This is a genomic window from Altibacter sp. HG106, assembly GCF_028561755.1.
GTDB lineage: Bacteria > Bacteroidota > Bacteroidia > Flavobacteriales > Flavobacteriaceae > DFVG01.
The window spans coordinates 115,344-230,686 of the sequence record NZ_JAQQTD010000002.1 but is presented as its reverse complement, the minus strand read 5'-3'; the positions used below and the strand labels follow the sequence as shown (position 1 = coordinate 230,686).

The following is a 115,343-nucleotide window of genomic DNA, read 5'->3' as shown; positions in this document are numbered from 1 at the left end:
GATAGAACCGATGTGATTCGATTTATCAATCAGTATAGCACCGTGGAGATCAATCCAAGGGTAGAACTCATGTACAAAGAATACGATTGGTCTTTGAATGAGCAAAAATAAAACCTTCCTAGGTTAATTTTCGTAAGTTTACCCAATGATCAGTATCATCATTCCCGTTTATAACGAAGCGCAGCGCATTGCCCCTATTTTGCGCTATCTTACCACTGCCGGATCGTCACAGCACATTCGTGAGATCATTGTGGTAGATGGCAACAGTACCGATGATACCAAAGCCCTAGCCACATCCGTAGTTGAAACATCAATCATTCCCATACAGGTGATGTCTTCGGAAAAGGGACGTGCCCGACAAATGAATACCGGTGCGAAAGTGGCTGAAGCCGAAGTGCTCTATTTCCTTCACGTAGACTCCTATCCGCCCCTTCATTTTGACGCTCACATTCTGAAAGCTGTTGCCACCGGAGATCAAGCGGGTTGCTTTCGAATGCGTTTCGACAGCCAACATCCTTGGTTACAACTAGCGGGCTGGTTAACACGATTCAATTGGCGCGCCTGTCGGGGTGGCGACCAGAGTATCTTTGTTACACAATCTTTGTTTGATACGATTGGCGGCTTTAATGAAGAGTATATCATTTATGAAGATATCATCTTTATCAATCAATTGTATGCGCACGGTTCTTTTACCGTCTTACCCTATTGGTTGACTACATCAGCGCGCTTGTACAGAGAGAAAGGAATCGCTACGCTGCAATACCATTTCTACATGATCTACCTCAAAAAAGCGCTTGGCGCCACCCCGGAAGAGCTTTACGGCTACTATTGCAAGCATATTAAAAGTCAGGAGTTAGACAAAACACCGATGACGGTAGAAGCGATATTCGATAAGTAAACTTTAGGATTTCTTAAACACGGCCGCTGAAATATTGGTTGTAATTTGAACGAAAATTACCAACCATGAATATTTATGAAGCCATCCGAAAGGATCATGACAAACAACGAGAACTATGTCGTTTGGTAACTTCTACTTCTGGCGACTCTAAAGGACGCAAGGAGATGTGGGAGCAACTCAAACACGAACTTCAAATACATGCAGACGCCGAAGAGCGCCACTTTTATTCTCCACTCATCGATAATGATATGATGCAAGAGCACGCCCGCCATGGGATTGCAGAGCATCATGAAATGGATGAGCTGATCGAAAAAATAGACGATACCGATATGGACTCTCCTGCTTGGTTAACCTACGCCAAGCAACTTTGTGAAAAAGTGGAGCACCACTTGGAGGATGAGGAAAAAACCTTTTTTCAGTTATCCGGAAAAGTATTTAGCGAAGCTCAAAAAACAGCGCTCGCTAAAGACTATTTGGAAGCCATGAAATCCAATCGGTAATTTCTAAAAGTACTGGCCAATTCCGATAACGAACCCTTGGGTCGCGTCTTTGGTTATTCCCATCCCATAATCGACACGAAATACCGTGTTGAATATTCGCTTATGGATGAATCGCAGACCTAAACCGGGGTAAATACGAAGGTTTTGATTATCTCCAAAATCACTGAGATCTCCTCCCGGATTTCGCCAACTTCCGGCATCCACAAAGGCGTTCCCCTGCAACACGAACCAGTTCTTTTCGAAGAGGGTATGACGATACTCGGTATTCAGTACGATAGCTGCTGTTCCTCTATCGATAGTATTTCCCACCCCGCGAATGTTGAGGTTATTGTCTACAGCAAAAGGCGCAAAGGGTGTATCCGAGTTGGTCGCTATCCCCAACCGCAAACGTGAGGCCCAATTACCAGTTACTCCAAATTGTCGATAATAGGTAAGGTCTGCAAACCCCAAGAAGAAATCTGGTAGTGCCTTATCTGAACTATTGACATACTGTAGATTCACAGTGCTTTTGAAGCCATCTACCAAGTAATAAAACCGTTTCACGGTATTATATTCGTAGATCCCCTTCAGCAAAAATTTATCTACTTCCAGGTTGGTAGGAACATCGGGACGTGTCGCTCCTTCCAAATATTCATAGGTTTCCGTAAAAAAACTCGCGCCCGCCTCCAACCGATGTTGTAAGTTAAAACGGTACAATCCTAATAGCTCGTAAGAGGTGTTGTTATAACGATAATTGGCGGTGCGGGCGTCCAAAAAAACAGGCTCTTGGGTCGTTAGATCCTGATAGTTGGCGGCCAACCCCCAATGCGCTGCAAATAAGAACGGCGCTCTAAAATTTACCCCCCAACTACTAAAAATATCGTTTTGGTAAAATCCACCGAAAGAAATATTTCTTCCTAGTCCGTTGAACTCATACAATCCAATCTTGTAGGCAAACTCATCGTTATCGGTAGTCCATATATTGGCCGTAGGAAGTAAGGTAAAGTTCTCCTCAAAGCGATAGATAACAAGATAGGTTCCATCCTCGTTACGCTGTGTTTCGTACGCAGCGTGCGCGATTCCCGGTAGCCGGATGAGTTGCACCATATCTCGTTCCAGCAAAGTGCTGTCCAATGGTTTTCCGGGCGCTACTTCAACAAGTCTTTGAACGAAAGAGGGCTTGGTTTTCTTTAGGTTTTCAAATCGGATTTCAGCGATGTTCTGTGCGTAGGAAAGTGCGGAAATGAAACACATCACTACCACCAATGATGTTCTCAGATTCGGTATACCATCTTCTTCCCTACTCTTCCGGTATGTCATAAAAGTCCTTGAGTAGTTTTTCGGCCGGCTTGTTTTGAGGGGTGAACATGGTATTTTCTACTCCACCCACTCGATCATGGGCAAGAAACCACTTCCACAAAAAACCTCCGTGCATCCATGGTTCTTGCCATACCGACTCGTATAAGCCCTGAAGCAGATTCACTTGAGCTTCCATATTCACATCCTTTTCGGTTCGTTCGCTCTGCCAAGGCTCTTTACCCGCAAAATCTCTACTTCGATAGCCAAATTCGGTAAACAAAACGGGGGTATCATGGCGTTGGGAAACGTGTTTCAGTTCCTTTACCCAAGGTGCCCAACCGGCCTTTGCCTGGGCCAGCGTAGGTGTTTTTGCTTCGGAAATGGGAAAGTAGGCATCTACTCCAATGTAATCGAGTTCTTCCCAAAATGGAAACGAATCGTACTCATCCCAATTGGCTGCGTACGTTAATTTTCCGGGATAGATCAACTTCACTTCGGCGATGAGCTCCTTCCAAAATTCCGGGCGATGCTCGATAAAGCGTTGTAACTCGGTGCCAATACAAAAAAGGGCCACTTCATTTTCCGCAGCGACCTTTCCGAAGGTCATAATAAAATCGCGATAGGTTGTTTCCAACAGCTGCCAATCGGCCTCGGTTGTCATTTTCATGTGCCCGGTATAGACCCCGTTCATAATCCAAATCTGTGGTTTCAACATCACTTGCAGCCCATGGGAATGCGCAATCTCTATATATTGCGCGACACCCTCCACAGTTTCCCCATACCATTGCCGGTTGGTATTGAAATAAATGTTCGGAGCAGTAATATCTCTTACAAAACCGAACGGCATGATCGAAACAAAGTTCGTTTGTGTTGCTAACAGCGGTCGTAGCTGCACTTCGGAAAGCGTATCTCTGGAGGCCACCAGACTCATGCCATTGATCTTTTTATGTTGTGCCTGACACGCAGATAGTACCACGATAATCCATACTATGTGAAATATCCTCATTTGTTTTTTACTGAAAAATACGCAAAATACTTACGTTTTATCACAACCATCTGTTTTTAGAACACCGCTCTAAGGCCCAGGTTAAAAGTCTTGCCCAAGCCCGTGTTGGTACCACGCACAAATTGTGTGTACAAGAGTTCAAGATTCAGTTCTTTTGTAAGCTGATATTTTGCTCCTCCTCCAACCGCCGTAAAATCTTGGGAAAAATTATTGTTGATATTAATGAGTTGTGAGTGTTGCACCAAGGCAAGCACCGTAAAACTGGCAGACGGAAAGTAGCTAAAGAACAGACCAGGGGTTAGTCGGAGGCTATCATTGGCAAAACTATTGGCTTGCGGCCCGAAGTTTAGTTCTGTATTTAATTCTGTAAACAATTGAAAATGGTTTCCCGGAAAGGTGTGGTCGTAAAACAATCGATTTTGCCAGAGGTAACCATTTTGGTCTAAAAAGACACCTTCCTCGGTTTCGTTATCGACCAACGGAAAGAAGAATGCACTTTGAATGGAGAAGTTCCCTACATTGTTAAAGGGAACAAACTTAACGGCAGGCGCAATACTGGTAAATCCACTTCGGGCGGTTCCTCGTTCTCCGTCGAAGGCAAAGACATCAAGTGCGTTTCGGTTGGCCACTACATTGCTTCTAAACTCTAAGATCAACCCCAAATTCCAACGTCGTTTGGTGTCCATTCCGGTAAACCCTTCTAAGGTCGACGTGAAAAATGTTTCGCGAGGCTCAGTACCTTCCGAAAAAGTACTTTTATTTTGAGTGTATAGATTGTTGAACCATTTAAGGTCCCATTGTCCTTTACCAATCAATTTAGAAGGCGTGAGTGTTTGAATTACAGAGCCTTCCACTTCCTCTTGTGCCTGTAGCGCGGGAGCGAGTATCAAAAATAGAACGGTCAATCGAAACAGTCTATTACAGTGCATACGGGTTGTATTTTTGTTGTTCCTTATGAAAATGTTTTGAGATCACTTTTGCGCGTTCAAACGCCAATCGTAGGAATAATATTCAAGCTTACTATCGCTCGAAATAGGTTGATTCCGGTAGGTGTTTATATAATCGAGTACTGTCTTCTGCGCACTCAGGAAGTCTTCCCGGTACCATGTAAAGATTTCTGAAACCGCCACCTTATTCTTAGCCACTCTAATAAATTGCTCATTGTTCAATGCCAAACGTGTTTGCCGTGTTAACTGTTTGTTTAAGGTTTCGGGCCGGTAGGCCGAAGCGATCAAAGGAGGGCAACCTTTAGCTCCACACACCAAGACAAAATGGATCCGAGCATCGTCAAATACTGCTCGTAGTTTTTTGTTCTCAATATCGTTTAGCGTGAGGTTGGCACCTCCCACCGAATACTTGATTCGATCGAAGAATCCATTCGTGTCAAGCGGAGAGGCAATGGGGTAGTGATTTACAACACCCTTTATTACCAGTACATTATAAGCGTTAATCCAAAACGCCTTATATTCATCAATGTTCCTAACGTCTACTCGAACCCCCTCTAATTGTTTCACAAGGTCGTTTAAGGGCTTCGGCTGTTCGTGAAGGGATGCATAATCAACACGCCCCTCACTCACATAGGAGGCGAAAAATGCATCGGCTTCATCGAAAAACCTATCTAGTTCTTGGGCCTTCAGCAGTGAAGGCACTACTATTAATACAGCTAGTAAGTAGAGGCGTTTCATATCGTACTGTTTAGACCCCTTCTGTCTTTTCAATCTAAAAGTCCTTACACGGAGACACTTTTTTTATTTCTTCCGTAGAAATGCTGTAATGTTTGTACCTTGTTGTTCGACATAACCGTCAATTACAACTATTATATGGAGCACGTAGTCATTATTGGAAACGGAATTTCTGGTATCACCGCTGCCCGGCATATCCGGAAATTGAGCGATAAGAAAATTACTATTGTTTCTTCGGAAGCGGCCCACTTTTTTTCTCGCACCGCCCTGATGTATGTTTATATGGGACATATGCGCTGGAAAGACATTGAGCCCTATGAAGCTGGTTTTTGGAAAAAAAATAGCATTGATCTACTACAAGACTATGTAACAAGCGTTAATACCGAAACCAAACAGCTTCATCTCAAAAACAACGAACCCTTATCGTACGATAAATTGATCTTGGCTACCGGCTCTTCTACGCGAATGTTTGATTGGCCGGGACAACACCTTAATGGAGTTCAAGGCTTGGTTACCAAACAAGACCTGGAAGCGCTTGAAAAAATTGCGCCTAACAAGGAAAAGTGTCGAAGAGCGGTGATTGTGGGAGGCGGCCTCATAGGGGTAGAACTAGCCGAGATGCTGCGCACGCGCGACATAGAAGTGAGTTTTCTGGTACGTGAAAACGCCTTTTGGACCGGTGTCCTTCCGCAACCGGAAGCCACCATGCTCTCTGCCCATATCGCTTCGCATGGGGTGGACTTGCAACACAATACTGAATTGCGTGAAATTCTTGGCGATGCCGATGGAAACGTACGCGCCGTAATCACCAAAGAGGGTGTCGAGATTCCTTGTGATCTGGTAGGCATCGCCACGGGTGTTACCCCAAATATTGCCTTTTTATCAGACAGTCGCATTGAAATCGATCGGGGAATTTTGGTCAATGAATATTTAGAAACCAACATCCCAGAGGTGTACGCCATTGGCGATTGTGCGCAACAGCGCCAACCCATAGGGAAGCGTCCTCCTGTGGAGGCGGTGTGGTACACCGGGAGAATTATGGGAAAAACGGTGGCACAGACATTATGCGGAAATTCCACTGCGTATTCACCCGGACATTGGTTTAATTCCGCGAAATTTTTTGATATCGAATATCAAACCTACGGTTGGGTCTTTTCAGAAAAAAAGAAAGCTGAGGAAGAAACTCATTTTCATTGGAAAAATCCCGATAAAGAAATATGTATCACGCTGGCGTATCACAAAGCTTCTCGTGCTTTTTTAGGCATCAACACCTTTGGTATACGCATGCGACATGAAGTATTCAACCGATGGCTTGAAGAAAAACGATCGGTGGACTATGTGATTCAAAAACTGTCTCAGGCAAATTTTGACCCTGAATTTTATACTCAGTATTACACTTTAATTCAACAAGAGTTTCTAACCAATGCTACCTTAACCGCCTAATATGAGCACCTTTCAACGCGACCTGTCGCTTACCGGACAACCCCCAAAAAGCATCAACCTACAACAAAAAATCGCCACGGTTATCGGACTCATCGGTCTGGGAATCCTCGCGCTATTTTTAATGAATCTCTCGTTGCCTCAAAAAGCGATTTGGCTCACCAGCTCCCTGCTTCTCATGGCCACAGGTGTTATCCTCTTTGCGCGCGCCGCCTATCTCAATGAGCATGCAGGGATCAAGAATCACGGAGTCTATTTTAAATCGCTCTCCTCCCGGGGCTTCTGGGCCTGGGTGTTGGGGATTGCCCTTACCCTTTTTTATGTGGCCCTCTACTGGTTTCCACAGTATTTAGGGCTTGTAAACGAAGGTGACAATAAAGGACTTATCGCCTTGTTCGATCCGTTGAGCCGCTTCATCAGTGGCAACCCAGCTTCCCAGTGGTTTGTCTACGGAACGCTGTATACCCTGGCTATTCTTACCTTCGGGATAAAATTTATTTACAAGTACCGTCACAATCGGTATGAGATTATCCGAACCTTTTCGGTGATGTTCTTTCAATTGTCCTTTGCTTTTTTAATTCCTGAATTCTTAGTGGCGTTGCAACTTCCCTATTATGATTTTAAGAATATCTGGCCCTTAAACTACGAACTCTTCGCAGGCTATAAAATTGACGAATTTATAAGCGCTGGTACTATCGGACTTATCATGTTGATCTTCGGAATTGTTTCCGTTTTCGTGATCACCCCAATTCTTACCTACAAATACGGAAAGCGATGGTATTGCAGTTGGGTGTGTGGTTGTGGCGGACTCGCAGAAACCGCGGGAGATCCGTTTAGACATTTATCTGACAAAAGCACGGGAGCCTGGAAAGTAGAACGATGGGTGGTGCATAGCGTGGTGGTATTTGTCACGGTAATGACGACCGCCGTGGTGTTTTCATACCTCAGACAAAATGAATCGGAATCCCTCTCAGAGTACAGTCCACTGGAGAACCATACGGTCTTCATCAGTGCGCTTGACGGGCGTCCATTGCACGAACGTGTACGCAGCGCTCAAGATGCTAAAGCGTCGGCAGTGTATTTTATTAATTCGGAAGCTTCGGAAACACCTCCGAGCTTATCTAACACCCAAGGTATTGCCATTCCGTTCTATGTAATTTCGGAAATTGAAAATAGAGAGGCCCTTGAGAATGTGCGTCAAGGGGCGACGGCTACCTTTATTCTAGACGGTCCCGAAACAACACGCGTAACGGTTTCTGAAGGCACCTCCGTTTCTTTTTTTGATAATCTGTGGATCTCAAAAGAGTTTTTTATCTGGTTTGTAATTGGGCTACTCACCTTAATTTTTGCTTGGGTGATGCTATTCCGAAGAGAACAACTCGCTAAAGATGCGAGGTATGGAGCCATTGGATATTTCGTGATTGTTATCAGCATTCTCCTTTTCACCTACGTGAGCACTCCCTGGAAGCTTTTCTTTTTTGATGCCTATCAATTGCGAAAAGGGTATGGGTTTTTGATTGGGGCGATGTTTAGTGGTGTGATTGGAGTAGGGTTTTATCCCATCTTCGGAAGTCGGGTTTGGTGTCGGTTTGGGTGCCCCATGGCAGCCATTCTTGGGTTTCAGCAGCGCTTGTTTTCGCGTTTTCGAATTACGACGAACGGCGGACAATGTATTTCCTGCGGAAACTGTTCTACCTACTGCGAAATGGGCATCGATGTTCGGGCCTACGCCCAAAAAGGAGAGAATATTGTGCGTTCTAGTTGTGTGGGCTGTGGTATCTGCTCTGCTGTGTGTCCGAGAGGAGTATTAAAACTAGAAAACGGGCCTCGTAAGGGACGAATAGAAGGAAAAGACGTGTTGTTAGGAACCGACGTCGATCTTATGAATCATCTCAATTAATGTACCTTGCGCGGAAAATTTAAGAATTCATGTCTCGCCCCCCTCGCATCGTAGTTATTATCCCAGCCTTTAATGAAGCGGAAAGTATTGCCCTGGTGCTTCGAGAGATCCCTGCGGAAGTTTCCCATACGATCGTTGTCGACAATGGCTCTACCGACGGCACCGGTGAGGTCGCGGCAAAAGCGGGCGCCATTGTTGTTCGTGAAAACCAAAAGGGGTATGGATACGCTTGCTTGAAAGGTATGCGCTATATTTCCGACCACTCTCTTGCGCCCGACATTGTTGTTTTTCTCGATGGCGATTATAGTGACTACCCGGAATATCTAACGCCGCTGGTTGCTCCTATCATTTCCGGTGCAAAGGATTTAATGGTTGGAGCCAGAGTGGCGAACTTGCGAGAGGCAGGCGCTATGACCTTTCCGCAGCGCTTCGGAAATAGTTTGGCTACCTTTTTAATGCGCGTATTTTTTGGGTCGCGCTTTACTGATTTAGGACCCTTTCGCGCGATTCGGTACGAATCATTACGAAAATTGAATATGGAAGATAAAACCTATGGATGGACGGTTGAAATGCAATTGAAAGCCTTAAAAAAAGGATTGCGATATGGAGAGATTCCGGTTCCGTACCGCAATAGAATTGGCGTTTCCAAAGTGTCGGGTACCGTAAAAGGTGCTATATTTGCCGGCGTGAAGATACTGGGATGGATCTTTAAATACAGCCTCAAAAAATGATCGTAGAAACCCTCATAATTGCCATTTATTCGATCGCGCTTCTGTTGATTTTTTTCTACGCGTTGGCCCAACTCAATTTGCTCTTCAATTACCTCCGGGCGCGCAAGAATAGCCGCTCTACCGAACCCCAATTCGATCTAAAAAACCCAGAGGAAACCCCTTTTGTAACGGTACAGCTCCCTGTCTATAACGAACTCTACGTAATGGAGCGATTGTTGAATAATATTGCGCAACTGGAATATCCTTCCAACAAACTTGAAATACAAGTTTTAGATGATTCTACTGATGAATCGCTTCAGCAAACCGCAGCTCACATTGAACGCTTGCAGGCAAAGGGTGTCAATATCAAACATATTACCCGTACCGATCGGACTGGCTTTAAGGCGGGCGCGCTCAAGGAAGGCTTAAAAACGGCTCAGGGCGAATATATCGCCATCTTTGACGCCGATTTTCTTCCGAAGAAAAACTGGCTATTGCGAACCATTCCGTATTTCAAAAACGAAAAGATCGGGGTCGTTCAAACGCGATGGGGCCACCTCAACAAAAACTATTCGTTGCTCACCCGCGTTCAGGCATTTGCCTTAGATGCCCATTTCACTTTAGAACAAGTAGGCCGCAACAGTCGTGGCCATTTTATCAACTTCAACGGAACCGCCGGTATCTGGCGAAAAACCTGTATCGAAGATGCCGGAAACTGGGAAGGAGATACGCTTACTGAAGACCTGGATCTGAGTTATCGCGCGCAGTTAAAGCAGTGGCAATTTAAATATTTGGAAGAAGTGGAAACTCCGGCCGAGCTTCCGGTGGTGATTAGCGCCGCACGTTCCCAACAATTTCGATGGAATAAAGGGGGCGCGGAGAACTTTCAGAAAATGGCAAAGAAAGTATTGTCGAATCAACACATTCCTTTTAAAACAAAGCTCCACAGCATTATTCACTTATTGAATAGCACCATGTTTCTGAACATTTTGGTGGTAGCGATTCTCAGCATTCCCATGTTGTACATCAAAAATGAATACGAGCATTTAAAAATGTACTTCTTTGTGATGAGCTTTTTTGTGATTAGCACAGTCATCTTTTTTATCTGCTATTGGTTCTCTTTCAAAAGTATTTACGGTGGCGGCATGCGCAATTTTTTACGGTATACAGGCATGTTCTTTACCTTTTTCTCTATTGCCATGGGCTTTTCACTACACAATAGTATTGCGGTGATTGAGGGTCATCTTGGGAAGAAAAGTGAATTTATTAGAACGCCCAAGTTCAATATTAACAGCATTCGTGATAGTTGGAAGGGCAATAAATACCTAAAAGAAAAGATCTCTCCCAGAGTCTTTGTAGAGGGATTGTTGATGGTCTATTTCGCCTTCGGAATGTATTCTGCTTTTATCGTGGGCGACCAAGGGGGAGACTTCGGTCTTTTTCCGTTTCATTTCATGCTTTTCGTTGGGTTTGGCTTTGTCTTCTTCAAAAGCCTTACGTCCAAAGCGTGAGCTTCCACCCTTTCCGAAGGACAAACCGTTTAAAAAGTGATGGAAACCGTCAAGGTATCGGATGCTCGCTGTACCTGCACGGTGGTCTCCTGACCTTTTTCAAATTTCGACAAGGCCTTCATATAGCTCATCATATCGGTCACGGGGTGCTCGCCCAATTGAACGACGACGTCGCCTTTTTTCAGACCGGCTAATTGGGCAGGTTTATCTTCACTCACGCCATCGATGCGCATGCCTTCTCCCGTAAACAAGTAATCGGGAACAACGCCTAAAGCCACCTTAAATCGAGGGACTTCTTCGCTTTCATTCTTTGTTTTTCGGAATGCTAATTTGTCTTCATCCTGAAGATCGTTTACGATGCTTCTGATATAGCTGTAGATCGCTTCCATGCCTTCGTAATTTAACTTGTCGGCATCGTCACTGGGTTTGTGATAATCTTCATGTTGCCCGGTAAAGAAATGAAGCACCGGAATATCCATCAAGTAAAAGGAAGTGTGATCGCTAGGTCCTACGCCACTTTCGTGTTCGGCGATATTGAGGTCGTACTCATTATTAGCGAACAAGGTTTGCTTAAAGGTTGGGGACGTTCCTACTCCATGCACTGCCAGGGTACGCTCTTCATTAAGGCGACCGACCATGTCCATATTGATCATATAGGAAACCGACGATAGATCGATGGTTGGGTTTTTTACAAAATAATTGGATCCTAGCAAGCCTAATTCTTCTCCTGAAAAAGCAATAAATAAATAGTTTTGATTACCAAATTCCTTTTGCTGCAAGGTTTCCGCTAATCGTAACAAGATCGCTACGCCACTCGCGTTATCGTCGGCACCATTATGAATGGCCTGTCCTTCTCGATACAGCGACCCTTCTCCGCCCAATCCCAGGTGATCGTAATGTGCTCCAATGACCACAGTGGAAGTGGCCTCATTGTCTATATAGGCGATCACATTGGTACCTGTGGTGGTGCTATCGGAAGCTAATCCTGTGAATTCAGCTTTTTCATGCGGGTTTTGTGAAGGTCTAAAGGTAAACTCTTGCAGGTAGGTATTTTGGTAACCCTTCGGAAGCAATCCTAGCGATTCAAACCGCTTCACCAGATACTCGGCTGCGGCATCTTCGCCTTGCGTACCGGTAGCTCGGCCATTTAGGGCGTCACTTGCCAAGGCCATCACATCTTCTTTCATGCTCACCGGTTCGGGAGCCGTTTCATTACACCCGATAAAGATTACTCCAAAAAAAACTATTACAAGAAATCGCATATCATTATTTTTGTTCAAAATTAATGTAAAAAATGAGAGTATTTTTCCTCCTTCTTGGTATTTGTCTTATAACCGCTTGTAACGACCAGAAAACCAAGAATGTACCCCCTTCAGAAACCACAGCGACACCCACAGCATCTACCGTGGATTCTTTGATCTATCCGGAAGAAATTCACTTTAAGAACATTCGTCAAGTTACCTTTGGAGGCGATAATGCAGAGGCGTATTGGAGTTTTGACGACCAGCAACTTATTTTCCAATCTAATTATTCAGAATGGGGTGTTGGGTGTGATCAAATGTTTTTGATGGATGCGGGAGAAACGTTTAAAGACCAACAACCGCCTATGGTGAGCACCGGAAAAGGACGCACCACCTGCGCGTATTTTTTACCCGACAACCAACACATCGTTTACGCCTCAACACATCTTGCTGACGAGGCTTGTCCTGAGGTTCCCCTTCGGAAAAATGGTCGTTATGTATGGCCGGTGTACGATAGCTTCGACATCTTCGTAGCCGATTTGGACGGAACGATTACCGGACAACTTACCGACCGCCCGGGATATGATGCCGAGGCTACCGTTTCTCCACAAGGCGATAAGATTGTCTTTACCAGTACCCGAAGCGGAGATTTAGAATTGTATACCATGAATATTGACGGTAGTGAGGTCACTCAGATTACCGACGAATTAGGGTATGACGGAGGTGCCTTCTTTTCTCCTGATGGCAGTAAGATCATTTTCCGTGCTTCTCGTCCGAAAACGCCTGAAGCCATTAAAGAATACAAAGATTTGTTAGCAGAAGGCTTGGTGCAACCTACCGAAATGGAGTTGTTTATCTGCGATGCCGACGGAAGCAACCTGAAACAACTCACCAACTTAGGTAATGCAAATTGGAGTCCGTTTTTCCACCCTAGTGGCGAAAAGATTTTGTTTTCAAGCAATTATGAAGCCGAACGTGGATTTCCCTTCAATCTGTATATGATCGATATTGATGGAAAAAACCTGAAGCGCATCACTCATGGAGAGACCTTTGACGCGTTCCCGGTCTTTAGTAATGACGGAAAGTATCTTGCCTTCTCTTCCAACCGAAATAACGGGGGAACACGCGACACCAACCTTTTTATAGCAGAATGGGTAGACTAAGATGAAAACATTTCTCACCACCTACCGTATGCCCCTGCTATTGGGACTGCTGTGCGTGGTGTTTTACTATACGTTCGCCTACCACCTTGAGCGCAGCGATTTCATAAGGTTACTAACGCTCTACGGCGGACTCTTCTATCTTACCTACCAACTGATTAAAATCTATGGCACTTCCTTTTGGTTGTTAGCATTATTGGGTATCGTTGCTCGTGTTATTTTCTTCCCGGCTCTTCCCAATTTGTCGCAAGATTTCTATCGTTTTATATGGGACGGCCGTTTGGTATGGGAAGGAGTGAGTCCATATCTATTTTCTGTGGACACCATTATGGAATTAGATGTGACTACCGTTTCGCAGGCTGCGGAACTTCGCCAGGGGATGGGCGACTTGAATGCAAGTCATTTTAGTAACTACCCACCCGTTAATCAATTGTTTTTTACGCTTGCCGCGGCGCTTTCAGGAAAGAGTATGCTGGGGGCTGCCATGGTAATGCGTGGCTGTATCATCGCTGCTGATGTGGGAATTTTATACTTCGGAAGGAAACTACTAACACAACTACACCTTCCGCAGAAAACCATTTTCTGGTATTTTCTCAACCCATTTATCATTATCGAACTTACCGGAAATTTACATTTTGAAGGCGTAATGCTCTTTTTTGTAGTAGTTGGACTTTATTGCTTGTTTCATAAGCGGTGGGTACTCGCCGCGCTATGTTGGGGGCTATCCATTTCCACGAAATTACTGCCGCTATTATTGCTGCCGTTATTCTTTCAGTATTTTTTAAAACCACAAAAAGCATTAGGTTTTTGGAAGCTCATAGGTTTTTATGCAATTTGCCTGGGAACGGTATTATTGACTTTTCTACCGTTTCTCAACCAAACCTTTATTGAAAACTTTGCCGCGACCATCGGACTCTGGTTTCAGAAGTTCGAATTTAATGCCTCTATTTATTATATTATTAGATGGATTGGATATCAAGTGGTAGGTTGGAACATTATCCAAAGTGTTGGGAAGATCCTTCCGCTTGTCGTCATAGCACTTTTACTCGTGCTCACCTTTTTCCGAAGAAATACAACGATTCCACAGCTACTCACTGCCATGACCATCGGACTGTTTTGCTATTTTCTATTATCCACCACTGTTCACCCCTGGTATGTAGCGACCCCTTTATTGCTGTGCCTTTTTACGCGATATCGATTTCCTGTGCTTTGGTCGGGTACCGTCATGCTAAGCTATGCGGCCTATGGCGAAGCAGGTTTTGATGAGAACCTTTGGCTGGTTGCCCTGGAATACCTCATTGTTATAGGATTTTTTCTCTATGAAGTATTTTCTTCTGAAAAAAATACCTCCTCACGCAACCCTTTAGGGCGCTCATAGACTACTAAAAAAATTAGTTGCTATGAAATTACCACTTACATCCCTTTATGTTACCCTATTATGCTGTTTTGTACTAAGTTCCTGTGCTGTTGATCGTGATGACACTATTGCCGTGGAAACATTTCCTGAACTAGTAGATACAGACGAGTTGATTGCAGAATCTTCCGAAACCTTTTCCATGATGGAAACCATTACTACTCCTACGGAAAGCGATTTGGTATGTATCGAATTTATTTTTCCGTTCACAATTGTGGAATACGACGCGGAAGGAAATCGATTGGATCAACGTATTGTGAATGACGAAGAGCAGTTGCTCAACCTGCTGCTTTCCATTCCGGAAGGCAACTATATCAATCTCAGCTTTCCCATCATGGCGCGTCTTGACGACGGAACGGAGTTTGTCGTAGAAAACAAAGAAGCGCTAGAAGAATCGTTAAGTGAATGTATAAATATCATTCAAGATGCCGTCATTGGAAGTTGCGAGGACATTGCACTCGAAAAGTGTGGTTGGATCGTGATGGCGGAAGAAACAGAGCCTCCCTTTATCTATGAAAACTCTGTTTTCTCAGATTACGAAACCGGAATCAATATATACTATTACCGAGGTTTAGCCAATCAAAGTAGTTGGGTTTTCTACTATATCGAAAACAAGCTCCATTTAAACATCGCCCTTGAAAACGAGGAACTCGGCTCTTTCTGGAATCGAGATTGGGAAACGACGCTCATCAGTGATGAAGAAGGCACTCGTTTTATATTAAATGACTCTGATGGAGCCGTCTATTATTTAGTGCAAGAGTGCGATGAAGATGCCTATTGTGACACCCTCACCTACGTCGAATGCGAACTGCCGGACACCCCTAATGTAGCCGAATTTGATTTGGAAAGCTACCTCAACTGCATTGACATTATCACAGCTCCAGTACCAGATGATACCGAGGAAAGCGTAGATTTTACCTATTCATTTCACGAGCTAATCGCTGACGCGGAAAACAACGAAAATGCGATAGACACCGCTGTTCCCTATCAAAATACGAGTAATCCTCAAATACTTTATGTGAGGAAAACAGATCCCGATACCAGTGAATTTAGTGTGATCGATATAACGATCAGAGCAGATGAATGTGAGTAAACTCACGACATAAAAAAGCCTGCGTATGAGCAGGCTTTTTTACTGAGTTTGTTTGATGAATTACACTCTTTTCACTTCGTAAAAATCGTCGCGTCGATCCTTTAGGTTTCGTACCGCTCCAAAATTGTGTAACTCGCGCAGTAGGTCGATATCCACATCGGCCACTAAAATCATCTCGGTATTTGGCGTAGCTTCCGCTTTGATCCCATTGCTAGGAAAAGCGAAATCACAAGGCGTAAATACCGCCGACTGTGCATATTGGATATCCATATTATGAACATTGGGTAAATTCCCTACGCTTCCCGCAATCGCCACATAACATTCGTTCTCGATAGCTCTTGCCTGGGCGCAAAGTTTCACACGAGAAAAACCATTCTGCGTGTCGGTAAGAAAGGGCACAAATAAAATATCCATCCCTTCTTGTGCCAACAGTCTGGATAGTTCCGGAAATTCAGAATCGTAACAAATGAGAATCCCGATCTTCCCGCAATCCGTTTCAAAGGTCTTTAGTTCGCTTCCCTGCTGCATGCCCCACACCTTGGCCTCATCGGGCGTCACATGGATCTTCTCGTAGCGTTCTACACTTCCGTCGCGTCGACAGAGATAACCCACATTGTATAGCGTTTCATTGACCACCTCGGGCATACTCCCGGTGATGATATTGATATTGTAGGAGATACTCAATTGCGACAGTCGTTGTTTGATCTCTTCCGTAAAAGAGGCTAACTTCCGAATGGCTTCCGGCTCACTTAGATGATTAAAACTCGCCATCAACGGAGCATTGAAAAACTCAGGAAACAACGCAAAATCACTTCGGTATCCCGCTACACTGTCAATAAAGTATTCGGCTTGATGTAGTAAGGTTTCCAAATTCTCATAGGGTCGCATTTGCCATTGAATCAACCCCAACCGCACCACACTTTTGACGCTCGCCGGTTTTTTAGTAGGCTTGGAATAGTAGATATTATCCCATTCCATCAAGACCGCGAATTCTTCCGAAGCTTTATCGCCTTCCAAATAATCCTTTAAGATACGCACCGGATGGAAGTCATTTGACAATTGAAAGTTGAGTACCGGATCTTCAAGTTCTTTTTGACGGACCTTATCGATGTATTGTTTCGGACTCAATTGATCGGAATATTTGTGATAGTTAGGAATTCTACCGCCAAATACGATTCCTTTCAAATTCAACTGTTCGCATAACTCCTTTCGGTAGTCATATAATCTTCGTCCCAGTCGTAATCCGCGATAATCGGGATGGATAAACACATCAATTCCGTAGAGCACATCCCCTTCTTCATCGTGAATCTTAAAATCTGGGTCTGCCGTAATATCATCATAGGTATGCTGGTCTTCGATAGCATCGTAATCTACGATAACAGACAGGGCACATCCTGCAATATTTCCATCTACTTTGATAATGACCTGACCTTCCGGAAATAATTTAACCAACCTATCGATCTCTTCGATCTTCCAGTACGAATTGGGCATAGCGCCATACGATTGAATATTGGCTTCTTTTAACGCTTCAAAATCTTCCAGCGTTAGATAGAATAATTCGATGTTTTCGATAGGCTGCTCCATCTTACATGTCTAGCAAGTAAGCAAAGATCAACGGCGCGACGATAGTGGCATCGCTTTCGATAATGAACTTTGGTGTGTTGATGTCTAATTTTCCCCAGGTGATTTTTTCATTCGGAACCGCTCCCGAATAACTTCCATAGCTCGTGGTAGAATCGGAAATCTGGCAGAAATAGCTCCAAAATGGGGTGTCTTCTCGTTCCATATCTTGGTACAACATAGGCACAACACAAATCGGAAAGTCACCAGCGATACCTCCTCCTATTTGGAAGAAACCAATACCATTTTCTGAATTATCGGTATACCAATCGGCTAGGAACGTCATGTATTCTATACCGCTTTTCATGGTAGACGCCTTCAATTCGCCTTTCAAGACGTAGCTGGCAAAAATATTCCCCATGGTGCTGTCTTCCCATCCCGGCACGACCATCGGAAGATTTTTTTCCGCGGCAGCGTACATCCAGGAATCTTTTAAGTCGATTTCATAATATTCTTCCAGCACGCCGCTCAATAACATCTTGTACATAAATTCGTGTGGGAAGTAGCGTTCTCCTTTGGCCTCAGCATCCTTCCAAATTTTTACGATATGCTTTTGCAGTCTTCGGAACGCCTCCTCTTCAGGAATACAGGTATCGGTTACCCGATTGAGTCCGTTTTCTAGCAACTCCCATTCCTGCTGAGGTGTTAAATCGCGATATTCGGGAACGCGTTTGTAGTGGGAATGCGCGACCAAGTTCATGATATCTTCCTCCAAATTGGCACCCGTACAGGAGACGATATGCACCTTGTCCTGTCGGATCATTTCGGAAAAAATCTTACCAAGTTCGGCAGTACTCATGGCACCGGCCAGGGATACCAGCATTTTTGCGTTGCTTTCTAGCTGTGCCTCGTAGCCTTTGGCCGCGTCTACTAATGCCGCCGCGTTGAAATGAAGATAGTACTTTTGAATAAATTCTGAAATGGCTCCTTTCTTAGTCGTCATGATGGGTATCGTTAAATTTTGAAATGCTTTTCTTCGCTTCCTGGAAGTCACTTTCGTAGGCTTCCTCTTCGTCGTATCCTTCAAACTTATAGGAAAGCATTTTGTAATACAACTTTGCCGCGAGGAAGTCGGATGACTTTTCCGAAGCATCGGGACATAATTCTACGATATCAAAACCAACGACATCGCGCTCTTCAAACACACGGCGTAAAAACTCAAGCGTTTCGTACCATAACAGTCCGCCTGGTTCTGGCGTTCCGGTAGACGGCATGATAGAAGGATCGAACGCATCTAAATCGAAGGTGATAAATACTTTATCGCCTAAAGCTTCGATCACATTGTCCATCCAGTATTCGTCACTTGCCATGTCGTGCGCGAACCACGTTTTATCTTCGTCCATGACCGTTGTTTCAGAAACATCCATGCTGCGAATCCCTACTTGGATCAAGTTCGTCTGTTGGCTCGCTTCGTATACGGCACATGCGTGATTGCAGGTAGAACCTTCGTATTCTTTCCGAAGATCGGCGTGGGCGTCGATGTGCAGGACGGTAAGGTCTTCAAAACATTCATTAAAGGCCCGAATAGTCCCAATGGAAATGCTGTGCTCTCCTCCAAAAATGGTGACAAATTTATTACGTAAGATCAATTCCTTGACACGCTTGTGCACCGCTGCTACCATGGCTTCAGGAGAACTGTTCTCGGTAATGGGTTCGGCGAGATGAATGCCTTGCTTATAGACTTCGGTTTGTGTTTCGATGTCGTAAAGTTCCATATTCTCAGAAGCCTCCAAAAAGGCCTGAGGACCTTTATCGGCTCCTTTTTGCCAGGTGCTGGTTCCGTCGTAAGGAACCGGAATTAATACAATGTTGCTAGTTTCTAGCGCAGCGTATTGCTGTGGAATACCTGCATAGGTTTTAGTTGTCATAGCCTAAAATTTGGAGCAATTGCTCGCTTGTTTGTTGTTCAGAAAATAATGATGTAGTGAGGGTTCCATCTTCCTCACGGTTAATTAATACATGTTTTGGTGAGGGGATCAAGCAGTGCTGTAAGCCCCCGAATCCGCCAATGGTTTCTTGATAGGCCCCGGTATTGAAGAAGCCTATATATAAGGGTTTTTCCTTTTTGTATTTTGGTAAATAAATAGCGTTCATATGTTGTTCGCTATTGTAATAGTCGTCGCTATCGCAGGTAAGGCCGCCTAACAATACACGCTCGTACTCATCGTTCCAACGATTGACAGCCAGTAGAATAAATCGTTTGCTAATGGCCCAGGTATCGGGAAGTGTAGTGATGAAGGAAGAGTTGATCATATTCCATTTCTCACGGTCGTTTTGTTGTTTTTGATACAACACCTCATAGATCGCGCCTCCGCTCTCTCCCACGGTAAAGCTTCCGAATTCAGTAAAAATATGCGGAACCGGGACACCGGCTTCCTGACAGGTAAGATTGATTTGGTTGACGATCTCATCAATCATATACGGGTAATCGTACTCGAACGCCAAGGAATTCTTAATAGGGAAGCCACCGCCAATATTAAGGCTGTCGAGAGTAGGACACACTTTTTTTAGTCGGGTATACACGCGCAAACACTTGTTCAATTCGTTCCAATAGTAAGCGTTATCACGGATGCCTGTGTTGATGAAGAAATGAAGCATTTTAAGCTCCACTTTTTCATTGTTCTTTATTTGTTCTTCGTAGAACGGAACGATATTCTTGTACCCGATCCCCAGTCGCGAGGTATAAAACTCGAATTTAGGTTCCTCTTCGGATGCGATTCGAATTCCGATTTTAAAATCTCCTTTAATTTCTTCGGAAAGCAAGTCGATTTCTTCATAATTATCGATGATGGGAATGCAATTATTGTGGCCGCTATTGATCAAGCGTCCAATATTGGTTACATATTGCGCCCGCTTAAAACCGTTACAAAGCACAAAGGTATCTTGATGGATTTTGCCAGCCTTTTTCAGACGCTCTACGATATTAATATCAAAAGCAGAAGACGTTTCAATATGAATATTGTTGGTAAGCGCCTCGTGCAACACATGTTGAAAATGGGAGCTTTTCGTGCAATAGCTATAGTGGTACTCTCCCTTGTAATTGTGTTTATTGATGGCTTCTTGGAACCAACCTTTGGCCCGTTGAATATTTTCTGAAATCTTGGGAAGATAGGTGAATTTTAAAGGGGCTCCGTATTGTTCGATCAATTGCATAAGATCGATACCGTGAAACTGCAAATGATTCTCATCTAGCGTAAATTCTTCCTGCGGAAAAAAATACGTTTGATCTATAAGATCTTTATAAGTAATGTTCAAAGTGGTAGAATTTGTTAGAAAAATAGGGATTCGTCATCAAAATCCGTAGGACTGACGAAACAATAACAATTTTTTAACCGAAGTTGGTGTAAATACGCGCGTCGTTTGGAATATATGTACGACCCTTGACGGCATTGTAAGAAAAACGGAAGCTAGCTTTAAATTTCGGTTTCCCGCCTGGCGGGTTGTTTTTGAATTTGACTTCCTAACCTTCAAAAACCCGAACGTAAAAACATCGTTCAATGTGTTCAGCTAAAAGCGGGGCAAATGTAATTTAATTTCTGAATTGGGCAATTTTTTTCGGAAAAATTTAAACCTACTGTTTAACAAAGCATTGTCATTTAAAATCTTATTTACCAAGTACCTTTATGCTACAATTTCAAGAGCATGGCAAAAAAACTCAGTCAGCTTGAGGCTACTGCAATATGCGGGAATGATATCAGTTCTTCCTGCTTATATGTTTCCGCATTAGCGATAGGGTATGCCGGACAATACGCGTGGATTTCTTTATTGATTGTTGCCGGCGTGCTTTTTTTATTTCGCAAAATTTATGGAGAAGTAGTAGGGGCGTTGCCCTTAAATGGAGGAGCCTATAATGCGCTACTAAACACCACTAAAAAATCTACTGCTGCCACTGCGGCGGCCCTTACCGTTCTTTCGTACATGGCTACGGCCGTAATTTCCGCTACGGAAGCCATTCATTATTTGAGTGTCTTTTTTGATATCATCCCCGTCATTCCCGCTACGGTGGTATTGCTTTTGGTCTTTATGTGTCTTACCATTCTGGGAATTGGCGAATCGTCTAAAGTAGCGATTGGCATCTTTATTTTTCATTTAATTTCCCTAACCCTACTCTGTACGTTTTGCGGCTATTACTTTTTTACACATGGTTTTGAAACGCTGTTGGAAAATTTTAGAACGCCTGTAGAAGGAAGCATTACCCTTGCCTTATTCTTTGGTTTTAGTGCCGCGATGTTAGGGATTAGCGGGTTTGAAAGTTCCGCAAACTACGTGGAAGAACAACAAAAGGGCGTCTTTCGGAAAACGCTTCGGAACATGTGGATCGTGGTTAGTATCTTTAATCCGCTGATTGCCTTTTTAGCCCTGGCGATCCTCCCTATGGCTACGGTGGCCGAAAACCAAGAGGCCTTACTTTCTTTTATGGGAGGCACCGCTTCTGGTGATTGGCTGTCTGTTTTGATTGGTGTGGATGCTGCCTTAGTGCTTAGCGGTGCCGTATTAACCAGTTTTGTAGGGGTAGGCGGACTCATGGAGCGGATGACTTTAGACAGAATCCTTCCGAAGCCATTACTTAAAAAAAGTCCGAGAAACACCTCCTACCTCATTTACGGACTGTTCTTTCTGCTTTGTGTTTCGATCTTATTGATTACTTGGGGGGATTTGAAAAAACTAGCCGGAGTGTATACTATCGCATTCTTATCGGTTATGGTTTTGTTCGCCATAGGCACGATATTACTGAAAGTAAAGCGAAATAGGTTACCGCGTCCCGAACGAGCTACCTGGGGGGGCGTGTTGATCGCCATGATCGCTGTGATCGCTGCGATCGTCGGAAACATTATACTGAACCCAAGTTATTTCTACATTTTTATCCGCTACCTTATTCCCACTCTCGCTGTGGTGTTCTTTATGTTCTACAGAACGCATATCATCAAATTTCTAATGCAGGTTACCAAGAAAAATTTTCCGGAGAACACTAAATTTACGCGATGGATCTATCGCAATTCGTTCCGCATACTAGAAAAAATCAACAACCAGCAATTTGTATTCTTTACCTATCATCACGACGTCGAAACCCTGAATACGGTGATGCAATATATTAAGGATAACGAACCCACCAAACGCTTAAAGATTGTTTCGGTGTTACAGCGGGAAGAGCATCTTCAACGACAGCTAGTTACTGATATCGAAGTGCTGGACCGAGCCTACCCTTCTATTGCGATTGAGCTTATTGAAGAGCACGGCGATTTTTCTCCTGAAAAGATTAAAGCGCTCTCAGCGAAATGGAACATTCCAATTAATTTCATGTTTATGGGTGCTCCTGGAGAAGATTTTCCCTACAGCATTGAAGAAATGGGAGAGGTACGCTTAATTATTTAAAGCATCGAGAACAACGCTACTTCCTTCTTGGTCAGTATTTTCCAGCGCCCTCGCGGAAGATCCTTCTTGGTAAGATGCGCCAGGGTAACGCAATCGACACGAACCACATCATATCCAAAATGGTCGAAAATATCGCGAATGATACTATTTCCCATATTCTTGATACGTAAGCCCACTTGTGATTTAGGAGCGTTATCCACATAACTGATCTCCTCTACTTCAACGGTGTTTCCTTTGAGTGAAAACCCTTCCGAAATTTGCTCGAGGTCTTCGTGCTTAAGGTTTTTATCTAGCTCGATATGAAAGAGTCGTTCCATCCCTTTGCTGTGAAGCTTGTCGACCAGACTGTCGTCATTGGTAAAAAGTAAGAGTCCGGTGGCATTTCTACCGAGTCGGCCTACCGGCTTTACGCGCGCCGAGGTTGCATTCGCGATCAAATCCATAACGGTAAGTCCTTTCTGATCGCTGGTGGTGGTAGCCACTCCTTTGGGCTTATTGAGAAGGATATACGCATCGGGTTCGGGATTGATACGGCGACCATCAAAGCGCACATCATCTTCCAATTGAACTTTGTGACCCATTTGGTTTACGATCTTGCCATTGACCGTTACCAAACCGGTAGCAATATAGGTATCGGCTTCGCGGCGCGAACAAACCCCACTATTAGCGATGTATTTGTTGAGTCGGATGCCATCCGGGTTCTTTTCGTGATTGGTCTTCGTCACTTTATTCTGGCGACCCGACTGTTTTTTAGTGGATTGGTTTTTGTGCGGTGCATTCCCACGTGCGCTGCTGCGCTTCTTAGTGTTACCACCGCCGCGACCGGATGATTTTCCCTTTGAATTAAAATCCTTTCTGCTCATAGTCCTTCCTTGAAAATTGTTCGGCAAAGATACTGAGAAGTTTATGGCTTCAATGATTAGAATCAAAATTTATTCTACACGAAACGTTTCAGCAAGAGCGGTACATCAATAAGTACGATACTAAACACCCCGATGACGATGACAAATTTCAAAATTCCGTGCAAGATCATGTAGTGTAATTTCTCCTTAGACTTCCACAGTATGAATACAAAAAAGGCCAGCGCTAACATACTTCCGTAGAAATACAGATACATATAGCCTATTTCAAATTGCGTAATTAAAAAATAAGCAGGCACCAAAGTGAGCAAAGAGAGAATGGTGAGCATACGTTTGGAGAGCCCTTCCCCATAGACCACGGGGATCGTCCGGTAGTTTTGCGCCAGATCGCCCTTGAGATTTTCCAGATCTTTTACCAATTCCCGCATCGCGATCAATAAGAAGAGAAAAGTGGCGTGCACGAAGATCACCACGTCAAAATTTCGGTAGTAAATAAACACCGCAAAGAAGGGAATCACAGCCAAGGTGGACGCCACGATGTTGCCTATCGCTGGGTATTTTTTGAGCTTGTGTGAGTAGAACCAAATTCCGAAAATATAGAGCGAAAAAAAGATCACTGCTTTGAACGAAACATAGCTGGCTAGTACTACCGATAAGAAGTTTAACACGAAGTACGTACTGAGTTTTGTACGCTGACTGATCAATCGGTCGAGCATCGTCTTCCTGGGGCGGTTGATGAGATCCTTTTCCCTATCGTAAAAATTATTGATAATATAGCCTCCCGCGATGGCTGCAGCAGAAGCCAACACCAACATAAGCATGTTTATGTCCAGGATCACATGCCGAATGGGAAGTTCAGGAGCGAGGATGTAGATTGAGGTAAGGTATTGCGCAAGAACAATTATGAGAATATTGTAACCGCGCACCACAGAAAGCAGGCTGAACGATTTTAAGAGAAAATGTTTTTGCTTCCTACGTAACATATAGGATGTCTATAGACTTCTTAGAAGTTATACACTACTTCCAGACGATAGTCTTTGAGCGCTTCCCGCGCTTTCGCAATATCCTGGGTAAAGCCAAGCATGTATCCGCCACCTCCAGAACCACAAAGTTTTAAGTAATATGCATTGGAGTCGATCCCTCGCTTCCACAGCGTATGAAATTCTTTGGGTATCATGGGCTTGAAGTTATCGAGCACTACTTTTGAAAGCTGTTTGATATTTCCGAAAAGCGACTTTACGTCCCCTTGCAGAAAATCTTCGACGCAGGCATCGGTATGTTTCACAAACTGGTTTTTCAGCATATTTCTGAAACCTTCCTGCTTCATATTTTCCATGAAAATTTGCACCATAGGCGCTGTTTCACCAGTGCTTCCGCTGTCCAGTAAAAAAACGGCGCCTTTGCCTTCTTCCGTTTGAGAAGGAATTCCGGCGGGCTCTAAATCATCTTGTGAATTGATCAGAATTGGCAAACTTAGATAGCTGTTCAACGGATCTAAACCGGAAGATTTTCCGTGGAAAAAAGATTCCATAGCTCCGAAGATGGCTTTTAAGCGCAACAATTTATCGCGAGTAAGATTTTCGAGAACCGTGATCTTGTTGTAGGCGTAGCGATCGTACACCGCCGCCACTAAAGCGCCACTACTCCCTACGCCATATCCTTGCGGAATACTGGAATCGAAATACAACCCATTGGCCACATCTTCCTCCATGCGCTTCCTATCGAAGCTCACCAAAGTAGGTTGTTCTTCCTGCAATTCTTTAAGGTAGGCAGCAAAACGAGCCAGCGATTCGTTGCTTTTTTTGGTGGCTATGGTATGGTGCTCATCAATTTTGAGTGCGCCATTGTAAAAGTTATACGGAATGGAAAGACCTTTTGAGTCTTTAATGATACCGTATTCACCAAAAAGTAAGATTTTCGAGTAAAAAAGGGGACCACGCATAGGTTCTGAATAGGGTTTGTTAAATGTAAGCAATTCTACATTGTGGTGCAAAGATACGATACCCCTACTATATTTGATGCTTGGGCACGGTAAAATTCTCTTAAATATGTTTGTATAACTCCTTCTTACTGAAGGACAAAACCAATGTATGCGTTATAAAAGGCTGGCTCCTGTTCCCACTGTATCGTCTATAAAAGCCCCGTCCTTGCAAAAAGGCGCCAGTTCTTTTCGGATAAATTTGGAAACCCCTTCTTTTTCTTCGGAAGGATAAAGTACATGAACATTCGCCCCGGCATCCAGCGTAAAACAGACGGAGCTTCCGGTTTCTTTCCGAAATTTCCAAATGCGATTAATGATTTCCAAGGTGTTTGGTTTCATCAAAACGAAATAGGGATTCGAAGTCATCATCATGGCATGTAAGGACAAGGCTTCACCTTCTACAATAGTGATGAATTGGGCGCGATCGCCTGTTTCAAAAACGGTAATCAACTGCTCGAGGTGCTCGTTGGCCTGCGCAAATCGTAGCGTAGCAAAGGGATGCTCGTGCATCAAATTATGTCCAACGGTACTACTCACCTGCTTTTCTCCGGTATCTACCAGCAGGATGGTATCGTGATAGGATTGAAAGTTGGAATGAACTGCATAGGGATAGGGCGTGCCCACTAAATCGCTACTTCCTTCAATACGGGAATGTTTTCCCCAAACCACCAAGGGCCCTTGCAAACTTCGGGACGCGCTCCCCGAGCCCAAACGCGCTAAAAACGAAGCCTTCTCAGTACCGTGTTGTGTTGTCATTTCTTCTGATGACAAGAGTTGCTCTATGGCAACGAGGCATAAGGCGAGAGCGCTCATTCCGCTTGCGGAGGAAGCAATTCCGCTACTGTGTGGAAAGGTGTTTTTGGTTTCGATCGTAAAACTATAGGCCGTCAAAAAAGGCACATAGCGTTCGATTCGTTCAAAGAACTTCTGAATTTTTGGTTTAAAAGCATCCTCCTTCTTTCCTTCTAAATACACTTCAAATTCAAATCCTTCCGACTGTTTTCGTTCAAAAGAAAGGGTGGTCTCGGTACGACACTGCGACAGGGTAAAGCTTACGGAAGCGTTCTTCGGAAGTTGTTCTCCATATTTTCCCCAGTACTTAACAAGGGCTATATTGCTAGGACTTTGGGCAGCTACCGACCCACTTTCGAGGAATGTATATGAGGTCTTGGGTAGAAATTGATGTTCGGTCATTTCGGCAAATTCTGAGACAAAGATAGGCATTGTTTGACCAACTATAAACGGAAAAAGGCCACCCTCAGGCAGCCTTTGAAACAGTAAGCGTTATTTCTGAATTATTTCACCACAATGCGGCGCGTTATCCTTTTTTCTTCTGTAGAAAAAGTGACCAGATAGAGTCCGCTTTGCAATGACCCCACATTGATCGTATTTTGACCGTACTTCAAGGTGTTTTTCAGCAGTGCTCTTCCATTGATATCGAACAAAGTATAGTTCATTTCGGTTGGAATCATAACCTCTACATTCACTACCTCTGAAGTAATGGTTGGATATAGGGTAATCGCAGCAGAAAGCGTTTCGTCATTTATAGAAAGCGTGGCTTCTCGCTCGGGCGCGTTCCCTAGCAGATATAGCGCATTGTTGCCGTTATTGGAGTTCTTGGTGTATTCGTACACGCGTAGGGCGTATAGCTTCGTTGGGTCTAAACCAGTAATGGTAACACTTTCTCCGGTTCCTTCGTACACCACAAAGCTCCCGTCGCCCAAATCGTCTCCACTACCAAAGGCAGCGTTGGCAGTATATTCGTCTCCATCTAAAGGGTAAGCGCTAAAGTTGTAGGCATCGGTATTGTTGGTAATATCTTTCGCGACCACGATTCGTGCCGTACCGTTTCCATTGGTCCATGACACATCCATGGTACTGGTTCCATCGCCTGCGTGCGTTAGATTGCTCGCCGCCACGGTAGGGGCATCCATCAAATCGTGCGCTGGAAAGTTGCTCGTAGCCGCAATACAATTCCATCCCAAGCCATCCAAATCGATCCAAAACTGATTGGCAGTACCATCTACGACGCGTTTGTTCAAAATAATGGCCCAGGTATATTCATTATTGGTGCGTACAAAAATGCTCGCGGTACCGTCTACAGCCCCGGTATGCCACCAATTATTAGCGCCATTGACCGACCAGCCCTTAGCATAAAAAGAGGCATTCGCCGAAGGCGTTGTCATGTTGTCAATGGTAGCATTCGATAAAATATCGGGTTTGGTCGGAAACCTGTCAACGGCAACCAACAGTCGTACAAGATCTCGTGCCGTAGCAATCCACCCTCCGTGACCATCCATAGCCGCAATACTAAAACCACCGTATTCCCATGGCACGGTATTCCCACTTCCATAGAGGTCTAAGGTGGTAAATCCATTCCCTACATATTCTCCTTCACGTTCGTATTTTTCGTCTATCAAGTTGTTTCCGATGTACATATCGTAAATACCTAATGGATGAAAAATTTCTTGCTGCATCCACGCCTCGTAGGATTGTCCTGATACTTCTTCGATAATTTCGCTGAGCACTAAGAACCCCATGTTCGAATAATTATAATCCGTATTAGGTTCAAAATCCAGGGTTTTCTCTAAGAGATAATTGATTAAGAATTCTTCCTTCACCGGATTCTGTTCTCCTTGCGATTGGGTAATATGTAAGGGAGCCGCAATTGGGTCGCATCCTTGGAAGAACCATGGATACGGACTCGTAGGGTCGGGGAAGCAATTAGAGCTTCGATCCCATCCCGCACTGTGTTCCAGTAGGTGTTGTACTGTAATATCGTATACGCGGGTATCGGTGATCGTACTATTAGAAAAATACCAGTGATTCTCTAACAATCCCCCGGTTCCGAAGACTTGATCGTTTAAAGTAATGAGACCGTCTTCTACCATTTTCATGATCCCGATGGCGGTTATGGGTTTGGAAACACTCGCAATTCGAAACATATGATAAGGTTGGGTCGTCTCGGTTCCGGCAATATCGGCATTTCCAAAGGCGCGCATATATTTTAACTCCCCTTCTTTGGCCATAGCAATGGTCATGGAAGGTATATTATGCGTTGCCATAAAGTTTTGCATTTGGGTGTCGCAAGCCGTCATTTCCGGGACGGGAATTCCGGTTTGACCGAGCGATGAAAAGGCCATCGCCACAAAGAACATAAAAGTGAGGTAGTGTGTTTTCATAAGGATAGTTTTTTGGTTATGCAATACGTCTTATATATGGGACATCGATACTCTTTCAAAATGTCATCAGTTAACGCAAATGAATTTTCAGCTCGCCACTACCGGGAAAAAGTGAAGTACGGCTCCCGTGATAAAATATCATGATGACATTCTTTTTTTTTTGCGATGCATTGCTAAAGAGGTGCTCTAAATTGAACTGAAAAATTAGTACCTTTCCTATCTCTTCACGATGGGGAAAGTGCTGAACATACGAAACCAAGAAACCACCGTCAAGGCCATCAAGGCTAATGACGACGCGGTTTTAAAGAAGATTTATACAGAGAACTATAAAAAGACTGAAGTTTTCATTCTAAAAAATAGTGGTTCCATGCAGCAAGCAAAAGACATATATCAAGAAGCCTTTATCGCCATGTGGCAAAACATTAAGGAGGGGAAATTCACCCCTAAGAATGAAACGGCCGTGCAAGGATATCTGTATCAAATTGCGAAAAACAAATGGTTAGATGTAGTCCGCTCGGCGCGCTTTAAAAAAACACTTACCATAGGGGAAATGACGCCTTGGGAAGACGAAGACGATGCATTGACCAACGATGGCAATACCGAGGCTCAGCTCGCTCAAGTAATGAAAGGTTTTGAACAATTGGGCGCCGACTGTAAAGAACTTCTGAAAAGCTTTTACTTCGAAAAAAACTCCTTGCGAACTATTGCAAAGCAGTTTGAGATTGCGGAAGCATCCGCGCGAAACAAAAAATACCGTTGTATTCAACAACTAAGAACCCTACTCACAACCCCAACCCCTTAAGTACCTACACGCTATGAATTCACCAGAAATAACAGAACAGGAATTTGAGACGATCGAAAGATATCTCAAAAACAATATGTCGGCTGAAGAGCAAGAACGCTTTCAGCAACAACTCATTGAGGAGCCTACCCTGCAACAAAAAGTCAATGAGGTGAGAATGCTGATCGACGGCGTCGAAGCGGCGAGCCTGAAAGAAAAACTAAATACCTATCACGAAGAAGTTTCGGCGACTCACTCGAAAGTAATAGACCCACCAAAGTTGATTTCAACACCCGAAAAAAACTATACGCGTTGGTATGCGGCGGCAGGAATTTTAGTTGCCCTCATCGGTATCTTTTGGTTTTTAAATCGCACCTCACCTACCGAACAACTCTTTGCACAACATTTTGAGCCCGATCCCGGACTTCCCACAACGATGAGCACAAGCGGCAATTACGCCTTTTTCGAAGGAATGGTAGATTACAAACAAGGAAAGTATGATGAGGCGCTATCCAAATGGGAACCGTTATTAGAGGCATCACCAGAAAATGATACACTACAGTACTTTCTAGGGATGGCCCATCTCGCAAAGGACGAATCTAAGGAAGCGCTTCCGTATTTGGAAAAAGTGGCAGCCATGACCAGCAGTAGTTTTCTATCGGAAGCCAATTGGTATTTAGGGCTTTCTTACCTAGATCTCAATCAACCCAAAAAGGCGACACGAGTGCTGAAGCGAAGCGATGTTCCTGCGAGCCAGGAAATTGTAACAGCCCTTACTTCAAAATAACCCATGAGACTGCCGTTTGGCACATATGGGTTGGTGTTCTTCGCGTTTTATGTGAGTACCTTAAGTGTTGCGCAAACCAATTCGGTTTCCGAAGTTTCAAGAATTGAAGAACTGATTAGCAACGGGCAGCTACAAGAAGCTCGAACAGCGTACCATGCGCAAATAGAGCGATTACAACAACAAAAAGCATTTGATAGTCTCATTCCGTATATCGCTATCGCCGGAAGCTTGTCTCTTAACAACAACGACGGCACAAAAGCCTTGAAGAATGCGCTAGCGCTCGTTCAGCGTATCGAACTTCAAAATCAACCCATGCTAACCGCCAGAGCCTATAAAGAACTAGCTTGGATATATAGTGATGCCGGACAACCAAGAAGCTCTTACGAAATACTGGACAAGGCTCGCATCCTGCTGAAAGAGCAACCATCCGACACTACAAATTTGCTTCCAGGCGTGGTGTATAACATGGGATATTACGCCAGTAGCTTAGGAAACTACCCACTTTCAAAAAAGCACTATAAGGATGCCTTAAAACTACTTAAAGCATCCCCCAGGAAAGACCCTGTTTTCTACCAGCAAGTCTATAATGCGTTGGGAGGCGTGATGTGGTTTTCAGGAAAAATGGACAGTGCGCTCTATTACTTTGAAGCTTCGCTATTGGCCCTCAAAGAGAGTCCGCCCGACGATGTAATGAATCAATTCTACCGACCCGGGTTGATCAATATGAACTTGGCAGTGATTGCTCAGGCAATGGGAAATCATTCCGAAGCCATTTCTTATTCGCAAGACGCTATTGATAAGTTTGAAGTGTTTATGACGCGATCTAAAGACGAACAATCCATCAACCAGGCACGCGGTAATTTAATGGCGGCCATAGAAAATTTGGGGTCGTTCTACAATGCGATTGGGCAATTCAAACGCGCCCGTGATCTGGTGGCATATGCGTATCAGGAAAAACAAAAATATCTCGAACCTACCGATCCCAACCTTATCATTTCGCTCGTGGTACTTGGGCAGGCCGAATCCAGTTTGCTGAACTATGAAGAGGCAGCCACCTACTTAGATTTAGCCTTGCAACGTATTCAGGAAAATCCCGGCATACAATTATACTGGCATGCCAGCGCCTTAACCTCACGGGCACGAATTGATGAACACGAAGGATCTATTGAAACAGCTAAAAAACGGTATCTACAGGCGGTTGATATCTATGAAAGCACCTTGCAAGGAGAATTTACCGTAGATTATATAACAGACCTAAATGTAGCTTCTCTGTTCTTCGCTCGTAATGATGAAGCTGAGACTGCCATTTTATTAGCAAAGCGCGCCTATGAATTTACCCGTTCAGGCGATTTTGAAAATACCCTACAAGCATTTCAGCAAAGCGTAAATATGGCCAGCGTTTACATAGCATTGAAACAATATGAAAATGCGCTTAACTATGCGGAAGAAGCCTTATCTATGGAAGTGAAAAGGCAGGACACAACCCACAAAGCCGATTCGATTGCACTTCAATTTCGAAAACCCACTGCGCTTCTCACCAAAGCGAAAACGATCTATCACTTAGAAGGCAGGGAACACCCGGAAATAGTAACCTCTATACTGGAAGAACTTGAGGAGGCATTTGATATTTTGGAGCAACGAAAGGCATTCTTAAAAACCTATGAAGATCTTCAATTATTACTTGAAGAAAACAACGAATTGTTTGATTTTGCCAAACAGCTAAACATTGAACTATATCAGCAAACCCAACAAACAAAGTACTTACATGCTATCTTTTCGCTGCAGGAAGCAAGCCTGTATAATCGTATTCGTTCCCGTCTAAACCTCCGCAACGATATCGCCTTTTCAAATGTTCCGACGTCAATATTAGAACAAGAAGTTCGATTAAAACAGCAATTGTCGAATACGTTCGAAGCGGCAATGGGCATGGAAGCATTTTTTGAATCTAATCGCAATTGGAATCAATTTTTAGATGATCTTAAAACGGATCACCCCAAATATTATCAAATGCGTTACGGGTCGTTGGAGGCAGCGCTACCGTCTATTCAGAAAGGCGTTCCTGAAGGGAGTACGCTAGTTCGTTATTTCTTCGTGGAAGGCAACTTGTACGCCATGATTTTTACGAAGAGTAATGTCGCGCTTGTAGAGTTGCCTCACCACAATCTCGATGCCGATATTGCTTCGCTTCAGTACGAAATTTTTGACGTAGCTGTCATCGCGCCCAAATTACATGCGCTCTATGAACAGCTTTGGAAACCGATATCAAGACACATCGAAACAGAGGATGTTATTATTATTCCTGATGGCATATTGTACAACCTCAACTTTGAAATGCTCACAGCTACCCCTATTCAGTCTTTTAAAGACATGGCTTCGGAATCATTGTTATCCAAACACACTATTTCCTATCATTTTAGTCCGTTGCTCGTAGCGACTGCACCCCCTACGACTTCCTATGACGGTCCTTTCATCGCCTTTGCACCCCAGTTTACCAAATCCATGAAAGAAGCGTATAAAAACACGGTCAATGATAGCGCGAGAATCGATGGCGCTTACTTTAAATTACTTCCGCAGCCCTTTAGCCATGCGCTGGTCAAAGAATTTTCTAGGAAATGGAATGGCACATCCTACTTAGATGACGATGCGGTGAAGTCGGCCTTTACCCAATATTCCAAAAATCATCAAATTGTACATATAGGCACCCATGCTGAATCAGACAACGTTAACCCCGAGCTTTCCCGCCTTATCTTTGCGAAGGCCTTAGGAACGGACGAAATGGAAGATAATTCCTTGTACACCTACGAGCTTTATAATTACGATATGTCTTCTTCCCTTACGGTGTTGACAGCCTGCGAAACCGGAAAGCCTTCCTATCAACCGGGCGAAGGAATGATATCGCTGGCGCATGCGTTTACCTACGCCGGTAGTGAAAGCATTTTGACAAGTTTGTGGAAAATCGATGAACAATCCAGTGCTATCATTATCGATCATTTTTATGAGAATTTAGCGCGTGAAATGCCCAAGCACAAAGCATTGCAACAAGCCAAATTGCAGTATCTTTCTGAAGCGAAAGGACGAACGCTCGCACCCCAATATTGGGCAGGTCTTGTATTATTAGGTGACACTGCACCTATTCCAATTTCTTCGAACACTCCTTGGCTCTGGTATTTCGGGGTAATAGGATTATTATCAATTCTCTTCTACCTATTCGTTCGAAAAAAATAATTGTTTTGGTGATGACATTTCTGAGGAATCTCGATGTAGCATTGAGATGCCCTCCCAAACGTCTCGTCACTTAGTGTTACTACGAGCTTTCCTACTTATGCTTCAATCTATTTATTATGAAGAAAGTATGTTTTCTATTGCTCTGTATTACAAGTTTTGGCTTTTCACAGGTAGGCATTAACACCACCTCACCTGACCCCTCTTCTGCGCTTGATATTGAAAGCACCGAAGCGGGTATTTTAGTGCCGCGAATGACCGAAGCTGATAAAAATGCCATTCCTTCCCCTGCCAACGGACTTCTAATCTACCAAACCGATAGTTCCATTGGGTTTTGGTACTATCAAGGAGGGGCATGGACTAAAATTAGCGATAGCGCGTCCTCCAGTGGCGAGTTTTCGAGCCTCTCCGGGATTGTTCAAAACACGACTGATGTGAATAACGATGATTTCGTGTTTGGAGACACCGACCTTCAAGGAAGTGGCACCAAATTTTTCTTTGATAAGAGTAAAGGAGCTTTCAGAGCAGGAAACGCCACAGGAACCGAATGGGACGATGCCAATGTAGGTACTAACTCAGTAGCGCTTGGTTTTGGGAATACGGCGGCTGCGGATGGTAGTTTTGCGTTTGGTTCGTTTGCGACAGCAGACGCGGATAATTCGGTAGCCTTCAATGGCGGACAAGCAACCGGTATCTTCAGCTTTGCTGGAATCAACGGAATCGCTTCCGGTCAATCTTCTATCGCATTGCTTGAAGGGCAAGCCTCCGGTCTCAATAGCTTGGCCATTGGTATCGGAACTACGGTAGCCGCTGAAAGAGGTATCGCATTTGGAAACAATAACACGATCGATAGCGGCGCAACAAACGGACTTGCTTTTGGGGTGAACAACGAAGTTTCAGGCATCAACGCCATTTCCATAGGAAACAACAACTTTTCAACAGGAGAAGCAAGTTTTACCTTCGGCTCCTTCGGAACGGCGTCTGCGTTAAATTCGGTTGCCTTCAATGGAGGACAAGCCACCGGAAACTTTAGCTTCGCGGGAATCAATGGCATCGCTTCCGGAGAATCGTCTATCGCATTTCTCGATGGGCAAGCCTCCGGTCTCAATAGCTTGGCCATTGGAATTGGAACAACGGTAGCCGCTGAAAGAGGTATCGCATTTGGAAACAATAACACGATCGATAGCGGCGCAACAAACGGACTTGCTTTTGGGGTGAACAACGAAGTTTCAGGCATCAACGCCATTTCCATAGGAAACAACAACTTTTCAACAGGAGAAGCAAGTTTTACCTTCGGCTCCTTCGGAACGGCGTCTGCGTTAAATTCGGTTGCCTTCAATGGAGGACAAGCCACCGGAAACTTTAGCTTCGCGGGAATCAATGGCATCGCTTCCGGAGAATCGTCTATCGCATTTCTCGATGGGCAAGCTTCAGGTCTCAATAGCTTGGCCATTGGAATTGGGACGACAGTTGCAGCAGAAAGGGCCATCGCTCTGGGTAGCGGAAATACGATCGGCAGTGGGGCGACCAATGGATTGGCATTTGGTTCTGCAAATGAAGTTACCGGACTCAACGCTGTTTCCATAGGAAACAACAACTTTTCAACCGGACAGGCCAGCTTTACCTTTGGCTCCTTTGGAACGGCGTCTGCGTTAAATTCGGTTGCCTTCAATGGAGGACAAGCCGCCGGAAACTTTAGCTTCGCGGGAATCAATGGCATCGCTTCCGGAGAATCATCTATCGCATTTCTCGATGGGCAAGCAGCCGGACTCAATAGCTTGGCAATTGGTATCGGAACTACGGTGTCGGCTGAGAGAGCAATCGCTCTGGGTAGCGGAAATACGATCGGCAGTGGGGCGACCAATGGATTGGCATTTGGTTCTGCAAATGAAGTTACCGGACTCAACGCTGTTTCCATAGGAAACAACAACTTTTCAACCGGACAGGCCAGCTTTACCTTTGGCTCCTTTGGAACGGCGTCTGCGTTAAATTCGGTTGCCTTCAATGGAGGACAAGCCGCCGGAAACTTTAGCTTCGCGGGAATCAATGGCATCGCTTCCGGAGAATCGTCCATCGCATTTCTCGATGGGCAAGCAGCCGGACTCAACAGTTTGGCTATTGGTATCGGAACTACGGTGTCGGCTGAGAGAGCAATCGCTCTGGGAAGCGGAAATACGATCGGCAGTGGGGCGACCAACGGATTGGCATTTGGTTCTGCAAATGAAGTTACCGGACTCAGCGCTGTTTCCATTGGAAACAACAATTTTTCAACAGGAGAAGCAAGTTTCACGTTCGGATCGTTTGGAACGGCTTCCGGACAAAATGCCGTTGCCTTTAACGGTGGTCAGGCTACTGGCGACTTTAGCTTTGCTGGGATCAACGGAACCTCGTCAGGAGAGGATAGTGTCGCTTTAGGCGAGGCAGCAGTGGCCTCGGGAGCAGCGTCATTTGCACTAGGTAATGATGTTCAGGCCTTTTCCTTCAGAGAAACGGTTATTGGCTATGGCAGCGCAAGTTACACCCCTAGCAGTACCACTGCAATAAACGCATCGGACAGATTATTTGTGGTCGCCAATAACACTGGCAACAATGCGCTGAACATTCTGAAGAACGGACGTACAGGTATTGGGAGAATTCCAACCACCAACGTATTTGAGGTAGAAGGTGACGCTTCAAAAAATTCTGCAGGAGATTGGGCGGCCAATAGTGATCGACGATTAAAAAAGAATATTGCCACCTTTTCCGAAGAAAAAGCCCTCTCGCAATTATTAAAAATGCGAGGTGTTACTTATGAATGGAATGATGATAAAACAGGCAGCAAAAGACCGGAAGGCGTTCAGTACGGTTTTATCGCGCAAGAACTTATGGAAGTGTTTCCGGAAAATGTGGAAAAAGATAACCTTGGATACTACCAAACGGCCTATGGGACGTATGACGCGTTATATGTGCAAAGCATCAAAGCATTGGTCGGAAAAATCGAACGCCTGGAAGCAGAAAATGACACGCTGAAAGAAGAAATTGAACAGATTTATAGCCTGCTCAAATCAATGGAGCTCGACGAGCTGCAAGCCAAGGAGAGTCCAAATTAGGCAAACGATCAATTTTTAGTTCGCATTTCGGCACGTCGCATGGGCATCTGATCGATCAATTCGTAGAATTTTTCCAAAGAAACAGGAGTTTCCGAAGAAAACTTGACCCCACCGTCGAGTCCAATAAGCCGTACACTAAATCCATTAGTCTCTTTGGGAGGCGCTCCGGTAATCGAGGCTTTGGTGAGTGCATTTCTACAAAAGCTATCGGTGCAATGTAGCACCAGCAATTGACGCTCTTTCCTTCCGGCCTCATCTTTTGTTACCAGGTCGATTTGCGTAGTTGCCTTGGCATCTTCAAAGGTTTCCGAAGTAATACAAATGATACGATGCTCCCATTGTAATTCGGGAAATTGTTGTGCATTCATATGAAATGAAATTAGTAGAAATAACAAGGGAACAATTCTCATGGAGGAAATGTACAAAGGAAAACACATTTCTTCCGTTAAGATGTTCCTAAAGGCCAGCGCTAGTAATTGCCGATGCCACCATAAATCCTCCTGTCCAGGCGTTTTGAAAATTGAAGCCTCCCGTGATGGCATCGATATTCACTACCTCACCTGCAAAATACAATCCCGGATGGAGCTTACTTTCAAAGGTTTTAAAATCTATTTCTTTTAGATCGACGCCTCCTGCGGTCACAAACTCTTCTTTGAACGTACTTTTTCCATGCACCTGAAACTCCGTTATCGTAAGCATTTGAACCATCCGTAGCATTTGTTCTTTGGTAATGTGTGCCCAAATAATATCTTCGGAAACCCATGCAGCCTGAAGCAGATTCTTCCACAACCGTTTTGGCAACTCGAACTGTGGATTGTTATGAACCCGCTGTTTGGCAAATCGCAGCTTGCAGTCAGTTAGCGTTGCTAGCACGTCTTCATCAGATAGCTCCGGCACCCATCGTACGCGTATTCTAAAATGATAATCCATAGTAGCCAAATGACGAGCTCCCCAAGCCGAAAGTTTTAGAATGGCTGGACCACTCATTCCCCAGTGTGTAATCAACAAAGGCCCTTCACTTTCTAAGAGCACACTGTTTTCTTCGGAAAGCATCTGAACCGTCGCATTAGTGGATACTCCGGGTAAATCTGAAATCCGTTCGTCGTCTATGTTAAAAGTGAATAAGGAGGGTACTGGCGAAACGATAGTATGTCCTAATGTTGCTAATACGTTCCAGAATTTCGGACTGCTCCCTGTGGCGACTACCAGACGCTTGCAAGTGTGCGTATCCGCTTTGGTCCTTACCGTCCAACCGCCCACTTCTGAGATTATTTCCTGAACCCCAGCGCCAAGCGCTACCTGCACGCCTAATTGTTGTGCCGCTTCCGTAAAACAATCAATGATGGTTTGTGAATCGTTGGTGACAGGGAACATCCTACCGTCTTCCTCGGTGTGTAGCGTAACACCACGCGCTTCGAACCATGCTACGGTATCGCCGGTCATGAAGGAGTGGAAGGGCCCCAGCAATTCTTTTTTCCCTCTGGGATAGTTCTCGCTGAGGGGCTTCGGAAGAAATTCTGCATGGGTCACATTGCAACGTCCGCCACCGGAAACCTTCACTTTTGTGAGCACTTCCTTGCCGCGTTCTAATATCAACACCTGAAGCGACGGATTCATTTCTGCGATATTGATCGCTGTGAAATATCCGGCTGCACCTCCTCCGATGATGATTACATCTGCATTCATGCTTCTAATTTCGCCTGGCCAAATTGCGCACACAACTGTAACGTATCTTTTACCTCTTGCAAAGTGGTTCTTGGGTTGATCAAACACATGCGCAACACGATCTGCCCGTTGAGTACAGTCGTAACCAGCAGCGCTTCCCGAGAGGCAACCACTTGTTCAGAAATATGCTGATTGAGTTGGTCGAGTTCCTTTTCTGAAAGCTGAGCTTTGATGGGATTATACCGAAAATTGATCACCGCTAAGGTAGCGGGAGAGATCACTTCCCAGCGTGCGCTTTTCCGAAGGTATTTTTCGGTGGCTTCTGCCAGATCGATATTATAGGTCACCGCTTTCCGAAATGCTTGCAGTCCGAATGTCTTAATCGACATGTAAAATTTCAAAGCGCGGAACCTACGTGTGAGTTGCACCCCGTGGTCGTAAAAGTTAATTTCTGAAGTATTTCCCTCCACATCCCGCAGGTATTCAGGTTTTTCCGTAAAGGTATTCTTCAGCCATTTGTGATTCCGAACCAACAAACAACCCATTTCGTAGGGCTGGTAGAACCATTTGTGAGGATCTACGGTCAACGAATCTGCTTTCTGGATGCCCTTCAACAACTTCTTCCCGTCTTTCGCCAAAATCGCGGCTCCACCGTAGGCACCATCAATATGAAACCATAGGCCTTCTGCCTTACAAATTTTTGAGATTTCGGAAAGGGGATCCACCGTTCCGGTATTGGTAGTTCCTGCGGTACCAATCATCAAAAACGGCTGTAAGCCTTTCAGTTTATCTTTGGCGATGGCATTTTGCAGTTTGTTCAAGCCTATTTTAAACTCAAGATCAGTGGGAATGATTCGAATTTGTTCTTTGCGGAATCCTAGAATCCGAATGGCTTTGATGTTCGAAGAATGCGCTTGATCGGACAAATAGATCACCGCTTTTGAAAAATCGTCTCCACACTTAATACGTCGTGCCGTTACGATAGCGGTAAGATTGGCCATACTACCGCCACTGGTAAAGATACCGCCTCCCTTTTTCGAAGGGAAGCCAAAAATTTTTAATAACCAATTTATGGTCACTATCTCCAATTCTGCCGCCGCAGGAGAGGCTGCCCATCCTCCCGAAAATATATTGAATCCGGTAGCCAGCGTATCGGCCATAGCGCTCACGTAATTGCTGGGTCCGGGTACAAAAGAAAAGGATTTGGGGTGTGAGACGATGGTACTCTGCGTCATAACCTTTTCCAACACGAAATTCAATACTTCTTCGGCATCCGAACTTTTTTCAGGGGCTTCTTCCAGAAACATAGAGTCCATTTCTTCGCGGGAAGCAAGCGCTACCGGAAGTTTTTCGCGTTGTGTGGCGGTATGCTCCACAATCGCATCTACCACCCGATACCCATAGGCTCGCATGGCCTCGGTTTCCATTTCCAGGGTCGCTTTCTTGTTGGGAATCATGCTGTATTCGTTTAGGCTGCAAAAATAAAGGTTTCCCTACGTTTTCTTTAGGATTATGTAAACATTCTCCCAATTGAAAATTGAGTACTTTTGACCCGTGATACTGTATATACTCATACTCATCTTTTGTATCGGTTCGTATCTACCGGCCCTAAAAAATCCCCACTGGTTTTTTAGAACTCCGGATTTTATCCGACTCCAAACCATCGTTATTCAATTCCTATTGCTGGCGTTGTTCTTTGTGTTTGAAACGGAATATCAACTGTTTAGCATTGCCGTGCTTGTCTTTCTTGTCGCCACCCTTACGTACCAAATTGTGAAAGTGTTTCCGTACAGCTCGTATTATCCTAGAAGCAAGCCCAGTTTTCCAAGTTCGGGTTCCTTTTCAATATTGGCGGCCAATGTTTTGCAAACCAATTCCGACTACGAAAAATTTGTATCACTCGCCCAACAATACGACGCCGACCTGGTGCTTACGATGGAAAGTCACAAAGAATGGGAGCGCGGTCTATCACCACTGCAAGAACAGTATCCGGAAATGATCGCCTTGCCTCATGACAATTTCTACGGCATGCATCTGTATTCTAAAATTCCATTGCCAGACGCTGAGGTAAAGTATTTAGTGGAAGAAGATGTGCCGTCCCTATTTTTCAACTATCCGATCACGAAACACCAGAATGTGTTTGTGGCCTGTTTGCATCCCGCCCCGCCCAGTCCGACCGAAAATGAAACCTCCAAAGAACGCGATGCAGAATTGATGATCGTGGGTAAAAAGATTCGTGAGATTGAAGATCCTGTTGTAGTGTGCGGCGATATGAACGATGTGGTGTGGAGTCGCGTCACCCGACTCTTTAAAAAAATGACCGATATGATAGACCCTCGAATTGGCCGAGGCTTTTTCCCTACCTATCATGCCGGATATCGTTTTATGAGATTTCCGCTAGACCATTTATTTCATAGCAAAAGCCTGTTTGTGGATGTCATGGAGCGCACCGAGAGTTTTGGAAGTGATCACTTCGGAATGTATTATGAGATCCATTTAAAAACACTTCAGAAGAAAGAAACTGCACCTCCATTAAACGGTGATGAAAAAGAGGAAATCGAGGAGATCACGGAAGCTGTTTCCTAACTTCAGCCATAAATTTCTATATTTAGCCTTCTAACCAACAGCACTTTCCATGAAAGACATTACCAAGTGGAGTATTACGGTCGCTTTGGCCGGATTTCTCTTTGGGTTCGATACCGTTGTCATCAGCGGGGCCAACCAACCTATTCAACAATTATGGGATACGTCTCCGCTCTTTCACGGAACTTTTATCATGAGTATGGCGCTGTGGGGCACCGTGTTGGGCTCCTTATTAGGCGGAATCCCTACGAAACATTTGGGAAGAAAGAAAACCTTGTTTTGGATTGGGATCTTATTTTTTGTCTCAGCCGTAGGATCGGCCCTTGCCACAGGACCGTATTTGTTCTCGTTCTTTCGGTTTATAGGCGGTATAGGAGTTGGTATTTCTTCTGTAGCGGCCCCCATTTACATTTCAGAGATCACTACCGGCGAGAATCGAGGCCGACTAGGAGCCTTGTACCAGTTTAATATTGTCTTCGGAATATTGGTGGCATTTATTTCTAATTGGTTGTTAGAAGGTGTTGGTGGTGAACATGATTGGCGATGGATGTTGGGCGTCGAAGGAATTCCTGCCTTGGCGTATACGTTAATGGTTTGGAAAGTACCTAATAGTCCGCGGTGGTTATTGCTTCAGCGAAAGGATCGGGAAGGCGCCTTGGCAATCTTACAACGAATCTATCAAGATGAGGAGGCCGAAAAACATTTGGAAGACATTCAACGAGACGCGAACAAACCGAAACGTAGCGACCAACTTTTTCAGAAAAAATATCGAAAAGTAATATGGATGGGCTTTCTGTTAGCCTTCTTCAACCAGCTTTCAGGAATTAATTTTGTACTCTATTACGCCCCACAAATTCTGGAGCAGGCTGGCTTGGGCGGTGAAGAATCCTTGTTCAATTCTATTGCCATTGGAGCGGTGAATTTGATCTTTACGCTGATAGGCATCCGACTCATCGATCGGTTGGGTCGCCGTCAATTATTAATTATAGGTTCTATCGGCTACATCGTTAGTTTATTTATGGTGGGCTATTGCTTTCAGGCCGGACTCAGTTCGATCCTTCTGCTCACATTTATCTGTACGTTTGTGGCAGCCCATGCCATAGGGCAAGGCGCTATCATCTGGGTATTTCTTTCTGAAATCTATCCAAACCGGGTACGGGCCTACGGACAATCCTGGGGTACCAGTACGCACTGGGTGTTTGCCGCCTTGATCACCTTGCTCACCCCCTTCTTTATCGACGGTAGCGAAGGAATCTTTAGAGATCAATTAGAAGTTATTTATTACTTCTTCGCAGCCATGATGGTCTTGCAACTGTTGTGGGCGGTATTAAAAATGCCGGAAACCAAGGGCGTTTCGTTAGAAGAACTCGAACGTAAACTTATTCCAGAAGATGAATAAACCGAAGATAAAAATCGGTTGTTTTGGAGAAATCCTTTGGGACGTCTTTCCGCATCAGGAATTGCTGGGAGGCGCGCCCTTAAATGTAGCGCTGCGCCTTCATCAACTTGGGGCTGATGTTCATATGATCAGTGCTGTAGGCGATGATCCCCTGGGAGCTAACGCCCTACGTATCATTTCGGAACGCGGTATGGGTACGGAAGGTATACAAATACATAAAAAATTATCCACGGGTGCTGTCCACATCAGCCTGAAAGAGGGAAATGCCAGCTATACGTTTGAGGATCCTTCGGCCTGGGATGGCATTGAAATGAATCAAAGTTTGCGGAACAGGGTTTCGCAACAAGAGGCGCTTGTTTTTGGCTCTTTGGCGCTACGACACCCCGCCAATCGAATCGTCTTGAATGAACTTCTGGTGAAATCAGCGTACCCGGTCTTCGATATTAATCTTCGACCACCCTATACATCGAAAGAGGTCATTTTGGAGATGCTTCCAAAGGTTCAATTTCTAAAGATGAACGAAGAAGAATTGGGCGAGGTTTCGGCCTGGTTAACGTTACCTTCCACAGACGCCGAAAAGAATATTTTAAAAATCGCCAACAGGTTTGAAATACCTTCTATTTGTGTTACTCGAGGCGATCAGGGAGCGATACTCTACCACAGTAATCGTTTTTTTTATCACAGTGGATTTCGCGTAAAGGTTGCCGACACCGTTGGAGCTGGCGATTCTTTTCTGGCCGGGCTGCTCTTCCAATTGCTCACCAAAAACACTCCGGAAAACGCCCTGAGATACGCCAGCGCGTTGGGTGCCTTAGTCGCTTCCAAAGAAGGCGCTAATGGCAAGGTTTCTTCCGAAGAAATAATGGCCCTGTTAAAAGCGTAACCATAGTTCGTCTAGCGATTCCCATAAGTTTCATTACGTACTCTTTTGTATCAATATAGGATCGTTGCTGCGGCAGAGCAACGATAATTTTACATAAATTTTTTCTTTATTGTTATTTAGAATGAATTAAAATAATTAGTTTTGTGGCGGTCATTTTAATTTTTAAAGAGCCCTTATCATGAAACAATCCCTACATCTTTTGATCGCCTTCTTCATCGTTTGTACGATGCATGCTCAACAATCCAAAAAACAACTCGATCGTGATGCGATTAAAGAAATGTGCGGTTGTTTTGAAGTCACCTTCAACTTCGCTGAAACATTCAATTACAGCGACGACAGCCTCTACAAACCTTCAAAAACCAAAGTAGACAAAGGATTGGAATGGGCGCAACTAGTAACCGACCAGGAGGATTTGATTTCAATTCAGCATTTGTTATTGGTTGGGAGTCCAACATCTCCTCACATCGTAAAACACTGGCGCCAGGATTGGTTGTATGAAAATACTGACCTCTATACCTATAATGCCAACAACCAATGGACCTATCGACGCCTTTCACCCACTGAAGTAGCCGGGCAATGGACCCAAAAAGTGTATCAGGTAGATGACAGTCCGCGGTACGAAGGTTCGGCCACTTGGGTTCACGTGGATGGCAAAAGCTATTGGGAAAATACGGCCGATGCTCCCCTTCCGCGCCGTGAATATACTACGCGCAGTGATTACAACCTTACCATTCGCGGAAATCGTCAAGAGATCACCGAAACCGGTTGGGTGCACGACCAAGACAACGATAAAGTAATCCGTTCCGAAGGCAAAGAAGACGTTATCCTTGCCAAAGAAAAAGGTTACAACACCTATGTACGCGTTCCTGATAGTCGTTGTGCAGCCGCTGCTAATTGGTGGGCTGAACACGGTGAAAAATGGGCTAAGGTACGTGCTAAGTGGGCCGAGGTGTATGGTAGAAACCAAGACCTTGTGTTGGAGGAGAAAGTAGACAATAAAGTACTGTATAAATATTTGTTTGGAGAAGGCTATGAAGAAGCTACTGCCATTAACACTATTATTGAATCATTCGTTAAAAAATAATCTTATGAAATTATTTCCTTTTCTTTTTGGCTGTTTCTTTATGGTGACAGCCATTGGGTTTGGGCAAACCGAAAACATCTTTTTAAATCGTTCTTTTTGGAAACAACAACCGGATCTGGAAATGGTTCAGCAAAAGGTGGCGGAAGGCCATGATCCAACGGCGATGACGCCCCATGCATTTGATGCTGTGATCTATGCCCTGTTAGAAAAAAATGATCCTAAAATCATTAAGTATCTGTTGTCCTTTGACGGTAATCCAATTGATAAAAACACCCACGATAGCCGTAATTATCTACATTGGGCAAGTTATGCGGGTACTATTGAAACGGTAAAACACCTACTCGACAGCGGAATATCAGTAACCAAACGAGATAGCCATGGCTATACTCCCCTAGCCTTCGCTGCTAATGCGGGACAGATAAATCCAGCCCTCTATGAAGCCTTCGAGAACCACGGAGTTTTAATCACCGAAGAGACCAATGAGCATGGAGCTAATGTATTATTGTTGGTCGCGCCTTCCCTTTCTAATGAAACCGAATTAAACTATTTCCTCAACAAAGGCTTCGACCTTCATAGTACAGATGCCGATGGAAATGGAATTTTTAATTACGCTGCTCGAAAAGGGTCTATTGATTTTTTGAAACTCCTGGTTGAAAAGGGAGTCTCTTACAAAACTACTAATAAGGTGGGAGGCAACGCTTTCTTATTTGCCGCTCAGGGAACACGTGGACACGAAAATTCTATGGAAATCTATAGGTACTTACAAGGATTAGGCATCGATCCCAATATTGTAACAGAAGACGGGTATACCCCTTTACACCGCTTGGCATATGCTTCTGAAAATGAAGAGGTCATCAAGTTTTTCCTGACGAAAGGGGCCGATGTGATGCAAGCCGATGAAGATGGGAATACGCCCTTTCTCAATGCGGCGTCACGAAACAGCTTGAACGTTATAACCTTGCTAGCAAAACATGCTACTTCCCTAGAAAAAACCAATAAAAAAGGACAAAATGCCTTGATGCTGGCCACTCAGAATAATCAACCGGAAGTCGTGTCTTATCTATTACAGCAACCGGGAGGAAAAAAGACAGTTCAGGCGGTGGATGCTGATGGAAATAATCTAGCGTATTACTGGGTAGCTTCTTACAATCCGAAAAATTTGGAAGCCTTTCAGCAGAAACAAGTGATATTACAGCAAAATGGCGTGGATTTTACCCAAAAACAAGCAGAAAATAACACCTTATTGCATCTTGCGGCAGGCGCCAATGATGCTGATTTGTTGCGACAAGTAGCCTCCTTCAACCTTCCTGTAGATGCTAAAAATGACAACGGACTGACAGCACTTCATATTGCCGCCATGAGAGCGACCAACGAGGCTACCCTTAAATTACTCTTGGCTCTTGGAGCCGATGCTTCTATTACTACGGATTTCGAGGAAACGGCATTGGACTTAGCCCAAGAAAACGAATTGCTACAATCTAAAAACGTATCCCTGAATTTCCTGAAATAATATGAAAAACGTTCGCCTCTTATCTATACTACTAGTTACCGCGTTTGGTTTTATGGCAGCCACCAGTACTTCGGAAACACAACCGGTAAAATGTCTTATCCAAATGACCAATTATACGGGAGAAGGCGCCTATATCGTGGTATCCCTTTTGGATGCTTCGGGAGCCTATGAAGAAACCTTATACGTACGTGGGGAAGATCCCGAGTGGTACAGTGAAATCCCAGAATGGTGGAAGTTCTACGGAAAACACCGCCCCAATATCGATGCTATTTCCGGAGCGACTATAAGTGGTGGAGAACGGGCTATTTGCGTTTTACAGATTCCGGCGAGTAAAATAGATGCCGGCTATCGCTTGCGTTTTGAAACCTCGGTCGAAGATCAGGAGTATTACAGCGATGACCTTGAGTTTCCGTTAACCACAGCCAACTTGAAAAGTAAGCAAGAAGGACATGGATTTATTCGATATGTGCGCATGTTACCACAATAAAAGCGACGTATGACAATCTCCATCTGGCGTTATAGTCATTTTCTCCTAGCTGCTATTGCTTCCCTGTTCTTGCTCCTGGCTTCGGTTACCGGAGTCATTTTGGCCGTAGAGCCCATCCAACATCAATTTCAGGGATATGCCATAGACAACCTGGAAACCATTTCGACAGGAGATGCCATTACCCTCCTCCAAAATAGTCACGAAGAAGTATTTTCCCTCACTGTTGAGCCTTCTGGATTTGTAAAAGCTTCGGTATTGACCACTGACTTAGAAACTGCCGAAGTATATGTAGATCCTCGAACGGGAGCTACCCTTGCTCCCGTTCCGGAGCGTCCCGATCTCTATCGATTTACCACCAACCTACACCGCTCCTTATTTTTAAAAACCACGGGGCGCGTGTTCGTAGGCGTCGTTTCCTTTTTGCTATGCCTTATCGCCATCACCGGCTTTGTCCTCTTACTGAAGCGCCAGGGAGGAGTCAAGCGTCTGTTTTCGAAAGTTCAAAAAGATTACTTTGAATTGCGGTACCATGTGGTCCTAAGTAGATGGATGTTTCTGCCCATTCTTATTGTGGCGGTTACGGGAGTCTATCTCTCGATTGAAAAGTTTGGATGGTTGCCTCAGACGAATGCTCTTCAAACCACTTCTGAAGAAGTTGAAATCACTTCCGTCTACGCCAAGCCGGCCGATCTTCCCATCCTGCAAGAGATTACCTTAGACCAGGTACGAACCATTGAATTTCCCTTCTCTGACCACCCGGAAGAATACTATCAATTGTCGCTTGTTGATCGTGAAATTCGGGTGAATCAACAAAGCGGAGCTCTTTTAAGCGAAGCGACCTACCCCTTTGTTGATTTAGCTTCCCGATGGAGTTTCCAACTGCATACTGGCGAAGGAAGCGTGTGGTGGTCTGTAGTATTACTCTTGGCTAGCGCATCGATCGTGTTTTTTATGTATTCGGGCTTCGTGATGTCATGGCGGCGGTTGAGAAGCAAGAAAACACCGTGGGTGACGCGACCTGCTTCGGAAGCAGACATGATTGTAATGGTGGGTTCCGAAACCGGGAGTACCTACAACATAGCCACGCGCTTTTGTATAGCTGCGGAAAAAGCGGGTTATGCCCTCCACCGATGCGAGCTTAATGCGTATGCCGAAGTGTTCGAACAAACCGACGGTTTTAAGAACATCAAGCAGATTTTGATCTTAACGGCCACTTATGGCAAAGGAGAAGCTCCTACCAACGCCCGAAAATTTGAAGCCCTCGTTCGCTCGCTACCGCCAAAACACACTGTTGCCTATGCTGTTGTTGGTTTTGGGTCTTTAGAATATCCAGACTATTGCCAATTTGCGATAAGGGTTGACGAATTGCTTGCCTCCATAGACACTTTTGAACGCGCGCACCCGCTCTATAAAATCAACAACGCGAACACCGCTGAATTTGACCATTGGGTTGCGAAATGGCAGCAACCGTTACCGCATTCCTTCGTTGTTGCCCATCCCAAAGGGAAAAAGAAACAAATAAAGCAACATTCTTTTACCGTCATGGAGCGCACACCCTTAAATGTTGACGACACCTTTTTGCTGCGATTACGGCCTAAAGAAACACTTCGGTTTGTTTCGGGAGACCTCTTAACCGTGCTTCCGAAAGGGTCAGAAATCGTACGGCAATACTCCATTGCCAACATCAATGGAGATATTTTGCTGAGCATCAAAAAGCATGAATTTGGACGTGCATCCTCACAATTGTTCGAATTGGAGCCAGGAGAACAATTGATAGCAAGCCTTGAGATCAATAAACAGTTTCATTTTCCGAAGCACTGCAAGGAAGCCATATTCATTGCCAACGGAACTGGCATTGCCCCTTTTTTCGGAATGATCGCGGCAAACCCTAACACCAAAATTCATTTGTTTTGGGGCGGCCGAACCGAAGCTTCCCTTGCCCTCTATCAACCGATTCTGGCGGAAGTTTTGGCAAAAAACCCTCATTATACACTCCATAGCTGTAGTTCCAGAGAAGGCAGTAACAGGTACGTTCAGGATCTCCTTCACACAGAAACCGCTTTGGTCCAGCAGGTGTGTAGCAATGATGGGGTTGTCATGATCTGTGGTTCGTTGGCTATGCAGCATGATGTGTTGGACGTCTTAGACGCACAATTGGAACAACACCCTGATTTGAGCCTGGATGTCTTAGAACATCAGCAACAGTTGAAAATGGATTGTTATTGACGGTAATTAATGTTGGAATCCGTGTGGATCTTATGAATTGAAAAATAAAAAAAGCCTCCTTTTCGGGAGGCTTTTTGTGCGGCTGAAGGGTTCCGATAGGTATCCAAACGAACCCCCACGCCTTGCGGCAATAGATCCTATCCCGATTGCTATCGGGACTAGCATATCATGCATAGCGGGAGACCAGTTTTTCAATCATCTCTGGATACTTTCTCAGATTCTGGATGTACTTTTTACTTTTCATGCTCTTGACATGTTTTTCAATGGCTCTTGCTTGCCGGTATTCTAAATTTTCAATTTCTAAGTAGACTTCCCAGTCAGCTGTTTTTTTGGTATAAGCGTTTCGGTAAGTGCCATTCAGGTGCTCCTGAAATCGCATTTCAAAATTCTTACAGCTTCCTGTGTAGAAACGTTACAGTTTTTGTGAATATAGAATATATACGGAGGCCATAACGAAAAAACCAGCCATTTACGGCTGGTTTTTGTGCGGCTGAAGGGAGTCGAACCCCCACGCCTTGCGGCACTAGATCCTAAGTCTGGTATATATTGCACCAATAAAACATAAAATCGCTCATATTCAATGACTTATGTTTTTAATCATTTTATTTAAAGTCAATTAATATCAGTTAATATCAACATTTGTTGTACCTATGTTGTACCTAAAAAGCCCAATAATTTTGTACCTTTATCAAAGGTATAAACCAAAAATTGAGCAAAAATCACAATGTTGTACCTATGTTGTACCTGATTTGACTTTCGTACTCAAAAAAGGTCAATTATGTCATCAAACGCTAAGATAGTTCTACGCAAAAAACCAAACAGTAAAGGACTCTACCCTTTAGCCATTCGAATCACAAAAAATCGTCGTTCAACATATCAATATGTTGGTCATTATATCGATTTAGAAGATTGGGACGAAAAAAATATTCGAGTAAGAAAATCTAATCCTAATGCTGATAGTTTAAATAAACTGCTATCAAAAGAACTCTCAAATGCAAATAAAGCATTGATTGACTTGCAATCCGAACATAAAGATGCGTCTGCCAATCAAATCAAAAAAGAGATTTATGCCTCGGGAAATTCTTCTACCTTTTTCGAACTAGCTCAAGAGCATCTTGACGAATTGGAAATTGCTAAAAAGTTGAATCGTCTTTCAACTGATAGCGCTTTGATTAGCTATATCATAAAATTCAATAAATCAAAGCAGCTCGCATTTCAGGAAATAGATGAACGCTTTCTTAAAAAGCTGATGTTACATTTAAAATCTAATCACGGACTCTCAGAAACATCGGTAATGAACGTCTTAGTTCTCATTCGTTTGTTATTTAATAGAGCCATAAAGCTAAAGATAGTTAGTAGGGAATTATATCCTTTTGGTGGCGACAAAATTAAAATTAAGTTTCCAGAAACGAGTAAGGTTGGTTTGAATATTATTGAAGTAAGAGCTATAGAAGCTCTTGAAAATTTGACATTAAGCGAGGTTCATACGCGAAATGTTTGGCTCTTTAGTTTCAATTTTGCTGGGATGAGAGTTACCGATGTATTGTTAACAAAGTGGTCTGACATTTACGACAAAAGGTTGCATTATAGAATGAATAAGAATTCAAAATTATTGTCATTAAAAATACCTGATAAGGTTTTCAAAATTTTAGATTACTACAGAAAAGATAAAAGATATGCAACAGATTTTGTTTTTCCCGAACTGAAAAAAGCAAATCTCGATAATGCCAAAGATGTTTATAACAAAAGAAAGACAGCTACCAAGAAATTTAATGATAATCTAAAGTCTATTGCTAAAAAGGCAAAAATAGATAAGAAAATCACAATGCATATTGCGAGACATACCTTCGGAAATATAGCTGGTGATACCATTCATCCTTTGATGTTGCAAAAACTGTATCGCCATAGCGATTTAAAAACCACATTGAACTATCAAGCTAATTTTATTCACAAAGAAGCAGATGATGCTTTGAATAGTGTAGTTAATTTTTGAAATAATATTTCTAGTCCAAAACATACTGTTAACCTTAAGCGAGTTTCTGTTTAAAACAATCAACCAACATACCATAAAGTTCAGGATGTTTTCTTTTGAGTAAATCTGGTCGCTCAAAAAAATATTCTGATGCAACCGCAAAGAATTCTGCTTGGTTGGTACCACCATATTTACGAATGTCCGAATGGTTGTCGTTAATTGCTTCCATTTCCTTATGGATTAGATTTAACCACGGTATGGCATATTGGTGCTGCAATAATCGTTCTGGTACACCATCCGTTCTGTCATCAAGTTTATCTATCAGGTGTACAAATTCGTGGATCCCAGTATTGTTTTTATCACTCTTATTTTTAAAACCGTGATATAATGCCTTTTTAGACAAAATCATTTGCTTTTCAAATCGACCGTTGCCAACAATTCCACCAATGTTACGTGATTTATCCCTACTGCCAAATTGCATATCCTCATTAAAATTATCTGGGTACAAGAGAATTCCGCTTAAATTGGTGTAGTGCCATTCTTTAAAACCAAATACAGGAATTACTGCACTCGCAGCGATTAAAATTTTATCGAGCTCTTCCAATTCTAATTTCACACCATCAATATAGACTTCACTCAGAAATTGCATCATTCGCTGTTGAAAAACCTTTTGCTTCTCTTCTGAAAGATTACTATAATAATGTACATTCTCTAGTAATAGCCCGTGCCAATGTTCTGGAAATGGTTTAATGCTATGACGTTGCGCTTTTCTATAAAAATGAATCGCAAATAGAAGAATTACAACCGAAATTAAAATGTAAGCCATATTAAACTAAAGAGTATTAATCTACAGCTTCTGCCTTGAAGCCCACTTTTTGCAATGTGGCTTTTACATCTTCTTTGGTAGCACCATCGCTTTTTATTGTTAGAATTTTATCTGGGTTTACAGTATCCACTTCCCAGCTTTCAACACCTTCCTGATTATTTAAGAATGGTGTTACCTTTGATACACAACCGCCACAATTAATGTTTGTTTTAAATTTTAAGGTTTTCATTTTATTTTAATTTATAATTAATATTAAAGTTTTATCCTTTTTAACCTTAAGCTATTTGCAACTACAGAGACACTACTAAATGCCATTGCTGCACCTGCAATCATTGGGTCTAACAAAAAGCCATTTATAGGGTATAACACGCCCGCTGCAATTGGGATACCTATAATATTGTAGATGAATGCCCAAAATAGATTTTGACGGATTCCCAGTACCGTTTTTTTTGATAGTGCCAATGCTTTTGGAATGGATTGTAAATCTGAGGTTATCAATGTCATTTTTGCAACATCCATCGCAATATCGGACCCCTTGCCCATAGCGATACTTACATCGGCTTGCGCCAAGGCGTTGGAATCGTTGATGCCATCGCCTACCATAGCTACTATCTTACCATCAGACTGCAATTTTTTCACAAAGGCTGCTTTATCCGATGGCATTACTTCCCCTTGGAAATTTGCTATTCCCACTTGTTGGGCTACGGCTGATCCTGTCTTATTATTATCACCTGTGAGCATATAGACATCAATGTCCCTTTCCTGAAGTGTTGCAATGGCTATTTTTGAAGTTTCCTTTATTTTGTCTGCAATAGTAAGTATCGCTAATACATCTTTATCATTACCAAAGAATATGACGGTTTTTGCTTGCTCTTCAAGACTTTCTGCTGTTTGCATCAAGGAAGCATCAATTTGTATATTCTTCTCAAGCATTAGCTTATGGTTTCCAATATAGTATTGTGAGCCATTTTCTGTTTTAGCCTGCACACCTTTACCCGTAATACTTTCAAAAGAAGCAATTTCAACTTTTTCAATATTTTCTTCTTTAAAATGATTAACAACTGCTTCCGCCAAGGGGTGTTCAGATTGGGCTTCTATTGCTAACAAGAACTGTTTTAAATCAACCTTATTTTCAAGTGTACCTTTCCAATGTATATCGGTCACCAATGGTTTTCCCTCGGTAATAGTGCCAGTTTTGTCAAGGATGATAGCATTAACTTTATGACCGAGTTCTAAACTCTCGGCATCTTTTATAAGAATATTATTTTCGGCACCTTTGCCAATACCCACCATAATAGCAGTAGGTGTAGCCAACCCTAGGGCGCAAGGACAGGCAATGACCAATACAGCGACAGAAGTCAATAGAGCTTGAGAAAACGCATTATCACCTCCCATAGACATCCAGACGATGAAGGTAACAATGGATATCCCCAATACGATGGGAACAAATATTCCAGCAATTTTATCGACCAATTTTTGTACGGGTGCTTTGCTACCCTGTGCCTCCTGTACCATTTTTATGATTTGGGAAAGCAGGGTTTCACCTCCAACTTTTTCTGCAGTAAATTGAAAACTACCTTTTTGATTGACAGTACCAGCAAATACCTTCTCTTCTCTGGACTTTTGTACTGGAACAGGTTCACCCGTAATCATACTTTCGTCTACATATGAGCTTCCTTTAATAACTTCCCCATCTACGGGAATCTTTTCTCCAGGGCGGACTAAAATAGTTTGACCTACTTGCACAGCCGAAATAGGAATTTCTTTTTCTTCCCCATCATCAATAACTTTAAGCGTTTTAGGTTGTAGTCCCATTAATTTTTTAATGGCAGAAGAAGTATTCGATTTGGCCTTTTCTTCCAGTAATTTCCCCAAAGAAATAAAGGTAATAATCACTGTCGCCGCTTCGTAATAAACGTGTGGCTCAATAGCACGATTTAACCAAAATTCCGGAAATAAGGTATTGAACACACTAAACAAAAATGCAATACCCGTACTTAAAGCCACCAAGGTATCCATATTCGCCTTGCCACGTTTGGCCTGTTTGAAAGCATTGATAAAAAAACTACGCCCAAACCAGAAGAGAATGGGAATAGCCAATACCAAAGAAATCCACCTACCAGATTCCCATTGCATAAAGAACATTCCAAGTATGAAGATGGGCAGTGTCAGAATAGCTGACCAAATGGTACGGTTTTTAATGTCTTGGTAATGCTTTTGCTGAAGCTCTTGTTGTGCTTCCATTGGGTCTTCTGCATCGATAATGATATCATAGCCCACTTCACGCAGTGCGTTCTGAAGTTTTTCTTCAGAAATGGTTTCATCGTAATCGACTAAAACCGAATTGCTGGCAAAATTTACGATGGCCTTGTTTACGCCATCGGTATGGGAAAGAATCGACTCAACACTGCTGGCACAGGCGGCACAGGTCATACCCGTAACTGGAAAGGATTTTTTTATTCCTGTTTTTTGTTCTTTGGGTTTGGCATTGAATATGTTGGTTGCTTCCATTTTATTACTCCGTTTTGTATTTCACAAATTTCGGAATAAACACGGGAAAGCTGTTACGTTATTCGCTGAAAGAGTTGTAGAATTTGCTCGCTAAATATACTGTCAAACTATCTTTAATACAATCAAAACCGACTAAGATGATAGTTGTTTGAAATACATTCCATTTAAAATATTGGTATTACCTCACGTTTATATTCAGACCCATATTAAATAATTTTTTTGATATTTAATGTGGCAATTTATTTTTTATAAGACCATATAAAAAAGTACCTACAACTGCACCAAAAATTACCATAAATATCGACACATACCCCGCACCTGCCAGCACATACATTGGCCCTGGGCAAACACCTGCCAGTGCCCATCCCAATCCAAAGATAATTCCACCTATTAAATATCGAGCAACACTATTATCTTTAGGCTTTAGACTCATTTCACTTCCGTCAAGCGGTTTAATATTTTTTCTTTTGATTATCTGAACGCCAATAATTCCAAGCACCAAAGCTGAACCTATTATGCCGTACATATGAAAGCTGCCAAACTGGAACATCTCGTAAATACGAAACCACGATGCTGCCTCGGATTTATACATTATAATTCCGAAAAAAATACCAATTGCTAAATAGGTGATATATCTCATTATTAAAATATTAAGGGGTAAATTAAATGTATCATTACCAGCCCACCTATGAAGAAGCCTATGGCAGCTATAAGTGAGGGCAACTGCAAATTACTTAATCCGGAAATGGCGTGTCCCGAGGTACAGCCTCCTGCATATCGTGCCCCGAAGCCCACTAAAAGCCCGCCCATTAAGAGTACCGCTATGATAAATGGGTCGCCCAAAGCATCTGTCGCAAATATTTCTGGTGGCAGATAACTTTCTCCAGCACTTAGAATGTTATAATCTTCGGAAAGTTGTTGTGCGATTTCAGGTTTGATTTCTACCGTATTGTTGCTCATATAGTTTGACGCTAAAAAACCGCCAATAATGGCGCCAAAAACGACCATTAGGTTCCATCGCTCTGCTTTCCAATCAAATCTAAAGAAATCAGCTGCTTTTCCTGCTCCAACTGCTGCACAAGCCGTGCGTAGGTTTGATGACATCCCGAATTGCTTTCCTACGAACAATAAAAGGAACATTACAAGTGCGATAAGTGGTCCCGCTACATACCACGGCCAAGGTTCATAAATCCAATTCATAAGCAAGGTTTCATTAATTTTTAAAATCTTTCACATCATCACTTAAATCATAAACCTTTACACTTTTCAATTGTTTTTCGAGAATACTGCTTCCCGCTGCGCTACGGTATCCACCTGCACAATGTACCACGATGGGTTTATCGGTTGGGATTTCCTTTGCAGTATTTCTCAATTCATTTAGCGGATGCGACAGAGCGCTTTTAAAAAACTTTCCTTCATTTACCTCGCTATTATTGCGTATGTCAACAATGGTGTAATTGTTTGGATTTTCCTTGAAATCGGCTAAATCCAATTTTTCAGTTTTCACTAGATTTTTATCAGAAAGCGTGATAACTTTCGTAAGCTGTTTTTCATAGCCTATTTTTGCCACTCTATGTAATAACTTGTCCTTATTCCCCTCGGTATCGATAACCAGTATGAATTCCTCTTCTGGCTCTACTATGGAACCTAACCAGGTTTCAAATTTTGCATTGTCTGAGGTTGCCTGAATATTGATGCTTCCTTCTAAATGTCCATTTTTAAATTCGCTCTCATCCCGCATATCAATAATAAGGCCCTGGGCCGTCGCATTATCTTCGAAAGGAATTTTTTCCAAAGCCGTTTCCACTACTTCGGCACCATCTTTATTAATATCTACGTTGTACCCAAAATAAGAAGGGATAAAGAGTTGTCCTTCAAGAATAGTATCCATAAATTCCTGCTTCGATTGTTCTTTAAAGGCCCAATTGCCCATACGCTCATTACCCAAAGTGCTGCTATTGGCATCACTCATACTCTTACCACAAAGCGAGCCTGCACCGTGGGCTGGATAAACAAGGGCATCATCAGGCAGTCCCTTGAATTTATGGGTGATGGTCTCATACATCATCTCAGCAAGTTCTTCACGTTTGGCTTTCATATTTCCCGTCTTTTCCCGCAAATCTGGACGGCCTACATCGCCTATGAATAGGGTATCGCCTGTAAATAATGCTGTATCATTGGCATCGGTCGCCACAACGGTTATACTATCTGGCGAGTGTCCAGGTGTGTTTATGGCTTTAATAGTAATTTTTCCTAATTGAATGTCATCGCCTTCATCAAATGATTGATGCGGATAGTCGGCTCCCAGATTTTTACTATTATAAATCGTTGCTCCGGTTTTTTTATGGATTTCAAGATGTGAGCTTACAAAATCAGCGTGTGGGTGTGTTTCGATTACCGCAACGATTTCTGCGTTGTTCGCTTTCGCGAAAGCATAATATTGCTCTGGATTGCGTTCTGGGTCTATTATGGCCACTTTACCTTCGCTTTCAATTGCATAGGAATAGTGGGCAAGTGGCTTATATTCAAATTGCTTGATATTCATACTTATTTAATTTTCTTGTAATATTAAATAATATCAAAACCAATTTCGGTAACAATTGATACACAAGAATAGATTAGGCCAGTTGAATAGACTTACGAGTTATATTCTTTTTGATTATTTGTACTTTGAATAAATGGATATTTAAGTTGTCCCCAAAATGTTTTTGGAAAATTTGCGTCGTTTTCAAAACCCAATTCTATGTCGCGACCACTTCTGGGAACATAGGCCGTTCCAAAAATATAATCCCAAATGCTAAGTGTAAGGCCAAAGTTCATTCCGTAGGGATGTGATTCAGGCAATTTTTTGGAATGATGCCAAATATGCATACGAGGATTGTTGAATATATAGCGCAATTTTCCATAACTCCAGTCAAGGTTTGCGTGGTTGAGATGACCTATAAAAACGGCAAACATATGTACCACAAAAAACTGCTCGATACCGAAACCTATCATAGCCAAGGGGATGTACTGAATGGATTTATACACGATAGTTTCTAAAAAGTGAAACCGAAACTGTGCCGCAAAACCCATTTCCTTGACACTGTGGTGCACTTTATGAAACTTCCACATCCACGGTACCCTGTGCAGCATCCTATGCACGTTCCATTGTATAAAATCTGCAATAATGAACATTATTAGAAGCTGCAACCATACAGGAAGTGTTTGCATCTCTATAGCCACTATATTTTTTATGCCAAAAAGGCCTAAGAAATCATTAAATAGTTCTACACCCACATTAGAGAGTGCATTATAGCCAATCAAGGAAAACAAGAAGAAATTAAAAAGAATGTAAAAGGCATCCAGAAAAAATCCCTTTCTCAAAATAGGTTGCTTTTTTCGCCAAGGAATAACAATTTCCAATAGAAATACAAGTAAGGACAACCCTATGAGCCAATAAAAATAATTGGTCCAAGATGGATTGGTTATTTCTTGAACAAGGTAGTTGTAATACCCTGAGAAAGATTGTTTTATTATTTCAATGTATTTTTCCATAGTTATTGTTTGGCAATTTCCTTATAGATAATATAAATGCCCATTACCAACACGAACCAGCCAAACCCTTTCTTTAATTTTTTTCCATCGATAAATTTATTTAGCCATATACCAATAAAAATGCCAATTATTGAAATTCCTGTAAAAATAAGCAGGAATGGCCAATCAATATCTAAATTTTGAACATCTCCCAAAAAGCCAATCAAAGATTTAATGGCTATAATCAAAAGTGAAGTGGCCACTGCTTTTTTCATAGGCAACTTTGCCAACAGAACCAAAGCCGGAATAATCAAGAACCCACCGCCAGCACCTACGATACCTGTTATGGCTCCAACTACGAGTCCTTCAACAATAATAAGCGGGTAATTATAAGTAATTTTCGTTTCCTCATCTGTTTCCTTACGTTTATTTCGTATCATCGAAACGGAAGCCAATAGCATTATGATAGCAAAAAACAGCATAATGGCCAGATTCTTAGTGACCATAAAATTGCCTATTTGAAAGAGCTCTTCGGGTATGGCAGGAATTAGAAAGGCTCTGGTAAGATATACTGCTATAAAAGCAGGGATGGCAAAAATGATAGCGGTCTTAATATCCACCATTCCCTTCATAAGGTTTTTAATGGCACCCACAAGAGATGTTATACCCACCACAAACAATGAGTAGGCTGTACCCATTACAGGATTAAGTGAAAGTGCGTATACCAAAATAGGTACGGTAAGTATAGAGCCACCACCACCTATTAAACCTAAAACGAGCCCGATTATAAGTGCTCCAATATATCCTAATATTTTTACGATTTCCATTTGTCAAACCAATTATGGGACAAATGTACTTGTAGGTATATTTAATGTTGGTAACCGATGTTACAGGACTTCAATAAAACTACGATGTAACCTTATTTTATTGCCGTTTTCCATTTTTTTTTGAGTAGGCGCGATACGACCACACGACTCGTGTGCAAGTCTTGGGAAATTTCTTTATGAGTGGTGTAAATGTGCTTGCTGTTCAAAATTTGGGTTTTGTCTGCTATCAATTTTTCAAGTCGTTCGTCCATATTATTAAAAGCAATGTTATCAATGCTTTCAAGCATTTCCATCATACGCTTGTGATAACTTTCAAAAACAAAATTGCGCCAGGTTTTATATTTTCTCGACCATTCTTCCATTTTACCAATAGGTATCATAAGTAGCTTTGCCGGTGTTTCCGAAACAGCGTGGATTTCGCTCTTGGTATTTCCCATACAGCAGGTCATCGTCATTGCACAGGTGTCGCCTTTTTCAAGATGATATAGTAGTAACTCTTCTCCATCGGCATCGGGACGCATTATTTTTATGCTTCCAGAAAGTAATAATGGCATCGATTTTATAAACTGTCCAGGTTTTAATAAATCTTGCCCTTCGAGTACCTCCATAAAGGTTGCGACCTGTTGTATTTCTTTTATAAGTGCTGGTTCAAATGTTGAGCCATAGTGTAACTGTAGTGCTTTGTTCATTTTCTATTATTTTATTTTCTAAGTTAAAAATCTCTTTTTCATATTTCTACATTAATTAATTGCTCTAATAAATATATTAGTTGGGTTTTTAACAATCATTTCAATAATTACTTTGTTTTTAATCAGAGAAATAAAAAATGCTATGATCAACAGGATTGTGATTCTATACAAATGGCATTGTATTTAGTAACACTAAAAAAATACTCTTATTTTTAAAAATTTACGAAATGAATCACTCAAATGTTTAAATCTAAATTACTCCACTTAGCCGTTTCTGTATTAATGAGCTTTGAGATCGAATCGTGGGAAATTTACAGACGGGCCCGTGAAAAGCATATCGCAATTATAAATTATGCGTTTTCTTTAGGCACCCTACCTTATCTACTTCTATACTATTAGACCTCGCTATACAAGCATTAGTTCAGGTTGCTGAACTTGTTACTAAATAGTGTTTTTATGTGAAAACTAATTAAGTCTAAACTCTCTTTTAGAAGAGCCGCAATAAGCAATGCTATTACTTTGAAAAACGATAAAGGACATTCAAAATGCGTATTGTTCTTATGTTTTATTATTTTTCTAACTTCAATAGCTTTAATTAATTATCAAACCCGTCTCAAAATTATAATTCGGGATTAAAAATTAATAGATTATACAATCATCTTTCTCAATACTTTTACTGTTTCACGCTAGACCAACATCCAATGCCATCATTATAATGAAACCGCCTATAAAACCCATTGTAGCAATATCAGTATAGTTATCCCGTTGTGTTTCTGGAATTACTTCTTCAACTACCACAAAAATCATTGCACCCGCAGCAAAAGAGAGAGCATAAGGCAAAATGGGCTGAAAGGTTGAAACTGCCCAGCCCCCTATAACAGCAGCAAATGGTTCTACAATGGCAGAAGCTTGACCAAACATAAAGCTTTTTCGTCGGCTTAATCCCTGTCTTCTTAACGGCATAGCAACAGCAAAGCCTTCTGGAAAATTTTGCAAGCCTATACCTAATGCTAAAGCCACTGCACCCCCAATACTTGCACCTTCAAATCCAGCAGATACCCCACCAAACAGAACACCAATTGCTAGCCCCTCCGGTATATTATGCATCGTTATTGCTAATGTTAAAAGCGTGGTTCTGCGCCAAGATGTTTGTAAACCCTCTTTTTCACTTTCTTTAAAATTGATGTGCAAATGAGGAAGAATTTTATCTAATCCAAAAATAAAAAGTGAGCCTAAAAAGAATCCAATTACAGAAGGCCATACCTTAACGAACCCTTCTCCTGGACTCATTTCAATTGCTGGTGCCAACAAGCTCCAAAAACTTGCGGCCACCATTACACCACCAGTAAACCCTAACATTCCGTCCAAAATTACACGATTCATACCTTTAAATAAAAAAACCAGCGAAGCACCAGCCGCGGTTAATCCCCACGTAAATAAAGTTGCATATAGTGCTGCTACAATGGGGTTGATAGATTCAAAATAATCTATTATATATTCCATTTAATGTTCGATATTAATATATAGGTTATACGCAATTTGATGTGATATATGAAAACTTTTGCCCGAAATGGAAATGTCCATTGATTTGTCGAATTCTTCTTTGTTCAATACTTTAATTGTACTACCCAAGGCAATTTTATATTTGTCCAAAAACTTGAAAAAAGGTGTTGAAGAATCTCCTAAACCAACACAAACCCCAACATTACCAATAGGTAATTCACTTAAACGTATTTTTTCTTGTTTTTCATACGAACCATCCTTTTTGGGTATAGTGTCGCCGTGAGGGTCAACTTTTGGAAAATTTAGAAATTCATCAAGCTTATTAATTAATTTTTCGCTATGAATATGTTCTAATTGTTCTGCAATTTCGTGAACCTCATCCCAATTAAATTTGAGCTTTTCAACCATAAAAGTTTCCCACAATCTATGTTTTCTAACAATCTGAAGTGCTCTTTTTTTTCCTTTCGTTGTTAAAAAAGTTCCTTTATATTTTTTGTGATTGACTAAACCTTTCTTTGATAACTTCTTAATCATATCAGTTACAGAGGATGGCCTTGTGTTCATCCGCTTTGCAATTTCATTTGTAGATGCGATTTTAATTCCCTCTTCACTTAAATGAAAAATAGCTTTTATATGGTTCTCTTCCGAGTTGGTCATTTTAATAGTTTATTTAAGCCATTTGTTTTTTTATCAATTAACAATTAAACTAATGTTCAATGCGAAGCTTAATCCATTGATATTTAGATGCTAGGCAGTATTTTGTTTAATGATGGTGGATGATAAGAAAAAGAAAGCAAAAAAGAATGGCGGCGGCAAATACAGCGATTAAAGCAAAAGTTCCTATAATTTTTTTACTAATATTGCTTTTAGATTTCTTTTCTTTCTTCTTTCTCTTCTATTAATGGACATAACTATTTTTTGTTATTTATCCTCCTAAATCATAAAACCATTCTTCAGCTCGCACGATCGCTTCCTTTATAGCCTTTTCTTTAGAAAAATCATCCTGTTCAATTAATATATTAGCAATTTCTATAGCCTTCTCCCTTACTGTTGGATTGAGTTTATCCAAATCTGTTTTAAAGTCTTCAAACATCCAGTCCATCTGATTATTAAATTGTTTTAGTTAAAATGATTAAATTTTTCTAATTCCCATCTCTTCATTTATAATGCTCGTTCAAGGGCTTCCTCATTGGAACATTGGTTTGTTGTATAATATTCTTCAGCATAACTTACTGTCAATTTGTGGATGTTTTCATCCAGCATATTGAGCCTCATCGAGCAATCTTTAAAAAGTTCATCTTTCATCTATCGAAAAAGTTTCAACACGTAAAAAACCCTTACCGGCAAACTGACGCGATACAATTAAAGATCTTCTCTCCATTTTGATCTTTTTTACTCGGCGTTATAGTTTATATCTTTAGCTTTATTGTATGCTTCCCAACCTTCTTTTGCCGCATAGGGCACAATTAACAACGCCGCAACAGGGTCTGCCCACCACCAGCCTAGCCAATTGACCAATAACAATCCAGCAAGTACCACTACGGTTTGATATAGGCAAATAAAAGTGTCTTTGGCATCGGCCAGCAAAGCTGGACTCTCAAGTTTATTCCCATATTTCCTTTTGTAATAGATTAAAATAGGATTAACTACCAATGAAACAAGCAAAATAATTAAACCCAATGTACTCCAATCTGATGTTTCTTGATTGATGAGCTTTGTGATTGAATCGTAGGAAATGAAAATACAGACCAGGGTAAAGGATGCCGCAATTACATACAAGGTTATCTTCTTTCGACGTTTAACCTTTTCTTCATCTATACCTTTGAGCTCACCGTGCAATCGCCAGCCCAACGTTGCCGCACTAATTACTTCTATGGTACTGTCCAATGCCCAGCCAATAAGTGCCGAACTGTTTGCTGTGATTCCTGCAATTAGCGAAATAACCACTTCGGTAACGTCATAAATGACGTTCCATATTTGAAGTGTCCTTGCTTCTTTAAGATTCTTTTTTCTCGATTTTTCCATTATTATTTTAAGTATTCAGCTTCGCTTTTTAATTCCTAACGGTTGAATGTTCATCAGTTACTATGTACTACAAATGTTTTCATTTAAACTATTTCGACAATTTTAAAATTCTAATGGCTCCTCGCATCACAAAGGCAAACACAATACCGCCTATGACCAAATCGGGCCATTTACTGTCCAAAAAATAAACCAGCACCCCTGCCAAGATTACCCCGCCGTTCACAATAATATCGTTTGAGGTAAAGATGGCGCTTGCCTGCATATGCGCCTCCTTACTCTTAGCTTTGTTTATGAGCCATAGGGAAACGAGGTTGCCGATAAGGGCAAAAATGGAAACAATAATCATCCACTGGAACAAAGGGGTCTCGCTACTGCTCAAAAACCTTCTCAACACCTCAGAAAATCCAAGCAGAGCCAACGCCATCTGAAAATAGCCACTGAACTTTGCCACTTTCTTTTTTCGTGCAATAGCACCACCTACGGCAAAAAGGCTCAAAGCGTACACAATACTATCTGCCAACATATCCAAAGAATCGGCAATTAGGCCCATTGAGGAAGAAATCCAACCCGTGGTCATTTCGATAACGAAAAAACCAAAATTGATGTACAAAACCCACCAGAGTATCTTCTTTTGTTTGGTCTCAGCCTCAGCAATAGGTGCTTCCGCCTTTTCTGTTCCCAAGAGTTTTTCACCCAGCTTTAATGTACCCAATGCGATGTTTACTTCTTGAGCATTCCCCTGATGGTACACATCCAATTTCCTATTCGGAATGTCAAAGTCCAGATATTTGATTTGAGGATTTGACTCCAGTTTCATCCGTATCATCTGCTCTTCGGAAGGGCAATCCATTTGACTGACCTTAAAAGTGGTTTTGTTTATGGTGGACATTTGATTAATCTGTATTAAATTCTACGTTTGGTGTTTCAAATCTTTACTTATTATGGGATTCCATATATTTTTCCAAAATCGATTTTAAGCTCTCCAAATAATCAGTGAACGATTTAATGGTCGGTTTTGCTTCATCATCTACGGGAATAGTTATGGGATTCTCATCTAAATAGCGATAGAGTTCGGGATGTTCCTGCTCAATCCTTACTGTCAATTCGTTGATTTCTTGGGTTAGCTTCTGAATTTTCTTCATCGTCGTTTTTTTATAATTTTATATATGCAACGCCCGGTCTTCGGTAGCGGCCAAGCAGGCTTCCTTAAAGGTTTCTGAAAATGTGGGGTGTCCGTGGGACATCCGTGCAATATCTTCTGCCGCTGCCCTGAATTCCATCGCCACGACAGCTTCCGTATAACTATCGGCTATACGTGGACCTATCATATGAACGCCCAAAATCTCATCGGTTTCCTTGTCCGCAATCACTTTTATAAAGCCGTCGGTATCCATACTTATCTTGGCCCTTGCATTGGCCTTGAAAGGAAACGAGCCCGTTTTTATCGCTCTACCTGCTTCCTTAAGTTCCTCCTCGGTAAGGCCCACGCCGGCCACTTCTGGCTGTGTATAGACAATGTTTGGTATGAGGGAATATTTGATATGCGGTTTTTGTCCCGCAATGCGTTCGGCCACAAAAATACCCTCTTCACTGGCTTTATGGGCGAGCATCGCCCCACGGACTACATCTCCAATGGCATAGACCCCTTTTACATTGGTTTCCAGGTTGTCATCTACCTTTATCTGTCCATTATCGTTGGTTTCCACTCCCAGGTTTTCCAGGCCCAGATTGTCGGTATATGGTTTTCTGCCTATGGCCATAAGGCAATAATCGCCTTCCAATTGCATTTCCTTTTCGTCTTTTCTATTCTGAGCCGAAAGGGTGACTTTATCTTCTGCCGCCACAGCTTTTGTGACCTTATGTTCCAGATAGAACTCGATATCCTGTTTCCTTAGGGACCTGTACAATTGATGCCCTAAAGATTTGTCCATTGTATAGATAAGCCCATCAAAATACTCTACGATGGAAACCTTTGAACCCAACCTGGCGAAAACCGAACCTATCTCGACCCCAATGACCCCACCTCCAACGACCATTAAGTGTTTGGGGATTTCTTTGAGGGCAAGGGCTTCCGTAGAGGAAATAATCCTTTTTTTATCTATTTCAATATTGGGCAGGGATGCGGGTTTCGACCCGGTAGCAATGACCATCTTATCGGTTTCTATGGTTTGCGTTTTGCCTTCGCCCTTAATTTCAATGGTGTTTTTGTCCTTGATGGTTCCGTGGCCTTCATAAACGGTAACCTTGTTCTTTTTCATAAGGTAGGCTACCCCATTGATGATTTCCCCCACGACGTCCTGAACCCTTTGGTTCATTTTTGCAATATCTACGTTCGCCTCCTTGACATCAATGCCGAAATCTTCGAATTGGTGTTTGAGCTTGTGGTAATGTTCCGAGGCTTCCAACCAGGCTTTTGATGGGATGCAACCCACGTTAAGGCAAGTTCCGCCAAGGGTGCTGTACCTTTCGATTATGGCCACTTTAAAACCCAATTGTGCGGCACGTATGGCACACACATAGCCACCCGGACCAGAACCAATAATTGTTATATCATATTTTTCCATAATTGTATTTTTTTGGGTTAAATAAGGTGGAAGAACCTTGAACTTGACTCTTGGGCGCAAGTGTTCAAAGTTCTGGAACTCCCACCTTTTATTTTTCATTACATTTCACGCATATCCCTTTTAATACCAAGTTGACATCGTTTATTTTATAATCATCTGGCAAACTTTCTTCCGGTAATTTATTTGGCAAACAGATTGTTTTTTTACATTCGGTACAATGAAAGTGCAGATGTAAATCCGTACCGTATTTACTTTTTGTATTTTCACCAGAAATCGCAAATTTTGCCATTCCGGTTCCATCATTAACTTGATGAATAAGTCCTTTATCCTCAAAAATCTTGAGGTTGCGATAAAAGGTCGTTCTGTTTGCTGTCTTATTGTTTTCGCTCTTCTCAGCAAAGACCTTTTTTAAATCGGAAAAGGACACAGCACTTTGCTTCCTTCTCAGATACCTGTATATCTTGGACCTCATTTGAGTAGGGCGAATACCGTGATTTGACAATATTTTTTCCGCTTTGGTCATTTTTTTAAACTTGATTCAAAACCAATCTCTTTTATTTGATTTATTTTTTATAGGCGAGCAAGCGCAATGCATTGACCACCACTACCAATGTAGAGCCTTCGTGAACCGCCACGGCTATGCCGATACTTGCCCAACTCATTATGGTCGCAGGGATTAAAAAGGCTACAACCCCCAAACTTACCCATAAGTTTTGCCTGATAATAGCTTTTGCTTTTCTGCTCAAACCAATGGCAAAGGGTAGGGTTTCCAGTTTATCGGCCATCAGCGCTATATCTGCTGTCTCCAAGGCCACGTCGCTTCCCGCTGCACCCATTGCAATGCCAACGGTGCTGTTTGCCATAGCAGGGGCATCATTGACACCATCGCCGACCATTGCCAGTTTATTTTCCTGTTCCGCAAGCTTTTTGATGGCTTCCACTTTTTCCTCGGGCAGCAGGCTACCACGGGCTTCTGTCAGCCCGATTTCCTCCGCTACAGCGTCGGCCACTTTCTGGTTGTCGCCCGTAAGCATAATCATCTTCTTGATGCCTATTTCCTTCAGTTGCGAAAGGGTTTCCCTGGCCTTTTCCCTTGGGGTGTCCATTAGCCCGAGCATCCCTATAAATTCATCGCCCCTTTTTATTAGCATCGTGGTTTTGCCTTCACCTTCGAGGTTTCTTACCTTTTCCGAGACTTTATCGGGGACACCATCATCTATATCCTCAAAGAGTTCCAGATTGCCTATAAAGACAGGGCTTTCCTGATAGCTCGCCTTTATACCCTTGCCCTGAATAGCTTCCAGATTATCGGCATCGGGTATCTTATTGTCCTTTCCGAGCATTTCCATTCCGTCCCGAACCACGGCTTTCGCCAAGGGATGGTCGCTGAGTTCTTCCACCGCGACCGCAATTTCCAAAAACTCCTTTTCTTCAATGTTGCCCAGAGTTTTCACATCGGTGAGTTTTGGTTTTCCTTCGGTAAGTGTTCCCGTTTTGTCAAAAGCGAGAGCGGTAAGTACCCCTAAATCTTCCAAGGGGCGGCCGCCTTTTATCAAAACCCCGCCTCGTGCTGCTCTTGCTACACCACTCAATACAGCAGATGGCGTAGATATAGCCAAGGCACAAGGACTGGCTGCCACAAGTACCGCCAAGGAACGGTACAGGCTTTCATTCCACGTTTCATCAATGACCAGGAAAGCAAAATTCAATAGTATGACCAATAAGATTACCGATGGCACGTAGTACCGCTCAAACTTGTCGGTCAACAATTGTGTGGGCGATTTTTGGTCCTGGGCCTCTTGAACCATAGTGACCAAGCGGTTGAGAGTAGAATCTTTTGCCTCTTTGATTACCTTTATTTCAAGGGTGTTGTTGCCATTGATAGTTCCAGAAAAAACACGGTTCTCGTCCGGGATATCGCTTTTTGCTGTATATTCCTTATCGGGATTTTCTATTGGTGTTTTGTCCACCGGAACGCTTTCCCCGGTAATGGGTGACTGGTCTATACTACTATTGCCCTTTACAATAACACCATCGGCAGATATTTTACTGTTTGGGCGTACCACGATAGTATCACCTATCTGTAACTCTTCTATACCGACTTCAACGGTATCGTCATCCTTCTTTAATAGTGCGGTTTTAGGCGCAAGGTCTGTTAATGCTGCAATGGACTTTTTTGCCTTGCCCATTGCGTAGTTTTCCAGTGCGTGACCCAGACTAAACAGGAACAGCAACAAGGCACCTTCTGCCCATTCACCCAAATAGGCGGCTCCTGCAGCTGCAACCAGCATCAGGAAATCGATTTCAAACTCGCCCTTGGCAACTTTGGTAACGGCCTCTTTGAGGGTAAAAAAGCCACCAAAAAAGTAGGCTGCAATATAGAGCCCAAAAGGGATGTTCGCTGAAACCCCTGAATATTTTTCCAACAGGAAACCTGTAATTAGTGTGACCCCACTTAAAATCGCAAAATAGAGCTCCGTGTTTTTACCGAAGATGCCACCGTGGTCGTGGTTGTGGGCATCATCTTTGCTGTGTTTTTCCTTGTCTTTCATATTATCATTATTTTTGTTATTGTTGATTCAGGTTTAATCCGCTCTTGGGCTTGTATTTTGTTTAAAGGGTAACACTTTTACTATTTCCAATTCATTTTTTGCAAACGTATTGCATTGAGAATGGCAACGAACGAAACCCCTACATCGGCAAACACAGCCTCCCACATCGTAGCCAAACCGATGGTACCCAAAACCAGGAAAATCCCTTTTACCCCAAAAGCAAGACCAATATTTTGCCATACGATACGGCGTGTTGAGCGTCCAATTTGGATACCTCGGGCCATCCTGCTTGGTTGGTCGGTCTGAATGATGACATCTGCGGTCTCTATGGCCACATCGCTGCCCAAACCGCCCATTGCGATACCCACATCACTGGCTGCGAGCACGGGTGCATCGTTGATGCCGTCGCCCATAAATGCTACCGTAGATTCAGGTTGTTCTTTGAGCTTTTCGACCTCGTTGAGCTTATCTTCCGGTAGCAAGCCGCCTTTGGCCCAATCAATATTCAGTTCCTTTGCAACTTGTTGGGTTATGGAATCCTTATCTCCAGAGAGCATTATGATTTTAGCTATTCCGGCCTCCCGAATCTGTTGAATGGTGTGATGCGCGTCTTCCTTAAGTTCATCGGCAATGGTCACATAGCCTGCGAATTTTCCATCGATGGCGACCATCACTATAGATTCGACTATTGCATCGGTTTCAGGTGGAACATCAACACTATTGGAAGTCATCAATGCTTTGTTGCCGACCAAGACCTGCTTATGGTTGACTGTGCCCTTTAATCCCTTACCGGCAACTTCACAAACTTCGGATGCCTTAAAATCAGTACCGTCCGCTTTGTATTCCAGAATTGCCTTTGCAATGGGGTGGGTGGATTGTTCTTCCATCGCCATCAGGTATTTCATAAATTCCACTTCCGCAAAAGCGGATGTATTAATCACTTCCTTAATCTTAAAGACCCCTTTGGTAACGGTTCCGGTTTTGTCCATCACCACAGTATTCACTTTGGTCATTGCATCGAGAAAGGATGCACCTTTGAACAGGATTCCGTTGCGCGATGCCGCACCCAGACCGCCGAAATAGCCCAGTGGAATGGAAATGACCAAGGCACAAGGACAGGAAATCACCAAGAAAATTAAAGCTCGGTATAGCCAATCCCTAAACACATATTCATCGACAAAAAAGTATGGTAACAAAGTGAGTCCGATAGCAAGGAAAACCACGATGGGCGTATAAATCCGTGCAAACTTCCTAATAAATAATTCGGTCTTTGATTTCCGGGCCGTGGCATTCTGTACCATCTCCAGAATACGGGCGATGGAACTGTCCTTGAATTTCTTGGTGGTTTCTACTTCGATGACACCGTCGAGATTGATGCTTCCCGCAAAGACTTTTTCGTTCTGTGTTATGGTGTCGGGTTTGCTTTCGCCAGTAATGGCAGCTGTATTGAGCGATGCTTTGTTTGATAGCAGTTTGCCATCCAACGGGATTTTTTCGCCCACCCGTACCTGTATCTTCTCGCCAATATTGACCGTTTCGGGATTGACGGAAACGAAGTCCCCATTACGATAGACCAATGCCTCGTCCGGTCGTGCATCCAGAAGTGCCCTGATGTTTCCTTTGGCACGGTTTACGGCAGCATTTTGGAACAGTTCGCCCACGGCATAGAACAACATCACGGCAACGCCCTCTGGATATTCGCCTATGGCAAATGCTCCCAAGGTTGCGATGGACATCAGGAAAAATTCCGTAAAAAAATCGCCATTTTTAATACTTTCCCATCCCTCCTTGATGACGGGAAAGCCAACAGGGATGTAGGCCACCGTGTACCACACAATCCTAACCCATCCCTTAAAGAAAGGAAAGGCATCGAAATAGTCAATGGCAATACCAACTATGAGCATCACAAAGCTGAAAATTGCCGGTAAATAGGTTTTGAGCTTTTTTTCGCTCGCTGAAATTACAGTGGACTGTTTCCCTTTTAGCTCCCGTAGCTGTAGTTTTTTCTTTTTCATCCTTTTGTTGAGACCCAGGTCATTGCCTGCTCTTTATTTTTAATATCAAAAAATTTAACTTCAGACTTTATGAAAAAATCAGTTGCCTTCGCGGCCCATTCCTGCCATTTTTTATTGCCCACAAAGGCCATCTTGCCATAATCTTCCAAATGAGCCGAATCAATCTTTAGGTCTTCCCAAAAGCCTTTAAGGGTATAGCCTTTAAAATCTTCCATTTCAAAATAGAAATCCACTTTATGCCCTTTTTCTATGATGTTGTGGATAAGCGGATGCATCTTTTCCATATCCTTTTCCGTAAGTTTCCCGCTGATTTTAGCGGCAATTAGGTGTTCCTGTTCCAAGTTTATAATCTGTACCATATTTGTATATCTTTATATTAATCTATTTAAAATATTACTGCATTGTATGTGCAAATATCCATTGGCCTACACTTACTTTTCTTAATTATAAAGCGCCTTCTCTTTTCCTAAGTGCAAGATGGCTTCGGGCAAATCGAGTTCGCGTGTTCCGTTGCCCGTTCTAATATAAAACCGTGACCTCCCGTCTTGACTTAGATAGACTGGTGTTTTGGCCGGGTCTATTTCTATGTAGCACACGTCATTTTCTCCATATCTGTAAAAAGATACATTTACAGCCGTACATAAATGGGTTCCCAATTTTAAAGATATCAACTGCATCAGGTATTGCTCAAAACCATCTGTACCCGGTTTTTTCAAGGTGTCAAAATCCTGGTTTAGACCGAGGATGTTGCCGTTATCGTCTACTCCTATAAGCAATTTACCACCGTTGGTGTTCATAAAGCCCGCAATGGTCTTGGCAACAACAAATTCCAATTGTTTATTCACTTTGGATTGACGTAAATCCCACCTCAAGGTAGCCTTGAACTCTACAAACTGATTTTCGCCGTCTTTGATAAGCGCTATAATTGCATTGCCGTCATTTCTTTTCTTTATTAAAATGAAAATTTTATTTCTTAGAAAAACCATAAGGGTAAGGCTACTGCCCATAATCCCGAACAAAACATTTTTAAATATTTGGTCTATATCACCAAAACGTATCGTGTTTTTAATGGTTGCTAAAAAAAGTGCGTACCAGTTACCAGTATCTCCTGTTTCATCAAATAAGTAAAGTGATAGTCCCAGGGGCTGAATGATGAACAGTCCAATGAGAAAGCCAATTATTATTATAAACGCTATTTTTTTCCTGTAAACCATTTTTTTTTACCTTGACTATCAAATCTTGGGATTCTTACATTTTTCTTCGGAATTCCTAATTACACACTTTTTCATTTTAAAAAATTCAATATTTTATTTCGCCATCGTTATTTTTCAATCCAGCTTTTAGCAAGCTCTTTATCTTCCGAATGAAAATATTTAATATGTGCCTCAGAGAATGGCAAAAGATTTTTGGTAAATTCTTCCTGCCATTCTATACTACCTACAAGTGCCACTTTTTTTAAATGGTCTTGTTTTGGAATTTTGAATTGCATTTCATTTTTAATAATGTGATGCCGTGTATTTTTGACTTCACTGACTTCTATATACCAAGCAGCACTTTTGTGTTTTTCAAGGTGCTCACTAACAGCCTTTAATAACATTGCGACATCACCTTGGTCCATACCATTTTCTGCCAATGTGTATAGGATTTTATCTTTTTTATAAATCGCTAACATAATAGGATTTTTATGGTTTATATTTCTTGATATTAATTATTCTGATTGCCTACTGCATTTCTCACACACACCTTTTACAACCAGATTGATATCTTCTGTGATATAACCCTCTGGTAGATTGATTTGTGGTATTTTATGTTCTGTGAGGCAAACGGTTTCATCGCAGTTGCTGCAATGAAAGTGCAGGTGCAGGTCGTTGCCCACCTCACATTCACAATTCTCTTCGCAAAGGGCGTACTTTAGTACTCCTGTGCCATCTTCAATTTGGTGTACGATGGCATTTTCTTCAAAGGTCTTCATCGTTCTATACAAGGTGCTCCTTTCGGATATTTTGAAATCCTTTTCCAAATCGCCAAGGCTAATGGCCATCTCTAATTCTGCCAAGCGCTTATAGGTCATTAGCCGCATAGCTGTTGGTCTTATGCCTTTGCTTTCCAGAAGTTGGACTATTTTTTCCATTTCTATCACTGGGTTTTAAAGGTCGTACCGTTTTAGGGATTCACCTGTTTTGATTTGGAAGGCATCCTCAATATCAGATAGATAAATAATTCCGTCGCCAGGTTCGGGCGTTTTACCATTTTCTAAGATGATGTCGATTGCTGATTGCGCTTCTTCATTTTGACATACCAATTCCACTTTAACAACTGGGCTATCGGTTACATTAAAATCAAGGGAAGGTCTTGCTCCTTTTGCTTTGAATGCCCCAGTACCCTCTGCTTGTGAAAGGGTCATACTTTTAAAACCATTATCGCTAAGGGCCTCGATGACCCTTTGAATGCGGTTTGGTTTTACAAATGCTTTTATTTCCTTCATATTATGGTTTTTAAAATGTTAATCGATTTTGAACCGAGCCTATTTTCTAATTTTTAACTAACTTATTAAGACGATAAACAAACCCGGAATCAAAACCTTTGCTAATTATAGGACTAGTGGTCGTGATCCAATTCACCTTTAATCATTTCCGAGGAAAGCATATAAGCCCCTTTGATGACCACTTTGGCATCCGTTGAAACGTCGGCGGGAAGGTTTATTTCTACAAAGCCTAAATCTTGAATACCAATGCTTACAGGTATTCTTTTAAACTTGATTTTATTTTCTTCTGGTGCTTCGTCTTCATCCACGATAAAAACGTAGGACTGTTCTCCTTCCTTGATGATTGCTTCTTCAGGAACTGCAAAGCCTGACTTTTTACCCTGTATAATTCGTCCTTCTACATACATACCTGGTAAGAGGTCGCCGTTTTTATTGTCTATATCTGCGTGTACGTGCAGTGCTTTGGGGTCTTCCTCAAAAGTCTTTCCAATGGAATGTACTTCGGCACTTAACAGCTCATCTGGTCTTGACGCTACCGTAAATTGTATTTTTTGACCCTCCTTTACTTTAGGAATATCTTTTTCGTACACCTTAAGGTCCAAATGAATTTTAGAATTATCACTTACCGTAAACATCTTGGATTGTGGTGCCACGTAATCGCCCAAGCTTACCATTACTTCATCGACATAGCCCGAAATTGGTGTAGTAATAGGTACGGCTGAAAATATTTCACCTTGTTCAACCTTAGTTGTATTGATTCCCAACAGGCGTAATTTTGACCTTAATCCATTTACACTCGATGTTGTAGAACGAAATTTGGATTGTGCCATTTGAAATTCCTTGCCCGAAGAAACACCTTTATCATAAAGGGTCTGCTTGCGCTCAAAATCTTGTTTAAGAAACACGAGTTCATCGTTCTTTTCCTGATATTCCTGTTGCATAGAAATGATATCTGGGTGTTCCAAATAGGCCAGAACCTCACCCTTTCGTACTTTATCTCCTTCTATTACTTTGATGGAACGTACATTACCGCCTACAAAAGGACTAATGTTGGCCATATCTTGAGGAAATAGCTCGAGGTTACCTGTAACTTTAATATTGTTACCGAGGTTTCTTTTTTCCAAGGTCTTGGTCTCCAAGCCAATGGTCTCTATTTGTTGTGTTGTAAGTTCTACCACGCCTTCTTCTCCTTCTTCCTCGTGGTCACCTTCTTCTTCGTCGTGACCCTCTTCGCCGTGTGTATCTTCTCCAGTAGCTTCGGTTTTTGAAACATCTTCAGCTTCATTATGACCCAATTCAGAATCGGGTTTGCCGTTACAGCCTACCAATAAGAAGGTTAATAGTACTGTTATAATTATTGCTATATTTTTCATTATATTCTCCTTTTTTTAGGTTTATAAATTGCCCAATTGATACTGTAACTCAATGGCTTGTTGATTATACTGGTTAATAAATTGTAAGTGGTTCTGTTTTATGCGAATGGCACTGTTTAAAATCGTGATATAGTTTACATAGTCTATCTCGCCTTCTTTGGAAGCAAGTTCTGCAGTTGTAATCTGCTCTTCGGCCAAAACCAGTGCACCTTCTTGGTAATAATTAAGCGTTTTTTGGGTTTTTTCCAATGATTTTAACAATTGTGACACCCTGCTTTCGGTTATTGCCTTTTGTTCCAAATATTGGTTCTCGGCCACCAAAGCATCTGCTTTAGCAGCCTTGACCCTTGCTTTTTGAGGAAAGAACCACAACGGAATACTTATACCTGCTTGATAGGTGTTGAACCCTGAAACATCGTCAACGATTTGTCTTCCATAGGTCAAATTGAACTTTGGTAGAAACTGGGATTTTTCGACCCCAACGTTGGCTTTGCTCACCTCGGCATTTTGCATAGAATATTGCAACAATGGATTATTGTCTATGGATGTTGAATCTATAACGCTCATATAATTCAACGGTTCGTAAGTACCTCCAACGGTTTCAATTTCTTGGTCAATCCCCAAATACTGTTTAAGCGCCCTTTTGGCAATCTCGATATCGTCATAGGCCTGCTGTCTCAAGACCTGTATCTGTTGATATTCAGAAGAAGCCGCGATAAATTCCAGCTTCCCGGTTTCACCTGTATCAAAACGCAGTTCTGCAGCTGTCTTGAAGTTGTTATATACACTATCCAATTGTTCTGCGAAGCGCAACTGGGCTTTGTTATAATTTATCTGGTCATAGGCTTGCATCACATTACGCACTAATTGTTGCTCGCTCAGGGCATAAAACTTCTCACCCAATTGAACACGTTGCTTATAGAACTTGGATTTTGAGAAACCAGATAACAAATCGATATTTCCCTGCTGCACCCCAATGGTAGTTTGCACACCGGGCAGGTCATTACCGAATTCTTCCTTGCCCGTAAAAATTTGCGTACTACCAAGGTCGAAACTTGTTCCTTTCATCGCCCGCTCACGGTCTATAAAAGACTGACTTTCCTTAAGGGAAGGATAATTTTCTTTTGCCAAAGAAATAGCTTCCTCCAAAGTAACAGTCTGTGCTATTCCGCTATCTTGCGCATTTACTGAATTTGAGGTTAAAAATCCTCCCAAGCTCAATAGCACAACCAAAACAGTAGTACTCTTGTTAATATAGCTTGGGTCGTTACCGTTATCCTTTCGTTGCTTACGAGCTTCCAACCAATAATACAAGACTGGAAGGACCACAAGTGTTAAAAATGTTGCTGTGAGCAATCCTCCAATTACCACCGTTGCCAATGGTCGCTGCACTTCTGCACCGCCCGAAGTAGAAAGCGCCATAGGGATAAAGCCCATAATGGCCGCCGTTGCCGTTAATAAAATAGGGCGTAGGCGCTCGTGCGTTGCCTCGTATATTCGTTTTTTTAAGTCTGTCATTCCACTTTCTTTTAGTTCATTGAATTTGTTTATCAGTACCAATCCATTTAATACCGCTACCCCAAAGAGTACAATAAAACCGACTCCTGCTGAAATACTGAATGGCATCCCCCTTATCCAAAGGGCAAACACTCCGCCAATGGCTGCCAGAGGCACTGCCATATAAATCATTAGTGATTGTGAGAACGAGCTCAAAGCGAAATAGAGCAAAATGAATATCAGAAAAAGTGCGATAGGTACTACAATCATCAATCGGTCTGATGCACGCTGTAAGTTCTCGAACGAACCCCCGTAGGTTACAAAATAGCCCGGTGGCAGTTTTACATCTGTTTCCAATTTTTGCTGAATTTCTTCAACCATCGATTTTACATCACGTCCACGAACGTTGACACCTACCGAAATACGGCGCGAGGTGTTGTCTCTTGAAATCTGCATTGGCCCTGGTTTGTAACTTATATTTGCAACTTCTTTTAAAGGTACTTGTGCACCACTTGGTAGGTCGATATACAGATTTTTAAGATTATTAATGTCTTGCCTAAACTCTTTCGCCAAACGAATAACCACATCAAAGCGTTTTTCGCCCTCAAAAATCACACCTGCCGATTCTCCCGCAAATGCAGCACTTACATAATCATTTAGCTTATCAACAGTTACTCCATACTGAGCCATTTTTGCACGATTGTATGCTACCGTCATCTGTGGTAAACCGCTCGTAGCTTCCACATTGAGGTCGGCCGCTCCGGGAACACTCCTAATGACCGCGGCGATTTCTTGAACCTTGTCTGCCAATACGCCCAAATCTTCCCCATATAACTTTATGGCCACATCCTCACGAACACCCGTTAGCAATTCGTTAAAACGAAGTTCCACGGGTTGCGTAAACACGAAATTCACACCGGGAACCACTGAAATTTTTTCCTGTATTTTTTCTATGAGTTCGTCCTTGCTCTCTGCACTGGTCCATTTGCTCTTATCCTTTTCAAGAATGATATAGCTATCGGCAATGTCCATCGGCATTGGGTCGGTAGGAATTTCGGCGACCCCTATTCTGGAAACCACTGTTTTTACTTCAGGAAATTCATTGATTAAATTTTGAAGTTTTTTTGATGCCTCTATAGATTCTGTAAGACTACTACCTGGTTTTATCAAGGCCTGAAATGCAATATCGCCCTCATCAAATTTGGGTATGAATTCGCCACCCATATTGCTGAAAATATATCCTGCAATCAATAATAAGGCGACTGCACCTATAACCACACCAGCTCTAAAGCGAAGTGCAAAATTGAGCAAGGGAACATACGCCCTGTTTAAACCGGACATTATTTTATCACTGAACCTGTCAATTTTGTTTTCAAATCTGGCAAACCAACTATTCTGATTTTTGGCAGGTTTGAGAAACATTGACGAAATCATTGGCACGTAGGTAAGACAAAGGATAATGGCTCCCAAAACTGCAAATCCGAAAGTAAACGCCATTGGACGGAACATTTTTCCTTCAACACCGGTCAAAAAGAGAATCGGTGTAAATACGATAAGGATAATTAGCTGTCCGAAAAATGCCGAATTCATCATTGTACTTGCCGAGTCGTAGGCGATTTCGTCCATTTCGGCCTGACCTATCGCTGCTTTTGATTTTTTCATCCGTTGATGGATGTGGAATACCATTCCTTCTACAATAATAACTGCACCATCCACAATGATTCCAAAATCGATTGCTCCCAAGGACATTAAATTGGCCCATACACCAAATTGCTTCATCAGGATAAATGCAAAGAGTAATGATAGCGGAATTACAGAGGCTGTTATCAATCCGCCACGGAAACTTCCCAAGAGCAATACCAGTACAAAAATCACGATAAGTGAACCTTCAATAAGATTTGTTTCTACGGTACTTGTGGTTCTTCCAATGAGTTCACTTCGGCTTAAAAACGGCTCTATGTAAACACCTTCTGGAAGCGATTTTTGAATTTCGTTGATGCGCTCTTGTACATTTTCTATGACAGTGCCAGGGCTTTCGCCTTTAAGCATTAAAATTTGGCCACCAACAGTTTCGTGTCCATCTTGGGTAAACGCACCATAGCGCACTTGATTGCCAAAGCCTACTTTTTCGGCAACGTCCCTTACCAAAACTGGGCTTCCGTTTTGATTGGTTACAACGGTGTTTTCCAAGTCTTCAAGGCTACGCGCTAAACCCTCGCCACGAATAAAATTGGCTTGGTGGTTTTTTTCAATATAAGCACCTCCCGTATTGGCATTGTTCATTTCAAGGGCTTCAAAAACCTGATTCATTGTAATGCCAAAACTTTTTAGTTTGTCAGGGTTTATGGCCACTTCGTACTGCTTTACGTAGCCTCCAAAAGCATTAACTTCAACCACCCCAGGAACTAATGCCATCTGGCGCTTTACAATCCAATCCTGAATGGTACGAAGCTCCATAGCATCGTATTTTTCTTCGTAGCCTTCCTTTACTTTTAAGGTATATTGGAATATTTCGCCCAAACCTGTAGTTATGGGTGCCATAAATGGCTCGCCGAAGCCTTCGGGGATTTCCCCTGAAACTTCGGTTAATTTTTCTTGCACCAATTGCCGGGGTAGGTAGGTACCCGCTTCATCCTCAAAAACAATAGTAACCACAGACAGCCCAAATCGGGATACGGAACGTAGCTCGATAACGTCAGGAAGGTTGGCCATTGCCAATTCCACAGGGTAGGTGACAAATTGCTCAATATCTTCAGTACCTAAATTTGGGGCAACAGTAATAACCTGTACTTGGTTGTTGGTAATATCGGGTACAGAACCCAAGTTTATAGTGGCCATAGACCAAATGCCCGTACCCACAAGCGCCACTATAAAGAGCCCAATAATAAACTTGTTATTAATGGAAAATGAAATGATTTTGTTAATCATAGAAAAAGTATTAATTCAGTTTAAACCTCGCAATGCAAATAGATGCAATACGTTTATGATGTGATACTTATTTTGAAAAGCATCACGATAGGATATAGCTATCCTTAAAAAAACTGAATTATACTTTAGGGGGTTGGAATAGGGATTCCAGATATCTGGAAGTGAAGTTTACCTTATATAAACTAAATTGCTTTTTATCTTCAAACTTTAACCGATTTGTTGTATCGGTATTTTTATTTGCAGCAAACAAAACTAAGGGATGACAACATTGATGATGGCTATGTACAGGTGCATTCTCCTTATCAGTGTCATTGTGGTGCCTTTCATCTTTTGCTTCCTTACCAAAGTAATCCTCAACTACATAATCGAGGAAAGAGTCACCATAAACTTTATGGTCCTGGTAATGGGTTACGATGCTTGAAATTTCTTTAATTGGCCCACAAAAGTCCATATCAAGACTAATTCCCTGAAAAAAGAATAATAGCGACATTGATATGGAAAAAAGTGTTTTCATAAATTTTAACAAAGATACAAATTAATCGATGCACAGGTTGTGCAAAGATTGTTCAGATGTTAGCAACAATATTTGTTTTCTTGAATTGGTGGACAAGGAACTGTTCCATAGGAGCAATAAACACAACAATCGCCTTCTTTTGGTCGTAATACTTTTTTACAATTCTCACATTCGTAAAAGAATTGACAGGACTCCGTTGGCATTTCCTCTATTTTTTTATGCCCGCAGTTTGGGCAGGTTATTTCAGATTTTAATATAGTTTCCATTCAATTTTTGATTAAAGCATATGTGGTATGTCCGAAGCTAATGTTGGATATGAGAAAATCATTGTTCTAATCTCATTGACTTGCATCTTTGTTTTTATGGCCATTGCTAAAAGATTGATTGTTTCTTCTGTATGTGGTCCGATTAGATGCGCACCCAAAATTGTTTGAGTTTCTTCGTCAACGATAGTTTTGAATGCATATTCTTTTACATTCAATCTTTTGGCATTAAACCAACTGCCAACTTCCTCAAAATTTACTCGAATATTGTAATTCAGCTCTTTCGCTTTCGATTCAGTATAGCCAACAGATGCCATAGTAGGCAAAGTAAAAACTACCGTTGGCATAGGTGGATAACTTACTTCTTTAGAATTGCCCTTGATGATATTTGAAGCAACCGTATGACCTTCCAAGACCGCAACCGGCGTTAATGGCAAACCTTCCGAATCTGCCGCATCGCCCGATGCATAAATATGAGGGTTTGAAGTACTTTGAAGATATTCGTTAACGGTAACACCTTTTTTAGTATAAGCTATATTGGCTTTGTCCATATCCAAATCAAATATCGCAGGTTGTCGTCCGGCAGAATTAAAGACAGCTTCAGCTTCAAAATATTCTATTTTCCCTGCGGATTTACCCTCTACGCGATGCTGGCCATCCACTTTCTCAATAGCGGTAACATCTGTATTAAGAATAAGTTTTATGCCTAACTCTTTTGTGGCAGAAACAAGATGTTTTACTATATCCTGTTCAAAATTTTCCAAGGGATTTTCCCCACGATGAACAATAGTAACTTCTGCACCACATCGAGCTGCAATATGTGCAAACTCAAAGGCGATATGGCCACCACCGATAAATAACAACGATTTTGGCAATTCTTCTAAATTTAAGAAATCGGTACTGGATTTGGCAAAATGACCGCCTTCAAATTCTAAAACTCTTGGCTTTGAACCCGATGCAATTACAATTTTGTTGGCCTTTACCTTGTCATTTCCAACTTCTAATGTGTTTTTTGAGAGGAATTTAGCTGAACTATGAAAGGTGTCTATGCCATTCTTTTTATATCCTTTTTCAATTTTTGGTGGCATTTCATCCACAAAGGTTTGCTTAAAGGCCATTATGTCCTTCCAATTTACTTTAGGTATGGTATCAATGCCAATACCTTTAAGCCTTTTGGCAAAATCCCGTACTTCTGTAGCGCCTATAATCACTTTTTTTGGGTCACAACCTCTCAAAGCACAAGTACCACCATACGGTAATTCATCTGTGATTCCGACTTTCAGGCCTTTTGAGGCGCACTTATTGGCGATAGTCATTCCCGCCATTCCCGAACCAATTATAAATACATCATATTCTTTCATACTAATTGGTTTGTTTTTTGTCGGTTACTTTATAGCCTGTTGAGTTAATTGCTTTCTCGATTTCCGTTTCATTCGTTTTTGTTTGGTCAAATTCAATGATGGCATTCCCATTTTCGTAGGACACTTTTGAGGTTACAATTCCGTCGAGCTTGTTTACTTCGTGGTTGACGTGCTCTTCGCAACTTGCACAAGTCATCCCTTTTATATCAAAATTTACCGTATTGATATTGGATTGATTTACTATAACTACTTCTTTCTCATTATTTGGATAGAAAATATGAGAGTAGTAAGGAAAGCTTATTGATATAGCCGCAAATAGCATAATACCTAACAAAAAACCTTTAGTTTGAAACCACTTTGGCTTTGCATCCACTTCACAACAATCCTCTGCTTTTTTCGGTTTTAGATAATCATACCACGCATAACCAATTGCTACGACAGCGATACCAATTAAATAGGGTCTAAAAGGTTCCATCCAAGATAAAGCCGATGCACTTCCCCCAACGCCGGCAATTAATGCAATAACTGGTGGTATGCAACAAGATGATGCAGCTACAGCAGCAAACAAACCTGTATAAGCTGCATTTTTCGATGTTATTACGGTACTCATTATTAAAAATTTATGCTGTTTTTCTTTTTAATTTAATTGACTTAAAAATACTATCCAGAATATCCGTCTCATCCTCGTTCAATGAATAGTATAGGGTTTGTCCTTCTCGCCTTGAGCTTATAATAGCTGCATCTTTCATTTTTCGTATATGCTGTGAAACCGCGGGAACACTCATACCTAAAATGTCGGATAAATCACAAGGACACAGTTCTTTTTCCATATTTAAGAGAAATAGAATTTTCAAACGAACCTCATTACCTGAGATGGATAGTAGTTTTGTTATTTTATCGAAATCATTGGTCATACCATCAATGACCGTTTTGCAGTTTAGCAACTGCTTATGGTCAGCTTCAGCTCTCGTACAAGAAATTTCCATTTTCATAATAATTATTTAGGCGAACTAAGGTATAATTAATTACGTATTTAAGCAAATACTTAAAAACATAGTTCTTAAGCAATAGAGAAATTTTAGGTATTTTGGTGTTAATTACGTCTTGTGGGTGAAAACTAATTATAGATAAAAGCTGAAGATCCTAAAGAAATAGAAACTTAAATATAGAAGAGCGAGGGCACTCATTATTTGAATACTTTTTCTCAACCAAGACAATTTGGCAAGTTTTGAAACAGAACTTGAAAAAAGACCTACAACCAAAAAAGGAAGTCCTCTTCCAATACCAAAGCACAAGGCGAGAAGTAGACCATATATTAAATTCGCTTTTGCAACTGCAAAAGACAATAAGAGCAATAGAGGTGCGGCTGCTGTACCTAAACTAAATATAAATCCATAAATGAATGAACCACCAATTCCTGGTATTCGTAAGGATTCAAGGTGTTTTACACGTAAATATGGTCCGTAAAATGCAATTCCTGCTGCGATTAACGAAATTATTGCCATACTTAAAGTCCAATATTTACCAAATATTTCAGTCAAGAAAATTCCAGAATAGCCTGCAATTGCCCCTAATAATGTCAAACAAAATACTATGCCGATAAAAAATGAAAACGTTACTGCAAAGCCTGTTTTTGATTCTCGCACAGAAGTACTACCAATATAACCTGCAAACCCAAGTCCAACAGGTAACGTGCAAGGACAAATGCCACTTGAAATCAAGCCTGCCACAAAAGCTATTCCTAAACTTAAAATTGAGCCGTCTTGAAATGCAGCTGTAAATTCATTTAAAAATTGCTCCAGATTCATTGAGATAATGTTTTCACAGTTCCCGCATTATAACCAATTTCATTAATGGATTGCTTTATCTTGTCTATTGGAATGATATTTGGATTGTATTGTAGTGTTGCATTTTTGTTTTCAAGGCTAACTTTTACTTCCTTTATACCGTTCAAATCAGAAAGTGTCTTTTTCACATTTGCTACGCAAGACATACAGCTCATTCCTTCAATAGAAATTTCAACAGAAACGTTATCAGCTTGATTTATGTCAGTTTGCTTACTTTTATTACTGTTTTCAGCACAACCCGTTAAAAGCATAAACAATAAAAATAATGAAGAATTGAAAACGGATTTCATATAACAGCTTTTTTTGGTTGATATCCTGATTTGGTCAAGGCAGTTTCTATTTCTGATTCATTTATCAGGTCTGGATTAAATTCAACTTGTACCAATTTCTTAATCACTTTGGTTTTTATCTTTTTTGTTCCTTTTAATTCTTTTAAAATGTCCGTTATTTTTTCAGCACATCCTTGACACACCATATTGTCAATTTTTAGCGTTATAGTTTGCATATTTTCTTCTGTATTTGTTTGTAGAAATTCATAAATGGATTCAATTTCTTCCATCTTATCAGTAAGCTCGTAAAGATTTAAGTTTGGAAACTGCTGTCTTATGGTTGCAATTTTTTCCTCTTGACCGCAATTGCCTGGGCAAGTTTCCAATGCTTCTGCAATTTTAATAGCTAATGTCTTTCTGAACACTTCATCTAAAAGCAGATATTGGGCTTTTTCAAAACCTTTATTGACCGCTTTAAACTGATTGAGAATTTGAGCAGGATTATCACTTTTATCAAGCATATTTAAAAGCCCTTCTACTTGTCCGTTGATATTCTTTAGACGGTCTTTAAGGTCTTTGGTTAAATCTTTTGGCAGCATAATGATTTCAATTAAATACATTCCAAACGCTGTAAACAGCGTTTGGAATGTATTGATGTTAAATTTAGCAACTTCTTTTTAGATTGCCTTTCCAACTCCAGCAGCGATTAATTCATCTTTATTTACTCCTCTGTTTTTACAGCAAGAAAGTAATTTGCCGTTTACAGCAACTGCAGGCAGGGAATTGATGTTGTACTCTTTCATTTTGTCAACACAGACTTTTTCGTCACATTGTTCAACTGTATTATAAACAGTAACTTCACAAGAGTCGCAAGCCATTTCTTTTACCATTTTTACTACTGGTTCACATACTGGACATCCAGCCGTGAATACTTCAATTTGTCGATTCATCTTTTTAGGATTTTAATGATTAAAATTAATTACACGACAAAGATGGGGTTGGCATAGGGGTGGTCTCCAAATTTATTTTGAATTATTTTAGGTTTACGGTAGAGTGTTTAAGAAATAAAGCTCTTTTAGCCTTAATGATGTGGGCTTTAGCGTACACTTTCCTTGAGCTTACAAACAAGAAATCCCTTATTCTAATGGAACTTTTTATCAAATCTCATCCAAAGATTTGCGATTTTGATTCGTACTCTTCTTAAATTTTGAAGGGGGCATCCCTGTCAGCTTTTTAAACTGATTGCTTAAATAAGCAACACTACTATAGTTTAAATTAAAAGCTATCTCACTTAAGGTTAATTCATCATAAACTATTAGTTCTTTTATGCGCTCAATCTTTTGATTGATGATGAACTGCTCTAAAGTTATACCTTCAACAGATGAGAATAATGAACTTAAATATTTATAATCCAGGTGAAATTCATTGCTTATGAGCTTAGCCCAAATAACGTCTTTACCTTCATTGGAATGGTGAATGGTTTTTACAACCAAGTTTTTCATTCTTTCAATGAGTTGTGCTTTACGATTGTTTATGATACTGAAGCCCTCTTCATTTAATTTTTTGGATAAGACCGCCCTGTCCTCATTTTCAAGTTGAGCGTCCAATTGTACTTCGCCCAACTTTATTGTACGATAGGAAATATTCATATCTTCTAAGATTCGCGAAACAGAAGATATGCATCGCGGGCAAACCATATTTTTTATATGTAGGATATTTTTTATCATTCAAACAAATGTTTGAAAAAACCAAGATTCATTAATATTATTGCGATTACTGCAGCCATAAAAATGGCTACCATTGCTAGTATGCCAATAACTTTATCTTTTCTAGAGATTTCGCTTTTGGAAGTTTTTCTTTTTTCCTTTCTTCTATTTCTTCTGCTTTCACTCATCATCGTACTTCTTTATATGACAAGGATTACTTAATTAATCCAAAAAAAAATTATTCAATTGTCTGACTAACCTCACCACACTTAAGCATTGCCTCACCGTAGTACGGATTGCGAATTTCTTTTTCTAAGCTCAACCAGAAAGCACCATTATTATTATCTGCCATAGGGCAAAATTCACTATAAACTGTTTCGTTTACACCAAAGAGCTGTACGCCACTTATCATATGGGCAGAGAGATGCTTGAAATGCACTCTTTGATTTGCTATATCTGAACTTTTTTCTATAGCATTGGCAGATTTCTTCAGCTCTTTCTGAATTGTCATCCAATGGTTATGTGCTTCTTCACCGGATAATAATTTCATATCCACTTTTTTCAAGGATTGGTCTATTTGCTTTGCTGCTTGTTGAGCGCTTTTAGCCTCATCCTTTACCAAAGCATCTTTTAAAAGGATATAATCATCGAAAACCTGTTTTAACTGATTCTGAAATTTGTTAGAAACTTCAATTCTTTCTTTCATTTGAGAATGATTGGTTTTATCTGCATTTTCTCCAAAGCTACCTTCTTGCATTCCCAGATGTCCTTCGTGACCTGTCATCGTTTTACCTCCTGATGCATTCATCATACTTTTTTTACCTTGTAATTGTGCAGCGGCATCTACGGTAAATGTTCCGTTGGTTACCACTTCATCTCCGATTTTAAGACCTTCGAGGATAGTATAACTATCACCAGTAGCGTTACCCAACCGAACTTCTCTCATCTCAAAAACAGGAACATCAGGCTTGGTCTTTACATAGACTACAGAGCGCTTACCTGTCCACATAACGGCCGTGGCAGGTATTGAAACGATATTTTCCGTGCTTGTTTGAGTGCCCTCGATTGTTCCTTCTACAAACATTCCTGGCTTAAAGAGGTCTTTTTTATTTGGTAAAACCGCTCTCACAACTACAGTTCTTGTCGCAGAGTTTAATAATGGGTCAATAAACGAGACTTTGGCGTCGAATACCTCGTTGCGATAAGCATTGGTGGTTACTTTTATGTTTTGCCCTTCTTTTAGGGATGCAATCTGGTTTTCATAAGCATCAAATTCTGCCCAAACAGTATTTAAATTCGCTATTTTGTACAGGGGCTGACCCTGTTTAACATAGTCGCCTTCTTCAACCATCTTAAGTGTAACTGTGCCCGATACGGTTGCAAAAACAGGGAAATTCTCTTGTACTTTTCCAGCAGTTTCTATGGCGTTAATTTGATTTTCTGAAAGCTTCCAAAGTTTAAGTTTATTTCTAACAGCCTTATACAATTCCGCCTGTGACTCTTTCAAGGATGAAGCGGTAAGCAATTCCTGCTGTGCCGCAACCAAATCTGGTGAATAAATCGTTGCCAAGCGCTGCCCTGCGCGAACACGCTCTCCTGTAGAATTTACGTATAGTTTTTCGATTCTTCCTCCAAAATAGGTGACCTGTACTGCATTAGACTCTTCATTGGCTTTTATCTTACCAGATAATTTAAGGGAATTGCTTCCTATTAGTCCTTTGCCAACAATAGAAGTTTGGATATTTGCCAGCGCCATTGCATTGTCTGTCATTTTAATCTCATTCATTGCAAGGCCAGCTGCACCAGATTCGGCAGGAATTAAATCCATTCCGCAAATGGGACAATCACCCGGTTCGGGTTGCATAATCTGTGGGTGCATTGAGCAGGTCCACATTTGGTTTTCCGACTCGCCGGAATGGTCGTGAGTATCTGACATATCAGATAAATCCTTAACAGCATTTTGTTCTGTTCCCGAATTTCCGAATATGAGATACCCTGCCAACAAACCTGCAATAACTGCAACACTTATATAAATAATGTTCTTTTTCATAATAATAATTTTATAGAAATAAGTACTCGTACTATTCCTCTTTTTCGTTTTCTAATCTGTAAATAATTTTTTTCATCTGTGCGATTTCCCGTAATTGTGCCTCAATAATTTCTTCTGCCAATTTTTTAGCTTCAGGGTCTTTGATATCTGCTCTTTTACTTGTTAGAATTGCTATTGAGTGGTGCGGTATCATTGCTTTCATCCAAAGTACATCACCCACGGTTGATTTTTGTTCACGCACCAAGGTCAAAGCACTAACAAACAATACTATACTTCCTAAAACAATTGCGATATTCTTTTTCTTGTTTTTGTACATCCCGCGCATTGCGACAAACATAATAATGGCCATTGCCGCAATCCCTAAACAAACCATATAAAAGCGGGTTAGGCTAAACCACACGTGGTCCCACTCATAGGTATTTAGATACATTGTGATATACATTGCAACAAAGGATGCAGCGAGCATTCCTACAAATTTTGTGTATTGATTTTTCTTTTTGTTTTCCATTGAATTTTCCATAATAGTTGATTTTAATGTTACTTATTTACTTTTGTTTTTAATTAATTTTCTAAGAGTTGGTGATGAAATATACCAAAGCAAAAAGCCACTCAATACCGTTATCAAGCCTAAGAGCGAAAAGGCTCTTAAAACAATGGTGTTGAAGTTATCCCTCGTGTCATAATCCATTGTGTGGGTCATCCACAGAAAGTCGAACCAGCGCCAATCTCTATGCCGCACCGTTTGAAACGCCCCATTTTCGACAGCCACATAAGCCTTTAGATTTTGTGGTGTTTCATACGAAATCTCATAAGCCGGTAGGGGGCGTCCTCGATATTCGTGGTGGTCTCCGACTTCTTCTATTCTTTTTATTGCGGCTATTTTAAGCTCTGGAAGTATATATCTTTGTGCTACCTCTTGCGCTTCTTCTTTAGTGATACCTTCCTTTTCCTCTCCTGTTTTGGCATTATAAAGCTTTGCTTCGTTTATCCAATAGTAAGGTTCTTCTGCTATTTCCAATAATTCCAGCGATTGGATGGGTTGCTTACTATCTAATTGGCCTGTACCCAATAAATCTGAAAAAGCCGTCTGTTTTGGCTCCTCGTTTTTGAACTGGTCGCCGTGTATTTCATCGATATCCGTCCAGCTAAAATACATCCCGCTAATCGTCCACATCAGGAACTGAATACCCAGGAAGATACCCAAGTAGCGGTGGGCTTTTCGAATCCATTTTGCTGTTTTTCTGTTGACCATTAGCTATCGATTTTTTTGGTACGTAATCGTAAGGCATTTGCAATAACCGATACGGAACTAAAACTCATTGCCAAAGCTGCAATCATAGGTGATAATAACAAACCGAAAAACGGAAATAGCACTCCAGCCGCAATGGGCACACCTAAGGTATTATAGATGAAAGCGAAAAAGAGATTCTGCTTGATATTTCGCATAACCATATGGCTTAAATTTTTAGCTTTTACGATACCGTGCAAATCACCTTTTACCAAGGTTATCATCGCACTTTCTATGGCTACATCGGTACCTGTCCCCATAGCGATTCCCACATTACTTTTTGCCAGTGCCGGTGCATCATTTATGCCATCACCTGCCATTGCGACCACCTTCCCTTCATTCTGCAGTTTTTCAACTTCCTGCAACTTATTTTCAGGTAACATACTTGCTTTAAAGTCAGCAAGGTTTAGCTCTGATGCTACGGCCTGTGCCGTATCGTGGTTATCGCCCGTGAGCATTATCACGGCAATCCCCTTGTCCTGTAATTCCTTTATGGCCTTGGCGCTTGTTTTCTTGATTTTGTCGCCTATCACGACATAGCCTGAAACCTTACCATCAATAGCTAAATACGAAACGGTTTTCCCTTGTTTTTGAAAGGATTTTGCTTCATCTTGCATAGCAGATGAAATAGTAGCCTTGGCATATTCCATCATCCTATCGTTTCCTAAATCGAGCTTCTTGCCATCAACAGTACCTTCTACGCCTTTTCCCGTTACTGCGCTGAAGTTTTCGGTTTTTGATATTTCGACATTCTGCTGCTTTCCGTATTTCACGGTAGCTTCAGCCAATGGATGCTCGCTGGAACTGTTTAGAGATGCGATAAGATGTAGAATTTCGCTTTCGCGAAAGCGTTTATCATCAAAAGAACCTACCTTCTCCACCGTGGGTTTTCCCTCGGTAATCGTTCCAGTCTTATCTACGATAAGGGTATCTACCTTGTCCATTTTTTCAAGGGATTCAGCATTCTTGATAAGTACGCCATTCTGCGCCCCCTTACCTACACCGACCATAATGGACATAGGTGTGGCCAACCCCAAGGCACAGGGGCAGGCGATTATCAGTACGGCAATTGCATTCACAAACCCATAGACATAAGCGGGTTCCAGACCCCAGATTGCCCAAACGATAAAGGTTGTGACCGCAATAAATATGACTACTGGCACAAAATAGCCTGAAACCGTATCTGCAAGCTTTTGGATGGGTGCACGACTGCGACTGGCATCGTTTACCATTTTGATGATTTGGGATAGTAATGTGTCGCTACCTACTTTTTCGGCCTCCATCAAGAACGACTGGTTGCCGTTTATGGTACCGCTACTTACTTTATCATCGACAGATTTATTCACGGGAATAGGTTCCCCTGTAATCATCGATTCATCTACGGTGGTTTTGCCTTCGGTAATTTTGCCATCAACAGGAATTTTATCGCCTGGTTTCACTCGTAATATATCTCCTTTCTCTATCTGGTCGATGGAAACTTCCTCTTCATTTCCATCTACAACTTTAATAGCTCTATTGGGGGCCAGCTTCAATAATTCTTTTACTGCGCTATTGGTCTTGCTATGCGCACGGGCCTCGAGTACCTGTCCGAGTAGCACTAGCGTTAAAATAACTGTGGTCGCCTCAAAATAAACGAATACAGTTCCTGATTCGGTTAAAAAGTCTTGGGGGAAAAGCTGCGGAAACAGCATCCCAAAAACACTAAAAACCCAAGCCACTCCGGTACCTATGCCAATGAGCGTAAACATATTTAGATTCCAGGTGACGATACTGCGATACGCACGTTCAAAAAACATCCACGTGGCATAGAAAACAACGGGAAGGGAAAGCACGAACTGGATCCAGTTCCAGTATTTTATATCAAGTACAGTTTCCAGGGGGTTATTAGTCAGCATTTCTGACATTGCAATCACAAAGATGGGCAAGGTGAAGGCAACCGCTATCCAAAACTTTTTGAGCAGTTTTTTATAGGTTTTTTCCTCTGCGGATAGGTCGGGTTCCATCGGTACCAAGTCCATTCCACAGATGGGGCAGCTTCCCGGCTCGTCCTTTACGATTTCAGGATGCATTGGGCAGGTCCACTGTTCAGAAGTAGTTGTAGTCAACTTTTGCTCTTCGACCAAGTCCATTCCGCAGACTGGGCAATCGCCCGGCTTTTCATAGGTTTTATCGCCCTCACAGTGCATCGGGCAGTAGAACGTTCCGGTTCCCTTGCCTTTTGGTTTTTGCTTTTTCGCGGAAGCGAAATCATCCTCGTGATGATGTTCGCCCGGTTTGTGAATGCTATACGAACCACCATCTTGCTTTAGAGCTTCCTGAAACGTTTCGATAGGAATGTGCGATTCCATTTCGATGGTGGCTTCGGCTTTTTCCAAATCGACCGACGCTTGGGTCACACCCTTTACTTTAGAAAGGGTGTTCTCGACGTGGGTTCTGCAACCGTTGCACGTCATTCCGTGTATGTGGTATGTGTGTTTCATTTTAATTCACTAAAAATTTTACAATAAGTCCCCCAGCGAGCCATATATAACAGATGAAGGCTGCATATTTTAAAACACTTTCCAACAATGGACTCTTGGGTGCCATCTCGCTCATTGAATGTTCTACATCTTTTTTTTTGAAAAAACCCAGATAAACGAGATAGGCCGAAATGATGAGAAAAGCAACGTTCAAGAAAAAGGTATAATCAATCTTAAAATGTTCCTTATCCTGAATCTTGACCTGCGAAGGGTCGGGCAATATTCCCAGCAAATCGAAACCATAATGTAAGGTCAAAGAGGTGCCAATCAATGCCGTGAAAAGTAAGAATAGAATAAAGAGTGACATTTTCCAACCATAATACTTTGCATTGATTCTCAGTACTGGAAAAACCACCAAATCACTAAAAATAAAGGCCATTACGCCCGCAAAACTTACGCCTTTGCCGAATAGTAATGCTGCCAATGGGATGTTACCCATTGAACCGATAAAAGTCAAAAATGCGGCGACCGGCCCAACAACGATATGTTCCAAAATTTCGAGAAATGTGAAATCTGTATTACCCTGACCGCTATTGATGAATAAGGTCTGAAAGAACGAATCTGGCACAAAAGCCGCTGTAATACCCGCAACGGTAAAACCTACGGTTACATCCTTCCAGACCATTTGCCATTCCATCTTATATTTTTTGGCAATGCGCGCCCAACTGTCTTCGTTAGCTATTTGTTTCTTCCAATCTTTGGAACCGTCCATCTCATCATCATCTTCATTTTCGAGATTCTTACGGGCTTTTTCGATGAGTTTTTTAGGATTGATGAGTCGTATCAGAATCCACGAAATACCAATCAAGAGAATACCACCTACATATTCGCCCACCACAAACTGCCATCCTAAGAATATGGAAATGATAATCCCCAATTCTATGACGAGATTGGTCGATGCCAACAAAAAGGCAATGGAAGACACAAAACTTGCCCCTTTCTTAAAAATGGATTTTGTACCTGCCAGAGCAGAAAAACTGCACGAGCTACTTATAAAACCGAAAAACGTGCCCAACAGCACACTTTTGCCTTCGTTTTCGCCCATTGTTTTTTGCATCCGTTTTTCTGTCACGAAAATCTGTATCATACTACTGATGATATAACCCAAAATGAATGCCCAAAGCGCCATCCAGAAAAATCCGGTGGTCGTATAGGCGGCCTCGCCCCATTGTTTTAAAAATTCGTTCACGGTTTAAACTGTATTAGTTTTTATTCTTTGATGATTCACGTTTTTTTATTTTTTTTATCATCGTACCCTTGTTGACCCTATCTTGTTATTTTACTTTGAATGGAATTACTACTTTAACTTTTTCCCAAGCTAATGTTATCTCACCTTCAGTATCACTAATTTTCTTGATATTATATTCTAAGTGTTCCTTTAGGCTATCCGCAATAATCGGTTTCACCTTAAACCGCAACACATCATCTTTTTGGTCATATTCATCCTTTCCGTGCTGGTTCCAATTGGAATTTAAAATGATGGTCCATTCTTCTTTTGAAGGAATGGTAAAAAATCCATATTTACCTGCTTTTAGTTCCTTACCATCTATTTCTAAATTCGTATCCGTCTCTATCCACGTGGCCATATGTGCCCCAGCTTGCCAGACTTGGTCATACGCCAGCAAACCACCAAAAATCATCCTGTCCCTAACCCCTGGCGATGAATAATCAATATGGATGTGCGCATTACCAATGGTCGCCATTGCAGAGGTGTGAGGGCTTAACACTTTTTTTGGCGGTTGGTCTGTGGTTGCTTCTTTTGACAGTTCTGGCAATGGCTCGGTTTTCTTCTTTTTACAACTGGTAATAAGAAGAAGACCGAACACTATACTAATTGAAATATATCTACTCATCGGTTGTTACTTAGTATTTCTTGAAGATGAATGGGTTTTTATTATTTTCCATTTTCCATCTATTTTTTTAAGGATTGAGGTTGCTACCCCTTTTTTCTTTATGGTCCGGCTATTTCCCTTGTCGTCCGGATTGAGGACAATGGTATATACGTATGTTTCGGTAGTAAAGGCATAGGGTACATCTACCTTTACATCGATTTCATAATCTGAAAATTCAAATTTTTCAAAGTGACCCAATTCCGGTCCTAAATGATGTTCTATATAGTGGCTGTACGTACCCTCGACGCCTCCCGATTCAAAAACCTCGGAATCCTCGGTAAATAATTCGAAAGTACCATCGGTCGTTAGGTTTTGTAGGGCATCCTTATAGCTTTTCATTACTGTAAGCACTGCTTCTTTTTCTGTTTTTGCATCTTGTCCAAATAGTGGACTTGTCGCTATTATGAGCAACATTACCACCGTAGTTAATTTTAGTGTTTTCATACTTTTAGTTTTTAAAGGTTATTTATTTACTCGAATTCTATTCACATTTGCGATACCAAAGACCAGGACGAAAAACCGCAGTGCCACTTCAAGCGCCACCAGGATTTTCGCGGGTAAGGAAATTGGGACTATATCACCATATCCTACTGATGAGAATGTTATCAAACTAAAATAGGATAAATCAAAAAATACCGACAGTCCATCATTGCCAATACTGTTGTTCATTTTAAAATGAATAGCATCCACAAACTGTAACGCCGTGTAATCTATTGCAAACGATAAAACTATCAACACAATCAGATATCCGAACAAGACCAGTACGTGGCTCAATAGATGGCTCTGACCAATTATCTTCATTAGTTGGTTAAAGGACAAGGCTATAATGAATCCTATCTTTAGTAATGTTAAGGCCAGAAGGATGATTATAGCATAAGACCCTTTCATAGTAGGTAGCGCATACAGTTCGATTACTGAAGCAATAAGCAGCACCAATAAAACATACTTTGAGCTATTGAAAAGCTGCCCATAAAACGCCCTTGTGGTTTCTATGTCTTTTTCTTTATCCATTCTTATTTGTTATCTGTAAAAATCTCATCATACGTCTTTGTATCATTCTCATTGATTCTTCTTATTATATACTTTTTGTCGATATCCCTTCTATTATCAATTCCCATTGATTTAAGCAACTCCTTAAAAGCTTCCATAGTGTTTTTATGGTAGTTGGCTACTTTGGTCTTTTTATCTTCTACTACCAATGATGCTACCCTTGAAGGTTCCATTGTGGTGATTCCCGTAGGGCAGGTATCCAGATTGCATTTTAAGGATTGTACGCAGCCCAAGGCAAACATCATCCCTCTGGCACTATAGCAAGCATCGGCACCAAGTGCCAACATTCTATAGATATCAAAAGCTGAAATTATTTTTCCTGCCGCCATTACTTTTATTTCATCTCGCAATCCATACTTTTTAAGAATGCCGTTTGCAAAATGTACGGCTTCAATTATTGGCATTCCAGCCCAATGTAGCGATTCCATATGTGCAGCACCGGAACCACCTTCTGCGCCGTCAATGGCTACAAAATCTGGATAGTTTTGCTTTTCAGCAAAAGTGCGAACCATTCGTTCGAATTCGTCTTTCTGTCCGATGCACATTTTAATCCCTATGGGTTTTCCTCCAGACAGCTTTCTTAAATTTTGTACAAAGGCAATCATTTCCAAATCAGTACTAAATTCAGCGTGAGTTGGTGGCGATAGAATTTCGGTTCCTTTTTCTACGTCCCTGTACTTTGCGATTTCCTCGGTATTTTTTTTGGCAGGAAGAATGGCACCAAAACCGGGTTTTGCACCTTGTGAGACTTTTATCTCAATCATTTTGACCACCACATTGGATGCGATTTCCGCAAATTTTTTAGGGTCAAAATTTCCTTCTGCATCTCGGCATCCAAAATATCCAGTGCCAAATTGAAAAATAACATCGGCTCCATATTCCTGATGGTAGGGCGTAAATCCACCTTCGCCAGTATTTTGGGCAAAGCCTGCGATTTTTGCACCGCCATTAAAAGCAAGGGTCGCATTTTTGCTTATGGAACCATAGCTCATCCCTGCCAGATTTAGGATGCTTGCCGAATAGTGTTTTGAGCATTTTGAACTCCCTATGGTAACCCTAAAATCATCTTTGATTTCTTTTGCAGGATACGTGGAATGGGTAAACCATTCGCGACCAACTTCGTCATACGGAATCTGCGTTCCAAAGGGTTGGTTTTTGACCGCGTCCTCGGCACGTTTATAAACGATTTCTTTCTGTATCCAATTGAAAGGTTTTCCCTCTGTTCTGTTCAACAATACAGTTTCTTGAATGACGTGACGTTGTTTTTCCAATAGATTGGTAATTCTTCCCAGCAAAGGATAGGTGCGTCTTATATTATTGGATTTTTGAAAACAATCTATTAAACCCAAAACGAGGATTGGAAGTAGTATCAAAGCCAACCACCACAAAAGTGGGTATAGAATGATTATGGCAGCTAATGCCAAAATCAAGATGATGCTCGTGATAATAAATCCTTTTCTCATTGGTTTAGTTTAATGTGAATGTTCGTCACTTTCGCCTTTTCCTTCTTTATTTTCAGTCTCGATATATTTTCCTTGTGGCCCAACTCCTTCTATATATACCAGCTGCGAACCAAAATGTCCCGCTTCAGAAACCGAATATGCCGAAAATGCCATAACCAAAAAAACCGCTATTTCGAAGCCGCACTTTAATCTGACCCGGAACAGACTTACTATTTTTAAAATCGCAGCAAGAGCGCTGGACCACAGTGTCCATTCCGCATATTTATCGTGTTGGTCTAATATGCTTTGGGCTATTTCGGTCAATTCTGCAGTATGTGGATGCACCAAAGTGCTGGCTACATATGCGCCTATAAACCCTGAGCCTACCATTAAGAGTATAACCCAATCCATTGTTCGATTCAATGTAAAAAGCTGTATGAGCTGCAAGAGTACTGCAATAATGAGCAGTACGATAGGAAAATGCACCACCATAGGGTGCAGGTTGGGAAACGCATCAAAATCTGCTTTTACGTCATCCGATTGTGCAATTGATGTTATGTTAGTCGATAATTCAATTTTATCTGAATCGTTTCGTTTTTCATTTAGGGCAAAAACATTGGTGAAACTGCCTGAAAAGGCAATGACCAAAATAATTGAAAAGATTTTTATTGTTTTCATTTCTTACGGTTATTAATTTTTACCTGATAATTGCAACACCAATGCTCCTATAACTATGACAGCAATAATAGTATACACTATATAGTTAGTCCATTTCTTTAATGGACTTTTATTTTGCGCTTTGCCATTATTTGTATTACAGCAATCCTTCATTAACTTTATATATTTTCAGCTTGAGATTATGAAACTGAAATTATTAGATTATACTTGAAGATGAGAGGCGAACTGGTATTAACCAATAAACCAATCTGAAATGCTCACCTCCCAAAATCAAGTAATCTTCACTAAACTTCTCTTTTTCAATAATTCTCCATTTTGCCCGGAAAGGGAAGAGCTTCCTCATCACTAATTGATGCATCGTCTCTTCCATATTCGAGCTACTATTAACCAAATCAACTTTTCTTTTTCAATAAATTTATTGTGCCTAATTAAGAGAAAAGGCCTTAGAACCAACCAGAAATACGTGCCTTCTCTCTTATTAGGACTTAAGTTTTTGCCTGACTTGGGAAGGAACTTACACTAACCATCAATTATTTTCTTCCCACGACAGGACTTATAAACTATTCTAGATTCTCCAAAAACTCTATAACTATCTGTTAACTAATAAACCAGAACAAGAAAAGGACTTCTTGGATAGGGATAATCTATTGAATAGTCTTTTGTACTTTGCCACACTTAAGCATCTTGCTCCCGTAATACGGATTCCTCACTTCATCCTTTTGGCTCAACCACGCGCTACCTTTATCGTACATCGGGCAAAATTGTTGGTACAATGTATTTTTTGTTCCAGTAATGGCCACCATATCCGTGATATCCTTGCTTAACGTTTTAAAATGTTCGCGTTGGTGGTCTATGGCGCTTTCGGCAATATGCTCGGTGTGTTCGGTGGCATCTTCTATAATATCTGCCAGCTCGCTTTGTTGTTCTTTTGTATAGTGACTGCTGTCAAATGCTTTTAAGGAAGCCACTAATGTAGTGCCTAATTGTGCCGCTTTTTTGGTATCATCAGCCACCAAGGCATCTTTTAGGTTGAAATAGTCATTTAAAATCACTTCTGCCTTTGCATCCGTCTTGGTATCCATCATTTTACTATGGTCCATTTTCATATTGCTGTGGTCCATTTTATCTTTTTCCTGTGCATAAGCAAAAGAAACCGTTAATAATAGCATTGCTGCTATACTCATTTTTATCTTTTTCATAATTTTAATTTTTAGGTTATTTATAAACTGTCTTTTAATTGTGTTACCCAATTGATGATTTCTTCCGTTTCTTCTTTCGAGAACTTGGCGTCTCTATGAATTAAGGTGTATGAATCCAAGGGCATCTCACCACTTTCAATTTGCTTGATGATAGACCTTAATTTACTTGTCTTTCTGCGACTTGACAATGAATCCCATTCGTTGAAATTTAGCTCTGCCTTACCTTCTTTAATGTGGTCTTCCAAGAACCAAGCAACTGGCTGAACTCGATTATACCAAGGATATTGGGTGTTGTTACTGTGACAATCATAGCAGGAAACCTGTATCTTTTTCTGAATAGCCTCCGGAACCTTATGCACCAACATAAAATCTGTTTGGGGCACGGTATCGCTTTGATTACGTGTTGTAGGAATAAACTGAATTACCACAAACACCACCAAAATAATTCCCGCTATGATTTTTACAATCTTCATTTAGTTGATTTCTTTCTGGACTTTACCGCAGGTTAACATTTTACTACCATAATACGGATTCTTCACGTCCTTGCTCGTGCTCAACCAAGCGCTACCGCCATCATACATTGGGCAAAACTGTTGGTATAAGGTGTTTTCTGTTCCCGTAATAGCAACCATATCTGTTACATCCTTGCTCAATACTTTAAAGTGCTCTCGCTGGTGTGCTATATCGCTTTCTGAAATGTGCTCTGCGTGTTCTACCGCATCCTCAACGATGTCCTTTAAATCTGATTGCTGTGTATCGGTGTATTCTGAAATATCCAACTTTCCTAAGGTTGTTGCGAGGCTTGCCCCAAGTTCTTTGGCTTTGGCATTATCATCTGCCACCAAAGCGTCCTTAAGTTTAAAATAGTCGGTCAAAATAGCTTCTGCTTTTGCGTCTTGACCATTGTTCATTGCCATTTCATCATCTTCATTCATTGGTTTATCATCCATCATATCATCCATCGATTCTTGATGCATCTCATTGCTCATAGGCGCTGCGGGTTCGTTTTTGTTTCCGTCTTTGCAGGCAGTAGCACTTAATAGAACTAATGCCAGTCCGGCAATCATTACATTTTGTTTCATAATTTTCATAATTATATATTTAAGGGTTATTTATTAATGGTTTTCTTGACCGACCCGCACTTCAGCATTTTCTCTCCGAAATAGGGATTGGTAATTTCTTTTACCGCTGCATACCAATAGGCTCCTTCATTGTTAAATGCCATTGGGCAGTATTTTTTGTATATGGTTCCTTCAGATAAGGCATCTTCAAACATAGGCCCCGCCTTTTCCGTGAACTGTGCAAAAAGTTCCCTTACCTCTTCTATATCTTGAGCATCTGCCATTTGTTGTGCGAGCTGTTTCATCTCCATTCGTTCTTCACCAAATGATGCGGCCATATCCTTGCTAATGGATTTTGCTTGGCTCTCATCGTTTTTTGCCAGAGCCATCTTGATTTCAAGGTAATTGTGCCACACCTTCCCGGTCATCCCGTCTATAAAGCCTTGGTCTGCCACATCTGCAGTGTTTTCCTTTGCGGTCTTTACCTCTTCAGGTGTGTTAATCTCTACAGTTTGTTTTTCCTTGCAGCTAATAAACGCTATAAGTGCAAAAGCTGCGATTGTTGTTTTCATTAGTGTTTTCATTTGTATATAGTATTTGATTAAACATTAAAAACGGGCTAAAAGACCACCACCCCAGCCATATCGGTTGTTATAGTTTGCTTGTATTGAAAAATTTCTTGATAGGATGTAGGAAAGTCCAACCAACCATTGGGTTTCACTCTCATAAGAGCTATTCCCTATATCATTTACCCATCCAAAGTCTGCCCTATATTCATATTCGCCTTCCAGAAAAATTCTTGGAAAAATCAAGATTTCCCTGTCCAGACGAATTCTTGGGCGCAGTTGATGGTCCATACTCACATCTACATAAAATCTATATGGCGTAAAGTACTTTACACCGACCAATCCTACAGTATTGAACTCATCGAAGGAATTAGGTATTTCTGTTTCTGTATTTACCCCTACATAGAGACGCAACCAATCATTTAGATATCTATCATAGTTCACTTCGGCCTCAAGGTTCTTGTCATAGTCGAACTCTGCCCTTAAACCAAATCCATTTCTGATATTGCTTGACATCAAAAAGAGTTCGTTAAAATTTGAGCCTGCACGCAACAATCCCCAAGAATAGTAATGGTCTGTCTCATTGATAAGCTTTTGAACTGGATAATCTTTCATTCTTTCGTCCCTTGGGGTATCGTAACTAAACACACGCGCCATACCACCCATCATATGGTATAGTACGTGGCAATGAAAGAACCAATCTCCATATTCTTCGTTATAGAATTCTATGACCACTTTCTGCATTGGCGGTACGTTTACCGTATGCTTTAATGGGGAACGTTCACCATTTTCGTTGATGACCCTAAAGTAATGGCCGTGCAAGTGCATTGGGTGGTGCATCATTGTGAGGTTATTAAGTGTAATTCTGGTTACTTCACCTCCTTTTATATTTATCTTGTCGGTTTCTGATAATGGCACACCATTCATACTCCATACATACCGTTCCATATTTCCTGTTAGATTCAATAGTAGTTCGTTTACTGGTAAATCATCTTTAAATGCAGTATTTTCTTTTGCTTTTAAAAAATCATAGTTGAAATAGGTTTTACGGGTTTCGTAATCAAATGAGGAAGTATCCTTTTGCATCTTTGACATATCGTGCTGCATATGGTCACTCATTTTGTCTGAATCCCCTGCTTGGTTCATTTGCATTTTGTCCTTTTTCATTCCCATCGTATCATCCATCTTCATATCCATCTGGTCATTCATTTTGCCATCTTTCATCGACATCTTATCGCGCATCACCATTTTCATCTGACCGTCTTTCATATCCATCTTCATTCCATAATTCTCCTTCAGATATTCTGGTGTTTTCTTCTTTTTGTTGCCCACCATCGCAGGCGCGCCCATTTTCATATCCATTTTAGCCATTTGCTTCATCATCTCCACTTTATCAGGTCTGTCAATTCTTTTAGCTGGATAGAGTGTGCCGCTACCTAATTGTATAGAGGTATAACCAGAGCCATCTTGTGCCGTAGCGGTAATCTCTATAGTACCTTCGGGAATGGTAACGATAACATCATACGTCTCAGCTATACCAAAGAGAAATCTGCTTTTAGAAACGGGTTGCACATCAACTCCGTCACTGGCAACCAACAAAGGGTTACCACCACCGAAATCTACCCAGTAGTAAGTAGAAGCCGAGGCATTGATGAAGCGAAGTCTTACCTTTTCTCCCGGTTTAAATTCTGGATATTCTGCCAGTGATTTACCATTGCTCAAAAATGCGGGATAATAAATGTCTGCTATATCTGCACCTTCCATTCTATCTCTCCAGAACTTAAATTGTGCTCCCAAGGCACCTTCTTTTATGACTCTACTTAACGGTACTGCCGTTCCTTTTTTAACTTGATACCACTCGTTACGTCTTTTAAGGTTTCGCAATACATTCATTGGATCTTCGTTGGTCCAATCTGACAGCACCACTACTAAATCTTTGTCATAATCCAATGTTTTTTCTTTTGGTTGAATAACTATTGAACCGTAAACACCGCTTTGCTCTTGTAGCATCGTATGGGAATGGTACCAATAGGTTCCTGATTGATTAATAGGGATTCTATATTGAAATGTTGTACCTGGTTTTATTGGTGGTGTCGTTAAATACGGAACACCATCGTAAAAGTTGGGAAGTATCAACCCGTGCCAGTGCACTGAGGTTTCTTCATCCATTTTATTGGTTACATTGATAATGGCAAGGTCGCCTTCGTTAAATTCCAAAACCGGTCCAGGAATACCACCATTGATGGTCATTCCCTTAGCGGTTACACCAGCGAGCGTCATTTCATTTTCTTCAATCGTAAGATTGTATTCCTTAACTGGTCTTCCTTCTTCTTTTCTATCTTGTCCGTTTGTGCCTACTTGTGCATTACCCATATATGTTATGAGCAGCGCAAATACTATTGTTATCTTTCTAATCATAATTTGCATTTTTAACTATTTGTAATTTATCAAGTTTGGGTTTCACCCATTGACTGTTTATGTTTTTATTTTATCTTGTTAAATAATTTATCTTAGCATATTCTGTATAATACCCTTTAATAGATTCGATTAAATTGATTTGAAACTTCAACTGTAATTCTTGTACATCCAGTACATCATTAAAATCTATGGTTCCGGTCTCGTAATTTTTAATGAGAATTTCCTCGGCATCATTCGCCTGCTTTAAATTGTCTGTCTGCGTATTGAATTTGATTCTCATAGTATTCCTGTTATAGACAGCTTGCGCAAGGCGTGTTTTGAGGCTGTTAAGCCGCTCATCTTTCTGGGATTTTATCTCCAACTGCCTCAGTTCATTTTGTTTGGTTACAGATTTGTACCTATTATTGAATATTGGTATGGATATGGATACCATAGGCATAACAATGTCTTTTCCATTATCTGAAAAATTCATATCCGGTCGTTCTGAAACTGGTACGTAGTCTAATCCAAAACCAATACTGGGTGCACTTTCCTTTTGGTTCAATAACTCTGACTGTTCAATAGACTCATACAGCTTATCGTATTTTATGAGCTCAGGATTTAATTGAAGATTTTCATTTAAAACGAGAGGGTCAACATCAGGAATCATCATATCTTCTATGACATCTACAGGCATCGTTTCATCTCTATTTAAAAGATTGTTGAAAAGCGTCTGTTCGGCCTGATAATCCTGTTCCAAAACTTCTCTTTGCTGAACGAGTTCGTTTTGTCTTATCTGAAGTCGAAGAACATCTACCGCTGATGCTTTACCAACTTCCAACGAGGTTAATGCAAGACGTTCATAAGTTTCCAAAAGTTCGATATTCTCATCGAACACAAGTTGCTTCGTCTTTATGGAATACAGTTGATAATAGGATTGGGCGACCGCAAGTGCAAGTTTCCGTTTGGCGATGGCAATTTCTACAAACTCGGTTTCCGCCATCGAACTCGCATAGTTTTCTCTCGCTGTTATCGTACCAAACCAAGGCAACATCTGCGAAATAGAGAATCGTGCCCTTTGGGCACCGGTTCGGGTTTCGGGTTCACTTACAAAATATCCCGCGCTTACCACGGTATTTGGCAACCAGTTGACCTCGTTTACTTTTTCTTCGGCAATATTGTAGCGCAGTTCAAAAGCCTGAATTTCTGGGTTATTAGCTTCAGCTTCTTCAATGTAGCTTTGTAGCAGTTGCGCTTTCGCGAAAGCGGAAACAAACAAAAGACAGATTATGATTTTTATATTTTTCATTTGTTTGCTCTTTTAAGTTGAAATTCCTTTTTCCAGCTATATAGAACCGGTAATAGGAAATAAGATGTGACGTCGATAATCATTCCGCCAAAAATGGGGATGGCCATCGGTATCATAATGTCGCTTCCCTTTCCTGTAGATGTGAGTACTGGCAACAATGCCAAAACTGTGGTCACGGTGGTCATCAAACACGGGCGTATGCGTTTACCTGCCGCTTCCAATGTGGCGAGACGTATGCCTTTTTGACTGTCTGGCTCGTTGCTTTTAAAAGATTGGTCTAAATAGGTTGCCATTACAACGCCATCATCAGTTGCAATACCGAAAAGGGCTATAAAACCGACCCACACGGCCACACTTAAATTGATGGTTTTCATATTGAATAAGTCCCGTAAATTCTCACCAAAAAAGCTGAAATTGAAAAACCAATCCTGACCGTATAACCAAATCATTATAAAGCCACCAGCAAATGCTACGGCGATGGCAGTAAAAACCATAAGGGACGTAGAAACCGATTTGAACTGGAAATACAAAATCAAGAAAATGACCAGCAAACAAAGTGGCACAACTACCGATAGCGTTTTTTCTGCCCGTAATTGATTTTCGTACGTTCCTGTAAATCGGTAACTGATTCCTTGTGGCACGACCAAATCGCCATTATCTATTTTCTGCTGAATAAGTGCTTGTGCATTTTCCACTACATCTACTTCGGCAAAGCCATCGAGCTTATCAAACAGCACATACCCAATCAAGAAGGTGTCTTCACTTTTAATAACCTGTGGACCTTGCTCGTAACGAATATCCACCAGTTCGCCCAAAGGAACCGGACTTCCAGTTGATACAGGAACATAGATGCTTTTTAAATCTTCTGGATTTGCACGCAATTCCCGTGGATAGCGTACTCTGACACCATACCGCTCACGGCCTTCTACCGTTTGGGTAAGGGGCATACCGCCCACAGCAACCTGAAGGACTTCCTGAACATCCATAATGGAAATCCCATAGCGTGCCAACTGATCTCGTTTAATGTCAATCAACAAATAAGGCTTGCCCACAATTCGGTCTGCAAAAACGGCTTGTTCTTTGACACCTTCGGCTTGCTTTAAAATATCTTCCAGTTGCAATCCAAAGTTTTCTATGGTTTTTAAATCGGGTCCTTTTACTTTAATTCCCATTGGTGCTCGCATACCCGTTTGTAGCATCACGAGTCGCGTCTCGATGGGCTGCAGTTTGGGCGCAGAAGTCACGCCTGGGAATTTGGTCACTTTTACGATTTCATTCCAAATGTCATCAGGACTGCTGATTTCCGGTCGCCAGTTTCGATAATATTCCCCGTCATTATCTTCGATCAAATCATTGCGTGTTGCACTTGTTTTGAGTTGTGACGCTTCATAGTTTGCATCATCATCGATTTCATTATTTGGGTTGATAATAAATTTGTCATTTTTCAGCACAAATAAACCATCCTCATTTACACGGTAGCGTTGTCTCTCGCCATTCTCATTTCGCATATATTCAGACTTGTACTGAATGACATTTTCATACATCGAGAGCGGCGCAGGGTCGAGCGCAGATTCTGTCCTTCCAGCTTTCCCAACTACGGTTTCAATTTCTGGTATGCTCGCCACAGCCATATCGAGCTGTTGTAGAACCCTCTTATTTTCTTCCACACCGGCGTGAGGTAGGGATGTTGGCATCAACAGGAATGAGCCTTCATTAAGTGCAGGCATAAATTCCTTCCCAGTGTTACGCATTATGACCACACCTAATATCAGCAACGTGGTTGGAATGATTAAAAACAGGTATCGGTTTTGAAGTGCCCAACGCAAAATGCTGTCATAGTATCTTCGGAAAACTGTAAACACACCAAGCAGTCCAAAGCAGATAATCGCTACAAAAATCAAATTCATTAGGATACTGCGGTCAAAACCAAGTGGTCGCCAGTATTCGGCTAACAGCACGACGATAGCAATACAGGAAATGATGATATTTACTACATTTTGATTGATGTTGAGCCTGTAGCCAGCAATGGTATGGTTGTATTCCTTTTTCGCTTTAAGCGAAAAGAATAAACCGCTACATCCAAAAGCTATCAAAATCAACCCAAGCCAGTAACCAAATATAAGTGCAGTGATGCCGAGTGCGATTAAAAGACCATTCAAAAGCAGTATGGATCGCTGGCGAATATTTGTTTTTCTGAAAAGGAACGCGGCAAATGGCGGTATCAGGAAAAGAGCAATAACCAAAGATGCCGCAAGTGCCATTGTCTTTGTAAAAGCCAATGGTCTGAAGAGTTTCCCTTCGGCACCTATCATCGTGAACACAGGTAGGAAACTGATAATCGTTGTGAGCACAGCGGTTAAAATTGCACCAGAGACTTCGGCAGTTGCATTGTAAATAATTTCGTTTGTAGTGTATTCTATTCCGCTTTCGCGAAAGCGTAATTTTTCATCTTCCAGATGCCGAATCATATTTTCGGCGAGTATGACGCCCACGTCCACCATTGTACCGATAGCAATGGCAATTCCTGACAAGGCAACAATATTGGCATCTACATTAAAGAGCTTCATTGTTATGAAAACCATTAAAACGGCAACAGGCAACAGGCCAGAGATTAGAATGGACGCACGTAGGTTGAACACCATTACGATGATGACCAAAATGGTAATCAGGATTTCAAGAGTGAGGGCTTCATTGAGCGTGTGAAGTGTTTCCTGAATAAGCTGAGTACGGTCGTAAAAGGGAACAATGGTCACTTGTGAAGTACGACCATCTGCCAAGGTTTTTGTGGGCAGTCCAGATGATAATTCGGCTATTTGGTCCTTTACATTATTGATAACTTCCAATGGGTTAGCACCGTAACGAGCTACCACGACACCGCCTACCACTTCGGCACCTTCTTTATCCAAAATACCGCGTCGCGTTTGTGGTCCCAAATGGACATTTGCAATGTCCTTAATTCGGATAGAAGTGAAATTTTCAGAAGCAACCACCGCATTTTCGATATCCGCGACAGATTTTACATACCCTAAACCCCGAACCAGGTATTCGGCTTGATTGATTTCCAAGGTCTGCGCACCTATATCTTGATTGCTTTCTTTTACGGCTTTTACGATATCGGTCAAACCGATGTTGTACTGACGCATTTTTTCTGGGTCAACATCCACTTGGTATTCCTGGACGTACCCACCAATTGAGGCCACTTCTGAAACACCACTTGCCGAAGACAATCCATATTTCACATAATAATCCTGTATACTGCGTAATTCTTGTAAATCCCAACCACCAGTTACATTGCCATCTTTATCACGACCTTCCAGCGTGTACCAAAAAATTTGACCCAAACCTGTGGCGTCTGGACCCAATGCTGGGTTAACACCATCGGGTAATAAGTTAGCGGGAAGTGAATTGAGTTTTTCGAGAATACGGCTTCGCGACCAATAAAATTCTACATCTTCTTCAAAAATGATATAGATACTGGAAAAACCGAACATTGAAGAACTTCGGATGGTCTTGACACCAGGGATTCCCAACAATGAAGTTGTAAGTGGATAGGTAATTTGGTCTTCAATATCCTGCGGTGAACGCCCTTGCCATTTGGTGAAAACAATTTGCTGATTTTCGCCGATGTCTGGAATGGCATCAACCGCTACAGGATCAGTTGGTAAAATACCTGTTTCCCAATTGAAGGGTGCGTTAACGATTCCCCAACCCACGAATAAGGCGAGCAATATAACGGCGACAAGTTTGTTTTCTATAAGAAATTTGATGCTTTTATTCAGCATAAAAATAATTATTAAGTAATTAGACTACTTGTTAAAAAAACAAGATACAGGCAGTTTAGCCCAAACAAATTAATGTTGGACTTAATAAGCAATTACTTAAAAATCAAATAAGGAAAGTTTGGTCTAAAACTTGAACGTCCCTGACCAAGGGGGGCGGAATATAATTTTTTTCCCACCCATTATCAACTTCTTCGGACTCGAAGAGTTGAACATAACTAGAAACGAAAATTGCAACAAAGCGTTTTTGTTCTTTTTCTAATTTATCGAATGAAGTTTTGAGTGTATCCTGCCCTTCTACCAGTTTTTGTTCGTCTGTACAGCAAGATTTATCTGAAATATCACAATCGGTCTTAGATACTGCTTTTTTAACTTGCATTCCACAAGTTTCAGCGTGACCGAAAATTGATGAATCTACCAATGTATCACCACAATAGTGACTCGCAACCGTAAAAGAAAAGGTTGAGGACAGCATCAAAAGAGCCATCATAAAAGATACTATTTTTTTTATAAAATCTTTCATCAATGCTACAAAAGTATAAATTTTTTGCCAAAGCTTATCTAATTAACAAATATTTTGGATTCATTTTATTAAAAATTTAAAAAGATTTATTAGGAATCTACACTTTTATGTGTATGATTTTTCATTGTATCTCAATCATAAATGATTTTAAAAAATAATTATTAAGAATTATTCTAAATAACTTGGAAGATATATAAAGAGTATATTACATTTGGGCTCTATTTATAATCATTCTAAATAAAATTTCAAATGAAAATTATACCCTTAACAGCAATTGCTTTGCTATTTTATATTTCGGGATTGGCACAGACCAACACACAAAAAAAAGATTCAACTACGCAACAAACCGAGCGACTTAAGGAAGTCGTCGTTACGGGAAATGTATTATTGGGTAGTAAATTTGAGGCACGGAACAAAACGGGTTCTGCAACTTATATCTCAAATGAAGATTTAAAAAAATTCTCTTATACCAACATCAATAGAATTTTACGCACGGTTCCAGGTATTAATATCTACGAAGAAGATGGTTTTGGATTACGCCCAAATATTAGTCTACGGGGTACTTCGCCTGAGCGTAGCGCTAAGATTAATTTAATGGAAGATGGTGTGTTAATTGCGCCTGCCCCTTACAGTGCACCAGCTGCCTACTATTTTCCTACTATTGGCAGAATGGAAGCCATAGAGGTGTTAAAGGGAAGCAGTCAAATACAGTACGGGCCCAACACCACAGGTGGTGCCATAAATATGATATCCTCTCGTATACCGGAAAAATTTTCTGGAAAAGCGTCGATTGCTGCAGGAAATTATGATTCAAGAAACACCCAATTGATATTAGGTAATAGTTTTAAGAATTTTGGGTTTGTGACGGATTATTTCAACTACAGTTCCGATGGTTTCAAGGATTTAGACGGAGGTGGCAACACGGGTTTCGACAAGACAGATTATTTGGCCAAATTTAGAATAAATACAAATTTGGATGCCAAAATTTATCAGTCGCTACTATTTAAAATCCAATATTCAGAAGAAGTGGCCAACGAGACCTATTTGGGACTGACAGACGCAGATTTTGAGGAAAACACTTTTAGAAGATATAGAGCTTCTTCAGAAGATGTTATTAACGCCGAACACCAACAATACCAGCTTACCCATTTTATCCGTTTGTCACCATCACTTGATATAAGGACCACAGGCTATCTCAATAGATTTAAACGGAATTGGTATAAATTGGATGATGTAAATTTAGGTGAACGCGTAAGTATTAACAATATTTTATCATCACCAGAAAATTTTCCTTCTGAATATCAAACGCTCTTGGGCAACGATGACACCCAACCCGATGCTTTGGGTATAAAGGCAAACAATAGGGTCTATACTTCAAACGGAATTCAATCTGTTGCTACGCTAAAATGGGGTAACCAATGGATACAGCACTTAGAAGCAGGAATACGCTACCACGAAGATGACGAGGACAGGTTTCAATGGGTGGATAGATATGCTTTTCAAAACCAAGAAATGATACGGACTACCGTTGGCGAAAAAGGAACAGATGCTAACCGTATAAGCAGTGCTAAAGCACTGGCAGCACATTTACTGTACACGGTAAAAATTGAAAATTTGACCTTGACGCCAGGGTTGCGCTATGAAAATATCACATTAACCCGGACAGATTATGGTACTGACGACCCTTCACGAACTGGTCAAGACCTATCGATTAGAGAAAACGAAGTAAATGTCTGGATTCCTGGAATTGGGGCTAATTATAGGTTCAGTAATGACCTCTCAATATTTGGTGGTGTTCATAAAGGCTTTTCACCGCCAAGTAATACCCCAGGGCAAAATCCTGAAGAAAGCATTAATTATGAATTGGGTTCCCGATTTAGCTTTAAAGGTTTCAACGGCGAAGTCGTAGGCTTTTACAATGACTACCAAAACCTACTTGGAAGTGATTTGGCCGCTACTGGTGGTACAGGAAGCCTTGACCAATTTAACGCTGGCGAAGTTCGTGTAAGTGGTATCGAGGTTTTGCTTAATTACAACCTGTTGCATAAACAAAGTAGTAGATTTAAGCTGCCCTTATCCATCTCATACACCCTTACCGATACTGAATTTTTAACCAGTTTTGACAGTAATGAGGATATTTACGGTGTAGTTACCGTAGGCGATGAGATACCTTATATTGCAAGAAATCAATTCAACGCGTCATTAGGGTTGCAGCACAGAAAGTTTGATGTAAATGTAAATTCAAGATATACTAGTGCTTTCAGAACAAAAGCAGGTTCTGGACCAATCCCGGAAAACTTTAAAGTAGATTCAAACTTCATAGTGGATTTGTCTGCCCGTTATTTTATTGATGAGAACTTTACCCTGTCTGCGAACATCATAAATCTTTTTAATACAACCTATGCAGTATCGAGAGTTCCCGCAGGGTTACGTCCTGGGCATCCATTTGGGGTTAATTTTGCCGTGGCGTATGGATTTTAAGTATTAACAATGTATGACAAAAGTCATCTTTTAATAAAATCAACTAATTTACATTTGAACCATCAAACTAATACTTGCTTTACAACATTACACTTTTATAAACTAATTTTTTAACATATTTTTAAAGAATATGATATAAAATCATTAATTTTATTACGTGAAATCTTTTTTTACCAAAATAGTATCTTTCTTTTTAGCCGCTACTATATTTTTTAGTACGGTTTCGTTTGCAGTAGATATGCACTTTTGCTGTAATAAATTAGTGGATATGACTTTTTTTGGTAAGGCAAAATCTTGCTCTGATATTGCTCAAAAAGAAGATAATAATTTTAGGCAATGTACTTCCATAGAAGAAAAAGACTGTTGTAGTAATAAAACGATTGTTAAAACAGCGGATGATTCAATAAAAAAAGCTCAAACTCATAATGAGTTTGAAAACATTGTTTTCTTAAATACTTTCTTTTATACATACCTCAATCTATTTGAAGAATTAGAAGCAAACGTTATTCCTTTCGAGCAATACAGACCGCCTTTGTTGTACAGGGATATTCTACTACTTCACGAGACCTTCCTAATTTGATTTTTACACATCGCAGATAACACTAAGTAATCTGCATTACCTCTATAGCCATAGTTTCACTTTTGGCTAACATTTGTTGTACCCAATTCTCAAAAGCATCATACACCATTAACAAGATTAGGTCTTGACCTTTCAAACCATTGAGTTAAAGACTCGATGACAACACACTAAATACAATGAGCAAATCAAAAGAATTTTGGATAAAAAATATGGTCTGTAACCGCTGCCTAAAAGTAATTAAGCAGGAATTACAGGAACTGGAAGTAACCGTGCTTTCTTTGGAATTGGGAAGGTTGCTCGTTGAAGCACCAAACAAAACCAAAAATGAAATTATCGATGCGGTAACAACAGTACTTCACGCCAATGATTTTGAAATCGTACACAGTGAAGAAGAAATGCTCATAGAGAGAATTAAGATTATTCTAATTGAGCAACTTGTTGATTTACCACTGGACATAAAGGTAAAGACCTCAGAACTATTGGCGTCGGCTCTGCATCGTGATTATAAAACACTTAGTAAACTATTTTCATCTAAAGAAAAAACAACAGTTGAAAAGTACTTTATCAAATTAAAGATAGAAAAGGCCAAAGAACTTATACAACTTAAACAACATACCTTTTCTGACATTGGCTATCTGCTGGATTATAGCAGCGTTAACCACTTGTCCAGGCAGTTTAAAGAAGTTGTGGGAATGAGTATGACCGACTATAAAAACACAGAAAATTGGAAACGGAATTTCTATGATGAAATTATATAGAAAACAGCGAAAGTTATGCAGATAAATCCATATGGCAGTCTTTAATTTTATCCAAACATATCAAACAAAATGAGAAAACTACTCATCACATTCGTATCAATTCCTTTTTTGGGAATGGCACAAACAATTGATAATATAGACTATATCTCACCTTTCCATAACGAGGTTGCGGCTATCAAAAAAGGTAGCCAATGGGCGTTTATCAATAATGAAGGTAAAATCGTTGTAGATTTTAGAAGCGACCTGGTGCCGACCAAGACAAACAATGACAGCTATCCCATATTCAGCAATGATAAATGTCTAATTGCCCATCAAAAAAATGACATATTGTATTATGGATATATTGATAAATCCGGAAAAACAGTCATTACACCACAGTTCCTAAATGCCACCAATTTTAAAGAAGGAAAAGCATTAGCGCTAAAGGTGCACAGAGAAACTATAGGTTATAACGACATTTTCAAGAAAGACGTAGTAAGCTACCATTATTTTGAAGTGGCAATAGATAGTAACGGAACTACATTAGAACATCTAACCCAACTAGCCTTGCACGTTTCGCCCCAAAACAGAAAAGACAACAGCCCACCGCAAATAACATCAAAACTAATCTCTAAAAATTTGATTGCGGTAAAAGGGGATGACGCTAAATGGCGTATTAAAAAAATCGAACAATAAAGTCAAAACTATGATATCAAAAAAGACTAAAGCTCAGCCCTATTAATAGCTGATAACCCATTCCCTCTCTATAACCCAATTAGCTATTGGGAATGGGTTTACAAACAATGTCTAACTAAAATAATTTAAAAAATGAAAACACTATTTATCGGTTTAATGGCAATTGGCTTTTTAAGCTTATACAGTTGCCAACAAGAAAAAGACCCTAAGGCTCTAATGGAAAACCCTGAGAAGCGTACGGCGATTTATAATGCCATTGTTGAAAACGATGATTATACCAACGAATTTATGGAAAGTATGCACGGCAATGAGCATACAATGGAAATGATGCGAGGCAATGAAAAAATGATGGGTGCTATGATGAAAGGGCAAGGAATGCAAATGATGATGAAAGACAGTACGATGATGCATTCTATGATGGACGGGATGATGAAAGACGGGAAAATGATGGGAAAAATGATGAAAATGATGCACGAAAAAGGAATGATGAGCGAAGATTGTATGGAATTGTGTACTAAGATGATGAGCAACAAGGGAATGGATATGAAAGAAATAAGCAAGATGGACACATCGAAAAAAGATGACCACAATCATCATTAATAATACTTAAAAATCAAGCAAATATGAAAAACAATCACTGGATATGGATGATTATAGGCTGTGGCTTACCGCTTCTGTTCATCTTTTTAGCACCTTCTTTTGGTATAGGAGGAGGCTCTTCCCTTTTCATCTTCATACTGTTTATGTTCGCCATTCACCTGTTTATGCCTCACGGGTCTCAAGGCCACGGAAGACACGGACACAATAACGGAAACCATAACGACCACGAACATAATGAAAAGCAGTCTGATGATGGTTCAACAGAGAAAAGAAAAGGACATCAACATCATTAATAGCAAATGTTATGAAACAAAAATTTCAAATAAGCGGAATCACTTGTGGCGGATGTGTTTCAAGGGTCAAGAAAACCTTGGAGAATCATCCTAATATCGAAAAAGCAGAGATTTTTTTGGCACCAAAAGGGGCTACAATTATCACTATGAACGAAACGCTCTCGGTTGAAGACATACAAAAGCAACTTGATGAACTCAACGGATATACAATTTCAAAAATAAATCAATAGTAATTTAAAACTAAAAATTATGCATTTATACGACGGACACTTTGGAGGTATGCACCTAATATGGTGGATTATATGGATTATTTTATTGGCTTGGATATTTTTCATCCCAGCAGATATACCATATCAAAAATCAGCGAAAGACAGCCCACTGGATATTCTTAAACAACGCTTTGCAAAGGGCGAGATATCTAAGGAGGAATATGAAGAATCTAAAAAGATTCTAAAAGCAGATAATTAATTCAAAACTATAAAATTATGTATCGATTAAACGTAAAAAAACTAGGGTTTGCTTTTGGTCTAACCGGAGCATTAATCTATTTGGGCTGTATGATAGTGATGTCAACCGCAGGTAGGGAAGCCACAATCGATTTTTTCAACAGCCTTTTGCACGGATTGGACACTACAAGTATAATCAGAATGGATGTTCCACTGTGGGAAGCTGGTTTAGGAATCATACAGACCTTCATATTGGGTTGGCTGGTTGGTGCCTGTATTGCGGCATTTTACAATGCACAACTTAAAATAAAAAAATAAAAGCTTGTAACATTTTATGCAATACGTCTGGTTTATATGGTCATTAATTATCCTGGCGCTTTGGGCAGTAATATATCTCTTCAAGAAAGATTCTAGAAAAGAAATGCTCAAGATGAGCCTGATTACAATGCCTTTTGGCTTAACAGAACCATTGTTTGTGCCAGAATATTGGATGCCACCTTCGCTCTTTGATTTGGCTGAAAAAACAAGGTTTGATATCGAAAGTCTCATTTTTTCTTTTGCAATCGGTGGTATTGGTGTGGTACTTTATAATCTTATTTTTAAACAAACCTTGCAAGAAATAACACCTACAGAGCGAAATCACAGAAGACATCGCTTGCATATATACATCTTATTTGTACCAGCTATCGTGTTTTTAATTTTAGCGCTATTTACATCATTAAACCATATTTATTGTGGTAGTATAGCGATGTTCCTAGGTGGTTTAGCAACATTATACTGTCGCCCAGATTTAAAAAGAAAGATATGGGTTGGGGGCATCTTGTTTACGGTATTATACTTCATATACTTTGGAAGTATCCTTCCATTTTATCCCCGATTTGTGGAGCTGTACTGGAATCTCGACAACCTAACCCATATTCTTGTTTTGGGAATTCCCATTGAAGAATTATTGTTCGCCTTCACCTTTGGGATGTATTGGTCTGGTCTATACGAACATTTGTATTGGCATAAACTAATAAGCTTAAATAAAACTAAAAATCAATAAAAATTTAAAAATGAAATCAAGACATTTTAAACAACAGAAAAAGGAACCTGTAGTAGTAACAGCAGTAAATCCAAATATAAGAATTTACAAGCTATTATTAAGTATTCTATTTTTGATTCTGGCCTCAATTGTATTGCTCTCGTGTTCCAACGAAAAGAAGGAAAAGGCCGAAACAGCAACGCTAACAGTCACAAAAACAAATCCCGTTCAAACTAATCCTGTTACTACGTTTCAAATACCTTATGAAGTTGTACCCAACGATAAAGTCTGTATGGTTAATGACAGATTTATGGGGGTAAAGCAAATACCAATAGATGTAGATGGCACAACTTACTATGGGTGCTGTCAAGGCTGTGTTGAAAAACTTCAGAAAAACATAGATAATGTCCGGTTTGGAAGTAATCCAATCGATGATACAAAAGTAGACAAGGCAACCGCTGTAATCGTTCAGGATAAAAATAAGGGGAGTGTCTTTTATTTCGCAACAAAACAAGATGCCCAAAACTTTATAAATAAAAACAAAGCTTAGGATATTTCTATTAATAAAACATAAAAATATGAAGATAGTATTGGCTATAGACGGTTCAGATTTCAGCAAAATAGCCGTTAAGGAACTTAACAGAATAACCTTGCCAGCAAGTACCGAGATTTGCATTATAAATGTTTATGAATTTCCCACAGCTATAGGTCCAGAACTGATGGCTACCGGCGGTAGCTTGAACAATTATTTTGAAGAATTTATAAGTGGTGCTAAAAAATTGGGTGACAAAATTGTTTCGGATGCTAGTGATACTCTTAAGAGTATGAACAAAACACTTACTATAACTACTAATGTTGTTAGTGGAGCACCCAAAAATGTGATTCTTGAAAAGGCTGAAGAATGGGATGCCGATTTAATAGTAGTCGGCTCTCAAGGTCAGGGTGCGCTTTCACGCCTGTTATTAGGTTCAGTTTCCCAATACTTGGCAACTCACGCTAAATGTTCGGTTATGATAGCAAGGGATAAAAGTGAAAGGTAAAACTCTTTGGTTATAGCTAGAGAATCTAGAATGAATATGGAAAATAAACACGTTCATAATAAAATGCCAAAATCCGTTTGTAGCGTTGCAGATGACATATGTCTTCCGGACACCGATTATCCACGCGTGGTTATTGTTGGTGGTGGCTTTGCAGGTTTGGCCTTGGTAGAAAAGTTAAAGAACAAAAAGGTACAAGTAGTTTTGTTTGACAAAAACAACTTTCATCAGTTTCAGCCATTGCTCTACCAAGTGGCAACGAGTGCCTTAGAGCCAGACAGCATCGTCTTTCCATTTAGAAAGCAATTTAAAGGCTATAATAATGTAATATTCCGCTTGGCCGAAGTTGAGGAAATTCAACCCTCATCAAATATACTTATAACTTCCAAAGGAAAGGTTCAATATGATTATCTGGTACTTGCTACGGGCACGACTACCAATTTCTTTGGTATGGATTCCGTAGCCCAGAACAGTTTAGGAATGAAGGATATTCGAGATTCATTGAACATTCGCCATATGATGTTGCAAAACTTAGAACAGGCTGCTATTACCTGTGATGACAAGGAACGTGATGCGCTGACCAATTTCGTCATTGTAGGTGGTGGTCCCGCAGGTGTGGAAATGGCAGGAGCCTTGGCAGAGTTTTGTAAGTACATCCTTCCTAAAGATTACCCAGAATACCCTTCTTCTATTATGAATATCTATTTGATAGAAGCTTTTGATGAACTATTAAGTACAATGTCAGACAAAGCATCATCGAAGACCTTAAAATATTTAGAGGATTTGAATGTAAAAGTGCTACTCAATGAATCCGTCACCAATTATGATGGCAATAGAGTTACTACAAAAAGCGGCAAGGTTATCTTAGCTAAGAATCTAGTTTGGACAGCAGGTGTAAAAGGCCAATTTCCAAAAGGTATCGATAAAAAATATGTAGTTAGAGGCAACCGTATTAAAACCGATTCGTTTCTAATGGTTGAAGGTTACAGAAACATTTTCGCGATTGGTGATATAGCCGCCGTAATTACAACTGATAGGCCAAAAGGGCATCCACAAGTAGCCCAAACCGCTATACAGCAAGGCAAATGGCTGGGTAAATCATTATTAAAAATCATTAATAACGAAGCCCCAAAACCTTTCGAATATCAAGACAAAGGTTCATTGGCCACCGTAGGAAAACGCAAAGCAGTAGCCGATTTAGGCAAATTCAAATTTGGAGGTTATTTCGCTTGGTTATTATGGTCTATCGTACACTTAATGTCCATAAGTGGCTTTAGAAATAGATTGATGGTTGGTTTTAATTGGGCGGTTAGCTATTTCACCTATGAAAAGAGCAACCGCCTGATTATTAGAAATTTCAACAAACCATCAGAATCAAAATCCACGACCAGTGTGCTAACTGCAGTTAAAAACTCAACTGTCAATGATTAAAGGAACTGTACATAATAGCGTCTGGAATATAACTAATAAAGTATTTAGTAACACAGGTATTGTACTATTAATAGCAGTAATAATAGCTATGCTTTGGGCAAATTCACCTTGGCAGAGCATCTATCAAAACATTCTAAACACCACTATTTCATTTAGTATTGGCGATTTGCAATTGACCGAGCCATTACTACTTTGGATTAACGACGGATTAATGGCTTTGTTCTTTCTTCAAGTAGGCTTAGAATTAAAAAGAGAAATATTAGGCGGTAAACTATCAACACCTCAAAATGCTATATTGCCCATTGGTGCCGCTATAGGAGGAATGGTGTTTCCAGCTCTTATATATTTTATCTTAAATCCTAGTGGCGAAGCATCACAGGGTTGGGGAATACCTATGGCTACCGATATTGCTTTCTCTTTGGGCGTACTAGCACTTTTCGGAAAACGCTTACCCATT

Annotated in this window: 108 protein-coding genes and 2 pseudogenes (2 of these 110 cut by a window edge); 37 read left to right on the top strand and 73 right to left on the bottom strand. The window is 41.1% G+C overall.

What is annotated here, in order from left to right:
• From PO830_RS03840 to PO830_RS03830, 3 genes are all read left to right on the top strand, one after another.
• A protein-coding gene (locus PO830_RS03840) for a DUF547 domain-containing protein (RefSeq protein WP_272852207.1) crosses the window boundary here: on the top strand, positions 1-111 show its 3' portion. The gene continues 693 nt to the left of window position 1, outside the view; 111 of the gene's 804 nt are visible here — the last part of the coding sequence; its start codon lies off the left edge, out of view; it ends in the stop codon at positions 109-111.
• A gap of 34 nt (positions 112-145) precedes the next feature.
• A complete protein-coding gene (locus tag PO830_RS03835) occupies positions 146-898 on the top strand; it encodes a TIGR04283 family arsenosugar biosynthesis glycosyltransferase (protein WP_272852206.1) in 753 nt (250 codons plus the stop codon).
• A 65-nt stretch (positions 899-963) separates the two neighbouring features.
• Positions 964-1,398, top strand: coding sequence for a hemerythrin domain-containing protein (locus PO830_RS03830; RefSeq protein WP_272852205.1), 435 nt, complete (start codon positions 964-966; stop codon positions 1,396-1,398).
• A gap of 3 nt (positions 1,399-1,401) precedes the next feature.
• Here PO830_RS03830 and PO830_RS03825 read toward each other — a convergent pair whose 3' ends face one another.
• The 4 genes from PO830_RS03825 to PO830_RS03810 are packed head-to-tail and all read right to left on the bottom strand — an operon-like array spanning position 1,402 to position 5,367.
• Complete coding sequence (locus PO830_RS03825; protein WP_272852204.1) at positions 1,402-2,697, bottom strand: outer membrane protein assembly factor; 1,296 nt, start codon at positions 2,695-2,697, stop codon at positions 1,402-1,404.
• Positions 2,678-3,682: a glycoside hydrolase family 113 gene (locus PO830_RS03820; protein WP_272852203.1), complete on the bottom strand. Its 1,005-nt coding sequence runs from the start codon at positions 3,680-3,682 to the stop codon at positions 2,678-2,680. Before PO830_RS03820 ends, PO830_RS03825 begins: the two co-directional genes overlap by 20 nt.
• 56 nt (positions 3,683-3,738) lie before the next feature.
• On the bottom strand, positions 3,739-4,611 hold the full coding sequence (locus tag PO830_RS03815; RefSeq protein ID WP_272852202.1) for a hypothetical protein: 873 nt from the start codon (positions 4,609-4,611) through the stop codon (positions 3,739-3,741).
• A 42-nt stretch (positions 4,612-4,653) separates the two neighbouring features.
• Entirely contained in the window at positions 4,654-5,367 is a 714-nt protein-coding gene (locus PO830_RS03810) for a DUF547 domain-containing protein (RefSeq protein ID WP_272852201.1), read from the bottom strand.
• A gap of 135 nt (positions 5,368-5,502) precedes the next feature.
• On the opposite strand from PO830_RS03810, the gene PO830_RS03805 reads away from it, so the two are divergent.
• Genes PO830_RS03805 through PO830_RS03790 form a run of 4 tightly spaced genes read left to right on the top strand, consistent with a single transcriptional unit; the run spans position 5,503 to position 10,925 of the window.
• Positions 5,503-6,807 (top strand): NAD(P)/FAD-dependent oxidoreductase, encoded by a 1,305-nt coding sequence (locus PO830_RS03805; protein ID WP_272852200.1) that lies wholly within the window; start codon positions 5,503-5,505, stop codon positions 6,805-6,807.
• Position 6,808: 1 nt separating this feature from the next.
• Positions 6,809-8,704, top strand: a complete 1,896-nt coding sequence (locus PO830_RS03800) for a 4Fe-4S binding protein (RefSeq protein WP_272852199.1) — start codon at positions 6,809-6,811, stop codon at positions 8,702-8,704.
• Between the two features lie 29 nt (positions 8,705-8,733).
• Entirely contained in the window at positions 8,734-9,435 is a 702-nt protein-coding gene (locus PO830_RS03795; RefSeq protein WP_272852198.1) for a glycosyltransferase family 2 protein, read from the top strand.
• The gene (locus tag PO830_RS03790; RefSeq protein WP_272852197.1) at positions 9,432-10,925 is read left to right on the top strand and encodes a cellulose synthase family protein; all 1,494 of its coding nucleotides are present in this window, start codon (positions 9,432-9,434) and stop codon (positions 10,923-10,925) included. Before PO830_RS03795 ends, PO830_RS03790 begins: the two co-directional genes overlap by 4 nt.
• Positions 10,926-10,954: 29 nt before the next feature.
• Here the strand turns inward: PO830_RS03790 and PO830_RS03785 are convergent, their stop codons facing one another.
• Positions 10,955-12,187: a M28 family peptidase gene (locus PO830_RS03785; RefSeq protein WP_272852196.1), complete on the bottom strand. Its 1,233-nt coding sequence runs from the start codon at positions 12,185-12,187 to the stop codon at positions 10,955-10,957.
• Between the two features lie 32 nt (positions 12,188-12,219).
• On the opposite strand from PO830_RS03785, the gene PO830_RS03780 reads away from it, so the two are divergent.
• The 3 genes from PO830_RS03780 to PO830_RS03770 are packed head-to-tail and all read left to right on the top strand — an operon-like array spanning position 12,220 to position 15,833.
• Entirely contained in the window at positions 12,220-13,329 is a 1,110-nt protein-coding gene (locus tag PO830_RS03780; protein ID WP_272852195.1) for a TolB family protein, read from the top strand.
• A gap of 1 nt (position 13,330) precedes the next feature.
• Positions 13,331-14,704: a mannosyltransferase gene (locus tag PO830_RS03775; RefSeq protein ID WP_272852194.1), complete on the top strand. Its 1,374-nt coding sequence runs from the start codon at positions 13,331-13,333 to the stop codon at positions 14,702-14,704.
• Between the two features lie 22 nt (positions 14,705-14,726).
• A complete protein-coding gene (locus tag PO830_RS03770) occupies positions 14,727-15,833 on the top strand; it encodes a hypothetical protein (protein ID WP_272852193.1) in 1,107 nt (368 codons plus the stop codon).
• A gap of 60 nt (positions 15,834-15,893) precedes the next feature.
• Here PO830_RS03770 and PO830_RS03765 read toward each other — a convergent pair whose 3' ends face one another.
• Genes PO830_RS03765 through PO830_RS03750 form a run of 4 tightly spaced genes read right to left on the bottom strand, consistent with a single transcriptional unit; the run spans position 15,894 to position 20,708 of the window.
• A complete protein-coding gene (locus tag PO830_RS03765) occupies positions 15,894-17,417 on the bottom strand; it encodes a bifunctional GNAT family N-acetyltransferase/carbon-nitrogen hydrolase family protein (RefSeq protein ID WP_272852192.1) in 1,524 nt (507 codons plus the stop codon).
• Position 17,418: 1 nt separating this feature from the next.
• A complete protein-coding gene (locus PO830_RS03760; protein ID WP_272852191.1) occupies positions 17,419-18,396 on the bottom strand; it encodes a deoxyhypusine synthase family protein in 978 nt (325 codons plus the stop codon).
• Complete coding sequence (gene speB / locus PO830_RS03755; RefSeq protein ID WP_272852190.1) at positions 18,386-19,321, bottom strand: agmatinase; 936 nt, start codon at positions 19,319-19,321, stop codon at positions 18,386-18,388. The genes PO830_RS03760 and speB overlap by 11 nt, the downstream gene beginning before the upstream one ends.
• The gene (locus PO830_RS03750; RefSeq protein ID WP_272852189.1) at positions 19,311-20,708 is read right to left on the bottom strand and encodes an arginine decarboxylase; all 1,398 of its coding nucleotides are present in this window, start codon (positions 20,706-20,708) and stop codon (positions 19,311-19,313) included. Before PO830_RS03750 ends, speB begins: the two co-directional genes overlap by 11 nt.
• A gap of 387 nt (positions 20,709-21,095) precedes the next feature.
• Between PO830_RS03750 and PO830_RS03745 the strand changes: the two genes are divergently transcribed.
• Positions 21,096-22,826 (top strand): APC family permease, encoded by a 1,731-nt coding sequence (locus tag PO830_RS03745; RefSeq protein WP_272852188.1) that lies wholly within the window; start codon positions 21,096-21,098, stop codon positions 22,824-22,826.
• Here the strand turns inward: PO830_RS03745 and PO830_RS03740 are convergent.
• The 5 genes from PO830_RS03740 to PO830_RS03720 all read right to left on the bottom strand — a co-directional run bounded on the left by PO830_RS03740 (position 22,823) and on the right by PO830_RS03720 (position 28,849).
• Positions 22,823-23,689: a pseudouridine synthase gene (locus PO830_RS03740; RefSeq protein ID WP_272852187.1), complete on the bottom strand. Its 867-nt coding sequence runs from the start codon at positions 23,687-23,689 to the stop codon at positions 22,823-22,825. The two genes, PO830_RS03745 and PO830_RS03740, sit on opposite strands and share 4 nt — an antisense overlap.
• Before the next feature lie 74 nt (positions 23,690-23,763).
• Positions 23,764-24,669, bottom strand: a complete 906-nt coding sequence (locus PO830_RS03735; protein ID WP_272852186.1) for a geranylgeranylglycerol-phosphate geranylgeranyltransferase — start codon at positions 24,667-24,669, stop codon at positions 23,764-23,766.
• A gap of 20 nt (positions 24,670-24,689) precedes the next feature.
• On the bottom strand, positions 24,690-25,628 hold the full coding sequence (locus PO830_RS03730) for a mevalonate kinase family protein (RefSeq protein WP_272852185.1): 939 nt from the start codon (positions 25,626-25,628) through the stop codon (positions 24,690-24,692).
• A gap of 153 nt (positions 25,629-25,781) precedes the next feature.
• Positions 25,782-26,861, bottom strand: a complete 1,080-nt coding sequence (gene mvaD, locus PO830_RS03725) for a diphosphomevalonate decarboxylase (protein ID WP_272852499.1) — start codon at positions 26,859-26,861, stop codon at positions 25,782-25,784.
• Positions 26,862-26,962: 101 nt separating this feature from the next.
• Positions 26,963-28,849 carry a serine hydrolase gene (locus PO830_RS03720; RefSeq protein WP_272852184.1) on the bottom strand — a complete coding sequence of 629 codons (1,887 nt, stop codon included), beginning with the start codon at positions 28,847-28,849 and terminating at the stop codon, positions 26,963-26,965.
• A gap of 229 nt (positions 28,850-29,078) precedes the next feature.
• On the opposite strand from PO830_RS03720, the gene PO830_RS03715 reads away from it, so the two are divergent.
• From PO830_RS03715 to PO830_RS03700, 4 genes are all read left to right on the top strand, one after another.
• The gene (locus tag PO830_RS03715) at positions 29,079-29,651 is read left to right on the top strand and encodes an RNA polymerase sigma factor (RefSeq protein ID WP_272852183.1); all 573 of its coding nucleotides are present in this window, start codon (positions 29,079-29,081) and stop codon (positions 29,649-29,651) included.
• A 13-nt stretch (positions 29,652-29,664) separates the two neighbouring features.
• Positions 29,665-30,417, top strand: coding sequence for a tetratricopeptide repeat protein (locus PO830_RS03710; protein ID WP_272852182.1), 753 nt, complete (start codon positions 29,665-29,667; stop codon positions 30,415-30,417).
• A gap of 3 nt (positions 30,418-30,420) precedes the next feature.
• The gene (locus PO830_RS03705) at positions 30,421-33,642 is read left to right on the top strand and encodes a CHAT domain-containing protein (protein WP_272852181.1); all 3,222 of its coding nucleotides are present in this window, start codon (positions 30,421-30,423) and stop codon (positions 33,640-33,642) included.
• A gap of 116 nt (positions 33,643-33,758) precedes the next feature.
• Positions 33,759-36,728, top strand: coding sequence for a tail fiber domain-containing protein (locus PO830_RS03700; RefSeq protein WP_272852180.1), 2,970 nt, complete (start codon positions 33,759-33,761; stop codon positions 36,726-36,728).
• 8 nt (positions 36,729-36,736) lie between these two features.
• Here PO830_RS03700 and PO830_RS03695 read toward each other — a convergent pair whose 3' ends face one another.
• The 3 genes from PO830_RS03695 to PO830_RS03685 form a co-directional block, all read right to left on the bottom strand.
• Positions 36,737-37,096, bottom strand: coding sequence for a DUF4174 domain-containing protein (locus tag PO830_RS03695; RefSeq protein WP_272852179.1), 360 nt, complete (start codon positions 37,094-37,096; stop codon positions 36,737-36,739).
• 88 nt (positions 37,097-37,184) lie between these two features.
• The gene (locus PO830_RS03690) at positions 37,185-38,414 is read right to left on the bottom strand and encodes an NAD(P)/FAD-dependent oxidoreductase (RefSeq protein ID WP_272852178.1); all 1,230 of its coding nucleotides are present in this window, start codon (positions 38,412-38,414) and stop codon (positions 37,185-37,187) included.
• Positions 38,411-39,850, bottom strand: coding sequence for a pyridoxal phosphate-dependent decarboxylase family protein (locus PO830_RS03685; protein ID WP_272852177.1), 1,440 nt, complete (start codon positions 39,848-39,850; stop codon positions 38,411-38,413). The genes PO830_RS03690 and PO830_RS03685 overlap by 4 nt, the downstream gene beginning before the upstream one ends.
• Before the next feature lie 97 nt (positions 39,851-39,947).
• On the opposite strand from PO830_RS03685, the gene PO830_RS03680 reads away from it, so the two are divergent.
• From PO830_RS03680 to PO830_RS03650, 7 genes are all read left to right on the top strand, one after another.
• The gene (locus tag PO830_RS03680) at positions 39,948-40,979 is read left to right on the top strand and encodes an endonuclease/exonuclease/phosphatase family protein (protein ID WP_272852176.1); all 1,032 of its coding nucleotides are present in this window, start codon (positions 39,948-39,950) and stop codon (positions 40,977-40,979) included.
• A 49-nt stretch (positions 40,980-41,028) separates the two neighbouring features.
• A complete protein-coding gene (locus PO830_RS03675) occupies positions 41,029-42,375 on the top strand; it encodes a sugar porter family MFS transporter (RefSeq protein WP_272852175.1) in 1,347 nt (448 codons plus the stop codon).
• Positions 42,368-43,258 carry a carbohydrate kinase family protein gene (locus PO830_RS03670; protein ID WP_272852174.1) on the top strand — a complete coding sequence of 297 codons (891 nt, stop codon included), beginning with the start codon at positions 42,368-42,370 and terminating at the stop codon, positions 43,256-43,258. Before PO830_RS03675 ends, PO830_RS03670 begins: the two co-directional genes overlap by 8 nt.
• Before the next feature lie 178 nt (positions 43,259-43,436).
• On the top strand, positions 43,437-44,342 hold the full coding sequence (locus PO830_RS03665) for a DUF6607 family protein (protein ID WP_272852173.1): 906 nt from the start codon (positions 43,437-43,439) through the stop codon (positions 44,340-44,342).
• A gap of 4 nt (positions 44,343-44,346) precedes the next feature.
• The gene (locus tag PO830_RS03660; RefSeq protein WP_272852172.1) at positions 44,347-45,852 is read left to right on the top strand and encodes an ankyrin repeat domain-containing protein; all 1,506 of its coding nucleotides are present in this window, start codon (positions 44,347-44,349) and stop codon (positions 45,850-45,852) included.
• A 1-nt stretch (position 45,853) separates the two neighbouring features.
• Positions 45,854-46,339, top strand: a complete 486-nt coding sequence (locus tag PO830_RS03655) for a DUF2271 domain-containing protein (protein ID WP_272852171.1) — start codon at positions 45,854-45,856, stop codon at positions 46,337-46,339.
• A gap of 9 nt (positions 46,340-46,348) precedes the next feature.
• Positions 46,349-48,565, top strand: a complete 2,217-nt coding sequence (locus tag PO830_RS03650; protein ID WP_272852170.1) for a PepSY domain-containing protein — start codon at positions 46,349-46,351, stop codon at positions 48,563-48,565.
• A gap of 166 nt (positions 48,566-48,731) precedes the next feature.
• On the opposite strand, the pseudogene PO830_RS14825 reads toward PO830_RS03650, so the two are convergent.
• Positions 48,732-48,962, bottom strand: a pseudogene (locus tag PO830_RS14825) (GIY-YIG nuclease family protein); the annotation flags it as partial.
• Between the two features lie 381 nt (positions 48,963-49,343).
• Here PO830_RS14825 and PO830_RS03645 point away from each other — a divergent pair.
• Positions 49,344-50,558: a site-specific integrase gene (locus tag PO830_RS03645; RefSeq protein ID WP_272852169.1), complete on the top strand. Its 1,215-nt coding sequence runs from the start codon at positions 49,344-49,346 to the stop codon at positions 50,556-50,558.
• A gap of 34 nt (positions 50,559-50,592) precedes the next feature.
• On the opposite strand, the gene PO830_RS03640 is transcribed toward PO830_RS03645, so the two are convergent.
• The 55 genes and pseudogenes from PO830_RS03640 to PO830_RS03370 all read right to left on the bottom strand — a co-directional run bounded on the left by PO830_RS03640 (position 50,593) and on the right by PO830_RS03370 (position 105,561).
• On the bottom strand, positions 50,593-51,363 hold the full coding sequence (locus tag PO830_RS03640) for a zinc-dependent peptidase (protein WP_272852168.1): 771 nt from the start codon (positions 51,361-51,363) through the stop codon (positions 50,593-50,595).
• Between the two features lie 16 nt (positions 51,364-51,379).
• Positions 51,380-51,592 (bottom strand): heavy-metal-associated domain-containing protein, encoded by a 213-nt coding sequence (locus PO830_RS03635; protein WP_272852167.1) that lies wholly within the window; start codon positions 51,590-51,592, stop codon positions 51,380-51,382.
• A gap of 23 nt (positions 51,593-51,615) precedes the next feature.
• Entirely contained in the window at positions 51,616-53,874 is a 2,259-nt protein-coding gene (locus PO830_RS03630) for a heavy metal translocating P-type ATPase (protein WP_272852166.1), read from the bottom strand.
• Between the two features lie 226 nt (positions 53,875-54,100).
• Positions 54,101-54,514, bottom strand: a complete 414-nt coding sequence (locus PO830_RS03625) for a DUF6691 family protein (protein ID WP_272852165.1) — start codon at positions 54,512-54,514, stop codon at positions 54,101-54,103.
• Between the two features lie 2 nt (positions 54,515-54,516).
• Positions 54,517-55,074 carry a YeeE/YedE family protein gene (locus PO830_RS03620; RefSeq protein ID WP_272852164.1) on the bottom strand — a complete coding sequence of 186 codons (558 nt, stop codon included), beginning with the start codon at positions 55,072-55,074 and terminating at the stop codon, positions 54,517-54,519.
• A gap of 13 nt (positions 55,075-55,087) precedes the next feature.
• Entirely contained in the window at positions 55,088-56,419 is a 1,332-nt protein-coding gene (locus PO830_RS03615) for an MBL fold metallo-hydrolase (protein WP_272852163.1), read from the bottom strand.
• A gap of 92 nt (positions 56,420-56,511) precedes the next feature.
• Positions 56,512-57,411 (bottom strand): sterol desaturase family protein, encoded by a 900-nt coding sequence (locus PO830_RS03610; RefSeq protein WP_272852162.1) that lies wholly within the window; start codon positions 57,409-57,411, stop codon positions 56,512-56,514.
• A gap of 2 nt (positions 57,412-57,413) precedes the next feature.
• Complete coding sequence (locus tag PO830_RS03605; protein ID WP_272852161.1) at positions 57,414-58,217, bottom strand: sulfite exporter TauE/SafE family protein; 804 nt, start codon at positions 58,215-58,217, stop codon at positions 57,414-57,416.
• Between the two features lie 60 nt (positions 58,218-58,277).
• Positions 58,278-58,906: pseudogene (locus tag PO830_RS03600) on the bottom strand (Crp/Fnr family transcriptional regulator).
• Positions 58,907-59,587: 681 nt separating this feature from the next.
• Positions 59,588-60,409 (bottom strand): ZIP family metal transporter, encoded by an 822-nt coding sequence (locus PO830_RS03595; RefSeq protein WP_272852160.1) that lies wholly within the window; start codon positions 60,407-60,409, stop codon positions 59,588-59,590.
• Positions 60,410-61,066 carry a metal-dependent transcriptional regulator gene (locus tag PO830_RS03590; RefSeq protein WP_272852159.1) on the bottom strand — a complete coding sequence of 219 codons (657 nt, stop codon included), beginning with the start codon at positions 61,064-61,066 and terminating at the stop codon, positions 60,410-60,412.
• A gap of 268 nt (positions 61,067-61,334) precedes the next feature.
• Positions 61,335-61,511, bottom strand: coding sequence for a hypothetical protein (locus tag PO830_RS03585; RefSeq protein WP_272852158.1), 177 nt, complete (start codon positions 61,509-61,511; stop codon positions 61,335-61,337).
• A gap of 290 nt (positions 61,512-61,801) precedes the next feature.
• On the bottom strand, positions 61,802-62,434 hold the full coding sequence (locus PO830_RS03580; protein WP_272852157.1) for a cation diffusion facilitator family transporter: 633 nt from the start codon (positions 62,432-62,434) through the stop codon (positions 61,802-61,804).
• Positions 62,435-62,522: 88 nt separating this feature from the next.
• The gene (locus PO830_RS03575) at positions 62,523-63,323 is read right to left on the bottom strand and encodes a cation transporter (RefSeq protein ID WP_272852156.1); all 801 of its coding nucleotides are present in this window, start codon (positions 63,321-63,323) and stop codon (positions 62,523-62,525) included.
• 43 nt (positions 63,324-63,366) lie between these two features.
• The gene (locus tag PO830_RS03570) at positions 63,367-63,576 is read right to left on the bottom strand and encodes a hypothetical protein (protein WP_192462083.1); all 210 of its coding nucleotides are present in this window, start codon (positions 63,574-63,576) and stop codon (positions 63,367-63,369) included.
• 18 nt (positions 63,577-63,594) lie between these two features.
• Positions 63,595-64,998, bottom strand: a complete 1,404-nt coding sequence (gene lpdA, locus PO830_RS03565; RefSeq protein WP_192462084.1) for a dihydrolipoyl dehydrogenase — start codon at positions 64,996-64,998, stop codon at positions 63,595-63,597.
• 88 nt (positions 64,999-65,086) lie between these two features.
• A complete protein-coding gene (locus PO830_RS03560) occupies positions 65,087-65,521 on the bottom strand; it encodes a Fur family transcriptional regulator (RefSeq protein ID WP_192462085.1) in 435 nt (144 codons plus the stop codon).
• 40 nt (positions 65,522-65,561) lie between these two features.
• Entirely contained in the window at positions 65,562-67,550 is a 1,989-nt protein-coding gene (locus PO830_RS03555; RefSeq protein ID WP_192462086.1) for a heavy metal translocating P-type ATPase, read from the bottom strand.
• A gap of 80 nt (positions 67,551-67,630) precedes the next feature.
• Entirely contained in the window at positions 67,631-69,565 is a 1,935-nt protein-coding gene (locus PO830_RS03550; protein ID WP_192462087.1) for a heavy metal translocating P-type ATPase, read from the bottom strand.
• On the bottom strand, positions 69,562-69,924 hold the full coding sequence (locus PO830_RS03545; RefSeq protein ID WP_192462088.1) for an STAS/SEC14 domain-containing protein: 363 nt from the start codon (positions 69,922-69,924) through the stop codon (positions 69,562-69,564). Before PO830_RS03545 ends, PO830_RS03550 begins: the two co-directional genes overlap by 4 nt.
• An 81-nt stretch (positions 69,925-70,005) precedes the next feature.
• A complete protein-coding gene (locus tag PO830_RS03540; RefSeq protein ID WP_272852155.1) occupies positions 70,006-70,779 on the bottom strand; it encodes an AlbA family DNA-binding domain-containing protein in 774 nt (257 codons plus the stop codon).
• Between the two features lie 107 nt (positions 70,780-70,886).
• A complete protein-coding gene (locus PO830_RS03535) occupies positions 70,887-71,237 on the bottom strand; it encodes an STAS/SEC14 domain-containing protein (RefSeq protein ID WP_272852154.1) in 351 nt (116 codons plus the stop codon).
• Between the two features lie 36 nt (positions 71,238-71,273).
• Positions 71,274-71,696 carry a Fur family transcriptional regulator gene (locus tag PO830_RS03530; RefSeq protein ID WP_272852153.1) on the bottom strand — a complete coding sequence of 141 codons (423 nt, stop codon included), beginning with the start codon at positions 71,694-71,696 and terminating at the stop codon, positions 71,274-71,276.
• A gap of 15 nt (positions 71,697-71,711) precedes the next feature.
• Positions 71,712-72,050 (bottom strand): P-II family nitrogen regulator, encoded by a 339-nt coding sequence (locus PO830_RS03525; RefSeq protein ID WP_087524333.1) that lies wholly within the window; start codon positions 72,048-72,050, stop codon positions 71,712-71,714.
• Between the two features lie 113 nt (positions 72,051-72,163).
• Complete coding sequence (locus tag PO830_RS03520; protein ID WP_272852152.1) at positions 72,164-73,423, bottom strand: efflux RND transporter periplasmic adaptor subunit; 1,260 nt, start codon at positions 73,421-73,423, stop codon at positions 72,164-72,166.
• 21 nt (positions 73,424-73,444) lie between these two features.
• Complete coding sequence (locus PO830_RS03515; RefSeq protein WP_272852151.1) at positions 73,445-77,848, bottom strand: CusA/CzcA family heavy metal efflux RND transporter; 4,404 nt, start codon at positions 77,846-77,848, stop codon at positions 73,445-73,447.
• Between the two features lie 118 nt (positions 77,849-77,966).
• Positions 77,967-78,362, bottom strand: a complete 396-nt coding sequence (locus PO830_RS03510) for a hypothetical protein (RefSeq protein ID WP_225621184.1) — start codon at positions 78,360-78,362, stop codon at positions 77,967-77,969.
• Positions 78,363-78,421: 59 nt separating this feature from the next.
• Positions 78,422-78,628, bottom strand: a complete 207-nt coding sequence (locus PO830_RS03505) for a GDCCVxC domain-containing (seleno)protein (RefSeq protein WP_099647767.1) — start codon at positions 78,626-78,628, stop codon at positions 78,422-78,424.
• Between the two features lie 11 nt (positions 78,629-78,639).
• Positions 78,640-79,986 (bottom strand): dihydrolipoyl dehydrogenase family protein, encoded by a 1,347-nt coding sequence (locus PO830_RS03500; protein WP_272852150.1) that lies wholly within the window; start codon positions 79,984-79,986, stop codon positions 78,640-78,642.
• Between the two features lies 1 nt (position 79,987).
• The gene (merTP, locus tag PO830_RS03495; RefSeq protein WP_272852149.1) at positions 79,988-80,596 is read right to left on the bottom strand and encodes a mercuric transport protein MerTP; all 609 of its coding nucleotides are present in this window, start codon (positions 80,594-80,596) and stop codon (positions 79,988-79,990) included.
• Positions 80,597-80,606: 10 nt separating this feature from the next.
• Positions 80,607-80,978: an ArsR/SmtB family transcription factor gene (locus tag PO830_RS03490; protein ID WP_272852148.1), complete on the bottom strand. Its 372-nt coding sequence runs from the start codon at positions 80,976-80,978 to the stop codon at positions 80,607-80,609.
• A gap of 129 nt (positions 80,979-81,107) precedes the next feature.
• A complete protein-coding gene (locus PO830_RS03485; protein ID WP_099647738.1) occupies positions 81,108-81,794 on the bottom strand; it encodes a cytochrome c biogenesis CcdA family protein in 687 nt (228 codons plus the stop codon).
• Complete coding sequence (locus tag PO830_RS03480; RefSeq protein WP_223248931.1) at positions 81,791-82,123, bottom strand: heavy-metal-associated domain-containing protein; 333 nt, start codon at positions 82,121-82,123, stop codon at positions 81,791-81,793. Before PO830_RS03480 ends, PO830_RS03485 begins: the two co-directional genes overlap by 4 nt.
• Positions 82,120-82,701 (bottom strand): metal-sensing transcriptional repressor, encoded by a 582-nt coding sequence (locus tag PO830_RS03475; RefSeq protein ID WP_143469420.1) that lies wholly within the window; start codon positions 82,699-82,701, stop codon positions 82,120-82,122. The genes PO830_RS03480 and PO830_RS03475 overlap by 4 nt, the downstream gene beginning before the upstream one ends.
• Before the next feature lie 78 nt (positions 82,702-82,779).
• Positions 82,780-83,052, bottom strand: coding sequence for a thioredoxin family protein (locus PO830_RS03470; RefSeq protein ID WP_099647740.1), 273 nt, complete (start codon positions 83,050-83,052; stop codon positions 82,780-82,782).
• Positions 83,053-83,259: 207 nt separating this feature from the next.
• Complete coding sequence (locus PO830_RS03465; protein ID WP_099647755.1) at positions 83,260-83,826, bottom strand: helix-turn-helix domain-containing protein; 567 nt, start codon at positions 83,824-83,826, stop codon at positions 83,260-83,262.
• Positions 83,826-83,999, bottom strand: a complete 174-nt coding sequence (locus PO830_RS03460; protein WP_272852147.1) for a hypothetical protein — start codon at positions 83,997-83,999, stop codon at positions 83,826-83,828. The genes PO830_RS03465 and PO830_RS03460 overlap by 1 nt, the downstream gene beginning before the upstream one ends.
• 47 nt (positions 84,000-84,046) lie before the next feature.
• On the bottom strand, positions 84,047-85,858 hold the full coding sequence (locus PO830_RS03455) for an efflux RND transporter periplasmic adaptor subunit (RefSeq protein ID WP_272852146.1): 1,812 nt from the start codon (positions 85,856-85,858) through the stop codon (positions 84,047-84,049).
• Between the two features lie 31 nt (positions 85,859-85,889).
• Positions 85,890-86,378 (bottom strand): DUF305 domain-containing protein, encoded by a 489-nt coding sequence (locus PO830_RS03450; RefSeq protein WP_034260688.1) that lies wholly within the window; start codon positions 86,376-86,378, stop codon positions 85,890-85,892.
• Positions 86,379-86,399: 21 nt separating this feature from the next.
• Positions 86,400-87,110, bottom strand: coding sequence for a PepSY domain-containing protein (locus tag PO830_RS03445; RefSeq protein WP_272852145.1), 711 nt, complete (start codon positions 87,108-87,110; stop codon positions 86,400-86,402).
• Complete coding sequence (locus PO830_RS03440) at positions 87,110-89,626, bottom strand: heavy metal translocating P-type ATPase (RefSeq protein ID WP_272852144.1); 2,517 nt, start codon at positions 89,624-89,626, stop codon at positions 87,110-87,112. Before PO830_RS03440 ends, PO830_RS03445 begins: the two co-directional genes overlap by 1 nt.
• Before the next feature lies 1 nt (position 89,627).
• On the bottom strand, positions 89,628-90,854 hold the full coding sequence (locus PO830_RS03435; protein WP_272852143.1) for a permease: 1,227 nt from the start codon (positions 90,852-90,854) through the stop codon (positions 89,628-89,630).
• An 85-nt stretch (positions 90,855-90,939) separates the two neighbouring features.
• Positions 90,940-91,518, bottom strand: a complete 579-nt coding sequence (locus PO830_RS03430) for a DUF2911 domain-containing protein (protein ID WP_272852142.1) — start codon at positions 91,516-91,518, stop codon at positions 90,940-90,942.
• A 6-nt stretch (positions 91,519-91,524) separates the two neighbouring features.
• Entirely contained in the window at positions 91,525-92,001 is a 477-nt protein-coding gene (locus PO830_RS03425; RefSeq protein WP_121848298.1) for a YybH family protein, read from the bottom strand.
• Between the two features lie 18 nt (positions 92,002-92,019).
• Positions 92,020-92,568, bottom strand: coding sequence for an ion channel (locus PO830_RS03420; protein WP_272852141.1), 549 nt, complete (start codon positions 92,566-92,568; stop codon positions 92,020-92,022).
• A gap of 2 nt (positions 92,569-92,570) precedes the next feature.
• Entirely contained in the window at positions 92,571-94,070 is a 1,500-nt protein-coding gene (locus PO830_RS03415) for an FMN-binding glutamate synthase family protein (protein ID WP_272852140.1), read from the bottom strand.
• A gap of 9 nt (positions 94,071-94,079) precedes the next feature.
• Positions 94,080-94,727, bottom strand: coding sequence for a DUF2231 domain-containing protein (locus PO830_RS03410; protein ID WP_272852139.1), 648 nt, complete (start codon positions 94,725-94,727; stop codon positions 94,080-94,082).
• Between the two features lie 644 nt (positions 94,728-95,371).
• A complete protein-coding gene (locus PO830_RS03405; protein WP_272852138.1) occupies positions 95,372-95,926 on the bottom strand; it encodes a DUF3347 domain-containing protein in 555 nt (184 codons plus the stop codon).
• 20 nt (positions 95,927-95,946) lie between these two features.
• A complete protein-coding gene (locus PO830_RS03400; RefSeq protein ID WP_272852137.1) occupies positions 95,947-96,399 on the bottom strand; it encodes a heme-binding domain-containing protein in 453 nt (150 codons plus the stop codon).
• Complete coding sequence (locus PO830_RS03395) at positions 96,400-97,017, bottom strand: DUF3347 domain-containing protein (protein ID WP_272852136.1); 618 nt, start codon at positions 97,015-97,017, stop codon at positions 96,400-96,402.
• Between the two features lie 17 nt (positions 97,018-97,034).
• Entirely contained in the window at positions 97,035-97,571 is a 537-nt protein-coding gene (locus PO830_RS03390) for a DUF3347 domain-containing protein (RefSeq protein ID WP_272852135.1), read from the bottom strand.
• A gap of 24 nt (positions 97,572-97,595) precedes the next feature.
• Positions 97,596-99,971, bottom strand: coding sequence for a multicopper oxidase domain-containing protein (locus PO830_RS03385; protein ID WP_272852134.1), 2,376 nt, complete (start codon positions 99,969-99,971; stop codon positions 97,596-97,598).
• A 70-nt stretch (positions 99,972-100,041) separates the two neighbouring features.
• Entirely contained in the window at positions 100,042-101,259 is a 1,218-nt protein-coding gene (locus tag PO830_RS03380; RefSeq protein WP_272852133.1) for a TolC family protein, read from the bottom strand.
• Positions 101,256-105,041, bottom strand: a complete 3,786-nt coding sequence (locus PO830_RS03375; protein WP_272852132.1) for an efflux RND transporter permease subunit — start codon at positions 105,039-105,041, stop codon at positions 101,256-101,258. The genes PO830_RS03380 and PO830_RS03375 overlap by 4 nt, the downstream gene beginning before the upstream one ends.
• A gap of 103 nt (positions 105,042-105,144) precedes the next feature.
• Positions 105,145-105,561, bottom strand: coding sequence for an HYC_CC_PP family protein (locus PO830_RS03370; RefSeq protein WP_272852131.1), 417 nt, complete (start codon positions 105,559-105,561; stop codon positions 105,145-105,147).
• A gap of 249 nt (positions 105,562-105,810) precedes the next feature.
• On the opposite strand from PO830_RS03370, the gene PO830_RS03365 reads away from it, so the two are divergent.
• The 14 genes from PO830_RS03365 to nhaA all read left to right on the top strand — a co-directional run.
• The gene (locus tag PO830_RS03365) at positions 105,811-108,042 is read left to right on the top strand and encodes a TonB-dependent receptor family protein (protein ID WP_272852130.1); all 2,232 of its coding nucleotides are present in this window, start codon (positions 105,811-105,813) and stop codon (positions 108,040-108,042) included.
• 157 nt (positions 108,043-108,199) lie between these two features.
• Positions 108,200-108,622, top strand: coding sequence for an HYC_CC_PP family protein (locus tag PO830_RS03360; protein ID WP_272852129.1), 423 nt, complete (start codon positions 108,200-108,202; stop codon positions 108,620-108,622).
• Between the two features lie 176 nt (positions 108,623-108,798).
• Positions 108,799-109,380: a helix-turn-helix domain-containing protein gene (locus PO830_RS03355; RefSeq protein WP_272852128.1), complete on the top strand. Its 582-nt coding sequence runs from the start codon at positions 108,799-108,801 to the stop codon at positions 109,378-109,380.
• A gap of 69 nt (positions 109,381-109,449) precedes the next feature.
• Complete coding sequence (locus PO830_RS03350; RefSeq protein WP_272852127.1) at positions 109,450-110,055, top strand: WG repeat-containing protein; 606 nt, start codon at positions 109,450-109,452, stop codon at positions 110,053-110,055.
• A 132-nt stretch (positions 110,056-110,187) separates the two neighbouring features.
• Positions 110,188-110,655 carry a hypothetical protein gene (locus PO830_RS03345; RefSeq protein ID WP_272852126.1) on the top strand — a complete coding sequence of 156 codons (468 nt, stop codon included), beginning with the start codon at positions 110,188-110,190 and terminating at the stop codon, positions 110,653-110,655.
• A gap of 23 nt (positions 110,656-110,678) precedes the next feature.
• Positions 110,679-110,948: a hypothetical protein gene (locus PO830_RS03340; RefSeq protein WP_272852125.1), complete on the top strand. Its 270-nt coding sequence runs from the start codon at positions 110,679-110,681 to the stop codon at positions 110,946-110,948.
• Positions 110,949-110,959: 11 nt separating this feature from the next.
• Positions 110,960-111,178 carry a heavy-metal-associated domain-containing protein gene (locus tag PO830_RS03335; RefSeq protein WP_272852124.1) on the top strand — a complete coding sequence of 73 codons (219 nt, stop codon included), beginning with the start codon at positions 110,960-110,962 and terminating at the stop codon, positions 111,176-111,178.
• 19 nt (positions 111,179-111,197) lie between these two features.
• Positions 111,198-111,416 carry an SHOCT domain-containing protein gene (locus PO830_RS03330; RefSeq protein WP_272852123.1) on the top strand — a complete coding sequence of 73 codons (219 nt, stop codon included), beginning with the start codon at positions 111,198-111,200 and terminating at the stop codon, positions 111,414-111,416.
• A gap of 17 nt (positions 111,417-111,433) precedes the next feature.
• Positions 111,434-111,712 (top strand): DUF5676 family membrane protein, encoded by a 279-nt coding sequence (locus tag PO830_RS03325; RefSeq protein WP_009778898.1) that lies wholly within the window; start codon positions 111,434-111,436, stop codon positions 111,710-111,712.
• A gap of 16 nt (positions 111,713-111,728) precedes the next feature.
• A complete protein-coding gene (locus tag PO830_RS03320) occupies positions 111,729-112,439 on the top strand; it encodes a lycopene cyclase domain-containing protein (protein ID WP_272852122.1) in 711 nt (236 codons plus the stop codon).
• A gap of 10 nt (positions 112,440-112,449) precedes the next feature.
• Positions 112,450-112,968 (top strand): hypothetical protein, encoded by a 519-nt coding sequence (locus PO830_RS03315; RefSeq protein WP_272852121.1) that lies wholly within the window; start codon positions 112,450-112,452, stop codon positions 112,966-112,968.
• A 28-nt stretch (positions 112,969-112,996) separates the two neighbouring features.
• The gene (locus tag PO830_RS03310; RefSeq protein ID WP_272852120.1) at positions 112,997-113,458 is read left to right on the top strand and encodes a universal stress protein; all 462 of its coding nucleotides are present in this window, start codon (positions 112,997-112,999) and stop codon (positions 113,456-113,458) included.
• 36 nt (positions 113,459-113,494) lie between these two features.
• Positions 113,495-114,886 carry an NAD(P)/FAD-dependent oxidoreductase gene (locus PO830_RS03305; RefSeq protein ID WP_272852119.1) on the top strand — a complete coding sequence of 464 codons (1,392 nt, stop codon included), beginning with the start codon at positions 113,495-113,497 and terminating at the stop codon, positions 114,884-114,886.
• Positions 114,879-115,343, top strand: the 5' end (the start) of a protein-coding gene (gene nhaA / locus PO830_RS03300) for a Na+/H+ antiporter NhaA (RefSeq protein ID WP_272852118.1). The gene runs 849 nt beyond the window's last position; only the first 465 of its 1,314 coding nucleotides appear in the window; the start codon lies at positions 114,879-114,881; its stop codon lies beyond the right edge, outside the window. Before PO830_RS03305 ends, nhaA begins: the two co-directional genes overlap by 8 nt.

Coding starts and splice junctions, on each gene's coding strand:
- PO830_RS03835 (WP_272852206.1), top strand. CDS start 146: ATGATCAGTATCATCATTCCCGTTTATAACGAAGCGCAGCGCATTGCC.
- PO830_RS03830 (WP_272852205.1), top strand. CDS start 964: ATGAATATTTATGAAGCCATCCGAAAGGATCATGACAAACAACGAGAA.
- PO830_RS03825 (WP_272852204.1), bottom strand. CDS start 2,697: ATGACATACCGGAAGAGTAGGGAAGAAGATGGTATACCGAATCTGAGA.
- PO830_RS03820 (WP_272852203.1), bottom strand. CDS start 3,682: ATGAGGATATTTCACATAGTATGGATTATCGTGGTACTATCTGCGTGT.
- PO830_RS03815 (WP_272852202.1), bottom strand. CDS start 4,611: ATGCACTGTAATAGACTGTTTCGATTGACCGTTCTATTTTTGATACTC.
- PO830_RS03810 (WP_272852201.1), bottom strand. CDS start 5,367: ATGAAACGCCTCTACTTACTAGCTGTATTAATAGTAGTGCCTTCACTG.
- PO830_RS03805 (WP_272852200.1), top strand. CDS start 5,503: ATGGAGCACGTAGTCATTATTGGAAACGGAATTTCTGGTATCACCGCT.
- PO830_RS03800 (WP_272852199.1), top strand. CDS start 6,809: ATGAGCACCTTTCAACGCGACCTGTCGCTTACCGGACAACCCCCAAAA.
- PO830_RS03795 (WP_272852198.1), top strand. CDS start 8,734: ATGTCTCGCCCCCCTCGCATCGTAGTTATTATCCCAGCCTTTAATGAA.
- PO830_RS03790 (WP_272852197.1), top strand. CDS start 9,432: ATGATCGTAGAAACCCTCATAATTGCCATTTATTCGATCGCGCTTCTG.
- PO830_RS03785 (WP_272852196.1), bottom strand. CDS start 12,187: ATGCGATTTCTTGTAATAGTTTTTTTTGGAGTAATCTTTATCGGGTGT.
- PO830_RS03780 (WP_272852195.1), top strand. CDS start 12,220: ATGAGAGTATTTTTCCTCCTTCTTGGTATTTGTCTTATAACCGCTTGT.
- PO830_RS03775 (WP_272852194.1), top strand. CDS start 13,331: ATGAAAACATTTCTCACCACCTACCGTATGCCCCTGCTATTGGGACTG.
- PO830_RS03770 (WP_272852193.1), top strand. CDS start 14,727: ATGAAATTACCACTTACATCCCTTTATGTTACCCTATTATGCTGTTTT.
- PO830_RS03765 (WP_272852192.1), bottom strand. CDS start 17,417: ATGGAGCAGCCTATCGAAAACATCGAATTATTCTATCTAACGCTGGAA.
- PO830_RS03760 (WP_272852191.1), bottom strand. CDS start 18,396: ATGACGACTAAGAAAGGAGCCATTTCAGAATTTATTCAAAAGTACTAT.
- speB (WP_272852190.1), bottom strand. CDS start 19,321: ATGACAACTAAAACCTATGCAGGTATTCCACAGCAATACGCTGCGCTA.
- PO830_RS03745 (WP_272852188.1), top strand. CDS start 21,096: ATGGCAAAAAAACTCAGTCAGCTTGAGGCTACTGCAATATGCGGGAAT.
- PO830_RS03740 (WP_272852187.1), bottom strand. CDS start 23,689: ATGAGCAGAAAGGATTTTAATTCAAAGGGAAAATCATCCGGTCGCGGC.
- PO830_RS03735 (WP_272852186.1), bottom strand. CDS start 24,669: ATGTTACGTAGGAAGCAAAAACATTTTCTCTTAAAATCGTTCAGCCTG.
- PO830_RS03730 (WP_272852185.1), bottom strand. CDS start 25,628: ATGCGTGGTCCCCTTTTTTACTCGAAAATCTTACTTTTTGGTGAATAC.
- mvaD (WP_272852499.1), bottom strand. CDS start 26,861: ATGACCGAACATCAATTTCTACCCAAGACCTCATATACATTCCTCGAA.
- PO830_RS03720 (WP_272852184.1), bottom strand. CDS start 28,849: ATGAAAACACACTACCTCACTTTTATGTTCTTTGTGGCGATGGCCTTT.
- PO830_RS03715 (WP_272852183.1), top strand. CDS start 29,079: ATGGGGAAAGTGCTGAACATACGAAACCAAGAAACCACCGTCAAGGCC.
- PO830_RS03710 (WP_272852182.1), top strand. CDS start 29,665: ATGAATTCACCAGAAATAACAGAACAGGAATTTGAGACGATCGAAAGA.
- PO830_RS03705 (WP_272852181.1), top strand. CDS start 30,421: ATGAGACTGCCGTTTGGCACATATGGGTTGGTGTTCTTCGCGTTTTAT.
- PO830_RS03700 (WP_272852180.1), top strand. CDS start 33,759: ATGAAGAAAGTATGTTTTCTATTGCTCTGTATTACAAGTTTTGGCTTT.
- PO830_RS03695 (WP_272852179.1), bottom strand. CDS start 37,096: ATGAATGCACAACAATTTCCCGAATTACAATGGGAGCATCGTATCATT.
- PO830_RS03690 (WP_272852178.1), bottom strand. CDS start 38,414: ATGAATGCAGATGTAATCATCATCGGAGGAGGTGCAGCCGGATATTTC.
- PO830_RS03685 (WP_272852177.1), bottom strand. CDS start 39,850: ATGATTCCCAACAAGAAAGCGACCCTGGAAATGGAAACCGAGGCCATG.
- PO830_RS03675 (WP_272852175.1), top strand. CDS start 41,029: ATGAAAGACATTACCAAGTGGAGTATTACGGTCGCTTTGGCCGGATTT.
- PO830_RS03670 (WP_272852174.1), top strand. CDS start 42,368: ATGAATAAACCGAAGATAAAAATCGGTTGTTTTGGAGAAATCCTTTGG.
- PO830_RS03665 (WP_272852173.1), top strand. CDS start 43,437: ATGAAACAATCCCTACATCTTTTGATCGCCTTCTTCATCGTTTGTACG.
- PO830_RS03660 (WP_272852172.1), top strand. CDS start 44,347: ATGAAATTATTTCCTTTTCTTTTTGGCTGTTTCTTTATGGTGACAGCC.
- PO830_RS03655 (WP_272852171.1), top strand. CDS start 45,854: ATGAAAAACGTTCGCCTCTTATCTATACTACTAGTTACCGCGTTTGGT.
- PO830_RS03650 (WP_272852170.1), top strand. CDS start 46,349: ATGACAATCTCCATCTGGCGTTATAGTCATTTTCTCCTAGCTGCTATT.
- PO830_RS03645 (WP_272852169.1), top strand. CDS start 49,344: ATGTCATCAAACGCTAAGATAGTTCTACGCAAAAAACCAAACAGTAAA.
- PO830_RS03640 (WP_272852168.1), bottom strand. CDS start 51,363: ATGGCTTACATTTTAATTTCGGTTGTAATTCTTCTATTTGCGATTCAT.
- PO830_RS03635 (WP_272852167.1), bottom strand. CDS start 51,592: ATGAAAACCTTAAAATTTAAAACAAACATTAATTGTGGCGGTTGTGTA.
- PO830_RS03630 (WP_272852166.1), bottom strand. CDS start 53,874: ATGGAAGCAACCAACATATTCAATGCCAAACCCAAAGAACAAAAAACA.
- PO830_RS03625 (WP_272852165.1), bottom strand. CDS start 54,514: ATGAGATATATCACCTATTTAGCAATTGGTATTTTTTTCGGAATTATA.
- PO830_RS03620 (WP_272852164.1), bottom strand. CDS start 55,074: ATGAATTGGATTTATGAACCTTGGCCGTGGTATGTAGCGGGACCACTT.
- PO830_RS03615 (WP_272852163.1), bottom strand. CDS start 56,419: ATGAATATCAAGCAATTTGAATATAAGCCACTTGCCCACTATTCCTAT.
- PO830_RS03610 (WP_272852162.1), bottom strand. CDS start 57,411: ATGGAAAAATACATTGAAATAATAAAACAATCTTTCTCAGGGTATTAC.
- PO830_RS03605 (WP_272852161.1), bottom strand. CDS start 58,217: ATGGAAATCGTAAAAATATTAGGATATATTGGAGCACTTATAATCGGG.
- PO830_RS03595 (WP_272852160.1), bottom strand. CDS start 60,409: ATGGAATATATAATAGATTATTTTGAATCTATCAACCCCATTGTAGCA.
- PO830_RS03590 (WP_272852159.1), bottom strand. CDS start 61,066: ATGACCAACTCGGAAGAGAACCATATAAAAGCTATTTTTCATTTAAGT.
- PO830_RS03585 (WP_272852158.1), bottom strand. CDS start 61,511: ATGGACTGGATGTTTGAAGACTTTAAAACAGATTTGGATAAACTCAAT.
- PO830_RS03580 (WP_272852157.1), bottom strand. CDS start 62,434: ATGGAAAAATCGAGAAAAAAGAATCTTAAAGAAGCAAGGACACTTCAA.
- PO830_RS03575 (WP_272852156.1), bottom strand. CDS start 63,323: ATGTCCACCATAAACAAAACCACTTTTAAGGTCAGTCAAATGGATTGC.
- PO830_RS03570 (WP_192462083.1), bottom strand. CDS start 63,576: ATGAAGAAAATTCAGAAGCTAACCCAAGAAATCAACGAATTGACAGTA.
- lpdA (WP_192462084.1), bottom strand. CDS start 64,998: ATGGAAAAATATGATATAACAATTATTGGTTCTGGTCCGGGTGGCTAT.
- PO830_RS03560 (WP_192462085.1), bottom strand. CDS start 65,521: ATGACCAAAGCGGAAAAAATATTGTCAAATCACGGTATTCGCCCTACT.
- PO830_RS03555 (WP_192462086.1), bottom strand. CDS start 67,550: ATGAAAGACAAGGAAAAACACAGCAAAGATGATGCCCACAACCACGAC.
- PO830_RS03550 (WP_192462087.1), bottom strand. CDS start 69,565: ATGAAAAAGAAAAAACTACAGCTACGGGAGCTAAAAGGGAAACAGTCC.
- PO830_RS03545 (WP_192462088.1), bottom strand. CDS start 69,924: ATGGTACAGATTATAAACTTGGAACAGGAACACCTAATTGCCGCTAAA.
- PO830_RS03540 (WP_272852155.1), bottom strand. CDS start 70,779: ATGGTTTACAGGAAAAAAATAGCGTTTATAATAATAATTGGCTTTCTC.
- PO830_RS03535 (WP_272852154.1), bottom strand. CDS start 71,237: ATGTTAGCGATTTATAAAAAAGATAAAATCCTATACACATTGGCAGAA.
- PO830_RS03530 (WP_272852153.1), bottom strand. CDS start 71,696: ATGGAAAAAATAGTCCAACTTCTGGAAAGCAAAGGCATAAGACCAACA.
- PO830_RS03525 (WP_087524333.1), bottom strand. CDS start 72,050: ATGAAGGAAATAAAAGCATTTGTAAAACCAAACCGCATTCAAAGGGTC.
- PO830_RS03520 (WP_272852152.1), bottom strand. CDS start 73,423: ATGAAAAATATAGCAATAATTATAACAGTACTATTAACCTTCTTATTG.
- PO830_RS03515 (WP_272852151.1), bottom strand. CDS start 77,848: ATGATTAACAAAATCATTTCATTTTCCATTAATAACAAGTTTATTATT.
- PO830_RS03510 (WP_225621184.1), bottom strand. CDS start 78,362: ATGAAAACACTTTTTTCCATATCAATGTCGCTATTATTCTTTTTTCAG.
- PO830_RS03505 (WP_099647767.1), bottom strand. CDS start 78,628: ATGGAAACTATATTAAAATCTGAAATAACCTGCCCAAACTGCGGGCAT.
- PO830_RS03500 (WP_272852150.1), bottom strand. CDS start 79,986: ATGAAAGAATATGATGTATTTATAATTGGTTCGGGAATGGCGGGAATG.
- merTP (WP_272852149.1), bottom strand. CDS start 80,596: ATGAGTACCGTAATAACATCGAAAAATGCAGCTTATACAGGTTTGTTT.
- PO830_RS03490 (WP_272852148.1), bottom strand. CDS start 80,978: ATGAAAATGGAAATTTCTTGTACGAGAGCTGAAGCTGACCATAAGCAG.
- PO830_RS03485 (WP_099647738.1), bottom strand. CDS start 81,794: ATGAATCTGGAGCAATTTTTAAATGAATTTACAGCTGCATTTCAAGAC.
- PO830_RS03480 (WP_223248931.1), bottom strand. CDS start 82,123: ATGAAATCCGTTTTCAATTCTTCATTATTTTTATTGTTTATGCTTTTA.
- PO830_RS03475 (WP_143469420.1), bottom strand. CDS start 82,701: ATGCTGCCAAAAGATTTAACCAAAGACCTTAAAGACCGTCTAAAGAAT.
- PO830_RS03470 (WP_099647740.1), bottom strand. CDS start 83,052: ATGAATCGACAAATTGAAGTATTCACGGCTGGATGTCCAGTATGTGAA.
- PO830_RS03460 (WP_272852147.1), bottom strand. CDS start 83,999: ATGATGAGTGAAAGCAGAAGAAATAGAAGAAAGGAAAAAAGAAAAACT.
- PO830_RS03455 (WP_272852146.1), bottom strand. CDS start 85,858: ATGAAAAAGAACATTATTTATATAAGTGTTGCAGTTATTGCAGGTTTG.
- PO830_RS03450 (WP_034260688.1), bottom strand. CDS start 86,378: ATGGAAAATTCAATGGAAAACAAAAAGAAAAATCAATACACAAAATTT.
- PO830_RS03445 (WP_272852145.1), bottom strand. CDS start 87,110: ATGGTCAACAGAAAAACAGCAAAATGGATTCGAAAAGCCCACCGCTAC.
- PO830_RS03440 (WP_272852144.1), bottom strand. CDS start 89,626: ATGAAACACACATACCACATACACGGAATGACGTGCAACGGTTGCAGA.
- PO830_RS03430 (WP_272852142.1), bottom strand. CDS start 91,518: ATGAGTAGATATATTTCAATTAGTATAGTGTTCGGTCTTCTTCTTATT.
- PO830_RS03425 (WP_121848298.1), bottom strand. CDS start 92,001: ATGAAAACACTAAAATTAACTACGGTGGTAATGTTGCTCATAATAGCG.
- PO830_RS03420 (WP_272852141.1), bottom strand. CDS start 92,568: ATGGATAAAGAAAAAGACATAGAAACCACAAGGGCGTTTTATGGGCAG.
- PO830_RS03415 (WP_272852140.1), bottom strand. CDS start 94,070: ATGAGAAAAGGATTTATTATCACGAGCATCATCTTGATTTTGGCATTA.
- PO830_RS03410 (WP_272852139.1), bottom strand. CDS start 94,727: ATGAAAACAATAAAAATCTTTTCAATTATTTTGGTCATTGCCTTTTCA.
- PO830_RS03405 (WP_272852138.1), bottom strand. CDS start 95,926: ATGAAAAAGATAAAAATGAGTATAGCAGCAATGCTATTATTAACGGTT.
- PO830_RS03400 (WP_272852137.1), bottom strand. CDS start 96,399: ATGAAGATTGTAAAAATCATAGCGGGAATTATTTTGGTGGTGTTTGTG.
- PO830_RS03395 (WP_272852136.1), bottom strand. CDS start 97,017: ATGAAAATTATGAAACAAAATGTAATGATTGCCGGACTGGCATTAGTT.
- PO830_RS03390 (WP_272852135.1), bottom strand. CDS start 97,571: ATGAAAACACTAATGAAAACAACAATCGCAGCTTTTGCACTTATAGCG.
- PO830_RS03385 (WP_272852134.1), bottom strand. CDS start 99,971: ATGATTAGAAAGATAACAATAGTATTTGCGCTGCTCATAACATATATG.
- PO830_RS03380 (WP_272852133.1), bottom strand. CDS start 101,259: ATGAAAAATATAAAAATCATAATCTGTCTTTTGTTTGTTTCCGCTTTC.
- PO830_RS03375 (WP_272852132.1), bottom strand. CDS start 105,041: ATGCTGAATAAAAGCATCAAATTTCTTATAGAAAACAAACTTGTCGCC.
- PO830_RS03370 (WP_272852131.1), bottom strand. CDS start 105,561: ATGAAAGATTTTATAAAAAAAATAGTATCTTTTATGATGGCTCTTTTG.
- PO830_RS03365 (WP_272852130.1), top strand. CDS start 105,811: ATGAAAATTATACCCTTAACAGCAATTGCTTTGCTATTTTATATTTCG.
- PO830_RS03355 (WP_272852128.1), top strand. CDS start 108,799: ATGAGCAAATCAAAAGAATTTTGGATAAAAAATATGGTCTGTAACCGC.
- PO830_RS03350 (WP_272852127.1), top strand. CDS start 109,450: ATGAGAAAACTACTCATCACATTCGTATCAATTCCTTTTTTGGGAATG.
- PO830_RS03345 (WP_272852126.1), top strand. CDS start 110,188: ATGAAAACACTATTTATCGGTTTAATGGCAATTGGCTTTTTAAGCTTA.
- PO830_RS03340 (WP_272852125.1), top strand. CDS start 110,679: ATGAAAAACAATCACTGGATATGGATGATTATAGGCTGTGGCTTACCG.
- PO830_RS03335 (WP_272852124.1), top strand. CDS start 110,960: ATGAAACAAAAATTTCAAATAAGCGGAATCACTTGTGGCGGATGTGTT.
- PO830_RS03330 (WP_272852123.1), top strand. CDS start 111,198: ATGCATTTATACGACGGACACTTTGGAGGTATGCACCTAATATGGTGG.
- PO830_RS03325 (WP_009778898.1), top strand. CDS start 111,434: ATGTATCGATTAAACGTAAAAAAACTAGGGTTTGCTTTTGGTCTAACC.
- PO830_RS03320 (WP_272852122.1), top strand. CDS start 111,729: ATGCAATACGTCTGGTTTATATGGTCATTAATTATCCTGGCGCTTTGG.
- PO830_RS03315 (WP_272852121.1), top strand. CDS start 112,450: ATGAAATCAAGACATTTTAAACAACAGAAAAAGGAACCTGTAGTAGTA.
- PO830_RS03310 (WP_272852120.1), top strand. CDS start 112,997: ATGAAGATAGTATTGGCTATAGACGGTTCAGATTTCAGCAAAATAGCC.
- PO830_RS03305 (WP_272852119.1), top strand. CDS start 113,495: ATGGAAAATAAACACGTTCATAATAAAATGCCAAAATCCGTTTGTAGC.